Annotated in this window: 97 protein-coding genes and 2 tRNA genes; 29 read left to right on the top strand and 70 right to left on the bottom strand. The window is 58.8% G+C overall.

Features of this window, described 5'->3' with window-relative positions; all coding sequences use genetic code 11:
• Positions 1 to 155: 155 nt before the first annotated feature.
• The 9 genes from AAIH70_RS28800 to AAIH70_RS28760 all read right to left on the bottom strand — a co-directional run bounded on the left by AAIH70_RS28800 (position 156) and on the right by AAIH70_RS28760 (position 8,726).
• The gene (locus AAIH70_RS28800) at positions 156 to 986 is read right to left on the bottom strand and encodes an MBL fold metallo-hydrolase (protein WP_132281471.1); all 831 of its coding nucleotides are present in this window, start codon (positions 984 to 986) and stop codon (positions 156 to 158) included.
• Between the two features lie 2 nt (positions 987 to 988).
• Positions 989 to 1,771 carry a TatD family hydrolase gene (locus AAIH70_RS28795; protein ID WP_430037396.1) on the bottom strand — a complete coding sequence of 261 codons (783 nt, stop codon included), beginning with the start codon at positions 1,769 to 1,771 and terminating at the stop codon, positions 989 to 991.
• Between the two features lie 12 nt (positions 1,772 to 1,783).
• Entirely contained in the window at positions 1,784 to 3,343 is a 1,560-nt protein-coding gene (gene metG, locus AAIH70_RS28790; protein WP_132281475.1) for a methionine--tRNA ligase, read from the bottom strand.
• 105 nt (positions 3,344 to 3,448) lie between these two features.
• Positions 3,449 to 4,477 carry a DNA polymerase III subunit delta' gene (locus AAIH70_RS28785; RefSeq protein WP_132281477.1) on the bottom strand — a complete coding sequence of 343 codons (1,029 nt, stop codon included), beginning with the start codon at positions 4,475 to 4,477 and terminating at the stop codon, positions 3,449 to 3,451.
• The gene (tmk, locus tag AAIH70_RS28780; RefSeq protein ID WP_132281479.1) at positions 4,474 to 5,154 is read right to left on the bottom strand and encodes a dTMP kinase; all 681 of its coding nucleotides are present in this window, start codon (positions 5,152 to 5,154) and stop codon (positions 4,474 to 4,476) included. The genes AAIH70_RS28785 and tmk overlap by 4 nt, the downstream gene beginning before the upstream one ends.
• A 131-nt stretch (positions 5,155 to 5,285) precedes the next feature.
• Positions 5,286 to 6,455: a D-alanyl-D-alanine carboxypeptidase family protein gene (locus AAIH70_RS28775; RefSeq protein ID WP_132281481.1), complete on the bottom strand. Its 1,170-nt coding sequence runs from the start codon at positions 6,453 to 6,455 to the stop codon at positions 5,286 to 5,288.
• Positions 6,456 to 6,617: 162 nt separating this feature from the next.
• Positions 6,618 to 7,625 carry a septal ring lytic transglycosylase RlpA family protein gene (locus AAIH70_RS28770; RefSeq protein ID WP_245519423.1) on the bottom strand — a complete coding sequence of 336 codons (1,008 nt, stop codon included), beginning with the start codon at positions 7,623 to 7,625 and terminating at the stop codon, positions 6,618 to 6,620.
• Positions 7,626 to 8,037: 412 nt separating this feature from the next.
• On the bottom strand, positions 8,038 to 8,184 hold the full coding sequence (locus AAIH70_RS28765) for a hypothetical protein (RefSeq protein ID WP_165932181.1): 147 nt from the start codon (positions 8,182 to 8,184) through the stop codon (positions 8,038 to 8,040).
• Between the two features lie 164 nt (positions 8,185 to 8,348).
• A complete protein-coding gene (locus AAIH70_RS28760; RefSeq protein WP_132281487.1) occupies positions 8,349 to 8,726 on the bottom strand; it encodes a PH domain-containing protein in 378 nt (125 codons plus the stop codon).
• Between the two features lie 177 nt (positions 8,727 to 8,903).
• Between AAIH70_RS28760 and AAIH70_RS28755 the strand changes: the two genes are divergently transcribed.
• Both AAIH70_RS28755 and AAIH70_RS28750 read left to right on the top strand, forming a co-directional pair.
• A tRNA-Ser gene (locus tag AAIH70_RS28755) sits at positions 8,904 to 8,993 on the top strand.
• Positions 8,994 to 9,175: 182 nt separating this feature from the next.
• Positions 9,176 to 9,895, top strand: a complete 720-nt coding sequence (locus AAIH70_RS28750) for a hypothetical protein (protein WP_430037390.1) — start codon at positions 9,176 to 9,178, stop codon at positions 9,893 to 9,895.
• 54 nt (positions 9,896 to 9,949) lie between these two features.
• On the opposite strand, the gene AAIH70_RS28745 is transcribed toward AAIH70_RS28750, so the two are convergent.
• From AAIH70_RS28745 to AAIH70_RS28690, 12 genes are all read right to left on the bottom strand, one after another.
• On the bottom strand, positions 9,950 to 10,267 hold the full coding sequence (locus tag AAIH70_RS28745; protein ID WP_430037387.1) for a hypothetical protein: 318 nt from the start codon (positions 10,265 to 10,267) through the stop codon (positions 9,950 to 9,952).
• Positions 10,264 to 10,608, bottom strand: coding sequence for a phage head completion protein (locus tag AAIH70_RS28740; RefSeq protein WP_430037384.1), 345 nt, complete (start codon positions 10,606 to 10,608; stop codon positions 10,264 to 10,266). The genes AAIH70_RS28745 and AAIH70_RS28740 overlap by 4 nt, the downstream gene beginning before the upstream one ends.
• Positions 10,605 to 11,810 (bottom strand): phage portal protein, encoded by a 1,206-nt coding sequence (locus AAIH70_RS28735; RefSeq protein WP_430037381.1) that lies wholly within the window; start codon positions 11,808 to 11,810, stop codon positions 10,605 to 10,607. Before AAIH70_RS28735 ends, AAIH70_RS28740 begins: the two co-directional genes overlap by 4 nt.
• Positions 11,797 to 12,339: an HK97 family phage prohead protease gene (locus tag AAIH70_RS28730; protein WP_430037378.1), complete on the bottom strand. Its 543-nt coding sequence runs from the start codon at positions 12,337 to 12,339 to the stop codon at positions 11,797 to 11,799. Before AAIH70_RS28730 ends, AAIH70_RS28735 begins: the two co-directional genes overlap by 14 nt.
• A complete protein-coding gene (locus tag AAIH70_RS28725; protein WP_430037375.1) occupies positions 12,336 to 12,614 on the bottom strand; it encodes a head-tail connector protein in 279 nt (92 codons plus the stop codon). Before AAIH70_RS28725 ends, AAIH70_RS28730 begins: the two co-directional genes overlap by 4 nt.
• Positions 12,614 to 13,816: a phage major capsid protein gene (locus AAIH70_RS28720; RefSeq protein ID WP_430037372.1), complete on the bottom strand. Its 1,203-nt coding sequence runs from the start codon at positions 13,814 to 13,816 to the stop codon at positions 12,614 to 12,616. The genes AAIH70_RS28725 and AAIH70_RS28720 overlap by 1 nt, the downstream gene beginning before the upstream one ends.
• Before the next feature lie 321 nt (positions 13,817 to 14,137).
• On the bottom strand, positions 14,138 to 14,404 hold the full coding sequence (locus tag AAIH70_RS28715) for a hypothetical protein (protein WP_430037369.1): 267 nt from the start codon (positions 14,402 to 14,404) through the stop codon (positions 14,138 to 14,140).
• Positions 14,405 to 14,416: 12 nt separating this feature from the next.
• Positions 14,417 to 16,069, bottom strand: a complete 1,653-nt coding sequence (locus AAIH70_RS28710) for a terminase large subunit (protein WP_430037366.1) — start codon at positions 16,067 to 16,069, stop codon at positions 14,417 to 14,419.
• 156 nt (positions 16,070 to 16,225) lie between these two features.
• Entirely contained in the window at positions 16,226 to 16,555 is a 330-nt protein-coding gene (locus AAIH70_RS28705) for a hypothetical protein (RefSeq protein ID WP_430037363.1), read from the bottom strand.
• Positions 16,556 to 17,043: 488 nt separating this feature from the next.
• Positions 17,044 to 18,183, bottom strand: coding sequence for an AAA family ATPase (locus AAIH70_RS28700; protein WP_430037360.1), 1,140 nt, complete (start codon positions 18,181 to 18,183; stop codon positions 17,044 to 17,046).
• A gap of 2 nt (positions 18,184 to 18,185) precedes the next feature.
• Positions 18,186 to 18,392: a helix-turn-helix transcriptional regulator gene (locus AAIH70_RS28695; protein WP_430037357.1), complete on the bottom strand. Its 207-nt coding sequence runs from the start codon at positions 18,390 to 18,392 to the stop codon at positions 18,186 to 18,188.
• A gap of 225 nt (positions 18,393 to 18,617) precedes the next feature.
• Positions 18,618 to 19,778, bottom strand: coding sequence for a tyrosine-type recombinase/integrase (locus tag AAIH70_RS28690; protein WP_430037354.1), 1,161 nt, complete (start codon positions 19,776 to 19,778; stop codon positions 18,618 to 18,620).
• Positions 19,779 to 20,092: 314 nt separating this feature from the next.
• Between AAIH70_RS28690 and AAIH70_RS28685 the strand changes: the two genes are divergently transcribed.
• Together AAIH70_RS28685 and AAIH70_RS28680 are read left to right on the top strand one after the other, a co-directional pair.
• Positions 20,093 to 21,184, top strand: coding sequence for a glycerol dehydrogenase (locus AAIH70_RS28685; RefSeq protein ID WP_132272482.1), 1,092 nt, complete (start codon positions 20,093 to 20,095; stop codon positions 21,182 to 21,184).
• Between the two features lie 366 nt (positions 21,185 to 21,550).
• On the top strand, positions 21,551 to 23,194 hold the full coding sequence (locus AAIH70_RS28680; RefSeq protein WP_132272481.1) for a Na+/H+ antiporter: 1,644 nt from the start codon (positions 21,551 to 21,553) through the stop codon (positions 23,192 to 23,194).
• Between the two features lie 60 nt (positions 23,195 to 23,254).
• Here AAIH70_RS28680 and AAIH70_RS28675 read toward each other — a convergent pair whose 3' ends face one another.
• Positions 23,255 to 24,298 (bottom strand): class I SAM-dependent methyltransferase, encoded by a 1,044-nt coding sequence (locus AAIH70_RS28675; RefSeq protein ID WP_132272480.1) that lies wholly within the window; start codon positions 24,296 to 24,298, stop codon positions 23,255 to 23,257.
• 278 nt (positions 24,299 to 24,576) lie between these two features.
• Between AAIH70_RS28675 and AAIH70_RS28670 the strand changes: the two genes are divergently transcribed.
• Complete coding sequence (locus AAIH70_RS28670) at positions 24,577 to 26,550, top strand: putative bifunctional diguanylate cyclase/phosphodiesterase (protein ID WP_132272479.1); 1,974 nt, start codon at positions 24,577 to 24,579, stop codon at positions 26,548 to 26,550.
• On the opposite strand, the gene AAIH70_RS28665 is transcribed toward AAIH70_RS28670, so the two are convergent.
• On the bottom strand, positions 26,539 to 27,711 hold the full coding sequence (locus AAIH70_RS28665; protein WP_132272478.1) for an MFS transporter: 1,173 nt from the start codon (positions 27,709 to 27,711) through the stop codon (positions 26,539 to 26,541). The two genes, AAIH70_RS28670 and AAIH70_RS28665, sit on opposite strands and share 12 nt — an antisense overlap.
• A gap of 191 nt (positions 27,712 to 27,902) precedes the next feature.
• On the opposite strand from AAIH70_RS28665, the gene AAIH70_RS28660 reads away from it, so the two are divergent.
• Complete coding sequence (locus tag AAIH70_RS28660; RefSeq protein ID WP_132272477.1) at positions 27,903 to 28,328, top strand: DUF4864 domain-containing protein; 426 nt, start codon at positions 27,903 to 27,905, stop codon at positions 28,326 to 28,328.
• Between the two features lie 89 nt (positions 28,329 to 28,417).
• The gene (locus tag AAIH70_RS28655) at positions 28,418 to 28,711 is read left to right on the top strand and encodes a GIY-YIG nuclease family protein (protein ID WP_132272476.1); all 294 of its coding nucleotides are present in this window, start codon (positions 28,418 to 28,420) and stop codon (positions 28,709 to 28,711) included.
• A gap of 288 nt (positions 28,712 to 28,999) precedes the next feature.
• Here AAIH70_RS28655 and AAIH70_RS28650 read toward each other — a convergent pair whose 3' ends face one another.
• The 6 genes from AAIH70_RS28650 to coaD form a co-directional block, all read right to left on the bottom strand.
• The gene (locus AAIH70_RS28650) at positions 29,000 to 29,557 is read right to left on the bottom strand and encodes a regulatory protein RecX (RefSeq protein WP_245519056.1); all 558 of its coding nucleotides are present in this window, start codon (positions 29,555 to 29,557) and stop codon (positions 29,000 to 29,002) included.
• A 12-nt stretch (positions 29,558 to 29,569) separates the two neighbouring features.
• Positions 29,570 to 30,700 (bottom strand): tRNA guanosine(34) transglycosylase Tgt, encoded by a 1,131-nt coding sequence (gene tgt, locus AAIH70_RS28645; RefSeq protein WP_132272475.1) that lies wholly within the window; start codon positions 30,698 to 30,700, stop codon positions 29,570 to 29,572.
• The gene (gene queA / locus AAIH70_RS28640) at positions 30,697 to 31,785 is read right to left on the bottom strand and encodes a tRNA preQ1(34) S-adenosylmethionine ribosyltransferase-isomerase QueA (protein WP_132272474.1); all 1,089 of its coding nucleotides are present in this window, start codon (positions 31,783 to 31,785) and stop codon (positions 30,697 to 30,699) included. Before queA ends, tgt begins: the two co-directional genes overlap by 4 nt.
• Positions 31,786 to 31,862: 77 nt before the next feature.
• Positions 31,863 to 32,378: a peptidylprolyl isomerase gene (locus AAIH70_RS28635; RefSeq protein ID WP_132272473.1), complete on the bottom strand. Its 516-nt coding sequence runs from the start codon at positions 32,376 to 32,378 to the stop codon at positions 31,863 to 31,865.
• A 101-nt stretch (positions 32,379 to 32,479) separates the two neighbouring features.
• Complete coding sequence (locus AAIH70_RS28630; RefSeq protein ID WP_132272472.1) at positions 32,480 to 33,052, bottom strand: peptidylprolyl isomerase; 573 nt, start codon at positions 33,050 to 33,052, stop codon at positions 32,480 to 32,482.
• A gap of 23 nt (positions 33,053 to 33,075) precedes the next feature.
• Positions 33,076 to 33,570 (bottom strand): pantetheine-phosphate adenylyltransferase, encoded by a 495-nt coding sequence (gene coaD, locus AAIH70_RS28625; RefSeq protein WP_132272589.1) that lies wholly within the window; start codon positions 33,568 to 33,570, stop codon positions 33,076 to 33,078.
• Between the two features lie 405 nt (positions 33,571 to 33,975).
• On the opposite strand from coaD, the gene AAIH70_RS28620 reads away from it, so the two are divergent.
• Positions 33,976 to 34,155: a hypothetical protein gene (locus AAIH70_RS28620; protein WP_132272471.1), complete on the top strand. Its 180-nt coding sequence runs from the start codon at positions 33,976 to 33,978 to the stop codon at positions 34,153 to 34,155.
• A 32-nt stretch (positions 34,156 to 34,187) separates the two neighbouring features.
• The gene (locus AAIH70_RS28615; RefSeq protein ID WP_281033542.1) at positions 34,188 to 34,316 is read left to right on the top strand and encodes a hypothetical protein; all 129 of its coding nucleotides are present in this window, start codon (positions 34,188 to 34,190) and stop codon (positions 34,314 to 34,316) included.
• Positions 34,317 to 34,480: 164 nt separating this feature from the next.
• Here the strand turns inward: AAIH70_RS28615 and gyrA are convergent, their stop codons facing one another.
• Positions 34,481 to 37,321: a DNA gyrase subunit A gene (gyrA, locus tag AAIH70_RS28610; protein ID WP_132272470.1), complete on the bottom strand. Its 2,841-nt coding sequence runs from the start codon at positions 37,319 to 37,321 to the stop codon at positions 34,481 to 34,483.
• A gap of 219 nt (positions 37,322 to 37,540) precedes the next feature.
• Between gyrA and AAIH70_RS28605 the strand changes: the two genes are divergently transcribed.
• Positions 37,541 to 38,170 carry a MarC family protein gene (locus AAIH70_RS28605; RefSeq protein ID WP_132272469.1) on the top strand — a complete coding sequence of 210 codons (630 nt, stop codon included), beginning with the start codon at positions 37,541 to 37,543 and terminating at the stop codon, positions 38,168 to 38,170.
• Between the two features lie 66 nt (positions 38,171 to 38,236).
• Here the strand turns inward: AAIH70_RS28605 and AAIH70_RS28600 are convergent, their stop codons facing one another.
• Positions 38,237 to 38,815, bottom strand: coding sequence for a single-stranded DNA-binding protein (locus AAIH70_RS28600; protein WP_430037343.1), 579 nt, complete (start codon positions 38,813 to 38,815; stop codon positions 38,237 to 38,239).
• A 294-nt stretch (positions 38,816 to 39,109) separates the two neighbouring features.
• Between AAIH70_RS28600 and uvrA the strand changes: the two genes are divergently transcribed.
• Positions 39,110 to 42,031: an excinuclease ABC subunit UvrA gene (gene uvrA / locus AAIH70_RS28595; RefSeq protein WP_132272467.1), complete on the top strand. Its 2,922-nt coding sequence runs from the start codon at positions 39,110 to 39,112 to the stop codon at positions 42,029 to 42,031.
• 47 nt (positions 42,032 to 42,078) lie between these two features.
• Entirely contained in the window at positions 42,079 to 42,882 is an 804-nt protein-coding gene (locus AAIH70_RS28590) for a DUF72 domain-containing protein (protein WP_132272466.1), read from the top strand.
• A 3-nt stretch (positions 42,883 to 42,885) separates the two neighbouring features.
• Here the strand turns inward: AAIH70_RS28590 and AAIH70_RS28585 are convergent, their stop codons facing one another.
• A complete protein-coding gene (locus tag AAIH70_RS28585; RefSeq protein ID WP_132272465.1) occupies positions 42,886 to 44,361 on the bottom strand; it encodes an NAD(P)H-hydrate dehydratase in 1,476 nt (491 codons plus the stop codon).
• 329 nt (positions 44,362 to 44,690) lie between these two features.
• On the opposite strand from AAIH70_RS28585, the gene AAIH70_RS28580 reads away from it, so the two are divergent.
• From AAIH70_RS28580 to hspQ, 4 genes are all read left to right on the top strand, one after another.
• Positions 44,691 to 45,029 (top strand): P-II family nitrogen regulator, encoded by a 339-nt coding sequence (locus tag AAIH70_RS28580; protein WP_132272464.1) that lies wholly within the window; start codon positions 44,691 to 44,693, stop codon positions 45,027 to 45,029.
• Between the two features lie 60 nt (positions 45,030 to 45,089).
• Positions 45,090 to 46,499, top strand: a complete 1,410-nt coding sequence (glnA, locus tag AAIH70_RS28575; protein WP_132272463.1) for a type I glutamate--ammonia ligase — start codon at positions 45,090 to 45,092, stop codon at positions 46,497 to 46,499.
• A gap of 122 nt (positions 46,500 to 46,621) precedes the next feature.
• The gene (locus AAIH70_RS28570; RefSeq protein WP_132272462.1) at positions 46,622 to 47,545 is read left to right on the top strand and encodes a DMT family transporter; all 924 of its coding nucleotides are present in this window, start codon (positions 46,622 to 46,624) and stop codon (positions 47,543 to 47,545) included.
• A gap of 107 nt (positions 47,546 to 47,652) precedes the next feature.
• Entirely contained in the window at positions 47,653 to 47,982 is a 330-nt protein-coding gene (gene hspQ, locus AAIH70_RS28565; protein ID WP_132272461.1) for a heat shock protein HspQ, read from the top strand.
• Positions 47,983 to 48,061: 79 nt separating this feature from the next.
• Here hspQ and AAIH70_RS28560 read toward each other — a convergent pair whose 3' ends face one another.
• From AAIH70_RS28560 to AAIH70_RS28545, 4 genes are all read right to left on the bottom strand, one after another.
• The gene (locus tag AAIH70_RS28560) at positions 48,062 to 49,084 is read right to left on the bottom strand and encodes a TAXI family TRAP transporter solute-binding subunit (RefSeq protein ID WP_165931944.1); all 1,023 of its coding nucleotides are present in this window, start codon (positions 49,082 to 49,084) and stop codon (positions 48,062 to 48,064) included.
• Positions 49,085 to 49,360: 276 nt separating this feature from the next.
• Positions 49,361 to 50,392 carry a TAXI family TRAP transporter solute-binding subunit gene (locus AAIH70_RS28555; protein ID WP_132272459.1) on the bottom strand — a complete coding sequence of 344 codons (1,032 nt, stop codon included), beginning with the start codon at positions 50,390 to 50,392 and terminating at the stop codon, positions 49,361 to 49,363.
• Positions 50,393 to 50,414: 22 nt separating this feature from the next.
• Entirely contained in the window at positions 50,415 to 51,302 is an 888-nt protein-coding gene (locus AAIH70_RS28550; RefSeq protein WP_132272458.1) for a hypothetical protein, read from the bottom strand.
• Positions 51,303 to 52,031: 729 nt separating this feature from the next.
• Positions 52,032 to 52,667 carry an invasion associated locus B family protein gene (locus AAIH70_RS28545; protein WP_132272457.1) on the bottom strand — a complete coding sequence of 212 codons (636 nt, stop codon included), beginning with the start codon at positions 52,665 to 52,667 and terminating at the stop codon, positions 52,032 to 52,034.
• A 273-nt stretch (positions 52,668 to 52,940) separates the two neighbouring features.
• Here AAIH70_RS28545 and AAIH70_RS28540 point away from each other — a divergent pair, with 273 nt between their 5' ends.
• Genes AAIH70_RS28540 through AAIH70_RS28530 form a run of 3 tightly spaced genes read left to right on the top strand, consistent with a single transcriptional unit; the run spans position 52,941 to position 56,425 of the window.
• The gene (locus AAIH70_RS28540) at positions 52,941 to 54,746 is read left to right on the top strand and encodes an extracellular solute-binding protein (protein ID WP_132272456.1); all 1,806 of its coding nucleotides are present in this window, start codon (positions 52,941 to 52,943) and stop codon (positions 54,744 to 54,746) included.
• Between the two features lie 52 nt (positions 54,747 to 54,798).
• The gene (locus AAIH70_RS28535; RefSeq protein ID WP_132272455.1) at positions 54,799 to 55,470 is read left to right on the top strand and encodes a DsbA family oxidoreductase; all 672 of its coding nucleotides are present in this window, start codon (positions 54,799 to 54,801) and stop codon (positions 55,468 to 55,470) included.
• A gap of 4 nt (positions 55,471 to 55,474) precedes the next feature.
• Positions 55,475 to 56,425, top strand: a complete 951-nt coding sequence (locus tag AAIH70_RS28530) for a DMT family transporter (RefSeq protein ID WP_132272454.1) — start codon at positions 55,475 to 55,477, stop codon at positions 56,423 to 56,425.
• A 52-nt stretch (positions 56,426 to 56,477) separates the two neighbouring features.
• Here the strand turns inward: AAIH70_RS28530 and mfd are convergent, their stop codons facing one another.
• Both mfd and AAIH70_RS28520 read right to left on the bottom strand, forming a co-directional pair.
• Positions 56,478 to 60,017, bottom strand: coding sequence for a transcription-repair coupling factor (mfd, locus tag AAIH70_RS28525; protein WP_132272453.1), 3,540 nt, complete (start codon positions 60,015 to 60,017; stop codon positions 56,478 to 56,480).
• Positions 60,014 to 60,343: a succinate dehydrogenase assembly factor 2 gene (locus AAIH70_RS28520; RefSeq protein WP_132272452.1), complete on the bottom strand. Its 330-nt coding sequence runs from the start codon at positions 60,341 to 60,343 to the stop codon at positions 60,014 to 60,016. The genes mfd and AAIH70_RS28520 overlap by 4 nt, the downstream gene beginning before the upstream one ends.
• A gap of 220 nt (positions 60,344 to 60,563) precedes the next feature.
• Between AAIH70_RS28520 and AAIH70_RS28515 the strand changes: the two genes are divergently transcribed.
• The gene (locus AAIH70_RS28515) at positions 60,564 to 61,574 is read left to right on the top strand and encodes an alpha/beta hydrolase family protein (protein ID WP_132272451.1); all 1,011 of its coding nucleotides are present in this window, start codon (positions 60,564 to 60,566) and stop codon (positions 61,572 to 61,574) included.
• 115 nt (positions 61,575 to 61,689) lie between these two features.
• Entirely contained in the window at positions 61,690 to 63,795 is a 2,106-nt protein-coding gene (recG, locus tag AAIH70_RS28510; RefSeq protein WP_132272450.1) for an ATP-dependent DNA helicase RecG, read from the top strand.
• Here the strand turns inward: recG and AAIH70_RS28505 are convergent.
• From AAIH70_RS28505 to pcsA, 9 genes are all read right to left on the bottom strand, one after another.
• Positions 63,773 to 64,471, bottom strand: coding sequence for a DUF502 domain-containing protein (locus tag AAIH70_RS28505; protein ID WP_132272449.1), 699 nt, complete (start codon positions 64,469 to 64,471; stop codon positions 63,773 to 63,775). The genes recG and AAIH70_RS28505 overlap by 23 nt on opposite strands.
• Positions 64,472 to 64,483: 12 nt before the next feature.
• On the bottom strand, positions 64,484 to 64,987 hold the full coding sequence (locus tag AAIH70_RS28500) for a GNAT family N-acetyltransferase (protein ID WP_132272448.1): 504 nt from the start codon (positions 64,985 to 64,987) through the stop codon (positions 64,484 to 64,486).
• Positions 64,984 to 66,810 carry a glutamine--fructose-6-phosphate transaminase (isomerizing) gene (gene glmS, locus AAIH70_RS28495; RefSeq protein WP_132272447.1) on the bottom strand — a complete coding sequence of 609 codons (1,827 nt, stop codon included), beginning with the start codon at positions 66,808 to 66,810 and terminating at the stop codon, positions 64,984 to 64,986. Before glmS ends, AAIH70_RS28500 begins: the two co-directional genes overlap by 4 nt.
• Positions 66,811 to 67,020: 210 nt before the next feature.
• The gene (gene glmU / locus AAIH70_RS28490; RefSeq protein ID WP_132272446.1) at positions 67,021 to 68,379 is read right to left on the bottom strand and encodes a bifunctional UDP-N-acetylglucosamine diphosphorylase/glucosamine-1-phosphate N-acetyltransferase GlmU; all 1,359 of its coding nucleotides are present in this window, start codon (positions 68,377 to 68,379) and stop codon (positions 67,021 to 67,023) included.
• Positions 68,380 to 68,538: 159 nt separating this feature from the next.
• The gene (locus AAIH70_RS28485) at positions 68,539 to 69,612 is read right to left on the bottom strand and encodes a BMP family ABC transporter substrate-binding protein (protein ID WP_132272445.1); all 1,074 of its coding nucleotides are present in this window, start codon (positions 69,610 to 69,612) and stop codon (positions 68,539 to 68,541) included.
• Between the two features lie 50 nt (positions 69,613 to 69,662).
• Positions 69,663 to 70,577 carry an ABC transporter permease gene (locus tag AAIH70_RS28480; RefSeq protein ID WP_132272444.1) on the bottom strand — a complete coding sequence of 305 codons (915 nt, stop codon included), beginning with the start codon at positions 70,575 to 70,577 and terminating at the stop codon, positions 69,663 to 69,665.
• 2 nt (positions 70,578 to 70,579) lie between these two features.
• Positions 70,580 to 71,665 (bottom strand): ABC transporter permease, encoded by a 1,086-nt coding sequence (locus AAIH70_RS28475; RefSeq protein ID WP_132272443.1) that lies wholly within the window; start codon positions 71,663 to 71,665, stop codon positions 70,580 to 70,582.
• On the bottom strand, positions 71,655 to 73,241 hold the full coding sequence (locus AAIH70_RS28470) for an ABC transporter ATP-binding protein (protein WP_132272442.1): 1,587 nt from the start codon (positions 73,239 to 73,241) through the stop codon (positions 71,655 to 71,657). Before AAIH70_RS28470 ends, AAIH70_RS28475 begins: the two co-directional genes overlap by 11 nt.
• Positions 73,242 to 73,393: 152 nt before the next feature.
• Positions 73,394 to 74,128, bottom strand: a complete 735-nt coding sequence (gene pcsA / locus AAIH70_RS28465) for a phosphatidylcholine synthase (protein WP_348639710.1) — start codon at positions 74,126 to 74,128, stop codon at positions 73,394 to 73,396.
• A gap of 156 nt (positions 74,129 to 74,284) precedes the next feature.
• On the opposite strand from pcsA, the gene AAIH70_RS28460 reads away from it, so the two are divergent.
• Complete coding sequence (locus AAIH70_RS28460) at positions 74,285 to 75,496, top strand: UbiH/UbiF family hydroxylase (protein ID WP_132272441.1); 1,212 nt, start codon at positions 74,285 to 74,287, stop codon at positions 75,494 to 75,496.
• On the opposite strand, the gene AAIH70_RS28455 is transcribed toward AAIH70_RS28460, so the two are convergent.
• From AAIH70_RS28455 to AAIH70_RS28395, 13 genes are all read right to left on the bottom strand, one after another.
• The gene (locus tag AAIH70_RS28455) at positions 75,476 to 76,426 is read right to left on the bottom strand and encodes an AEC family transporter (RefSeq protein ID WP_430037325.1); all 951 of its coding nucleotides are present in this window, start codon (positions 76,424 to 76,426) and stop codon (positions 75,476 to 75,478) included. The two genes, AAIH70_RS28460 and AAIH70_RS28455, sit on opposite strands and share 21 nt — an antisense overlap.
• A 9-nt stretch (positions 76,427 to 76,435) precedes the next feature.
• Complete coding sequence (locus tag AAIH70_RS28450) at positions 76,436 to 77,194, bottom strand: cytochrome c biogenesis CcdA family protein (RefSeq protein ID WP_430037322.1); 759 nt, start codon at positions 77,192 to 77,194, stop codon at positions 76,436 to 76,438.
• Between the two features lie 128 nt (positions 77,195 to 77,322).
• Positions 77,323 to 77,398: transfer RNA gene (locus AAIH70_RS28445), tRNA-Ala, on the bottom strand.
• A gap of 150 nt (positions 77,399 to 77,548) precedes the next feature.
• Positions 77,549 to 78,013: a DUF3597 domain-containing protein gene (locus tag AAIH70_RS28440; RefSeq protein ID WP_132272438.1), complete on the bottom strand. Its 465-nt coding sequence runs from the start codon at positions 78,011 to 78,013 to the stop codon at positions 77,549 to 77,551.
• A 1,373-nt stretch (positions 78,014 to 79,386) separates the two neighbouring features.
• A complete protein-coding gene (locus AAIH70_RS28435; RefSeq protein ID WP_430037319.1) occupies positions 79,387 to 80,013 on the bottom strand; it encodes a deoxynucleotide monophosphate kinase in 627 nt (208 codons plus the stop codon).
• Positions 80,010 to 80,237 carry a hypothetical protein gene (locus tag AAIH70_RS28430; RefSeq protein ID WP_430037316.1) on the bottom strand — a complete coding sequence of 76 codons (228 nt, stop codon included), beginning with the start codon at positions 80,235 to 80,237 and terminating at the stop codon, positions 80,010 to 80,012. Before AAIH70_RS28430 ends, AAIH70_RS28435 begins: the two co-directional genes overlap by 4 nt.
• Positions 80,234 to 80,515 carry a hypothetical protein gene (locus AAIH70_RS28425; RefSeq protein WP_430037313.1) on the bottom strand — a complete coding sequence of 94 codons (282 nt, stop codon included), beginning with the start codon at positions 80,513 to 80,515 and terminating at the stop codon, positions 80,234 to 80,236. Before AAIH70_RS28425 ends, AAIH70_RS28430 begins: the two co-directional genes overlap by 4 nt.
• On the bottom strand, positions 80,512 to 80,715 hold the full coding sequence (locus AAIH70_RS28420) for a hypothetical protein (RefSeq protein ID WP_430037310.1): 204 nt from the start codon (positions 80,713 to 80,715) through the stop codon (positions 80,512 to 80,514). Before AAIH70_RS28420 ends, AAIH70_RS28425 begins: the two co-directional genes overlap by 4 nt.
• The gene (locus AAIH70_RS28415) at positions 80,708 to 80,899 is read right to left on the bottom strand and encodes a hypothetical protein (RefSeq protein WP_430037307.1); all 192 of its coding nucleotides are present in this window, start codon (positions 80,897 to 80,899) and stop codon (positions 80,708 to 80,710) included. Before AAIH70_RS28415 ends, AAIH70_RS28420 begins: the two co-directional genes overlap by 8 nt.
• On the bottom strand, positions 80,899 to 81,333 hold the full coding sequence (locus AAIH70_RS28410) for a hypothetical protein (protein WP_430037304.1): 435 nt from the start codon (positions 81,331 to 81,333) through the stop codon (positions 80,899 to 80,901). The genes AAIH70_RS28415 and AAIH70_RS28410 overlap by 1 nt, the downstream gene beginning before the upstream one ends.
• The gene (locus AAIH70_RS28405; protein ID WP_430037301.1) at positions 81,330 to 81,911 is read right to left on the bottom strand and encodes a DUF1937 family protein; all 582 of its coding nucleotides are present in this window, start codon (positions 81,909 to 81,911) and stop codon (positions 81,330 to 81,332) included. Before AAIH70_RS28405 ends, AAIH70_RS28410 begins: the two co-directional genes overlap by 4 nt.
• Positions 81,911 to 82,093, bottom strand: coding sequence for a hypothetical protein (locus AAIH70_RS28400; RefSeq protein ID WP_430037298.1), 183 nt, complete (start codon positions 82,091 to 82,093; stop codon positions 81,911 to 81,913). The genes AAIH70_RS28405 and AAIH70_RS28400 overlap by 1 nt, the downstream gene beginning before the upstream one ends.
• Positions 82,093 to 82,581, bottom strand: coding sequence for a hypothetical protein (locus AAIH70_RS28395; RefSeq protein ID WP_430037295.1), 489 nt, complete (start codon positions 82,579 to 82,581; stop codon positions 82,093 to 82,095). Before AAIH70_RS28395 ends, AAIH70_RS28400 begins: the two co-directional genes overlap by 1 nt.
• 116 nt (positions 82,582 to 82,697) lie before the next feature.
• Here AAIH70_RS28395 and AAIH70_RS28390 point away from each other — a divergent pair, with 116 nt between their 5' ends.
• Positions 82,698 to 82,946 (top strand): hypothetical protein, encoded by a 249-nt coding sequence (locus tag AAIH70_RS28390; protein ID WP_430037292.1) that lies wholly within the window; start codon positions 82,698 to 82,700, stop codon positions 82,944 to 82,946.
• Here AAIH70_RS28390 and AAIH70_RS28385 read toward each other — a convergent pair.
• From AAIH70_RS28385 to AAIH70_RS28370, 4 genes are all read right to left on the bottom strand, one after another.
• Positions 82,943 to 84,205: an oxidoreductase gene (locus tag AAIH70_RS28385; protein ID WP_132272429.1), complete on the bottom strand. Its 1,263-nt coding sequence runs from the start codon at positions 84,203 to 84,205 to the stop codon at positions 82,943 to 82,945. The genes AAIH70_RS28390 and AAIH70_RS28385 overlap by 4 nt on opposite strands.
• Positions 84,202 to 84,474, bottom strand: coding sequence for a hypothetical protein (locus tag AAIH70_RS28380; protein ID WP_430037289.1), 273 nt, complete (start codon positions 84,472 to 84,474; stop codon positions 84,202 to 84,204). Before AAIH70_RS28380 ends, AAIH70_RS28385 begins: the two co-directional genes overlap by 4 nt.
• Positions 84,471 to 84,779 carry a hypothetical protein gene (locus AAIH70_RS28375; RefSeq protein WP_430037286.1) on the bottom strand — a complete coding sequence of 103 codons (309 nt, stop codon included), beginning with the start codon at positions 84,777 to 84,779 and terminating at the stop codon, positions 84,471 to 84,473. The genes AAIH70_RS28380 and AAIH70_RS28375 overlap by 4 nt, the downstream gene beginning before the upstream one ends.
• A 263-nt stretch (positions 84,780 to 85,042) precedes the next feature.
• Entirely contained in the window at positions 85,043 to 85,699 is a 657-nt protein-coding gene (locus AAIH70_RS28370) for a trypsin-like peptidase domain-containing protein (protein ID WP_430037283.1), read from the bottom strand.
• 370 nt (positions 85,700 to 86,069) lie between these two features.
• Here AAIH70_RS28370 and AAIH70_RS28365 point away from each other — a divergent pair, with 370 nt between their 5' ends.
• From AAIH70_RS28365 to AAIH70_RS28355, 3 genes are read left to right on the top strand one after another with little or no spacing between them, the layout of a single operon-like run.
• Entirely contained in the window at positions 86,070 to 86,801 is a 732-nt protein-coding gene (locus tag AAIH70_RS28365; protein ID WP_430037280.1) for an ImuA family protein, read from the top strand.
• Complete coding sequence (locus AAIH70_RS28360) at positions 86,783 to 87,037, top strand: hypothetical protein (protein ID WP_430037277.1); 255 nt, start codon at positions 86,783 to 86,785, stop codon at positions 87,035 to 87,037. The genes AAIH70_RS28365 and AAIH70_RS28360 overlap by 19 nt, the downstream gene beginning before the upstream one ends.
• Entirely contained in the window at positions 87,034 to 87,237 is a 204-nt protein-coding gene (locus tag AAIH70_RS28355) for a hypothetical protein (RefSeq protein WP_430037274.1), read from the top strand. Before AAIH70_RS28360 ends, AAIH70_RS28355 begins: the two co-directional genes overlap by 4 nt.
• A gap of 50 nt (positions 87,238 to 87,287) precedes the next feature.
• Here AAIH70_RS28355 and AAIH70_RS28350 read toward each other — a convergent pair whose 3' ends face one another.
• The 6 genes from AAIH70_RS28350 to AAIH70_RS28325 all read right to left on the bottom strand — a co-directional run bounded on the left by AAIH70_RS28350 (position 87,288) and on the right by AAIH70_RS28325 (position 90,329).
• Positions 87,288 to 87,626 (bottom strand): hypothetical protein, encoded by a 339-nt coding sequence (locus tag AAIH70_RS28350; RefSeq protein WP_430037271.1) that lies wholly within the window; start codon positions 87,624 to 87,626, stop codon positions 87,288 to 87,290.
• Positions 87,627 to 87,750: 124 nt separating this feature from the next.
• On the bottom strand, positions 87,751 to 87,954 hold the full coding sequence (locus tag AAIH70_RS28345) for a hypothetical protein (protein WP_430037268.1): 204 nt from the start codon (positions 87,952 to 87,954) through the stop codon (positions 87,751 to 87,753).
• A gap of 635 nt (positions 87,955 to 88,589) precedes the next feature.
• Entirely contained in the window at positions 88,590 to 88,931 is a 342-nt protein-coding gene (locus AAIH70_RS28340) for a hypothetical protein (RefSeq protein WP_430037265.1), read from the bottom strand.
• A gap of 216 nt (positions 88,932 to 89,147) precedes the next feature.
• Positions 89,148 to 89,546, bottom strand: coding sequence for a hypothetical protein (locus AAIH70_RS28335; protein ID WP_430037262.1), 399 nt, complete (start codon positions 89,544 to 89,546; stop codon positions 89,148 to 89,150).
• Complete coding sequence (locus AAIH70_RS28330; RefSeq protein ID WP_430037259.1) at positions 89,543 to 90,130, bottom strand: lysozyme; 588 nt, start codon at positions 90,128 to 90,130, stop codon at positions 89,543 to 89,545. The genes AAIH70_RS28335 and AAIH70_RS28330 overlap by 4 nt, the downstream gene beginning before the upstream one ends.
• A complete protein-coding gene (locus tag AAIH70_RS28325; RefSeq protein ID WP_430037256.1) occupies positions 90,117 to 90,329 on the bottom strand; it encodes a hypothetical protein in 213 nt (70 codons plus the stop codon). The genes AAIH70_RS28330 and AAIH70_RS28325 overlap by 14 nt, the downstream gene beginning before the upstream one ends.
• An 86-nt stretch (positions 90,330 to 90,415) precedes the next feature.
• Here AAIH70_RS28325 and AAIH70_RS28320 point away from each other — a divergent pair, with 86 nt between their 5' ends.
• The 3 genes from AAIH70_RS28320 to AAIH70_RS28310 are packed head-to-tail and all read left to right on the top strand — an operon-like array spanning position 90,416 to position 92,264.
• Positions 90,416 to 90,556 carry a hypothetical protein gene (locus tag AAIH70_RS28320; RefSeq protein WP_430037253.1) on the top strand — a complete coding sequence of 47 codons (141 nt, stop codon included), beginning with the start codon at positions 90,416 to 90,418 and terminating at the stop codon, positions 90,554 to 90,556.
• Positions 90,557 to 90,613: 57 nt separating this feature from the next.
• Positions 90,614 to 90,946 (top strand): hypothetical protein, encoded by a 333-nt coding sequence (locus tag AAIH70_RS28315; protein WP_430037250.1) that lies wholly within the window; start codon positions 90,614 to 90,616, stop codon positions 90,944 to 90,946.
• Positions 90,915 to 92,264, top strand: a complete 1,350-nt coding sequence (locus tag AAIH70_RS28310; protein WP_430037248.1) for an acyltransferase family protein — start codon at positions 90,915 to 90,917, stop codon at positions 92,262 to 92,264. Before AAIH70_RS28315 ends, AAIH70_RS28310 begins: the two co-directional genes overlap by 32 nt.
• Positions 92,265 to 93,160 lie beyond the last annotated feature (896 nt).

The raw sequence follows: 93,160 nt of genomic DNA, 5'->3' as shown, positions 1-93,160 counted from the left end.
TCTCCGCGTTATCAAACGCGGGGAGTGTGACACTCTAACTTTGCTAAAATAGGACATTCTAACTTTGCGGCTACACACAAAAATTCGATAATCTATCTTATGGAACCTATGGATTGAAATGCGATATCAGCTGCTTGGGTTCAAGCGCTTACACATTACAGTTCGCTAGTTTCGAACGCTATCTCGAAGCTCAGTCCATCATAGGCCGGCTGAACATGTGGCGGCGTCTCGGCCATCACTGCATCGTAATCCAGCGGCGTATGCATATGCGTGAGAATGGCGCGTGATGGTGCAAGGCGTTCGATCCATTCCAGCGCCTGCTCAAGCGACAGATGGCTCGGATGCGGCCGGTATTGCAGCGCGTCGATGATCAGCGTGTCGAGGCCCGACAGACGTTCGACGCTCTCGGCAGGAAAATCGCTGACATCGCTGCAGTAAGCCACATCGCCGATCCGGAAACCCAGCGAATGGATGTCGCCATGCACCTGCCTGTGTGGCATGAAGGACATCGGCCCGCCGGCACCGTCGATGACGATATTGCTGTAAGGCTGCTCGATCATGCGGGCAATGGCGATCGGCGGATAGCTGCTGCCTTCCGGCGTTTCCAGACAATAGCCAAAACCCTGGCGAATGCGTGCCAATGTCTCGGCATCCACATGGATCGGCACGCGGTGATGCTGGACGATAAAATAGCCGCGCAGGTCATCCAGACCATGGAAATGATCGGCATGAGCATGCGTATAAAGCACGGCATCGAGACGATCGACCCTGGCGCTGATCATCTGCGCGCGAAAATCGGGGCCTGTATCGATGACCACGGTCGTTTTTCCGCCATCGGGGCCGATCTGTTCGACAAGCAGGCTGGCGCGTGTGCGGCGGTTTTTCGGGTTGTCCGGGTTACAGGCCCCCCAGTCACCATTCAGGCGCGGCACGCCCGGCGATGACGAACAGCCGAGAATGGTGAAACGCCGCCGGTAACCCGCCACGATCAGAGCCTCGGCATTTTCGCAAAGATGCGAAACGCGTTGTCCGTGGTGATCTTGGCCATTTCATCATAGGTCAGGCCATGCACATCGGCCAGAACCTCGGCGGTGTTGACCACGTAGGATGGTTCGTTGCGCTTGCCGCGCCAGCGTTTTGGCGCAAGGTATGGCGCATCGGTCTCCACCAGCAGACGGTCGAGTGGCACGGTTTTGGCGATCTCGCGGATCTCTTCCGACTTCGGGAAGGTCAGGATACCGGAGAAGGAGACGTAACCGCCGAGTTCGACACCGGTGCGGGCAAGCTCAGCCCCGGACGAAAAGCAATGCAGGATGAAAGGGAAGGCCCCCTTCCCGCTTTCAGCGGTCAGGATTTCCGCCATGTCTTCGTCGGCACTGCGGCTGTGGATGACCAGCGGCAGGCCGGTTTGACGCGCCGCTGCGATATGACGCAGAAGCCCGGTCTTCTGGTCGGCCGGCGTCTGGGTGTCGTAAAAATAATCGAGGCCGACTTCGCCGATCGCCACAATCTTTTCATGGGCATTGGCGAGACGAACGAGATCTTCCGTCTGGATATCCAGTTCCTCGCCGGCATTGTTGGGATGGGTGCCGACGGAGCAGAAAACGGACGGATATTTTTCGGTAATCGCCAGCAGGCCGTCCAGCTTTTGAACCCGCGTGGAAATGGTGACCATCTGGCTGACGCCGGCCGCGTGAGCGCGCGCGACAATATCGTCGCGCTCCGCTTCGAAATCGGCGAAATCCAGATGGCAATGGGTATCGATCAGCATGTCTGTTCAGCCTTACGCGGACACTTCCGGCGCGACGTAACGCGGGAAAACCGGTTTTGGGGCTTCCAAGACCGTTCCGGGAACGAGACGACCGCTTTCACCAAGGGCTGCAAAGTCGCGTTTGTCGGCCGGCGCGGCCACCAGATCAAGCAGCTTTGTCGCCGATTCCGGCATATAGGGCTGCAGCAGGATGGCGATCTGGCGCACGACTTCGGCCGTCACGTAAAGCACGGTGCCCATACGTTCCGGATCCGTGTTTTTCAGGGCCCACGGCTGCTGGCCGGCGAAATAACGATCGGTTTCGGAGACGACGCCGATGATGGCTGCCAGCGCCTTGTGGATCGCAAGGCGGCCGATCTCTTCACTGCAGATCGCCAGAAGGCCGTCGGCCGTTGCCAGCATCGCCTTGTCTTCCTCGGTCAATTCGCCGGGCTGCGGGATCTGGCCGTCGCAGTTTTTCACGATCATCGACAGCGAGCGGCTGGCAAGATTGCCGATACCGTTGGCGAGATCGGCATTGATACGGATGCCGATACCTTCCTCGCTACAATAACCGTCCTGACCGAAGGAGATTTCGCGCATCAGGTAATAGCGGATCTGGTCGAGGCCGAAATGTTCGATCAGTTCGAACGGATCGAGCACGTTGCCGAGCGACTTCGACATTTTCTCGCCGCCCTTGGCCAGCACGAAGCCATGCGCATAAACGCGCTTGGGCAGCGGCAGGCCGGCAGACATCAGGAATGCCGGCCAGTAGACTGTATGGAAGCGGATGATGTCCTTGCCGATGATATGCGCATCGGCCGGCCAGAATTTTGCGCGCGGGCCGTTCTTGTCGGTCAGGTAACCGGTCGCCGTCAGGTAGTTGGTCAGCGCATCGACCCAGACATACATGACATGCTCGGGATCGTTCGGCACCTTGACGCCCCAGTCGAACGTCGTGCGCGAGATCGACAGATCGCGCAGACCCGATTTGACGAAGGAAATGATCTCGTTGCGGCGCTCGGCGGGACCGATGAAGTCCGGCTGGTCCTCGTAGAGTTTCAGCAGGCGGTCCTGATACTCGGAGAGCTTGAAGAAATAGCTCGACTCTTCCACCCACTCGACTGGCGTGCCCTGTGGCCCGTAACGAACGCCGTCGGCGCGGACTTCGGTCTCGTCTTCGCCGTAATAGGCTTCGTCGCGCACCGAATACCAGCCGGCATAGCTGTCCTTGTAGATATCGCCCGCATCGGCCATGAGGTTCCAGATCGCCTGGCTCGCCTCGTGGTGGCGCGGCTCGGTCGTCTGGATGAAATCGTCATTGGAGGCGTTGAGCAGCTTGCCCATGGCGCGGAATTCAGCCGAATTGCGCTGCGCCAGTTCTTCCGGCGAAATGCCTTCCTTGCGCGCCGTCTGCTGCATCTTCTGGCCGTGTTCGTCCGTACCGGTCAGAAAGAACACGTCACTGCCGGCGAGGCGCTGGAAACGTGCGATCGCGTCGGTTGCGATCAATTCGTAGGCATGGCCGATATGCGGCTTGCCGTTCGGATAAGAGATGGCGGTGGTGATGTAAAACGGTGTTTTGTCGGACATGGCGGCAGCACTCTGCAAATTTTCAGATTTGTCACCGCTCTTAAAGCAAGTTTTCGCGATGCGAAACAGCTTCTTTCCCTCAGCTTCGCAACCAGGGCGGAGCAATCAGCCCCGAACCTCCTCCAGAATGGAAATGATGGTCTGCTTGCGGTCGAGATTATAGGCCTGACCGATACCGATGCGTTGACCGATTTCGCTCGAAAGCCGCGCTGCCCGATCCGCACCGGCAAGATCGCCGGCAAGAGCCGCATTGCGCGCCCGCTCCACCAGATTTTCGGTCAGATGATCGATGAAGAAGCCGAACAGGACATCATTATCCTTGCCGGACAGCACGTCGGCGAGGCGGTGCATGGCTTTTCTGGCCCCTGCCCCTTGTGCCTTCTGCACATCCTCATAGGCCTTGATAATATCGTGCCCGCCGTAATTCATCAGTTTCAGCGCCTGTGCGACGCTGCCCTTGGCCAGCGCCGGCACTTCCTGCGCCTGTTTTCCGCCATCCAGCGGCGAGCCGAGCGCTGCCAGTGCCCTGCCGAGATTGTCATCCGAGAGCGGCTGCAGACGCAGCGGCAGGCAGCGTGAACGAATGGTCGGCAGCAGTTTGCCGGGCGCATGCGACAGCACGAGGAAAAGCGCGCGTTTCGGCGGTTCCTCAAGGATTTTCAGGATGGCGTTGGCGGCGTTGCGGTTGAGGTCGTCGGCGGGATCGATGATGACGATGCGCCAGTTGCCGGAACCGGATGTCTGAGAAAAGAAATGGCCGGCACGGCGCACTTCATCGACGGTGATGGCCGATTTGACCTTGCCGGTCTTGTCGTCCACCGGCCGTGTCAGATGCAGCAGATTGTGCGAGGCACCGGCAATGATCTGGCGGCTGACCATCGAATCGGGATCGGGCGTAGCGAGTTCTTCCGGTGCTTCCGAGGGTTCAGGATTGCTCAGCACATGATTGGCGAAACGGAAGGCGAGCGTCGCCTTGCCGATACCCTCCGGCCCTTCGATCAGGATGGCGTGGTGCCCTTTGCCGGAGCGGTAGCTGCGCGCCAGAAACTCTTCCGCCTCGGCGTGGCCGAACAGATTGGTATTGCGCTGCGGTGCGATGGCGCCATCGAGTACGCCGTATCCCTCGCCGCTCATGATACGGTTTCCGCGACACGGGCGACCTGCGCCAGAACGTCATTGGTGATGGCGGCAATATCGGCAGCGATTGCCTGTTCCGGCCTGTCGGCGTCGACGATGCGGCATCGCTGCGGCTCGCTTTCGGCGATTTCCAGATAGGCCTCGCGACGTTTTTCGTGGGTTGCCAGCTGCTCGCGTTCAAAGCGATCCGGCTCGGCGGTCTTGTCGATCGCTCCGCGACGACGGCCGGCGCGCGCAAGCCCGATTTCCGCCGGCAGATCGAGCAGGATGGTCAGATCTGGCATCAGACCATCGATCGCCGCCTGCTCCAGCGCCGCCATGAAGGCCGGTTCCAGATTGCCGGTCACGCCTTGATAGACACGCGAGGAATCGATGAAGCGATCGCACAGAACGGCTGCACCGCGGGCGAGTGCGGGCCGGATGACCTCTTCGACATGATCGTTGCGGGCGGCGGCGAAAAGGATCGCTTCCATGCGCACGCCAAATGCTTCGGCAGCCCCTGACAGGATCACATGGCGCACGGCTTCGGCACCCGGCGAACCACCGGGTTCGCGCGTCACCACCACTTCGAGGCCACGGCCTTGCAAATAGTCGGCAAGCCGGCGAATCTGGGTGGACTTGCCACTGCCCTCACCGCCTTCGAAACTGACAAAAAGTCCGGCTGATCCTGCCACTCTGCCTTCGCTCTCCTGGAGGCTCACGCGAGCCTGACGCCTTGCACCGATATGTGTGCGTTGCGCCGTCTTACCCCAAGTCTTGGTCGCGTGGAACCGTGATGGCGGCAATCAACAGGCGGAAAACCTGCTCAAAGCCAGAAGAACATCATCTCCATCATGGCGTCGGTCGCCTGCGACACCAGTGAGCCGGTGCCGACGGCCGATGCCGTATGAAGCGGCACTTCGCGCAGCAGCCTTTCGCCGGAATAGATTTTCAGCGTTCCTACCTCCTGCCCCGCGACGACCGGCGCCCTCAGCGGCCAGCGATAGACGATGCGGGCCGAAAGCCGCTCCGGATTGTTGGCCGGCACGTAAAGCTCGACCGGGCCTTTGGCCACGAGATCGACACGCCCCTGATCGCCGCCATAAACGCTGGCCTGCCCGACCGGCTCGCCATCCTTGAAAACCACCTTGTTTTCGAAGGATGTCAGCCCCCATTCGAGCACGCGTTTGGCCTCTTCCGTGCGTTCCTTGTCGCTGGCCAATCCGCCCATGGCCAGAAACAGCCGGGTACCATTGCGCTCGATCGAGGCGACGATCGCGAAGCCGGCTCCTTCGGCAAAACCGGCGCCGAGACCGTCGACACCGATATTCAGGCCCAGAAGCGGGTTCTTGTTGCGCTGGAAAATCTTGTTCCAGGTGAAATCCGGTTGACGGTAGAGGTCGTAATAATCCGGATAGCTCGTCTGGAGATGGCGGGCGAGCTCCACCATGTCACGCGCCGTTGTGCGGCTTTCGGCATCCGGCATGCCGGTGGAATTGCCGAAAATGCTGCGGCTCAGCCCGAGATCCTTGGCGCGATCCGACAATCTGGACGCGAACAGCACATCGGATCCCGCCATGCCCTCGGCGAGGATCATGCATGCATCATTGGCGTTCTGGATGACCACGCCCTTGACCAGATCCTCGACGCGGATTTCCGAATTGAGGGCCGCAAACATCGTCGCCGTGCCGGAGGGCGCGCCGCCCTTGCGCCATGAGTTTTCGGAGACGCGGTAGGTGGTGTCTGGGGTGATCTCGCCCTTTTTCAGCGCATCGAACACCAGATCCATCGTCATCAGCTTGGCAAGCGATGCCGGCGGAAAGGCCTGGTTTTCATTGTCTGCGAGGAGGACGGTGCCGGATTTCGCCTCGATCATGTAGACCTGGCGGGCCTTGGTGGCAAACAGCGGCGCAGCTTCACCGGGACCTGCCGCATGCACACACGGTGCCGCTGCGGAAAAGGTCAGGAGCGCCAACAAGGTGATACGCGTCAGCATGCTCGATCCCCGGAAAATGCATTATGAGATGATGTTACCGATTGCTAACAAGGCGGCTGAGCCCGCGCAATCTGGAGTGGCCATCAACTGTTTGTTTTCGACATGGGTTTTGTGCGGCAGGGCGGCAAAATTGCACCACCCTGCCCTGGCATCACGCGTGGATCAGCGGCGCACCCTCGGCAAGGGCATCGCGTTGAACGACTGCGCCTGCGCCTGCAGCGTATGCTCGCCATACTGCTGTTGCGGCATGGCGGCGACAGATCGCAAAGCGACCGGAGCAGAATAGGCTGTCATCGCGCCCGGACGCGACATCGGCACCGGGCCGACGAATGGCAGTTCGGCAAAATCCTGCATCGCCTGGAAGGATGCACCCTGACTGGGCGCCATGCCTTGCGTCGACGGAGCTGCCTGTGCCTGAACAGCTGCGAGCGCGGACGAGGCTTTCGACGACGGGCCGCTTGGGGTACGACCGGCAAGCGCCATGGGTGCAGGTGTCGGGATGGAGGAACCGTAGCTCTGCAACTGATCGCCAAAACGCTCGTTGGACGCCACCATGACGCCGGTTGCGATCTGGCCTTCGGGGCGGATGCCGGGAATGCGATCGCCCTTGCGGACGTAGGACGCCATCAGGAACGGCATGTCGTGACCGTCCATGCGGGCGCGGCCGACATACTGCACGTTCACATTGCCGGTGCCGGTGCGCTTCATGTCCAGCATGTCGGCCGCCTGACTCGACACGTCGATGATACGGCCCGGATGATAAGGTCCGCGATCGTTGACGCGGACGATGACCGACGAACCGGTATCGACATTGGTGACGCGCGCATAGCTTGGCAGCGGGAATGTCGGATGCGCCGCAGACAGATGGCTGGAATCGTAGACTTCGCCATTGGCGGTCAGGCGACCGTGAAAGGCCGAACCATACCACGACGCGAGACCGTTCTTGTTGTAGTTCGGATCTTCCTTGGGGACGTAGGTCTTGCCCTTCACCTGATAGGGATTACCCACCATGAAACGGCCACCGCCCTTCGGCACGGCCTTGCCGTCGCCAACCACGCGCGGACTGGCCTTGACGCCATATTCCTTCTCGGAAAAATATTCCTTGCTGCGCTGCTTTTGCTTCGGCTCAGGCTTGGAGGTCGCGCAGGACGCAACGCTCGCACACACCATAACGATACCGAGCCATCTCGCGCCGAGAACAAGCTTGCTGTTTTCTGAATTCAATTTTCTAGTCCCGCCGCTTTCGGGCCGCCCCAATCCCGTTTGGAGACAGTCCCACATGCAGTTCCGCGCGCCGCGCGCGTTTCCGCCTGTTGATCGCGCTTTATTTCTGCCCGCATGATGGCAAAATTGCGAATGAATTCTGTGGACTAGATAAAATACCGAATAACATGGTTAAAGATTGGTTTATTCGCCGGCCTTGCGCTTTGGCAGTCCCCTCGCCTCACAATGGCACGAGACGGGGAACGAGAGTGCCGAAACGAGGCAGTTTTGCGCAAGCCAATGGCGCGGTTTTGTCGGCAAATCATGGACAATTGCCGTCTGCGAACTATCTCCTGCGGGTGACTACAACCAGACCAGTTTAGGAGGAACTGCCTGTGAACAGAAACGTCATTGTCGGAATAGCTGTCGTCGTGATCATCGCGCTTGCCGTGTGGATGTTCATACCCGCCTCGAACGCGCCGACCACCACGACATCAGCGCCCGCCACGCCGCCGGCATCGAGCACCGCGACGCCTCCTGCCTCGCCTGCCCCCGCCACTCCGGCACCGGCAACTCCGGCGCCAGCGACGCCCGCACCCGCGAATTAAGCCGCACGAAAACGCGGCAATGGCCAGAGGCCGCCGGCTCGGAGGAGCGTCGGCGGCCTTTTTCTTGGACGGCACTAAATGATCAGCGCAGCACGCCGGTCGCCAACGCGCGCTGGATGCCTCGGACGTCGGTGCCCTTCTTCAGCGTCTTGGAGATCGGCGTGCTGCTGCCGGAAACCCAGATCTTTAGTTCCGAATCGAGGTCGAACGTGCCCGCCGTTTCCACAGAAAAGCGGGTGATGGCGCGGTAGGGGATGGACATATAGTCCACCTTGCTTCCCGTCAGCCCCTGAATGTCGACGAGGATGACGCGCCACTGGGTGAAGACGAAGAAGTCGCGGATGACCTTGAAGGCGAGGTCCGGCGTCTCGCCATCGATCAGCACACCGTTCAGTCGCTTGTTCAAATCGGCAGGATCCACCGAGGAACCGTGGCCGAGCAGTCCGTCAAAAATGCCCATGGCACCCTCTTAAAAGCGTTTATACCCGACCAAGTAGGTTATTGCCGGCCCAGAACAAGTCGACGACAGCGAAGGTGCAGTTGACGATCAGCCCTTGGACGCTGTAAAGCCGAATTCAGGAGTGACCGGGATTTTCATCCTGCGCATCAGCGAGGCTGCAAGGCCTGTACATCCCTTGGAAGAGTGTCCGAGTGGTTTAAGGAACCGGTCTTGAAAACCGGCGTGCGGGAGACCGTACCGTGGGTTCGAATCCCACCTCTTCCGCCATCTGTCAATAAAAACAATACGTTACGCGATATTTTATCCTTTTGCCATAACTACCCTTGCAACTTGTTTTTGGGGTTATCGTGAGAATTGTGATAGATACACACCACCTCAATAGCTCTACGCTCTCGGGATACCTAAGTCATTCTCGCGAACACATAGCTGTCCTTAATGATTACGCAGCAATGGAATCATTCAAACTCTATCGTTTGGAAAATATCGCAAGATCTTGGGGAGTGTTGGGTCGGTTTCCGGGCCAAGTTTTAGTTCTCAAGGGTAATAGAGGTTCAAGCCTTGTCGATCCTGCCACGTTTCCTATTGCAAACGAGTTTATTGATAGGGAACAAACTAGCGAAGCAGAGAGCTTCCACGAGATACTAGCAGCGGCAGTTGATGGGAATGAAAAACTTCAGAAACAGTTAGCGATGCGAGGAGAATGGGCGGACGAGCACATTGCCCGCATCATGGATAATTCCGCGGAAATAGGTCTCGACATCTCCGAGTTCCTTGGCCTCTTCACTCCGATAGAGGTGAAACGAATCAGAACAAGACAGCGGTGGCAACAGGACACGGCTGAAAAGTTTTTGAGGATCGTGTGCGATGTGGCGACACGGACCTTTGAAGAACACCACATCCCACTGCCGAATGCACATCACTTGGCAGATGCCTTCATATTCCGCTTCACCTTGGCTCAGTGCGTTTACCTAATGGAACTTGTTCGGAGAGGTACGCTAGACCGGAAGGCTGAGCTTGTGCGAAATGATGTGATTGATATCTCCTACACCGCGTATTCAACCTATTTCGACGGATTCATGTCGTCAGATGGACTTGCAGCTACGGTTCATAACCGAACGAGATTTCTTCTCAGACAACAGGGCGCACAAGTCCCACCGCAACTGTTCTAGGGGTTCGGAGGCGAAAACCCGCCAACCTTTTTCACGAGGCGGCGGGTTATCGGGTTACGCGGCAGCTTCGTAAAGCTCCTTCAGTTCGGCAATGTCTTCAGTAAGCATACTGCTATAGGCCTTCTCTGCGGCCTCAGAGACGGCCCGTGCAAGCGGTGAGCCTTTGACCCACTGAATTACCGCAACGCCTTTCTTGGGCCTCTCAGGGGTCGCCACAAAGCCAAGGTCGTGGTCGTGCGTCAGGATGATGTCCCGGAGCGTGGTTTGCAGGTCGGGTAGGAACACCTGAACCTTCGCCAGTCGCCGCGCGCCAGTCTCCCGGTCATAGCCTCTGCCGAGCGGTTCAATGCTAATAGCTTTCACGTTGATCATGCTGTCCCTCCTTCTGCGGTGAATGTGATGAAGGCTCCTTTCTGGTCTGGCTTCATCATCTTGACGTTGTAGGACCGCCCGGAACGCTTATCCCGGATGACCCATGTTGTGTTTACGGTTTTGGTGGCGGGCCGCTGCCGAATGGTGACTTCCACAGTCGAGACGCCGCGCGGTAGGTTGTTGATCACCATTTCATCGCCTGTCCGAACCTCGAACCGGCCCGCTGCGGTGAAAACAGTGACGAGTGGTCCGGCTCCGGGGATCACGCCCCCGAAACCGTCGTTGCCATCCGTCTTGCGCTGAAACTCGAAAGTTCCACGAAGATCGCCTGCTGCTGTCATTGCGTGACCTGCGATGCCTGGGCGTTTTGTGACACGCCGAGCGGAGCCATGTTCAAAGGCTGCATGTACGTATCGCCGCCTTCGACCTTGCTCATGTTTTCGAAACCGCGAATTTCGTCCACCGACAGGAAGCCAGCTTCACGGCCAATGCGGTAGGCCTCGTAGCGGGTCGCCAGATCACCACGAAGCAGGCCGGATAGGTCATGCTCGATGTAATGTGTCTTACGCGCCTCCGGCGAAAGCAGTGTGGCGTTGTAGACGGACTCGAACCGCTTGGCCCAAGGCGCAAGGACTCGATTCACAAGAGCGCGGGATTCCTCGCCAATGTTGCTGTAGGTCGCATCGTCAGTAATGCCGACAGCGGAAGGCGGAACACCCCACACCCGGCAAACGTCGAGATTCGAAAGCCTGCGGCTGTCGAGAAATTCCGAATCCTTCGCGGAAAACTGGAATGTCTCGAACTTCGCGCCGCCATCCAGCACCATGACCTCATTAGCCTTAAGCTGTCCGACGAACCGTTCCTTGAACTTTTTGATGGCTTCACCCTTGCCGTCGCCGCTAAGCTTCTCAGGGAAGATCAGAGCGCCAGCCGGACGGAAAGCATTCTCAGCCGCCGCGCCAGCCGTGTCCTGTTGAGCCAAAGCGAGGCCGAAGGTCGCGTTGGCAATCTGGATTGGCGAAAGACCTAGAACGCCGTCAACGGTCCGATAGCGAACGTGCAAGATTTCGTCCTGCGTGAACACGTCGGTGCCGCCATTGTCCTTGGCGACCTTGTAGCGAAGGCGACCGGACGATAGCTTTTCCACCGTGACGCTTGGTGACTTAAGCGGATAAAGCGCGGCGATCTGGCTGCGGCCATTCCGTTCAATCCGGGCGTAGGCGTTGCCATACATCAGAGCCGAAACTAGCAGCCATTCCCGGCCCTCGAACGCGGTCAGGAACGGCGAGAAGCTATCCTGAAGCACTGAGTAAAGGGCATGGTCTGAAGCCGCCACACGGCCCCCGTCTGCGTCTCTGCGGTAGACCTTCAGCGGGACCGAAGCAAGTTGCTCCGCGACAAGCTGGATGCACCGATGGGCTACCGCGTGACCGCTCGCCTTTTCGATATCGGCTCGGGCCTGCCAACGAGCGCCAAGGAATTCACCTAGGAACGGGTCGCTAGACGACACAGCCCGCGTTTCTTGCGTTTTAAACGGCCACATGTGCGCCTCCTTCCAGTTCCAAAATTCGAATACGACGTTCCGTGTCTGTCATCGGCGTGCGAGAGCGAACCGCCAAAGACGTGCCGCTGTAAGCCGGGAATGCCTGCACAACGCTAATCTCGCGAAGGTCAACGGCCTTCAGGGTTCGCTTTTCGCCGTGCCATTCTTCGCCGCCTTCCGGGACATTGAAGCCGAACGACATGCCGCCGATATCAGAGCGGGCAGCGAGCGCAGCGATGTCCCGGCCCAATTGCGTGTCAGGCAAGTCCAGTTCGAAACGAAGGCCCCTCTGATCCTCTGCGAGGATCAGGCTACCCGACCCGCTACGGCCCAACACCTTGCCGGGGTCATGATCGACCAAAGCGAGAATGTCAGGGTTGGAACGAAGTGAAGCGCCGAAAGCGCCCGGTTGAATGACTTCGCTGAAATCGCCAATGCGAGTTTCAAGGCCGAACGTGGCAACATAGCCGGTCAGCTTCTTGCCTACGGCCTTAACGTCAGTCGCGGCGCGTTTTTCAAAGTTGCTCAAAATGATACCTCCCTGAATGGCTGCACAAGGGCGTTGACGCCGAATGCGATCGCTTGTGGGGGCTTCTCCGCTGTGGCCTCGCGGTAGTTGAACCAATGGCCGATAAGCAGGAGGGCGGCGTGTTTGACGGGCGGCAATTCCATCTTATCGGCAGGAACGCCGGTTTCAGAAATGTAGCCTTCCGCCGCTTCAATCAGTGAAGAGACGTAGGAGTCATCCTCCGGGTAATCGACCCGGAGGTGAATCTTGGCCTCAGCTAATGAGACGCTGGCCATTAGCCGTTGTTGTTGCCCGTGGTCTGGTCCGTCTCAATTTCCGTCGAGGTCCAAGCAAAGGCTTCGGGGTGACGGATCGCAATGTCCGCATCAAGGAAGGCATGCAGACGAAGACCGCCCTTCGATGCGTCGGTATACGGGTTGGCGAGGATATCCACTCCGCTCCAGTAACCAATCAGCAGGTTGGCCCATGCGCCAAAGATCAGCGGGTCTTTGCCGCCCTTCTTCGGGACCTGATTGGTGGAAACGACCCGCTCACCATGGAACAGTTCCGAAATCGGGATCGTGCGGCCCAACGTCTTGACCTTGCGAGCCTGACCCATGAGCGACGGATTGGTGAGGAAGCCCGTGGTGCCGGTCACGTCGTCAAGCTCAAGCGCCGAAATCAGGTCGGCAGCCGTGTCCGAAATGAACGCCGGGGACGTGGTGACCATCTCAGCAATCGCATTCAGGATGCCGACTGGCTGTTTGTTGGCCGCAAGGCCATTGATCGCAGCGGCGTCGAGAGCCTGCGCCAGAACGAAGGCAAGATCCTGTCGAAGGACGTTTTCAAGTGCTACGCCGTTCTGAAGCTGAAGGCGGCGGCTAAGATACATTTCTCCGGAGACCGTCTTTGGCTTCAGCGAGACCTTGTCGAAGGCGGCGTCGCTCGCGGTGGTCGGCTCGTCTTCATTGACCCAATATGCAGTCGGACCAGAGGTCAGGCGGGGCAAGTCGAGATTGCCGGTCAGGCCGGAAATGACGGTTGCGCCAAGCGACTGCACGGCCAGAACCGGACGGACGCGATCAATAAGACCGCCAAGGTTGGTTGCAACGGTATTGCCAGCGGTGCCCGTGGTCAGCATGGCGCGATTTTCACTGCCAAAGATCATGGAAGTCGGGATCATGATGCCGCGAACTTCGCGACCCTTGGACAGTTCGTCGTGCATTTCGCGTTCTACGCCGGTCAGGTTGTCCGCATTGCCTTCGCGGATGGCCTTCGCGACCGAATAGGAGCGCATTTCACGTTCCATGCCGGTGTCCGGGGCAGCTTCTGCGCGCTCGAATTCGGCAATGGTGGAGGCGTTCTTGATCTGGCCGTCGAGGGCGCGGATTTCGGTCTCCAGAGCGGTGAAAGCGGCAGTGTCCGGGTTGTCGCCAAGTGCCTTGATTGCTGCAAGCTTGGTCGAACGGGTCTCGCGAAGGTGGAAAATATTGGTCAAATGATCTCCTTTTCTGGAAAGTGCGCATAGAGCCGTGGTCGGGCTGAATTGCTCGATTGGGCCTGCGCAACGATTTTGGGTTTGTTTGTGCCGATCACATGGAACGGCTGGTTATTCCGTGCCGGTGGCACGGGCTGCCCGTCCCTAAAACGGGGCGAAGCTCTTCAAATTGTTGGGGTGTTTCGAGCGGCGCGGTGTTTGCTGCCGCTCGATGACTGTGGTTATCTCTCCGCATTACTTTCAGCGCAAGAGAAAAACGCATTTGGCAAGAAAGTATATTTTTTCAGCGTTTGCTTGACAAAACAGCGGCCTAGGATTTTTTTATTCGGTAGTTTTCCACCACCGGTCCATCGTTGCTGAGCGCGCCACAGCTGCACTCTCTAACTCGGCGTTTCCCTTCTTTCCCATCCCGTAGCGCTTGAACTTTCCGCTTTTCATGTGGCGCACCTCCCACGGGAACTCATAAAGATCACTCGCTTTCGGATCGTTCTTACGACGTTCGAACAAGACTAGAAAATCGTCATCATCCCCAAGATGGATCGGCCACGCTGTCTCGTATCCCGGCAATTTCGTGTACGGGTTCGCCATTCATCCCTCCCTTCAAGCATCTTCCATGAGACACGCAGGAAGTGAATCGTCTTCCTCATGTCGCGCGGCAGTCTGCAACGCCATTGCCAGCGCAACAAGCCCGTCGATCCTGCCTGACGCCTTCGACTTATCCAGCTTGCGAGCGCCGGACGGGTCTTTCGTCACAACGGCATTGGCCGCACACATTTTCATGAGCGGGTTTCCGGCGTGATTGACCCTCTGTTGCGCGACGGCGACCTCAAGAACGTCAACAGCAGGTGACATGTCCTTATACCCTTGGCCGAACGGCTGGAGCGGCAAGTCGATAGACGCCTTAGCCAGTTCGCGCCGCAAGTCCTCAATGCGCCAGCGGTCGAATGCGATTTCCTTAATATCGAACCGGCCAGACTCATCAGCGATGTATTCCGCGACGGCCTGCGGATCGATGACCTTTCCCGGCAGCAATGTAAGCCGTGAAGCTGGTTGTCTGGCCCAAACGTTGTACGGCACACGGTCATGCTCGCTCTTTCCCTCGATATCAAATTCCGGCAGGAAGAAGCGCGGCAGGACTGTGAACCGGCCATCGTCTTCAGGAAACACAAGAACAAAAGCTGTTAAGTCACGGGCAGCACTCAAATCGAGCGCGCCATAGCATTCCCGGCCTTCCAGAGCGGTTTCGTTTATTGGCCCAAGATCGCAATCGTTCCACTCACGGGCAGCGATGAAGCGCACCGTCCCATCAATCCGTTGATTGAGGATTTTGTTGCGGAAGTCCGCTTCCTTCGACGGAATCCGCTGCGCCTGTGCCGCCATGCGCTCGACCTGTTCAAGGGCAAGAAAATCGCCTAACGCCGGATTGGCCTTTACCCACGTATCATAGGACCATGCGTCCTCGTCGGGGTCAGTCGTGAACAGCGCCAAATGAAAGCTTTCGTCTTCGATCTCTCCCGTTTTCACCTTCAGGCCGTAGTCAATCATTTCCGAAAAGAAGTGCGTGTCGTCCTTGGCCTGCGTGGAGATGACAACGACAAGCGGTTCGTCACGGGCACCAAGGGCGGAATCCATGGCGTCGAAAAGATCGCGCTTCACCCAATAACCGGCTTCGTCGGCAAGGAAGAACGAAGGCGACAAACCTAGCTTGGAATCAGCATCGGCGCTCACGGCCTTCAGCACGGAGCCTTCTCCGGGATATCCCGGTTCGACCTCGATTTCCTTGCTGAATTTGATGATATTGACGCGCTCGGCAAGCTCGACATGAGCTTCCAGCATGGCCTTGCATTCGGCCCAAGCCTTACCGGCCTGAATCTTGTCCATCGCGCCGAAATACAATTCGCCACGCTGTTCCGCCTCCGGTCCGACCAGATGACAAAGGGCGAGGGCAGCACTCAAGCCGGTCTTACCGTTCTTACGGCCCATGGACAGGACGGCAGTTCGCACGGGGCGACGGCCAAACTCGTCGGTGGCATAGATCGGGGCAAGAAACTCGTCTATCTGCCAGTCGCGCAATTGCATGTTCTGGCCAGCAAGTTTTCCCTGCGTGATTTTCATGTCATTGACGAATGCGACGACGGCTTCAAGTCTTGTGAGGCCTTCGACCTCCCAGGGGAGCACCTTGCGGTGCTGCGGCCCGCCCATAATGTCGCCAGCGGCTTTCCTCGGCTTGGCTCCCTTGCCTCTCTTGCCCATTCATGTCTCCTTTCATTGTTCACTTTTTCATGACGATTTCCTTTTCGCCGTTCAAAATTTGGAATTAAGTCTTTGCGAATGCCCCACGCCGATCCCAAGGCCGTTGACTTCCGTCTTTGGAGGCCCCCTACCCTCAGGACCGGCCAGAGAGGCGCGTCAGGCGTCATTCCAGCCTTCAGGGTCAATCGGGTTGCCATTCACGTCGAAGCCAGCCCATGCCCTGCGAAAGCCGCTGCTCTTGCCTGTCTTGGCAGTGCGTCGGTCCTTGGCATTGGTCTTGCGGTTGTGGCAGCTTGCACACATACTGGTCAGACCTTCCAACGGTGGGAAGGCTAGACCGCCAGCGTTGATGGCTAGATCGTGGTCAACCACTTCGGCCGCTTCGATGACGCCACGCGCACGGCACGGTTCACAGACGGGGCATTCCATCAGCTTGGCTAACCGAAGAGCTTTCCATTGCTGAGTTCCGTAAGGCCATTTGCTCATGAGGGGCGGGTAGCTCTGAGGCCGCTAGGCCGAACAGGGATAGGCTGCTTCGGTTTACGAGTATCGCGATTATTGTGCTGGAAAACCTGCCTGTTCAGATTCCCGCGCTTCATACTGCTACCCACTGACCATGGCTTACGCTCTCTGCCAGATCACGACGCTTCAGGCGTAGCAGACATGAATTGACCTCATGTCTGGTATGGCCGGTCAACCGCGCCAGCATGACAGGCGTTGCAGGCTCACTGCGCTTGCGTAGGATAGACAGCACCTGTGTATCTAGCTCGCCTAAGCCGCCATCCCAAAGGACCGGTTCCCGCACCAAAGCCCGGATGATCATTTCGTTCTGTTCTCGCATTCCTTCCATAATTGTTTCTCCTTCTCAGTTTTGGTGTCAGACAGAGGGACACCGGGACACACCTAAAGGTGTGTGTCCCTGTCCGTCCCCCTGCGATGTCCGGGACAAACGGGACAATGTCCTCGAAATGTCCCTAGTGTCCCTCAGTAATCGAAACGAAGCCGTCAGAGGCTTCCACAAGTCCCCGATCCTTCAATGACTTGATCGCGCGGCTATATCCCCGCTTGAGCGTCTCCCGATCCTTGTCCGGGTATTTCGCGTAATAGGCCTCCCTGACCAACTGTCCGGGAACAGGCTCTTCCTTGTCGGCCATCAATTCTCGCGCAATTTCCAAAATGTCCCTATGGCTTTTAGACAGCGGCGGCAGCCCTTTCCCGTTTGCTTCCGGCAGGGAAACCGGCACAAGAACGGGGGCGGTGGTCCATTCCCCTTCGTCATCCTTTCCAAGCGTCACGCTTTCGAAATCATAGGCGAGAAGGTCACCTTCCTTGCCATCGTTCGCGCCTGTGTTTTCGAGAACGACAACGCCGCCCTTCGTCCCGACCATGAATGACACATCAACCGCGCCATCCAGATCAATCGCGCCTTTGGCTCGCGTACCTGCATGCGTGGTGTGGTGGATCACGCAAACATGCGCGTGAGGAACCGTCTCCTGTATCAAGCTCACGGCATCGATAAGCCGCGTCATGTCCTTGGATGTGTTCTGATCGCCTCCACCGAAAACGCGAGTAAGCGTGTCGATTACAATCAGACCGCATTTCAGCCCGCACTCGTCTTCGGCCTGCTCGATAACGCTAATAAGCTCTTTCGCGTCCTCAAGTCCGTCTGTCAGGTTCATGTAGCCGGACACAACCAGCACCGGCAGATCATCGTTGAAGCGATGCTTCTTGCGCCAAGCCTTAATGCGTCTTCTGGTCAGCTTTGCGCGTTCCGCCGCAATGTAAAGAACGAAACCCGGCTTTCTGACTTTGAAGCCATGCCAATCCCAACCGGCTGCAAGGTGACACGCCATATCGGTCGCGCACATGCTCTTCCCGGCTCCGGGTTGACCTACGATGTAAGAGAATTCACCAGCGCCGAAGATGTCCCGGATCACCCATTCCTTGTGGTTATCCTCGTCTCCGATGTCATGCGCCCATATCAGGCTGAAGCGGCTTTTGATTTCCGTTTGAGGCCTACTCGCCTGCGGCTCGATAGCTGCCCGCCGTCTTCCTAGCTTTTCATAATCTATCTTCCCGGCCCAACCGGGGGAGTCATCTGCATGCGGTTCCATGCTCAGTGGGCAGTGCGGGCGGCGATACGCGTCTCGATCCAGCCTTCAACTTCTGCTCTGACATATGCGATCCGCTTCACGCCGATCAAAAGCGGCGGCGGGAATGCACCTTCCTTGGCCATCTTGGCGAGAAGGGTTTTGCTCATCGTCGTGGCGAAGCTCGCTTCATTGGGCGACATCAAGCGCGACGGTGTAATCTCTGCGGTCATTGGTCCTCCTGTCTGGTTTCTGTGTAATTCCTCATACGAAGGGTGCGACAACGCGAACGGATATCCGAGCGCGAACACGCACGTTGGGTAGGCTCAAATTTTACAGTGTTTTGGGTTGCCCAAGCGGGCGGCTACTGAACAGGACTTACGGGGTGCAGTCATCGGCCTGTTGCTGTTATGCAACATATGCTCCTCCTGCCGTTCAGTGTCAACGCTGTTTTTGCACTACTTGGATTTTTTTCCGCTTGCACAGTAGTTCGCCCATTCGACCATCAAGACTCGTCGTTTATCAAGGGCATCAGAACGCCGGTAAGCCGCCTCAGTCTTATCCTTGAGTGTATGCGCCAAAGCAGCTTCTATAATGTCTCGCGGATGGTGCGTAGCGTCACCCGCCCAATCTCTAAAGCTGGATCGCAGGCCATGCAGCGTTTCCGTGCCTCCAGATGCCGCCCGCAGTGCCTTCACCATGGCCGTATCAGAAATTGCCTTGCCTTCGCTCTCACCTTCGAAAACCAGATCGCCAGTAGCCGCTTGCTCGCGAGCCTTTAGGATTTCAATGGCGCGATCAGCTAGAGGGACGCGGTGTTCGCGCCCAGCCTTCATGCGCTCTGCCGGTATAGTCCAGATAGCGGCTTCCATGTCGATTTCTGACCAGACGGCACCACGGACCTCGCCAGAGCGTACGGCGGTCAGGCAGGCAAACTCAGCCGCACGGGCGGATATTCCGGCAGCTTCGCGAAGGGATGCGATGACAGCGGGTAGCGCCTTGTATTCGACCGCCTCATGATGCCCCCGTGAGAGCTTATTGCGGGCAGGCAGCAATTCTTTCAGACCGCCACGCCAGTCGGCGGGGTTGTCACCGGTGAACAGGTTGCGGGCCTTGGCATGGTCGATGACTGCCGCAATGCGCATACGAGTTCGGTCGGCAGTCTCCGGCTTCTCCGTCCAAATTGGCTTGAGGGTTTTCACAACGTCATCGCGAGTGATACTGGCTATGGGCAAGTCGTGTAGCGGTTTGGCGTAGGTTTCAAGCGTCATACGCCACTGGGCTTTGTGCTTGTCGTTTTTGGACTCAGCCTCTTTCTTCTCGATAACGTCTTCCATCAGGTCCAAGAACGTGACGCGTTTCTGAAGGTCTTCGCCGCGTGCCAACCGGTCCCGAATTGCATCGGCCTTTTCACGGGCAAGCTCTAACGAGACTGGGGCCGTACCTTGACCATAGCCGCCCAAGCCAATTTCCGTCCGCTTTCCGCCGCGCTTATAGATGAAAAACCACTGCTTGGAGCCGCCCGCCCTTACGCGGATGAAAAGTCCGTCGCCGTCACTGTAGATGCCAGCCTTATCGAGCTTCTTTATCTTCGTTTCCGTGAGCTTGAAGCGCGCCATATCCATTTCCCGTTGCCATAACCGCAGCATGAAAAATACGGAAAATATGAGTTTTTACAAGCGCAAAACGCCCCAATTTCAATAGCTTACGGAAACAAGCGGACACCTCTTCCGCCAAATGTTTTCCCAGACGTTGAAATAAAGTGGGCAATTATGAAACCGGCGGCGGTTAAAGCCCGGTCCGCCGCGTAGCTCGTGCGGAGCGAGCGCGGCGACAGAATGCCATCAACTTTGCGCTATGTCATTGAGATGACATGGTGCCGGGCCGATATTCCGATTGTTGTTTTATCGATAAACAAGATTGGAAGAGACAGATGACGAAACGTATTTTTGCATCACCGGGTCGCTATGTTCAGGGCAGTGGCGTGATTGCGGAACTCGGGACCTATCTGGCGGAATTTGGCGACAATGCCTTCCTCGTGTCCGACGATATCGTCTGGGGTCTGATCGGCGCTCAGGTCGAGGCTTCCGTTACCGGCAAGACGCAGTTTACCCGCGAAGGTTTCGCCGGCGAAGCTTCTGTCAACGAGATCAAGCGACTGGCAGATGCGGCGCGCAAGGCCGGATCCAAGGTCGTGGTCGGTCTCGGTGGCGGCAAGACGCTCGATACCGTCAAGGCCGTCGCCGACGAGTTGAAGCAGCCCGTGGTCATCGTGCCGACCATCGCATCCACCGATGCGCCCTGCAGCGCGCTCTCCGTCATCTATTCCGACGAAGGCGTGTTCGAGGAATACCGCTTCTATTCGAAGAACCCGGATCTGGTTCTGGTCGATACCTGGATCTGCGCGCAGGCGCCCGCGCGTCTGTTCGCATCCGGCATCGCCGACGGCCTTGCTACCTATGTCGAGGCGCTTGCCGTGCAGCGTTCCAATGCCAAGACCATGGTCGGTGGCGCCTCCTCGATTGCCGGCATGGCGATTGCCGAAGCCTGCGAAAAGACGCTGCTCACCTATGGTTTCAGTGCCTACAAGGCCGTCCAGCAGAAGCTGGTGACACCGGCCGTCGAGGCCGTCGTTGAAGCGTCGACGCTTCTCTCCGGTCTCGGTTTCGAAAATGGCGGTCTTGCCGGTGCGCATGCCATTCACAACGGCTTTACCGCGCTGCACGGCGAAATCCACAACCTGACGCATGGCGAAAAGGTCGCCTACGGCACCCTCGCCCATATGGTTCTCGAACAGCGCCCGGACGAAGAAATCGCCGAGTATATCGAGTTCTATCGCCTGATCGGCATGCCGACGACGCTGCAGGAACTGCATCTGGAAGGTGTCAGCCGCGAAGACCTGCTGAAGGTCGGTGAACTCGCCAATAGCGAGGCCGATACGCTGAGAAATCTGCGTTCCGATTTCACCGCCCAGGAAGTCGCCGATGCCATTCTGGCTGTCGATGCGCTCAGCCAGGCTGTGTAATCGGCAGTAGACGGCCTGATGTTGTTTCGGCAGAAAAGAGATATGGGCGCCACTCGGCGCCCATACGTGTTTCTGGCGAACGTTATCAGGCCAGAGGAGGGCGCGACCACCCTACCCTCGTACATGTCCCGTCGTGCTGAAATATCTGTTTTTACGGCAGAAAAACATGTCTTGCCGCGGTCGTGATGCGCTGATTTTTGATGAGTTTTCAAGCCTTGCGGTTGATCAAGTGACCCTGAGAGGCCATAAGCGACACGCCGCCTTGCGGCTTTCGCAAAGGAAAACGGCCAATCTCCGCTGCGCATTGCGGGCGGTAAGGATGGCGGTGCCTCGCGGCATAATCAGGCATTTTGAAAGGTTCTATCGATGGATGGCGTGACGATCTCACTGTTCCTGCTGCTGGCTGTCGTGGTGAGCGGCATGTTGGCGCGCCTGTCGCCTGTCGCCATTCCTTTGCCGCTGGTGCAGATCGCGCTTGGCGCGCTGATCGCGGTCGCCACCGGCTCTGCCGTCACCCTCGACCCGACCCTGTTTTTCCTGCTTTTCCTGCCGCCGCTATTGTTTCTGGATGGCTGGCGCATTCCCAAGGAAGGCCTGTTTCACGACCGCGGCACCATTCTGGAACTGGCGCTCGGACTTGTCGTTTTTACCGTGCTCGGTATCGGCTTTTTTGTCCATTGGCTGGTGCCTGCCATTCCGCTGTCGGTCGCGTTCGCACTCGCCGCCATCCTGTCGCCCACCGATCCGATCGCAGTTTCCGCCATTTCCGCCCGCGTGCCGATCCCCAAGCGGCTGATGCACATTCTCGAAGGTGAATCGCTGCTCAACGATGCGTCCGGCCTCGTCTGCATGCGTTTTGCGGTGGCAGCGACCGTGAGTGGCACGTTTTCGGCCGGCGATGCGGTTCTGACCTTCCTTTATGTGGCACTGGGAGGCGTTGCCATCGGCCTTGCCGTGACGCTCGCCGTCACCCGCTTCAAGGATCTCGTCTCGCGAAAGCTCGGCGAGGAAACTGGAGCGCAGATCCTCATCAGTATCCTCATTCCATTCGGCGCCTATCTTGCCGCCGAACACCTGCATTGCTCCGGTATTCTCGCCGCCGTCGCTGCCGGCATCGCCATGAGTTATGAAGAGGTTCGCGGCAAGGTACTGGCCGTCACGCGTGTGCGCCGCGCCGCCGTCTGGGACACGGTGCAATTCACCATGAACGGCATCATCTTCGTACTGCTGGGCGAACAGTTGCCGGGCATCATTTCCGGTGCCGCCAAGGTTGTCAGCGAGACAGGCCATTTGCATCCGATCTGGCTGGTATTTTATGTGGTCGCCATCAATGTCGCGCTGGCTGTGTTGCGCCTCACCTGGGTCTGGGTGTCGCTGCGTTTTACGCTGTTCAAAGCCGCTCGCAAGGGCCAGGTGATCCGCAAGCCCAGCTGGCGGCTGGTTGTTGCGATGTCGCTTGCCGGTGTGCGCGGCGCCATCACGCTTGCCGGTATTCTGACCCTGCCGCTGGCGCTGGATGACGGCTCGCCCTTCCCTGCCCGCGATCTGGTCATCTTTCTGGCCGCTGGGGTGATCATCGTTTCGCTGGTTGCCGCAAGCGTCGGCCTGCCGTTCCTCTTGAAAAACCTCGAACTGCCGCCGGAGCCGTCACATCAGCGCGAGGAGGACGAAGCCCGTATCGCGGCGGCCGAAGCAGCCATCAAGGCGATCGAGGCAACCCAGCACCGCATGGGTGAAGGCCGAAATGATGCGGATCTCTATTCCGATGTCGGTGCCCGCCTGATGGAGCTTTACCGCCAGCGTATCGATGGCCGCTCGAAGACGGAAGACGAAGGAAATCAGGTGCGAAAACTCGAGGAGATCGAGCGGGTCTTGCGGCTGGCCGCCGCGCGCGCCGAACGCGAACAGATTTTCAGAATGGTGCGTGCGCGCAAGATTCGGGAGGAGACCGCGCGAAAAATCGTGCGTGATATCGATCTGACCGAGGCAAGGCTGACCGCCGCAACGTGAGCAGGACGTCGCGGCGGACAGATGCAGATGGCGGGCAAGCTTCCCTGCCCGCCCCGGAAATCAGTCTTTACGCTTCATGACGCCATAGACGATGTTGCGGTTCTTGCCGAAGAACACGCTGGTCTCGTAGTCGCCACCTTCCGAGCATGCGTGGATGATGTTCCACATGTCGGCTTCCGAGCGCAGCAGCAACTGCCAGTTCATGAAGGTCTCGATGTAACCGTCCACGACAATCGGGTAGGAATAGTTGGCAAACAGGAATGTGCCGCCCGGCTTCAGCATGTCCAGCGCACGCTGGGTAAGCTTGATGGCCACCTTGTCGACCAGATAATCGTAAAGACCGGACGCATAGACGAGATCGAACTGACCCGGATCGATACGCTTTGCCAGAACCTGGCGGACCGAGCCATCGATCGCTTCGACGCCCATTTTGGCGTAATCGCGGGTAATGGTGCCGATGCTGACCGGATCCTGATCAAGCGCCACATACCGCTTCAAGCCGCCATTCTTGGCCGCCTGCGAGCATTCGACCTCGCGAAGATGGCCGGCGGCAATGCTGAGCACTTCCGTTTCAGGCCCCTTCTCTGCCGCCACTTCATCAACGAAGCGTGCCAGAATATCGCGGCGGTCCCAGTTGGCCTGCGAGGATGGTGCGGTGCTGGTATATTCGAACAGTGCCCGGCCGCGCTCGGAGGCACCGGCAATCATGTCCGAAACGCAGTCGTGGCGATAGATGAGATCGAGCAGGCTGGCATCGCCGGAGTAACCGCGCGGCTTGTCCCACGACCAGCGTGTCAGCGGGTCTTCGAGGAAATAGGCGGCGACGGGATGGTTCTGGATGAACGGAACGAGGTCCTGCCAAACGCTCTGATGCAGCTTGCCACGCAGCTCGTGCAGGGAGAGCGTGACGCGATCAATGATGGCGGTCGGATTGTCGTTCTTTTCGAACTGCTGGCGAGCAAGCTCCAGCAGAATCGATAGTTCGCCCTTCCCCACGGCGAACTGGCGATCGAAATCCTCTGCCTTTTCCACCGACATCTCATCGGCAATCTGTTTTGGTGTGATGAGACTGTGGCCGTCGAATTGCAATTTGATTTGGTTCACGTGACATACCCCACTGCTAACGTGAATGAATTATTAACGACCTCAATCAAACACGATACATCTAAAAACGCACCATAGATCTGCATTAATGATTAACTATCGAAATCCATGACTGGCACATTGGTCGTCTTGACCATTGAAGATTCAAGAAAAGTTAAGTGCCTTACCCGTAAATTTACGGGATGTGAGCTGCATGGCGGAACGGATCTGCCGGCTCACCGAAGGTTCTGTTAGGAAATTCGCAATTTCCGAAATGGACCAAGTTTATAGGACAGTGCATGAAGCACACATTTGCCGACGCCATTGAAACTGATCTTCAGAAGTCGCTGGAGCGACCGACGTCGTTGGAGTTGCGTGCGCTTTACCGGGAAGCCGACGAAAAGGCGCGCGCCACCGCCACCCGCAAGGGGCTGTGGATCGCCGTCCTGTCTTATCTCGGATATTCGGCGACGGACTTCCTGATGATCCCTGACGTAGCGATGCAGACCGCTGTCGCGCGCCTGCTCGTTTCGGTGTTGTCGCTTGCCGTGCTCGAACTGCTGATCATGCTGAAGGTGCATGCGCGCTGGCTGGACCGCACGAGCGCGGTAGCGCTGGTGGTGGCCTATGCGGCATGGCTGGTACCGGCCCTGCACACCACCCATGCCGAGAGCCTGTCCTATTACATGATTTTTGGCGCCATCTTCATGATGGGTGCCAACCTCTTCTTCAATTTCCCCTTCCTGCTGTCGATCGTGTCGTCAGGGGCCATTCTCGCGTCCTTCCTGGCATCGCTGATATTCTTCTTCCCGCTCGACAGCGCCTATGCCTTCGCCTTCACCACATTCTATCTCTCCTGCTTCGTGTTCACCTCCTATGTGAACTGGAAGCTGAATGTGGAGCGCTACCACGTCTTCCTGAATGCGCATGAGGCAAAGCTGCGCCAGACCGAGGCCAACGAGCGCGGTGTTGCCCTGCTGCGCATGTCCAACACCGATTATCTGACCGGTCTCGATAACCGCCGTGCCGTCGATCAGCGGCTGCGCACCTATTGGAATGAATGGCAGGGCGCAGGCCGCGGTTTTGCCGCCATGCTGGTCGATGTCGACTTCTTCAAGAAATACAATGATGGCTATGGCCATATCCAGGGCGACCACTGCCTGATCACCGTTGCCAATACCATCCGCGAGGCAGTGGAGCCGCTTGGCGGTTCGATTGGCCGTTACGGCGGCGAAGAATTCATCGTCCTTGCCCGTGTCGACAGCCGCGCCGATGTGGCAGCGCTTGCGGAAAAAATCCGCGCGACGATCGAAAGCCTCGGTGTCCCGCATGTCGAGCGACGTGACGGCACTGCCATCGTCACCGTCAGCGTCGGTGCCGCCTTCACGCGTGACCATATCGGCGCCAAGCTGGAAAAGATGATCCACGAGGCCGACCGGGCGCTTTACAGCGCCAAGGCGCATGGCCGCAACTGCGCCCGCGTGTTCGATCCGAGCGATCCGCATACCAGCGACGAGAGCGAAAATATCGCCGCGCTGCTGAAACTGGCGATCAACCAGAACCTCGTGTCGATGGTCTACCAGCCGCTGGTGGATCTGAAGACCGGCAGGCAGGACGCCGCCGAAGCGCTGATGCGCCTAAAGACGCTGGACGGCGACAATATCTCGCCGACCCTGTTCATCCCCATTGCCGAACGCACCGGCATCATTCTCGAACTGGGCAAATGGTCGATCCGCACCGTCTGCCGCGAAATGCTGGTGTCCAACCAGGCGGATGTCGTCAGCGTCAACGTCTCGCCGATCCAGTTGCGCACGCCGGGCTTTGCGGCAAGCGTCGCGGCTATCCTTGGCGAAACGGGCGTTTCCGGCAATCGGCTGGCCTTCGAGATCACCGAAGGTCTCGATATGGAAATCCATTCCGACGTGCTGCGCTGCATCAGCGACCTGAAGACGCTCGGCATCCGCATCTGGCTCGACGATTTTGGCACCGGCTTTGCCGGTCTGTCATGGCTGCGTCTGATCGATTTCGATACCGTCAAGATCGACCGCTCCTTCCTGCACGACATCGACACCGAACGCGGCCGTATCATGCTCGGCGATATAGTCGATCTGGTGCGCCACCGCGGTCCCAACATCCTTGTCGAAGGCGTGGAAACGGAAGAGCAGTTGCAGTGCCTGCGCGACATGAATATCGATTTTGCGCAAGGCTATCATGTCGGCCGACCGGTCGCCGCGGCAAGAACCGCCGCCGTCCCGCGTGCCCTATCGCGCTGAGCGACGCCAGCCCGGACGAAAACCCGGTTTCGCCCCTTGCGAAACCGGCGCCATGAAAAAGCTCAGCGCCGCGAACGGTAAAAGCAGTGCAAAGCTCGCCAAAAGCCCAAAAGTTTCGGCAACGAAACCAAGCACCGGCGGCACGCCGATCGTCGAAAGCATCAAGGTCAGCGCCAGTGCTGCCAGATTGTCGGCAGGCGCGCCCTTGCCGCGTTCGATCGTGGTTGCCACCGCCAGCGGGTAACCGAGCGCAATGCCGCAGCCGATGACGAAGAACGCCACGCCTGTCAGCAACAGGCCGGGTGTGACCAGCATTCCGCACAGGCCGGCAATCACCATCAGCGCCGAACCACGCACCAGCGTCATCGTACCGTAACGCTGCCGTAACCAATCGCCGCAGAGCCGTGTCAGGCCCATGCCAAGCGTGAAGCTCGCATAGATGATGCCGGCCGTCGCCGCATCCGCGCCGGCGCGTTCCTGCAGGAAAAAGATACCCCAGTCGTAGATCGCGCCTTCGGTGATGCAGATGCCGAACACCATGACGCAGACCAGAAGAATGGTGCGGTCGGGCAGCACGAAAATCGTCGATCGTTTCGCATCCGGCCTTGTTTCGGGGGCGGAACTATCCTTTGGCGTGATGCGCAGAATGATCAAGCAGGCGACCAGAACCAGAGCCGAGGCCACCGACTGGTGAATGAACGGGGAGACCTCCCTCGCCGCCACGAAACCGGATGCCAGCGATCCCAGCAGCAGGCCGACGGACCAGAAGCCATGGCTGCGCGACAGCACTTTTACGCCGGTGCGCCTCTCCGTACCCGTGGCAATCATGTTGGTAGCGACATCCATGATGGTGCGCAGAAAACCGTAGACGATGAACAGCAGGAAGAACGGCATGATCGGGGCGATGGTGATCAGCGGCATGATGACCGCGCACAGTGCCAGAAACAGGGTCGCGGTAATCCGTGGCGTCAGCCGTTCGGTGATGCGCCCGGCCACAGACAGCGCCACCAGCGTGCCGATCGGCGCTCCCAATAGTGACAGGCCCAGAACCGCCTTGTCGACGCCAAGGCCGGCTTGAATGGCAGGCAGGCGGGTGAACAGCGAAACGAACAGGATCGAATTGCAGAAGAAGATCAGCGCGGGAGGCGCGAGCGTGGTCATGTCATCATTCCGGGAATCAGTATTTTTGACCGTATTCGCATCGCAAGATGAACACGGCAAGACAGCGGCTTGGCAGGGCTGCCATACGCAAACGGCAGGTGATAGCCGGATCAGCACAGGAATCTTTGCCTGCGCATCTTCACCTTTTCTGAAATAGCGCTAGCCTGACCTCCTGTCACTGGAGAAAGCCGATGCACGTTCGATCCATGCTTGTTGCAGTGTGTGCCCTCCTTTCATCCCTCGCCCCGGCCTTTGCCGAGGACCCCGTAGCTGACGCGCAGGCGATCATCAGCGAACAGATTGCCGCCATGAAGGCGCAGGATGCGGGCAAGGCCTATTCCTTCGCCGCCCCCGGCATTCGCGGGCTTTTCCCGGATGAAAAACGTTTCTTTGCCATGGTTCAAAAGAACTACGAGGCGATTTTTCACGCCGGAAACTATGCCTTCGGCCGCTCAAAGCTCGTCGGCGGCGGCGAACTGGTTTTGCAGGAGGTGATGATCACCGGCCCCGGCGGCAAGGACTGGACGGCGATCTACGAGATGCGGCTGATGGATGACGGCAGCTACAAGGTGAACGGCGTGCGCATGCTGAAGAACACGGCTAGTACCGGGATTTAGGTTTGCCAAGACGGGTACTTGTGAATTCGGGTGTAAAATTCTGAAATTCAATCATTGCCTGTATTTTCAGTTTTGTCATTATACCGTGCATGCGCAAAGGCTATGTCTACATTCTGGCATCAAGGCGTAACGGAACGCTCTATACCGGCATGACCAGCGACCTGCCGGGACGATTATATGATCATCAGAATGAGCTGACACCGGGCTTCACCAGTCGTTATGGTGTGAAGACACTTGTCTGGTTCGAGGAACATGATCTGATCGTAGATGCCATCCGTCGGGAAAAGACGATCAAGAAGTGGCCGCGAGCGTGGAAGCTCAATTTGATCGAGACGATGAATCCGGACTGGGAGGATATCGCCAACTATCTGCATGGCTTGTGATCAGATCAAAGCGGCTGATTTCGCGTCTTGGCGTTTCCTCTCCACCGTCATTCCTGTGCTTGTCACAGGAATCCAGTAGCGCCGCGTCTGCGGCGCGCTAGACTCGCGAACGGCAAAGCGAAGAAGAGTTCTTTCACCACGCAGACGCGTGGTGGCTGGATTCCTGTGACGAGCACAGGAATGACGCAGAGAAGAGAGCACACACCCGCAAAGCTCCGGGAGTTTTTGAATGTTACCAAGGACGGAGTCTGCAACATGATCGGAGCGACGCACCGGCGACGGAAATACTCAGAAGCTGCTGTCCGCCAACATCTCCTCGGCCTCGTCCCTGTCCAGCCCGATGACCCGACGGCAGAGTTCCAGGCTGAACCCTTGCCGTGCCATGGACGACAGTTCCTTGAGTGTCCGCTTTTCGTCCGCCTCGCCGCGCCGATAGGGGCCGAAACCACGCTTGCGAGCATAGGCAAGGGCCGCACGAACATCGTCGGCGTCTTCGAGCGCGATCGATGCCGTCTCCGAATCGATGCCTTTCTCCTGCAGCTTGCGCTGGATCATCCGCTTTGAACGACCGCTGCGCACGCCGGAGCGAACCTTCGTCTCTGCATAATTCTGGTCATTGAGCGCGCCCAGCGTCTGGCCGAATTCGAGCGCAGTTGTCGCCAGAACCTGCAGATGTTCTTCGGAAATATCCTCGAACTTCTGCCTGGCCTTGCGCTTGATGGCGTCGGACAGTTCGCGTTCCGACATCATCCGGCGCGACAGTCGGTAGAGGGTGGAGTTCTTGGCCCATGACAGCATGCGCGGCGTGACGCCGACCGGTTGATCCTGTTCGTCCTCGCCGCTCATCGCCGAAAAACCTCAGAGCTTGTCGATATCGCCCTTGGCCCAGGCTTCCTGCGTTTCCGCATAAAAATCCTCAAACCGGCCCTCGGCGATAGACTGACGGATGCCCTTCATCAGGTCCTGATAATAGTGAAGATTGTTCCACGAGAGCAGCATGCCGCCCAGCGCCTCGTCGGAGCGGACAAGGTGGTGCAGGTAGGCGCGCGAATAGTCACGCGCCGCCGGGCAGCTCGATTCCTCGTCGAGCGGGCGCATGTCTTCCGCATGGCGGGCATTGCGGATGTTGACGCGGCCACGGCGGGTAAAGGCCAGACCATGACGGCCGGAACGGGTCGGCATGACGCAGTCGAACATGTCGATGCCGCGCGCCACGGATTTCAGAATGTCGTCCGGTGTGCCGACGCCCATCAGGTAACGCGGCTTTTCGGTCGGCAGAACCGGCAGTGTGGTTTCCAGCATGGACAGCATCACGTCCTGCGGCTCGCCGACTGCAAGACCACCGACCGCATAGCCCTTGAGGTCCAACTGCTTCAGGCCTTCGGCGGAACGGACACGCAGAGCCGGAATATCACCACCCTGCACGATACCGAACATCGCCTTGCCCGGCTGTTCGCCGAAAGCAACGCGGCAGCGTTCCGCCCAGCGCAGCGACATTTCCATCGCCCGTTCGATTTCCTTCGGTTCGGCCGGCAGCGCCACGCATTCGTCGAGCTGCATCTGGATGTCGGAACCGAGCAGGCCCTGGATCTCGATCGAGCGTTCCGGCGACATGTGGTGCAGCGAACCGTCGACATGGCTCTTGAAGGTCACGCCCTGCTCATCCAGCTTGCGCAGACCCGAAAGCGACATGACCTGAAACCCGCCCGAATCGGTGAGGATCGGGCCGTCCCAGCGGATCAGCTTGTGCAGGCCGCCGAGGCGGGCGACGCGCTCCGCACCGGGCCGCAGCATCAGGTGATAGGTATTGCCGAGAATGATGTCGGCACCGGTATCCTTCACCTGATCGAGATACATCGCCTTGACGGTGCCGACAGTGCCGACCGGCATGAAGGCCGGGGTGCGGATCGTGCCTCTGGGCATCGACACTTCGCCGAGACGCGCGCCGGCATCGGTCTTTTTCAGGGTGAATTGAAAGTTTTCGGTCATCGGGGCATCCGGTGCAGCAGGCTGGAATCGCCATAGGAATAGAAACGGTAGCCGGTATCGATCGCGTGGGCATAAGCGCGCTGCATGGTCTCAAGGCCCGCAAAGGCGGAGACCAGCATCATCAGCGTCGATTTCGGCAGGTGGAAATTGGTCATCAGCAGATCGACCGCCTTGAAACGGTAACCCGGCGTGATGAAGATGCCCGTGGCATCGCTCCAGGGATGGATGAGGCCGTCGTCAGAAGCGGCACTCTCGATCAACCTGAGCGAAGTCGTGCCGACACAGACGATGCGCCCGCCCCTCGCCTTCACGGCATTCAAGGCTTCTGCGGTCTCAGCGCTGACATGGCCGATCTCAAGGTGCATCTTGTGGTCGTCGGTATCGTCGGCCTTGACCGGCAGAAACGTGCCGGCGCCGACATGCAGCGTCACGAAATGGCGTTCGATCCCTGCAGCGTCGAGACGCGCAAACAGATCGGGGGTGAAATGCAGGCCGGCGGTCGGGGCCGCAACAGCACCCTCCTCGCGCGCATAGATGGTCTGGTAGTCCTTTCGGTCCTGCTCGTCCTCGGGCCGTTTGGCGGCGATGTATGGCGGCAGGGGGATGTGGCCGGACCCCATGATCGCTTCGTCGAGCGCCGGGCCGGAGAGATCGAAGCGCAGGGTTACTTCGCCGCCCTCGCCCTTATCCTCGACCGTCGCCATCAGCGAACCGATCAGGCAGGTATTGGCGTCGGATTTGCCGAATTCGATGCGATCGCCAACCTTGATGCGTTTTCCCGGCTTGGCAAAGGCCTTCCAGACGTCCGGTTCGGTGCGCATGTGCAGCGTCGCCGACACCTGCTGGCCGCCCGCACCGTCACGGTGGCGAATGCCTTCCAGCTGCGCCGGGATGACTTTTGTGTCGTTGAAAACCAGCGCATCGCCGGGTTTCAGAAAATCCACGAGATCACGCACCACGTGATCGGCAAGTTCGGGTTCGTTACCCGGCTTGACGACGAGCAACCGTGCGCTGTCACGCGGATTGGCGGGCCGCAATGCGATATTGTCATCGGGGAGATCGAAGTCGAACAGGTCTACACGCACCGTCCGGGGCCTTTCAGAAAAAGCGAAACGCCCCGATCCGTTGCCGGGGCGTTTCTGGTCTGCTTATGAATGAAAAATCAGGCTGCAGCGTCGGCTGCAACGCGGATCGAAACGATCGAATCCGGGTCCTGAACAGGCTCGCCCTTCTTGATCTGGTCGATGAAGTCCATGCCTTCGATGACCTGACCCCAGACGGAATACTGCTTGTTCAGCCAGGGAGCGTCGGTGAAGCAGATGAAGAACTGCGAGTTGGCCGAGTTCGGGTTCTGCGAACGGGCCATCGAGCAGGTGCCGCGCACGTGCGGAACAGCCGAGAATTCAGCCTTCAGGTCCGGCTTTTCAGAGCCGCCCATGCCGGCGCGCGACGGGTTGAAGCTTTCGCCGCCCTTCTTGCCGAACTTGACGTCGCCCGTCTGGGCCATGAAGTCAGGAATGACGCGGTGGAAAACAACGCCGTCATAGGCCTTTTCGCGGGCCAGTTCCTTGATGCGTGCAACATGCTCAGGCGCGAGGTCCGGCAGAAGCTGGATGAGGACCTTGCCCTTGGTGGTTTCGACGATAAGGGTGTTTTCCGGATCTTTGATCTCAGCCATGGTATTCTCCTTGGTGTTTTAGCTTGGGGCTTTCGCCCGGATTGTCTGCTGCCGGAAACCCGGCGGCGGTATTGTCTGCAGTCAGATTGCTGGCCGCCAGATTACTGACCAACAGTGACCTTCAGCATGCGGTCGGGGTCGGAAACCTCGCCATTGCTGCCGGCACCCTTCTTGATCTTGTCGACATTTTCCATGCCGGACACGACCTTGCCGACGACCGTGTACTGGCCGTCCAGGCTTGGGTATTTGGTGAACATGATGAAGAATTGTGAGTTGGCCGAGTTCGGGCTCTGCGAGCGGGCCATGCCGACCACGCCACGTTCGAACGGCGTGCGCGAAAATTCGGCCGGGATATCCGGCAGGTCCGAACCGCCCATGCCGGCACGCGCCGGGGCAAAGCTTTTGCCTCCCTGCTTGCCGAACTGAACGTCACCGGTCTGGGCCATGAAGCCATCGATCACGCGGTGGAAAACGACATTGTCATATTCACCCTTGGCGGCCAGCGCCTTGATCTGGGCAACGTGTTTCGGGGCCAGTTCCGGCATCAGTTGCACGACAACCGGACCGTCCTTCAACTGGATGGTCATGGTGTTGGCATTGCTCGCGGCAAAGGCCGGGGCAGTAAAGGAAGCGGCCATCATGGCGCCGGCAAGGGCAAGGTGAAGCAGTTTCATCCTGGGCTCCGTTTGATAAACGATCAGCGTTTCAGCTTGGTAGTCAGCGCGTCGTGGACGGCAGCCGGCACGAATGTGCTGACGTCGCCGCCCATCGAGGCGATTTGTCGAACCAATGTGGCGGTTATGGGCCGCGAGGCAATGGCTGCCGGCAGGAAAACTGTCTGCACATCGGGTGCCATCTGTGCATTCATCCCGGCCATCTGCATTTCATAGTCGAAATCCGTGCCGTCACGCAGGCCACGGATCAACAGGCTTGCGCCATGCGCGCGTGCAGCGTTGATGACCAGACCGTCAAAACTCACGACGGAAACATTTTCGGCCTTTTGCGGCAGCGCATCGCTCAGAGATCGGCGGATCAGCTCCGCCCTCTCCTCGAAGCTGAACAGCGGCGTCTTGCCCGGATGCACGCCGATACCCACGATGACCGTGCCGGCGACATTGAGCGCCTGCACAAGCACATCGAGATGCCCGTTGGTCATCGGATCGAAAGATCCCGGGTAAAAAGCAGTGGTCATCGTGCCCGCGGTTTTGGGTTTTACAGCCATAAAAGTCACCGCCTTTTGTCACGGACGGCCGCCATTCGCAAGGCGGCCAGCGCCTGAACGGTAAATGAACACGCTGTTCAAGAGGGTTTCAGGCGCCCCATGTTTTTATCGATCCTGCAGAGACGGATGGAACGGTCCCGAAGTCCTGCCGCAGGAGTAAAAACATGCTGGTTGTTCTCGTCGTCACCGCCATCGGCCTCTCGCTTCTGGCTGAACTCGTCCTCACCGTGGACATGGATGACGCCAGAGGGATTTGAATCCTGAACGCCAGATGAACGGCCTCTTCAGGGAGGCTTCAGAGGGGGAGTATTAAAAATCCCTCAATGCGGAACCAGCATGCTCATTGCATGTTTACATAAAAGAAGGAATTCGGAGATGTTTGCGAAGAGAAATTCGGCAATGCCCGACAAGATCACCATGATCAGCGTTGTGTGGACCGCCATGATCGCAGTCATGATGACTGCAACTGTCACTCTTTACAACGACAAGTCCGACACGACTGCGACCAATTACACGGAGATGACCGGCACTTACCAGGGCGTCTCCTACTACTGAGGCCTTTAGGCCCGGAAAGGTATGAGATGTTCTTGACGATGACCATTCTTGCCGGGCTGATCAGCACCATGTTTGTTGCCACAGTCATGTCCTCGATTGCCGAGCTCCGCAGAGAGCGTGAGGATATCGAGGATTTTGCCCGCCGCCACAGGGCATTCTGAGGCCACCAATTCTGAACAAAAAGCCGGGTGAAATTTTCACCCGGCTTTTTTGCGTCTTCAGTCCTGAATGTTTGCGTCACTAATCCTGAATGGTGCGGAGTCTACACAATCACTCGATGAAACATAAAAGAAAAAGGCCGGGATCTCTCCCGGCCTTTTGCGTCTTATTCTTCGCTCGGTGCGTCGCCCTCTGGGGCGCCGCCTTCCGGCGTCTCAGCTATGGCGCCTGCTTCGGTGGTAACTTCACCCGGCAAGTCGCCTTCTTCCTCTTCACCTTCCGGCTCGCTGATGCGCTCGACCGATACGACCTTCTCGCCCTTGCCGGTGGAGAAGATGGTGACGCCCTTGGTGGCGCGGCTGGCGATACGAATGCCATCGACCGGTACGCGGATCAGCACGCCGCCGTCGGTGACGAGCATGATCTGGTCCTTGTCCTCAATCGGGAAGACGGCAACCTGCTCGCCGATTTCCGAAGTCTTCGAGGTGTCGGTGGCGCGTATGCCCTTGCCCCCACGACCCGATGTACGGAAGTCGTAGGACGAAGAACGCTTGCCAAAACCCTTTTCGGAAACGGTCAGAACGAACTGTTCGTGTGCCTTGAGGTATTCGTAGCGTTCGTCGGACAGCTGTCCTTCTTCCACCACTTCCTCGCCAACGAGAGCGATATCCTCTTCATCGACACCGGCGGCGCGACGTTCGGCGGCAGAACGCTTCAGATAGGCGGCGCGCTCCCAGGGCTCGGCATTGACGTGGCCGACGATCGTCATCGAAATGATGCGGTCGCCATCGGCCAGATTGATGCCGCGCACACCGATCGAGTTACGGCCGGCAAACACGCGCACTTCATCGACCGGGAAGCGGATCGCCTGACCGAGCGCGGTCGTCAGCAGAACATCATCGCCCGGAATGCCGAGATCTTCGTTCGGTGCCGTGCAGGTCTCGACGGAGAGGATTTCGTCGCCCTCTTCCTCGAGCTTCATGGCGATCTTGCCGTTGCGGTTGACCTGAACGAAGTCGGACAGCTTGTTACGGCGAACCGTACCGCGCGTCGTCGCGAACATCACGTCGAGGTTTTCCCAGGTCGCCTCGTCCTCGGGCAGCGGCATGATCGTGGTGATGCGTTCGCCGGATTCCAGCGGCAGCATGTTGATCAAAGCCTTGCCGCGAGACTGCGGCGTGCCGATCGGCAGGCGGTAGACCTTTTCCTTGTAGACGATGCCACGCGAGGAGAAGAACAGAACCGGTGTATGCGTGTTGACCACGAACAGACGCGAGACGAAATCCTCGTCGCGTGTCGCCATGCCGGAACGGCCCTTGCCGCCGCGACGCTGGGCGCGATAGGTCGCCAGCGGCACGCGCTTGATATAGCCGAGATGCGAAACAGTGACGACCATGTCTTCACGGGCGATGAGGTCTTCATCGTCCATGTCGAGGCCGGCATCCATGATCTGCGTGCGGCGCGGTGTGCCAAACTCGTCACGAACGGCAGCAAGCTCGCCCTTCACGATGGTCTGGATGCGAACGCGCGAAGACAGGATGTCGAGATAATCACTGATCTCGGCGCCGATCTTGTTCAACTCGTCGGCGATTTCATCGCGGCCGAGTGCGGTCAGGCGGGCCAGACGCAGTTCGAGAATGGCGCGGGCCTGCTCTTCGGAAAGATTGTAGGTCGCGTCCTCGTTGATCCTGTGGCGCGGATCATCGATCAGGCGGATCAGCGGCTCGACGTCATGGGCCGGCCAGCGGCGGGTCATCAGCTGTTCGCGGGCGGTCGCCGGATCGGGCGCGCGACGGATCAGTGCGATGACTTCGTCGATATTGGCAACCGCAATCGCGAGGCCGACCAAGATATGGGCGCGTTCACGTGCCTTGCGCAGAAGATATTTCGTGCGGCGGCTGACGACTTCCTCGCGGAAGGAAACGAAAGCGCGCAGCATGTCGAGCAGGATCATCTGCTCCGGCTTGCCGCCGTTGAGCGCCACCATGTTGCAGCCGAACGACGTCTGCAGTGGCGTGTAACGGTAGAGCTGGTTGAGGATGACATCCGCATTGGCATCGCGCTTCAGCTCGATGACGACGCGGTAACCCTGGCGGTCGGATTCGTCGCGCAGGTCGGAAATGCCCTCGACGCGCTTGTCCTTGACCAGTTCGGCCATCTTTTCGATCATCGTCGACTTGTTCACCTGATAGGGAACTTCGGTGATGATGATCTGTTCGCGATCACCGCGCATCGGTTCGATGGTGGCAAGGCCACGCATCATTACCGAGCCACGGCCGGTTTCGTAGGCCGAACGGATGCCGTTCTTGCCGAGGATCATGGCGCCGGTCGGGAAGTCGGGACCCGGAATGATTTCCATCATTTCCGGCAGTTCGATCGCCGGGTTATCAATCAGCGCGATACAGCCATTGATGACTTCAACGAGATTGTGCGGCGGAATGTTTGTCGCCATGCCGACGGCGATGCCGCCTGCGCCATTGACCAGCAGGTTCGGGAACTTCGCCGGGACCACGACCGGCTCCGACATGGTGCCGTCGTAGTTGTCACGGAAATCGACGGTTTCCTTGTCGAGGTCGTCGAGAAGCGCATGCGCGACCTTCTCCAGACGGCACTCTGTATAACGCTGGGCGGCCGGCGGATCACCGTCGATCGAACCAAAATTGCCCTGACCGTCGATCAGCGGCATGCGCAACGACCAGTCCTGCGCCATACGGGCCAATGCGTCATAGATCGCAGAGTCACCATGCGGATGGTATTTACCCATCACGTCACCGGTCACGCGGGCGCTCTTGACGTATTTCTTGTTCCAGTCGAGCCCCAGCTCGTTCATCCCGTAGAGGATACGGCGATGCACCGGCTTGAGGCCGTCGCGGACGTCGGGAAGCGCGCGGCTGACGATAACGCTCATCGCGTAATCGAGGTAGGACCGCTGCATTTCCTCCATGATCGAAATGGGTTCGATGCCTGGTGGCAGCTTTCCGCCGCCGGGTGTGCTTTGATCAGTCAAATCGGTTAGGATCCTGTTCGGAATCAGTTGACGTTTTTATAGCGGAAGGCGACCGCCAACGCCAATTTTGGAACCTGTTGTGAACAGGCTTTTACGACATATCGACAGCCGTAGCCATCGTCGTTTGTGGAGATCGTCCGCAAATGGGGTTTTCTCCGGGCTGCGGCTGTCCTAACAAGCTTTCAGGTTTACGGCAAGCATGCAGGAACAAGGCTTTAGATGGTAACGATCGACACGATCCTGAACGCACTGACGACGCTGCTTGTCACGCTCGATCCGCCGGGGCTCGCCCCGCTGTTCGTCGGGCTGACGGTCGGCATGGATGCAGCGCAGCGCCGCCACGTCGCCATGCTTGGCACAGTCACGGCTTTCGGCATCCTGGCAGGCTTTGCGCTTGTCGGCGCGCAACTGCTGGGTTTTCTCGGCATTTCCATGGGGGCTTTCCGCATCGCCGGTGGCCTGCTTCTGTTCTGGATCGCCTTCGAGATGATTTTCGAGCGCCGCAACGACCGCAAGGAAAAGACCTCGGAAACCGCGCTGACGGTCGATCACATCCGAAATCTCGCGATCTTTCCGCTGGCTTTGCCGCTGATTTCCGGACCTGGTGCCATTTCCGCGACCGTGCTTCTGGCCGGCAGTTTTCACGCGCCGCTGGAGCGCGCCATCCTTATCGGTGTCATCGGTGTCGCCATGCTGGCCGTGTTTGCCGCACTGATGATCGCCCCTGCCCTCGATCGTTTTCTCGGCGTCACCGGCCGTGCACTGCTGACCCGCCTGCTCGGCGTCATCCTGGCGGCACTATCGGTGCAGTTTGCCGTCGATGGCATCCGCTCGGCCTTCAATCTTTGAAGGTTTGGGCGTTTTCTTTTCAGCCCTTACCGACATGAAAAAAGGCGCCTCGCGGCGCCTTCTTGATCAGAACGGGATATCGTCGTCCAGGTCTCGCGAGAAACCGCCGCCGCCAGCATTGCCGCCGGAAGGATGGCCACCACCACGATTGCCGCCGCCGGAAGACGGACGGGCGTAATCGTCGCCACCGCCGTAACCACCACCAAAGTCGCCACCGCCGCCGCCATAATCATTGCCGCCAGCGGAACTGCCACGACCACCACCGCCACCGAAGCCGCCACCACCTTCGCCGCCACGGCCGTCGAGCATGGTCAGGGTCGAGTTGAAGCCCTGCAGCACGATTTCCGTCGAATAACGATCCGCACCCTGCTGGTCCTGCCATTTGCGGGTCTGCAGTGCGCCTTCGATATAGAGCTTGGCGCCCTTCTTCACATACTGTTCGACGACCTTGCAGAGACCTTCGTTAAAAACGACGACGCTGTGCCATTCGGTCTTTTCCTTGCGCTCGCCGGAATTGCGATCACGCCAGCTTTCAGACGTCGCGATGCGCAGATTGGCGATCGGACGACCGTCCTGGGTCCGGCGGATTTCGGGATCGGCGCCGACGTTTCCGATCAGGATCACCTTGTTGACGCTACCTGCCATGATATTCTCACTTTCTACGCCACGTGACGCGGCTTAAAAATCCAATGCCGGCACCATAGACTATAGCCGCGGCCCGGTGGGACCCTTCCGATCCTTTAATCCACAGCGATTTCCCGAAATGCCGCCAAATGGGCGGATTGTTTCAGGCTGAAGATTGTTCTTTATTTGTTCTATTTTATTCCTATAGTCATGTCAAACGAATCGGGAACGACGGTTTGACCTTTGTCGTTTCCATCTCGACACCGCCGAATCAATCACTACATAGGGAAACTTCCCTCCCATCAGGCTTTGGTAATGAGCGAACTCAAGACGATCTCCATTCGTGGCGCGCGTGAACACAATCTCAAGGGCATCGACCTCGATCTTCCGCGCAATTCGCTGATCGTGATGACCGGCCTGTCCGGGTCAGGAAAGTCGTCATTGGCTTTCGATACGATCTATGCGGAAGGCCAGCGCCGTTATGTCGAGAGCCTGTCGGCCTATGCCCGCCAGTTCCTCGAAATGATGCAGAAGCCGGATGTCGACCAGATCGACGGTCTGTCGCCGGCGATCTCGATCGAGCAGAAGACGACCTCGCGCAACCCGCGCTCGACGGTCGGTACCGTTACCGAGATCTACGACTACATGCGCCTTCTGTTCGCGCGTGTCGGCGTTCCCTATTCGCCGGCCACAGGCCTGCCGATCGAAAGCCAGACGGTCAGCCAGATGGTCGATCGCATTGTCGCTTACGAGGAAGGCACGCGTCTTTATATTCTTGCGCCGATGATCCGTGGCCGTAAGGGCGAGTATAAAAAGGAACTCGCCGAACTGATGAAAAAGGGCTTTCAGCGCGTGAAAGTCGATGGTCAGTTCTACGAGATCGCCGACGTTCCGCCGCTCGACAAGAAATACAAGCACGATATTGACGTCGTTGTGGACCGTCTCGTGGTGCGCTCCGACATCTCCGCTCGTCTGGCGGACAGCCTGGAAACCTCGCTGAAACTGGCCGATGGTCTTGCTGTCGCCGAGTTTGCAGACAAGCCCCTGCCCGCCAATGAAACCGCAGCCGGCGGCTCGGCCAACAAGTCGCTCAACGAAACACACGAGCGTGTGCTGTTTTCGGAAAAATTCGCCTGCCCCGTTTCCGGCTTCACCATTCCGGAAATCGAACCGCGCCTGTTCTCGTTCAACAACCCCTTTGGCGCCTGCCCGACCTGCGATGGTCTCGGCTCGCAGCAGAAGGTGGATGAAAACCTGATCGTGCCGGAACCCGGCCGCACCCTCAAGGATGGGGCGATTGCGCCTTGGGCCAAATCCTCGTCGCCCTATTACAACCAGACGCTCGAGGGCCTCGGCAAGGTGTTTGGCTTCAAGCTGTCCGACCGCTGGGAAAAGCTGTCGAAGGAAGCGCAGACAGCGATCCTCAAGGGCACCGAGGAAAAAATCGAGTTCAATTACGCCGACGGCGCGCGGTCCTATAAAACCACCAAGAATTTCGAAGGCATCGTGCCAAATCTCGAGCGCCGCTGGAAGGAAACCGACAGCGCCTGGGCACGCGAGGAAATCGAGCGGTATATGTCGGCAGCGCCCTGCCCGGCCTGCGCCGGTTATCGCCTCAAGCCTGAAGCGCTGGCGGTGAAAATCAACAAGATGCATATCGGCCAGACCACCGAAATGTCGATCAGGGTGGCGCGTGACTGGTTTTCGGCTCTGCCCGAGCATCTCAATGCCAAGCAGAACGAAATCGCCGTCCGTATCCTCAAGGAAATCCGTGAGCGCCTACAGTTCCTGAACGATGTCGGTCTCGATTATCTCAGCCTGTCGCGTAATTCCGGCACGCTGTCGGGTGGTGAAAGCCAGCGTATCCGGCTCGCTTCGCAGATCGGCTCCGGCCTGACCGGCGTGCTTTACGTTCTCGACGAGCCGTCGATCGGCCTGCACCAGCGCGATAATGCCCGACTGCTCGAAACGCTGAAACACCTGCGCGATATCGGCAACACGGTCATCGTCGTCGAGCATGACGAAGATGCCATCCTTACCGCCGATTACGTCGTCGATATCGGCCCCGCCGCCGGCATTCATGGCGGCACGGTGGTGGCCGAGGGCTCGCCGCAACAGGTCATGGCCAATCCGAAATCGCTGACCGGCAAATATCTGTCCGGTGAACTCGGCGTTGCCGTGCCGGCCGAACGGCGCAAGCCCAAGAAGGGTAAGGAAATCAAGGTTGTCGGCGCGCGCGGCAATAACCTGAAAAACGTCACGGCGGCCGTGCCGCTCGGCGTCTTCACGGCGGTGACGGGTGTATCGGGCGGCGGCAAGTCCACCTTCCTGATCGAAACACTCTACAAGTCGGCTGCCCGCCGCGTCATGGGCGCGCGCGAGATCCCGGCCGAACACGATCGCATCGATGGTTTCGAACATATCGACAAGGTCATCGATATCGACCAGTCGCCGATCGGCCGCACGCCGCGTTCAAACCCGGCCACCTATACCGGTGCCTTCACGCCGATCCGTGACTGGTTTGCGGGCCTTCCCGAGGCCAAGGCGCGCGGATATGCGCCCGGCCGCTTCTCGTTCAACGTCAAGGGCGGCCGCTGCGAAGCCTGCCAGGGCGATGGCGTCATCAAGATCGAGATGCATTTTCTGCCCGACGTTTACGTCACCTGCGACGTCTGCCACGGCAAGCGCTACAATCGAGAAACGCTCGACGTACATTTCAAGGGCAAGTCGATCGCCGACGTGCTGGACATGACCGTCGAGGAAGGCGTCGAATTCTTCTCGGCGGTTCCTGCGGTGCGCGACAAGCTGCAGGCGCTGTTCGAGGTTGGTCTGGGTTATATCAAGGTCGGCCAGCAGGCGAACACACTGTCCGGCGGTGAGGCGCAGCGCGTCAAACTCGCCAAGGAACTGTCGAAACGCTCCACCGGCCGCACGCTCTACATTCTCGACGAACCGACCACCGGCCTGCATTTCCACGATGTGGCCAAACTTCTGGAAATGCTGCACGAACTGGTCAATCAGGGCAATTCGGTGGTGGTCATCGAGCACAATCTCGAAGTCATTAAGACGGCTGACTGGGTGATCGATATCGGCCCCGAAGGCGGCACGGGCGGTGGCGAAGTGGTCGCTCAAGGCACGCCGGAGCAGATCGTCAAGGAAAAGCGCTCCTATACCGGTCATTTCCTCAAGGAACTGCTGGAGCGGCGCCCGGCCAAGAAGGTTGAGGCGGCGGAGTAATCCGCCGTAACCACGATATGGTAAGCTGATCTCAACGGGAGGCACTGATGAGCAATTCGGGCATGATCCGCACCGGCATCGGCGGTTGGACTTTTGATGCTTGGGAAGGCACGTTCTATCCCGAAAAGCTCGCCAAGAAACGGCAGCTCGAATATGCGTCGAGCAAGCTTTCCGTCATCGAGGTCAACGGCACCTATTACGGTTCGCAGAAACCGGAAACCTTTGCCAAATGGGCGTCTGAAGTGCCGGACGGATTTATCTTCTCGCTGAAGGCCAGCCGCTTCACCACAAACCGCAAGATTCTCGCAGAGGCATCTGAATCGATTGATAAATTCCTTAATCAGGGACTGGTCGAACTAGGGGATCGTCTGGGGCCGTTGCTCTGGCAGTTCGCGCCGACGAAAAAATTCGAACCGGACGATTTCGAAGCCTTTCTGAAACTCCTCCCGAACACGCTCGAAGGTCTGCCGCTGCGGCATTTGGTCGAGGTGCGCCACGACAGTTTCAAGGTGCCGGAATTCGTCGCTCTGCTGGAGAAATATAATATCGCGCCGGTCTGCGCCGAACATTTCGATTACCCGATGATTGCGGATGTCACCGCGGATTTTGTCTATGCGCGGCTGCAAAAGGGTTCGGATGAAATCCCCACCTGTTATGCCGAGGACGATATGAACGCCTGGGCAAAACGGCTGAAGACATGGGCGGCAGGCGGCGTGCCGGATGATCTGCCGCTGGTGGATGCCGGTCGCAAGGTCGAGAATAAGCCGCGCGATGTGTTTGCCTTTTTCATTCACGAAGGCAAGGTCAACGCGCCGCAGGGCGCAATGGCCATGGCCGAACGCTTGAAATAGCGCTTAGCGGAACGTCACATCGGCATGGTCGGCCAGATCTTCTGCCGTCATGCCCGGCCCTGCCCGCCTGGCCGCCTCGCCGTGAAGATAAACGCCCGCCGCCGCGGCCTCGAAGGCCGGAACACCTTGCGCCAGCAATGCGCCGATCATGCCGGCCAGCACATCACCGGAACCGGCAGTGGCAAGCCATGGCGGCGCATTGTCGTTGATGTAGGCGCGTCCATCCGGTGAAGCGATGACACTGTCTGCGCCTTTATAAATGATGACGGCATGGGCGCGGACTGCCGCAGCCCTCGCCTTTTCCACCTTGCCGAGCTTCTGGTCGGCGGCGATGTCGGGAAAAAGCCGCGCAAATTCTCCCTCATGCGGCGTCAGCACCAAATGTGTTTCACCGTTTCCGAACGCATTGAACAGCGTCTCCGGCTCATCCTTGAAGGACGTGATGCCATCGGCATCCAGAACCAGCGCCTTGTCCTTCAGTATCGCCACGAAATCCCGCGCGCGGTTTCCCACGCCAAAACCGGGCCCGAGCACACAGGCCGCAATCTTCGCGGTTTCAAGCCATTCGTCCAAATCGGATATCGTTTGAATTTGCCGAAGCATGACCGCCGTCAGCGCCGCGGCATTGACCGCCATGGCGTCCTCCGGCGCGGCAACCGTCACCAGTCCGGCGCCGCTTTTGAGGCCCGCCTTGGCTGAAAGACGCGCGGCCCCGGTATGCGAGGCCCCGCCGGAAAACACCACGAGATGGCCGCGCTTGTATTTGTGGGTTTCGGTGGCAAGCCGCGGCAGATGTGAAGCCCACAAGGCAGGATCGTTTTTCAGGATATCTCCGGCATGCGCAGCAACGATCCTGTGCGGAATGCCGATGTCGAAAACCTCCAGTTCTCCGCAGTATTCCCGACCCGGCATAAGCAGATGCCCCGGTTTCCTTGCCATGAAGGTAATTGTGCGCTCGGCCCGAAACGCCGCACCCAGAATTTGACCGCGCAGGCCGCAAATGCCGGAGGGCAGATCGACGGCGAGAACAGGCAGTCTTGCCTCACCGACCGCCGAGATCACATCGCCAACCTCCGTCGGCAAAGGACGTGAAAGGCCGGCTCCAAACAGCGCGTCTATGATCACGTCGCCCTTGAGCGGCCGGTATTCGCCCAGTTGCCGTTTATCGATCGGGCATGCCACCGCAGCGCGTCGTGCATCCCCCTTCAGTGCCGCCTCTAACGCCAACTCATACACGCGAACCACTGAGCCCGATTCGGCGAGCACGCGCGCCGCCACATATCCATCGCCGCCATTATTGCCCGGGCCGCACAGAACCACAAAGCACTCCGCCTGCGGGTAATGTTTCAAGGCAAGCGCCGCAACCGCCTGCCCCGCACGTTCCATCAGCGCGTAAGACGGAATGCCGCAGTCCGCTGATGCGGCATCAACGGCGGACATTTCTTCAGGTGTCAGAATAAGTGTGCTGATGTCGGTCATGACCCATGTTGACTCGTCTTACCCGATAAAAACAATGGGTTTCTTTTTCGGCAAATGCATCAAAAATAATCATATGCATAATTATCAAGCATCCGATCGTCTTCGGAGGCGCTAATTCAGTGCGAGAAGATATCCCTCGCATGGTAATGACCAACTTCTTGCACGGCACCACTTTCACCACACAGCCCGGAAACCCGCCCTTGGCTCGGGCCATCACTTAAGGCTAGGATATTTAAGGCATCATCGCACTTGGATTGGCATGATACCTGCATTATCAAGGGCTGGCGGGGAGTGCCCGCTCTCAGGGAGAAGCGGAGAGATATTTTCTCATGAAAAAGATCGAAGCGATCATCAAGCCCTTCAAGCTCGACGAAGTGAAGGAAGCCCTTCAGGAAGTCGGCTTGCAAGGCATCACGGTGACCGAAGCAAAGGGATTTGGCCGGCAGAAAGGCCATACCGAGCTTTATCGCGGTGCGGAATACGTGGTGGATTTTCTGCCAAAGGTGAAGGTCGAGGTCGTACTCGCAGACGAGAATGTCGAGTCGGTCATCGATGCCATCCGCAATGCGGCCCAGACTGGACGCATCGGCGATGGCAAGATATTCGTTTCGAACGTGGAAGAAGTGGTGCGTATCCGCACCGGCGAAACCGGTATTGACGCGATTTAATAACGTCCGGTCCAACCAAGGACCGGCACCTCATCATTCTCACACCCAAGGAAAGATCCCATGACGACCGCAAGCGACATCATGAAACAGATCAAGGAAAACGACGTCAAGTTCGTGGACCTGCGCTTTACCGATCCAAAGGGCAAGCTGCAGCACGTCACCATGGACGTTGTCGCCGTGGATGAGGACATGTTCGCCGATGGCGTCATGTTCGACGGTTCCTCGATCGGCGGCTGGAAGGCCATCAACGAGTCGGACATGGTGCTGATGCCAGATCCGGCCACGGTCCACATGGACCCGTTCTTCGCGCAGTCGACCATGGTCGTCATCTGCGACATTCTCGATCCGGTTTCGGGCGAAGCCTATAACCGCGATCCGCGCGGCACCGCCAAGAAGGCAGAAGCCTATCTGAAGGCGTCCGGCGTCGGCGATACCGTCTACGTTGGCCCCGAGCCTGAATTTTTCGTCTTCGACGACGTCAAGTACAAGGCCGATCCGTACAATACGGGCTTTAAGCTGGATTCGTCGGAACTGCCGTCCAACGACGACACCGATTACGAGACCGGCAACCTTGGCCACCGTCCGCGCGTCAAGGGCGGTTATTTCCCGGTTCCTCCGATCGACAGCCTGCAGGACATGCGTTCCGAAATGCTGACGGTCCTGACGGAAATGGGCGTCGTCGTCGAAAAGCACCACCACGAAGTGGCTGCCGCCCAGCACGAGCTTGGCGTCAAGTTCGACACGCTGGTGCGCAACGCCGACAAGATCCAGATCTACAAGTACGTAGTGCACCAGGTCGCCAATGCCTATGGCAAGACGGCAACCTTCATGCCGAAGCCGATTTTCGGCGATAACGGCTCGGGCATGCACGTGCACCAGTCGATCTGGAAAGACGGCAAGCCGACCTTCGCCGGCGACGAATATGCCGGCCTGTCGGAAAGCTGCCTGCATTACATCGGCGGCATCATCAAGCATGCCAAGGCCATCAACGCCTTCACCAACCCGACGACCAACTCCTACAAGCGTCTGGTTCCGGGTTATGAAGCACCGGTTCTCTTGGCTTACTCGGCCCGCAACCGCTCGGCGTCGTGCCGCATTCCGTTCGGCACAGGTCCCAAGTCCAAGCGCGTAGAAGTGCGCTTCCCTGATCCGCTGGCGAACCCCTACCTCGCCTTTGCCGCCATGCTGATGGCCGGCCTCGACGGCATCAAGAACAAGATCCATCCGGGCAAGGCCATGGACAAGGATCTTTACGACCTGCCGCCGAAGGAACTGAAGAAGATCCCGACCGTCTGCGCATCCCTGCGTGAAGCGCTCGAAAATCTCGATCGCGACCGCAAGTTCCTGACCGCCGGCGGCGTCTTCGACGACGACCAGATCGACGCTTATATCGAACTGAAGATGGTCGAAGTGATGCGTTACGAAATGACGCCGCACCCGGTCGAATTCGACATGTACTACTCGGCCTGATCCGCCGGATCCGATAACGCAGGCGGCTTCGGCCGCATGCCGCAAACGGCGGGACAAAATCCCGCCGTTTCTCGTTTCATCTCGTCTCAGCCATTTCGGCGCCATTCCTTTTCCGGTGCACCATGCCCGATCAATCCAAACCCGATCCTGCACGCCCGCTCGATTGGCTGATTTTCGCCCTCGTGCCGCTTTTCTTTTCCACCAACATCATTTTCGGCCGCGGCATCATTGGTGACGTGGCGCCCTATACCACCGCCTTTCTGCGCTGGACCGGCTCGACGCTGGTGACACTGCCCTTCATTTTCGCCGATCGCCGCGCAGTCTGGACCTTCGTTAGCCGTCATTTCTGGCTCTGGCTGGTGCTGGGCGGACTTGGCATGGGCATTTGCGGCGGTGTCGTCTATTGGTCGCTGAACTACACCACGGCCGCCAACGGCACGCTGATTTACACGACGTCGTCGCTGTTCATCATCCTGTTCCAGTGGATGTTCGCCGGCCGAACCATTGGCATCCGAGAACTGACGGGCATGGCGATCGCTTTCGCCGGCGTCATCGTCATCGTATTGCGCGGAGATCTCTCGGCACTGCTGCATCTCGATTTCAATATCGGAGATTTCGGCATCCTGATCGCGGCGATATCGTTTGCGACCTATTCGATCCTGCTGCGTCAGCCGGCGTTACAGGAGCTGCAGCCGCTGTCACTGTTCGGCATCATCGCGTTGTCGGGTGCGCTGGTTCTTCTGCCGCCGACCATCTACGAATTTTTCACCGATGGCCCTCTGCCGGATGAGCCGATGGATTGGGCAAAAATCGCAGGCATGGTGGCCTTTGCCTCACTTGCCGCGTTTTACTGTTTCCAGCAGACTGTGCGCGTGTTCGGTCCGGCTCAGGCGGGTGTCACGCTCTATCTCATGCCACCGGTTTCGATCGTCATGGCCATCGTCTTTCTGGGCGAAAGTTTTGCCACCTATCATGCCATCGGCATTCTGCTTGTGCTGGGTGGCGTCATTCTGGCGACCATGCCGAAGAAAGCCAGAGCGAGCTGAAATTCGCGGAATTTTCGCCTTTTAGGGAGCCTTTTCAGCGCTGAAGCATTGCCCTTGTAGCGTGGGAACAGAGTGACCACATAATGTTGCGAAAGGAAGTTCGCGCCATGAAACAACGCAACGCAAAATTCACCATCGGCGAAGTCGTTCGCCACAAGGTTTTCCCGTTCCGGGGCGTCGTGTTCGATGTGGATGCCGAATTCGCGAATACCGAGGAATGGTGGAACGCGATTCCGGAAAATATCCGCCCGAACAGGGACCAGCCCTTCTACCACCTCCTCGCCGAAAACGACGAGCAGGAATATGTGGCCTATGTCTCGGAGCAGAATCTGGAGCATGACGACAGCGAACAGCCGCTGCGCAGCGACAACGTCATGCGGATCTTCGATCGCAGCCCTTCCGGGGAGCTGAGGCCGAAGGCGATACTCGCCCATTAGGTGTCTGAAAAGCTGTTCAACCTCAAAAAAGGGCGCCATGACGGCGCCCTCAATATTTTTCAATCAAGCGGTTGAGCCCTCATTTCTTGAGGCGTTCTCCGAGAAGATTGAGATATTCGCTGTTATCGCTGCTGCTGGCAGCCTGACTGCATGAAACCTTGTAGTTCGGGTCGAGACCCTTGCGAACACACATGCCGATTTCCCAGCCCTTGGGGATTTCGGTCAGATCGACATCCTTCCATTTTGGGTGTCCGGTCCGGCGCAGCTCGTCGATATTATCGACAATCAGGCTGGTGACATCCGAAACCGCCTTGCAGGAACTGTTGTAATAGGCGTTCTTGCCGGTGCCATACTCGTAGGTCATCAGCAGTGTCTTGACCGCGACCGTCTGCACGGCGGTTCGCTGATACGGATACATACCTGCCGGGATCGTCACCGTCTTGTAGCTTGCCCGCAGCAATTCATCTGTGATCGGCACCAGATGAAAAGTACTGTCGATCCGCTTATCGGCCAATGCTGCCACCGGCGCTCCGGCGACGCGGATCATTGCATCAATCTCGCCCTGTCTTAAAAGCTCGATCATCTCGTCTGTGGTACCGGTAACACGCTCGGCGACGGGGATGCGCAGAATATCGAACATCAACTGCGATGTCAGATAGGCCGTGCTGTCTTTCTCACCGACGCCAATGCGTTTTCCGCGCAGATCCTGCAGGGTGCTGATGTTGTCAGGTGCCAGAACATGCACTTCGGCATCAAACAGCGGGAGCATGATACGCATACCCTGAACCGCTTCCTTGACGTCGGCATTCTGCCCCTTGTAGCTGCTCAAATAATTCAAGAGGTCGCCGTCAACGATGCCGAACTGGGTGTTATGGCGATTGCGAACCCCAAAAAAGCTTTCCAGCGCGCCTTTGGATGCCACAACACTCAAAGGCAAGCCGCATCTGTCGCCAAGCCCGGCGATATCCTCGGCGATCAACCCCTGTGTTGAACCTGCGCCTGCCGCCATGATGTGGCGCTCGGCTTCCTGCGCTGACGCGACCTGGGAACCAAGCGCGCCGATCAATGCCAGACCAATTAATTTAAGTGTTCCAAATCTCACGGGAGTCCTCGTAATTTTCCTATTGTTTCCGTTGCCGTCATTGCAGTCCTTGGCGCGGTCACGTCCGGCGCCCCGTCACGGTCATTCCTTTTTGACGTAGTGTCGCAGCGGAGTAGGCGCTCGTTGCGTCGTATTCCCGCGGGCAGGTATGACCTGCCAATCTCACTTGCGCCCGTTCCCGGTCGACTGCATGACAATGCCGATGCGTATCTGAGAAAGGCCGGCGCCTTCAGAAACGGGCACCGGCCTTTGCCGCTTCAAAACTATACGGAGCGTCTACTGACGCAGGCGATTGCGCAGCAGATCGAGATACTGCTGGTTATCGGCACTATCGACCTGTTCGGTGCAGCTGACCTCATAGGTCGGCTCCAGGCCCTTGCGCACGCAGGAGCCCACTTCCCAACCTTTCGGGATTTCCGTCAGATTGAGTGTCTTCCATTTCGGATGGTGACCGACACGGCGAAGCTCGTCCAGATTGCCAACGATCAGGTTGGTGAAATCAGCCACCGCCTTGCAGGAGTTTCTGTAGTAGGCGTTCTTCTCCGAACCATATTCATAGGTCATCAGCAGCGTCTTGCTAGCGATTGTCTTGATGGGTTCTCTCTGGAATGAATAGGTGCCCGCCGCCAGCGTTACCGGCTTGTAGCTGGCATGCAGAACGTCATCGGTGATCGGGACCATATGGAATGAATTGTCCAGCCGTCCGTCCGTGAACATCGGCATCGGGGCATTGCCCACCTTCAAGAGCGCATCGATCTCGCCCTGGCGCAGCAGTTCGATCATCTCATCGGCCGAGCCTGCAACGCGTTCAGCGACCTGAATGCGCAGGATGTCGAGAATAAGCTGCGAGGTCAGGTAGGCCGTGCCGTCCTTCTGGCCGACGCCAAGCCGCTTGCCGCGAAGATCCTGCAGGCTGTTGATGCCGGCGCGTGCAACGACGTGCACTTCGGCATCGTAGAGCGGCAACATGATGCGCATGCCCTGAATGGCCTGTTTCACATCATCGTTGCTTCCGCGGTATGCGGAGAGGTAATTGAGAATATCGCTATCGACGATGCCGAACTGCGTATTGTGTCGGTTCCTGACGCCGAAAAAGTTTTCCAGCGACCCGTGTGAATCAACGACATGCAGCGGGAGACCGCATTTGTTACCCAATTCGGCGATGTCGCGCGCAATCAAGGTCTGACTGCCGCCTTCCATGGACGCCATGATGTTGCGATCCGATTCTTGCGCCCGGGCCATGCCGGGCAAAAGACTGCCGATCACAGCCAGAGCGAACAAATTGAGTGATGCTAACTTCAAGAACATTCCCCCTTAGTGACGCGGTAGATCAGCAATCGCTATCGAGATCCCTAACCAGGTTTCTGAGTGGTACGACGGGCACCGGGTTTCCGAACACCTTTTCAAGGCTCACGGTCACGCAAGCACCTGCCGTCAATTCATCTTTCAGGCCGCTCCGCTGCGAAGCCGTCAGCGTATCCAGGCCTGTCGCCCTGGACAGCGCGGTTTCGACGTCCGAACCACTGCGAGGGGCGCGGGCGGAACGCGAATCCGACAAGCTTGCCGTCGTTTCGGATTCCATCTCGTCCCTGCGGTCCGACAGGGCCGCGCTACGGCTTGCCGTGTCCTCGATGATCCGCTGGAGAGCAATAGAGTCATCGCTGGCGGCGGATGACTGCGGGCGCGCGCTGGTTTGCGTCTGGGAAGAGAAACCCGGCGCAGACGTATTTGTCGGCGCGGCGTAGGAAAGCGCATCCTGGCTCGGCTGAGCCGGCTCGGATACGGTCACGGCCGTTGCCACGCGGTTCGCCGCAGGCTCGGGTTGCTGCCGAATTCTTTCGAGTGCGGTCGCGGTTTGCTCCGCCGCCTGCTCTGCCTGAGCGCGGCGGCGGGATTCATCACTCACCTGATCGCGAAGTGCCTCGACCTGCATCTGCAGTTCGGCGGCTTTAGAGGCGGCTTGACGTGCCTCCTCTTCCCACCTGTTTGTCTCGGTCACGGAGCGAGAAACGACACCGTTCTTCGCATTTTCATTGGCAACCGGAGCCGGGATCGCCAACGCTGCGGTTTCCGGCCGACGTTGATCGAAGAAGCTCATGACTGCGGCACCTGCGATAAACGCAACAGGCACGGCCATGCTCCAGGTGACCGCGCTGAATCCCAGAAATTGATGGGCGCCGCCCTCGACTTCTTCTACTTCATCCCAACGAGTACGCACTGCAAAACCTTTTTTCCGATTGGGGAGTGTTGTACCGATATGTTACTTATTCAGCAACTTCGAAAGGCCACATTCACTCGTAAAATACTTATTTAGCGTAAACGAGGTTAGTGCCACCCTGTTGTTTCAGGGAAACTTAATGTAGATTCAGTAAAGATTTGGAAATGCTTCGCGCAATGGTATGATAAACAATGGCATAGCAGCTTATGGTTGCGATAAAGACTATAGATAAGCTCTACTTCATGACGCTACTACGTTCTGCGCTTAGGTCAAACCTGATTTTCTAGTGCTCCACTATGTTCATCCTGCGCAGGCGGGACGAGATGGAGAACAAATCGTTAAATCTGAAAAATGCATCCGATTATAGAGTGCTGGGTAAATATACCCTGCGCGTTGCTTCAGCATCATCTATGGCGTGGCATCACACGATGTGAGGCCGTACGTTGCCAAGTGCTAGAGAACGTTTGAGCTAATTTGCACCATTCTGCCGGAGCAGGTTTTCGTCAGGGCAGAGGTGATCGGCGAAGTGCATGCCTTCCGGTAGGTTCGAGCCGATCGCCTCTGATCCTGGCGGAAAAATGCCCAGCCCCTCGGGGGGGGCTTACGCGGGCCGCCTAAGCCAACAGAATGATGCAAATTAGCTGCGACGTGCTTTGGAGACAAAAAAAGAGGCGCCCGCGAGGACGCCCCTTTATCATAAACGCTTCGACATCATGCGATGCCAGAAGATTACTGACCCTGCTTGGCCGCGTTCTGCGCGTCCTCAAGCTTCTTGCGGGTCTCTTCAGCCTTCTTCTGCATGCCTTCCTGCAGCGAACGCTGGCTTTCGGCAACCTGCGATTCAGAAATCGCCGGGCCATCGAAAACGCCGGTGAAACCGGAAAGCGTGATCTTGATCGGGTTCGGCGCGCGACGGAAGTTCACCGAGGTGAAGACAACTTCGGTACCCTTCTTGAGGGCGGCGAGGTTGGCATCCGTCAGCGGTGCTTCGGCAATGCACTTGTCCGGCAGGCAGACGGTGTAATCCATCTTCTGGCCCTTGCCGCCATCGATCTGCATGGTGATGCCCGGAGGCAGCAGGCGTGCGGTCGGAACCGAAACCTGCATGATCTTGCGAGTTTCCTTGCCCTGCAGCGTCATCAGGCCAACGGCGGTGATGAGCTGACCGTTCTGGGCGAGCTGGACGTTCTGGACGACGCAGAGGTCGTTTTCGCCCTGCTTGGCGCAGGTCTTGTACCACTGGCCCGGAGCCGGGCCGGCCGGTGCGGCCTGCTGAGCGGAAGCGGCGAAAGGAACTGCAGCCGTGCCGACCGTCAGAGCCAGAGCCGAAAGGGCCCGCGTGATGTTGTTTGCGTTAAGCGTCATAACGAAATCCGTCTCCTGAAATCCGTCCGAGAGCGACGATGCCGCTCGATATCGGGTTGCCTTCCTGCGTTCACCTGTCGGTCAAATGAGGCATTTGAATGACCCCCCGCGTTGAGCAACCTGTTACATCGCAGCTTCAGCGATATCCAGTGCCCGCGAGAATTTTCTTCGTATCAACCTTTATTTCCGCGGTGTTTGATTTGGTTTCCGCCACAAGCATGGTCTATTTTGCGCAGAATCATAAAGCATCATCTTCGAATGAAAGCCGCCCGCATGCGCAGACCGTCAGCCATACTTCTTGTCTTCTTGCTGGCCGGTACAGCAAGTGCGGAACCGCTGCACGGTATAGCCATGCATGGGCAGCCGGCGCTCGCCAGTGACTATACACATTTTCCCTACGTCAATCCAAATGTGAAAAAGGGCGGGCGCATCACTTATGGCGTTGTCGGCACCTATGACAGCCTCAATCCTTTCAACCTGAAAAGCATCCGCACCACCGCACGCGGGGTCTGGGATCCGTCTTTCGGCAATCTCATCTACGAATCACTGATGACGCGATCCAGCGACGAGCCTTTCACGCTGTATGGTTTTCTCGCCGAAAGCGTCGAATGGGACAACGACAGAACCTTTGTGCAGTTCAATCTCAATCCGAAGGCAAAGTGGTCAGACGGCCAGCCTGTCACACAGGACGACGTGATCTTTTCCTTCGAGGTGCTGCGCGACAAGGGCCGCATTCCGTTTTCCCTGCGCCTGAACTCGGTAGAGAAGATGGAAAAGGTCGGCGAGCACGGTGTTCGCTTCACCTTCAACGACAAGGCCACGCGCGAGACACCGCTCATTCTGGCCACTGCCACGCCAATCCTGCCGAAACACGCCATCGACGTGGACACGTTCGAACAATCCACGCTGAAACCACCGATCGGCTCCGGTCCCTACCGCGTGAAATCCATTTCGCCGGGCGAGCGCATCGTTTACGAGCGCAATCCCGACTATTGGGGCAAGGACATCCCCTCGAAGGTTGGCTTCGACAATTACGACCAGATCGCCATCGAATATTTTCTGCAGGACAACACCCTGTTCGAAGCCTTCAAGAAGGGTGCGATCGATGTCTATCCTGATGGCAGCCCCACGCACTGGACACGCGCCTACGATTTCCCGGCCGTCAACAATGGCAGCATCGTCAAGGACGCCTTCCAGCCGCAACTGCCGACCGGCATGCTCGGCTTTGCCTTCAATGTCCGCCGGCCATTGTTTGCCGACGTTCGTGTCCGTGCGGCCCTCTCGCTGGCCTTCGATTTCGAATGGGCCAACAAGAACCTCTTCGATGGCGCCTATACGCGTACGGAAAGTTTCTGGCAGAATTCGCCGCTCTCGGCGCTCGGTAATCCGGCCGACGAACGCGAGATCGCTCTTCTCGGCAAGGCGAAGGATCGGATCGAACCCGATATCCTCGATGGCAGCTATCGCCTGCCGAAGACCGACGGCACGGGCGGTGACCGCACCGTCCTGAAAAAGGCAGTCGATCTGCTGCAGGAAGCCGGATACACGATCCGCAACCGCCGCATGGTCGATAAAAAAGGCCGCCAGCTTGCTTTCGAGGTGATGACGCAAACGCAGGATCAGGAAAAGCTGGCGATTGCCTATCAGCGCAGCCTGCGGCTGATCGGTGTCGCCATGACGATCCGCACCGTCGATGATTCGCAATATCAGAGCCGCTCTGGCAGCTTTGACTATGATGTCATCGTAAAGTCCTACCCATCGTCGTTATCGCCGGGTATCGAGCAGGTCGGACGCTGGGGCTCGGTGGCCGCCAAGTCTCCGGGCAGCTTCAATTTTGCCGGAACGGATGATGCCGATCTGGACCGGATCATGGATGCCATGCGGCTTGCCCGCAACAAGGAAGACTTTCAGGCCTCCGTACGCGCCTTCGATCGCCTGCTTCTTTCCGGCCATTATCTGGTGCCGCTTTACCATATCCCGCAGCAATGGGTGGCGCGCTGGAAACGTATCGATCGTCCGCAGGCGTTGCCGCTTTACGGCTACCAGTTTTCCACCTGGTGGGACGCCCGCGTACAATAATTGAAATCCTGCCGCCTCCTCCCGGCGGCTGTTCTGACATAAGGAGTTCCGGATGGAACGGCTCACTATCGACCTCGTTTCGGACGTCGTCTGCCCATGGTGTTATCTCGGCAAGGCAAGGCTCGAGCTGGCCATTGCCGAAGTTCAGGATGAGGTCGGCATCGACGTCAACTGGCGTCCCTACCAGCTCAACCCGGACATTCCGGCGGAAGGCGTCGATCATCACAAATACGTGGCGGAAAAGCTGGGTGGCGAAGACGCCGTCAAACAGGCCCATGACCGTCTGCGCGAATTCGGCAAGGAAATCGGCATCAATTTCGATTTCGCCGCCATCAAGATCGGCCCGAACACGCTCGATGCCCACCGCCTCATGCACTGGGCGATGATGGAAGGCCGCGAGCTTCAGGACAAGGTAGCGACCGCGCTCTTCAAGGCCAACTTCGAGGAAGGCAAGAATGTCGGCGATCAGGCCGTTCTTCTCGACATAGCAGAACAATCGGGCCTCGACCGCAAGGTCATCGAAAACCTGCTTGGCACCGATGCCGACAAGGACACGGTGCAGGCGGAAATCACTGCTGCCAAGGACATGGGCGTGACCGGCGTGCCGTTCTTCATCATCGACCAGCAATATGCGGTAAGCGGTGCCCAGACCCCGGATGTGCTTGCCAACGCATTCCGCGAAATCGCGGCTGCCAAGGCCGAAGCCCGCAAGGCGATGAACTAAGACCATGACCACTGTTTCGAAAGACCATGCTCTCAAGGGCGTCCTGATCGCCTTCGCCTCCTTTGCCGCCTATGCATTCAGCGACGCCAGCGTCAAATTGCTGGAAGGTACGCTCAGCCCCTATCAGGCCTCGTTCCTCGGTGCCATTTTCGGTGCCATGGCCCTGCCCTTCATCATGAAGCCGGGCGACCGCTGGACCGATGTGTTTGCCACCACCAACCGACCGCTGTGGATCCTGCGTTTTGCAGCCCAGGCCGGCGGCACGATCGGCAGCGTCACCGCCTTCACCCATCTGTCGATGGCGGAGGCCTTTGCGCTGATCTTTCTGCTGCCGTCCTTCGTCACCATCATGTCGGTGGTTTTCCTCAAGGAACAGGTCGGATTTCGCCGCTGGGGCGCCGTCATCATTGGTTTCGTCGGAGTGATGATCGTGCTGCGACCGGGCTTTCGCGAGCTTTCGATCGGCCATCTCGGCGCCGTGTTCGGCGGTTTGAGCGGCGCCATCTCGATCGTCATCTTTCGCGCTATGGGACCGTCGGAGAAGAATATTTCGCTTTATGGCGCCGGCGTTCTCGGCACGCTGGTCGTCTGCGGCGCGCTGGCCATTCCCGGTTTCCAGGTGCCCACGGCCATGCAATGGGTCTGGCTTGCCGGATACGGCGGTTTTGCCGCCATCGCCGCCATCCTGTTGATGTATGCGGCCGCCTATGCCCCCGCCACACTGATCGGCCCGACGCAATACAGCCAGATGCTCTGGGCGGTACTGTTCGGTTATCTTGTCTTCGGCGATCATATCGACCTGCCGATGATGATAGGCATTCTGTTGATCGTCGGCTCCGGCCTGCTGACGCTGGTGCGCGAACGCGTGCGTGGCACGCCGCTGCCGCCATCGATCGGCACGGATGCGCAGGCCGCCGCGATGGTTTCGCCGGAAGAACCGACCGAGCAGAAATAAATCGAAACACAGCTGAAACGAAAAATCCCCGGGCGACAAACCCGGGGATTTTTTATGCCTTGGCCAGTTCGGCCATCTGGCCCATCACCTGGGCAGCGGTCACCAGCCGTTTTTCCGGCGTGGGCAGGTCGCGGGTCAGGAACACGCTGTGGTCCGGCCGGATCTTGGCCATCGTGCCCTGCTTGGCGATGAAACCGACGAGATTGGCCGGGTTCGGGAACTGCTTGTCGCGGAACTGCAGCACGATGCCCTTCGGCCCGGCATCCACCTTTTCGACATTGGCCTTGCGGCACAGCGACTTGATGTAAACGACCTTGAGGAGGTTCTGCACCTCCTTCGGCATAGGCCCGAAACGATCGACCATTTCGGCGCCGAAACCGTCGATTTCGGCAAGCTCCGTCAGTTCGCCGAGGCGGCGATAGAGGCCCATGCGCAGATGCAGGTCGGGCACATAATCTTCCGGGATCATCACGGTGATGCCGACGGAAATCTGCGGCGACCAGCCGGTATCGGTGATCTCGTCGTCACCCTTCACTTCGGCCACAGCCTCCTCCAGCATCTGCTGGTAAAGCTCGAAACCGACTTCCTTGATATGACCCGACTGTTCCTCGCCGAGCAGATTGCCGGCGCCGCGAATATCGAGATCGTGGCTCGCCAGCTGGAAACCGGCGCCAAGCGTGTCGAGCGACTGCAGAACCTTGAGACGACGTTCGGCCATCGTGGTGAGCTGCTTGTTGACCGGTAGCGTGAACAGCGCGAATGCGCGCACCTTGGAGCGACCGACACGGCCACGCAGCTGGTAAAGCTGGGCGAGACCGAACATGTCGGCCCGATGCACGATCAGCGTGTTGGCGGTCGGTACATCCAGGCCGGATTCGACGATCGTGGTCGACAGAAGCACATCATATTTGCCGTCGTAGAAGGCATTCATGATGTCTTCGAGATCACCGGCCGCCATCTGGCCATGGGCAACCGCCACCTTGAGTTCCGGCACGTCGGAGCGCAAAAACGCTTCGATTTCCGGCAGGTCGGCCAGACGCGGGCAGACATAGAAACTCTGCCCCCCACGATAATGCTCGCGCATCAAGGTTTCGCGGATGACCAGCGGGTCGAAGGGCGAGATGAAGGTTCTGACCGCCATGCGGTCCACCGGCGGCGTGGTGATCAGTGACAGTTCGCGCACACCGGTCATGGCAAGCTGAAGCGTGCGCGGGATCGGCGTTGCCGACAGCGTCAGCACATGCACGTCGCTCTTCAGCTCCTTCAGACGTTCCTTGTGTTTGACGCCAAAATGCTGCTCCTCATCGATAATGAGAAGCGCCAGATTGGCGAACTGGATGCCGGTGCCCAGCAGCGCATGCGTGCCGACGACGATATCGACCTTGCCGTCGGCAACATCCTTCTTGGTCTGTGCCAGCTCCTTGGCCGTCACGAGACGCGACGCCTGCGCCAGCTTGATCGGCAGACCACGGAAACGTTCGGTAAAGGTGCGGTAATGCTGGCGGGCGAGCAGCGTGGTCGGCACCACGACCGCCACCTGCGCACCATTCATTGCAGCGAAGAAGGCGGCGCGCAGCGCCACTTCGGTCTTGCCGAAACCGACGTCACCGCAGACGAGGCGATCCATCGGCCGACCGGCGGCGAGATCCTCGCGCACGGAATCGATGGCGCCGGCCTGATCCTCGGTCTCGTCATAAGGAAAACGCGCGGCAAATTCGTCATACAGTCCTTCCGGCGTCGCCAGAACCGGCGCACGCCGCGTGATGCGGGTGGCGGCGATGCGGATCAGCGCATCGGCCATGTCGAGCAGGCGCTTTTTCAGCTTGGCCTTGCGGGCCTGCCATGCGCCGCCGCCGAGCTTGTCGAGCTGCGCTTCCGCCGCATCCGAACCGTAGCGTGACAGGATGTCGATGTTTTCCACCGGCAGGAACAGTTTTGCCGCATCGGCATAATGCAGTTCAAGGCAAGCGCGCGGCGCACCTGCCGCCTCGATCGTCACAAGCCCGACGAACCGGCCGATACCATGCTCGGCATGCACGACCAGCGAACCTTCATCGAGGCCAGCCACTTCGGTGAGGAACTCCGCTCCACGCTTGCGGCGCTTGCCACGGCGCACCATGCGGTCGCCCAGAATATCCTGCTCGCCGATGACGACGAGATCGCCCGTCTCGAAACCCGCTTCGAGGCTCATCACGGCCGCAGCCGCCTCGCCTTTCTCCAGCTTCTTGAGATCGTCGAGCTTTTCGATCTGGCGAATACGCTTCAGGCCACGCTCGTCCAACACCTGCAACAGGCGGTCGAGCGAACCGGCAGACCAGCCGGTAATCAGCACCTTGTCGCCTTCGGCGCGCTTGTCGGCGATATGCTTGACGACCAGATCGAAAACGTTGACGCGCCCAGCCTCGCTATCGGCGTCGCGTTCCGGCGTTTCCGATTGCGTCTCGGCCTGGGTTTTTGCCCAGCGCGGACCGGCATGGGCGTCGAGCGAAAGAACCTTGCGGCCTTCGGAATCCATCTCGTTGAACGGCGTCAGGCGGATCGCACCGGCCTCGTCGAGACCTGCCGCAAAGCTTTTGCCGTCAAGATAAAGCTGCCCCGGCGAAACGGGTTTGTAGGGTGCGGCCTGCATGGCCGCCCCCTTGCCTTTGCCCTGAATGCCGCTGTCGCGCCGCGCCTCAAAATAATCGATCACCAGCTTGGAGCGTTCGGCCGCAGCTTCCCGTGCCGTATGGTCGGTGACGATACGAAAACCCCGCAGATAATCGAATGCGGTTTCCAGACGGTCGTAGAACAGCGGCAGCCAGTGTTCCATGCCCGCATATCGCCGGCCTTCGGAGACGGCCTGATAGAGCGCATCGTCCCGGTTGGCTGCGCCGAACAGCGACAGGTAGTTCTTGCGGAAGCGGCTGATCGTATCGGGCGTCAGCGTCACTTCGCTCATCGGGTTGAGATCGAGCGAACGCTCCTGTCCCGTCGTGCGCTGGCTGGCCGGATCAAAACTGCGGATCGTTTCCAGCGTGTCGCCAAAGAAGTCGAGGCGCACCGGCTCTTCCGTACCCGGAACAAAAACGTCGAGAATACCGCCGCGCACCGCAAACTCGCCGACTTCGCGCACGGTCGACACACGGTCGAAACCATTGCGCTCAAGGCGGGCGGCAATGTCGTCCATGCGGATCTGGTTGCCGGGTTTTGCCGAAAAGGCGAGGCTTTCGATCACATCCGCCGGCGCGATCTTCTGCATCATCGCATTGACGGTGACGAGGACGATAGCCGGATGCTGCTTTTTTGCATGCGCGATCAGGCCGGAAAGGGCCGCCAGACGACGCGCCGACGTATCGGCGCTCGGCGACACGCGGTCATAAGGCAGACAGTCCCAGGCAGGCAGCGTCAGGACCGGAATTTCCGGCGCGACGAAACCCAGCATTTGTTCCAGATCGGCCATGCGCTGGCCGTCGGAGATCACATAGGCGACCGGCTGACCGGCGCGCGCCATTTCGGCCAGCAGCAGCGGCTCGATACCGGTCGGCACATTGCCAATGATCAGCGGCGTCGAACCGGCGGCAATCTTCTTCGCATCGAAACCGGAAATCATCGGAAGGCATCACCCTTTGCATTCAGGCTTTCGCGGGTCACCAGATCGAAATCCGGACGATAGGAGGCAAGACGTTCGAAGAGCGGCGTGCGATATCGTTCCGGAACCGGAACGGCGCCTGTGATCCAGCTGTTCAGGTCCGCATCTTCCTCGGTCATGATGATCTCGAATGCGTCGAGTTCTTCGTCCGTCAGCGCGGAAATCTGCTCTTCAGCGAACTGCCCGAAGACGAGATCCATCTCGCGGATACCGCGATGCCAGCAGCGATAGAGGATGCGCCTGCGGCGCGGGTCGAGGTCTGCGCTGGTGCGCGTCAGTCCAGTCATGTCCGAAACCTTTGTTGCGTGCCCTCTATAGAGCAAGCCTTGGAGCGGTGGAAACCGGTTTTTCGGCAAAACCTGCCGAATGATGGCGCTTCTGACGCGGCCTCGCCAAATCCGCGCCCCTGGATGGAGTTTATCGCGCATTCAAAGTTGCAAAGCGGCATTCTATTTGTGACAAATAATCATATTAATGTGTTTCTCTGTCATCTTCTGGGAGGTATTCATGCGGCGTTTCGCCATTCTTGTTGCGCTGCCTTTGCTGTTCCTCGCGTCCGTGTGTGGCGCACAAAACCTGTCCGGGCAGCCATCCTATGCCGCCGGTTTTTCCCGACTGCCGGTGGAGACGGCAGAGGGCGCATTCGACATGTTTATCTGGTATCCGACATCCGTCGCGGAAGAACCATGGCAGGCCGGCCCGTTCACGATTTCGGCGACGCGTGGTGCTGCACCGGTAAAGGATCGTCGTTTTCCGGTGGTGCTGTTTTCGCATGGCAGCGGCGGCACGCCTCTTTCACATCGCAACCTTGCCGCCATGCTGGCCCGCGCGGGATATATTGTCGTCGCGCCTTTGCATGTGGGTGACGCCGCCGGCCATCCGCGTCTTGCCGATAAGCCAAAAGTTCTTTCGCTTCGGCCGCGCCAGGCGACGGCGGCATTGGAAGCGTTCCTGCAGAATGCCCGTTTTGCGCCGTTTATCGACGCGGAACGGATCGGCATGATCGGTTATTCCGCGGGTGGATATACAGCCCTCGTTCTGGCTGGCGCCCACCCGAATTTCCAGCAGGCCATCGCCTATTGCGCCACCGAGGGGCGCAGTGACATCGGATCGTGCGGACAGGCGCGGGACAGACCTCCCCAGCCGGCAGCAAGAAACGACGCTGCCCTGCCCCAAACGAATATTCGCCTCAAGGCAGTCGTTCTGATGGATCCCCTCGGCATGCTGTTCGATCAGGCGGGTCTTGCTGCGCTGACAATGCCCATCCTGATGATGCGGCCACAGGACGATTCCTACCTTCGTGCCGCGCCCAACGCGCTGGAATTGGTCCGAAATCTGCCAAAGAGACCGCAGGAAACGGTCGTTGAAGGCGCCCATTTCGTCTTCATCGATCCCTGCCCGGAAGTGGTGCGCGCAGAAGCCGCCCTTATCTGCGAAGATGCCCCAACGGTCGATCGGGTCAAAATCCATGTCGATATCGAACGCGATGTCCGCGATTTTCTCGGCGTGCATCTGTAAGGGGCGCGCGTTTCACATCTGAACAAACGCAGCCACGCCATCGCGGCGTTGAAATGCATCGATAAAGCATTTCGGCCCATTGCCAATTCGGCCTCTCCGTCGCATGTAACAAGGCATGCGACCCGCCGTGCTTGATCCGCTATTTTCGCCTGTTTCCGCGCTTGCCGGCGTCGGACCAAAACTTGCCGACATGATCGCCAAGGTCACCGGTCGGGAGGATGCCGACGACTGCCGTGTGGTCGATCTGCTCTTCCATGCGCCGTTTTCGCTGATCGATCGCCGCAACCGGCCGGGCATCGCGCTGGCGCCGCAGGGCACCATCGTCACCATCGAAGGCCGTGTCGATCGACACATGCCGCCACCGGCGCGCACCAACCAGCCCTATCGCGTGTTTCTCCATGACGAGACCGGCGAACTGGCGCTGACCTTTTTCCGCGCCAAGGGGAACTGGCTGGAAAAGACGCTGCCCATCGACGAACAGGTGATGGTCAGCGGCAAGGTCGACTGGTTCAACGGCCGCGCCTCGATGATCCACCCGGATTTCATGGTAAAGGTTTCGGAGGCGGAAAATCTGCCGCTGGTCGAGCCGGTCTATCCGCTCACCGCCGGTCTGTCGCCGAAAACGCTGCGCAAGGCGATCGAACACGCCGTCGCGCGCCTGCCAGAGCTTGCCGAATGGATCGACCTCAACCTCACGCAGCGTCAGTCCTTTCCATCCGTTTCGGATGCGTTTCGAGATCTGCACGACCCGCGTGATGCCGCCGATATTGACCCGCAGGCACCGGCGCGTCGTCGTCTAGCCTATGACGAATTTCTCGCCGGTCAGGTGTCGCTGGCGCTGGTCCGGCAGAAGATCCGAAAGGTGCCGGGCACGCCGATCCGGGTAAAAGGCGATATCGCCGCAAAGATCATCGCCGCGCTGCCCTTTTCGATGACCGCCAGCCAGAAACGCGCCGTCGAGGACATCTTGAAGGATATGGCCGGCGAAGACCGCATGCTGCGGCTGTTGCAGGGCGATGTCGGTGCCGGCAAAACGCTGGTGGCGCTCCTCTCCATGGCGGCAGCCGTCGAAAGTGGCGGTCAGGCGGTGCTGATGGCACCGACCGAAATTCTTGCCCGCCAGCATTTTGCGACGATTGCGAAACTGGCGGATGCCGCCGGTATCACCGTCGATATCCTGACAGGTCGCACCAAGGGCAAGGAACGCGAGGCGATCAGCGAACGCATTGCATCCGGCGAGGCGCAGATCATCATCGGCACGCATGCGCTGTTTCAGGATACGATCAGCTACCACAACCTGGCGCTGGCGGTGGTGGATGAGCAGCATCGTTTCGGTGTCCACCAGCGCCTGCGGCTGACGTCGAAAGGCATCTCGCCGCATATGTTGGTGATGACCGCAACGCCAATTCCGCGCACGCTGGTGCTCGCCGCCTTTGGCGACATGGACGTATCGAAACTCACGGAAAAACCGGCAGGCCGCAAACCGATCCAGACCGTGACCGTGCCGACCGAACGGCTGGGAGACATTGTCGGCCGTCTGCGAAGTGCCGTTGCAGAAGGCAAGAAGGCGTACTGGATCTGCCCGCTGGTGGAAGAATCCGATGTGGTGGAACTGATGTCTGCGGAAGAACGCTTTGCCATCCTCGCCCGCGAACTCGGCGAAAAAAATGTCGGCCTCGTGCACGGCCGCATGTCGGGTGCGGAAAAGGATGCCGTCATGGCGGCGTTCAAAAGTGGCGAAATCCGCCTTCTGGTCGCCACCACCGTGGTCGAGGTCGGCGTCGATGTGCCGGATGCAACGATCATGGTCATCGAACACGCCGAACGTTTCGGTCTTGCCCAGCTGCACCAGCTGCGCGGCCGCGTCGGCCGTGGTGCCGATGCCTCCACCTGCATTCTGCTTTACAAGGGCCCGCTCAGCGAGACCGGCCATGCTCGTCTATCCATCCTGCGCGACAGCGAGGACGGGTTTCTGATTGCCGAGGAAGACCTGAAACTGCGCGGCGAAGGCGAGCTGCTCGGCACCCGCCAGTCAGGCACGCCCGGTTTCAAGCTTGCCAGCCTCGAAGCGCATGCCGATCTTCTCGAAATCGCCCGCAAGGATGCGAGCTATCTGTTGGAAAAAGACCCGGACCTCACCAGCGAACGCGGCGAGGCGATGCGTGTGCTGTTGTACCTGCACCGCCGCGACGAGGCGATCAGGTTTTTGCGGGCGGGATAGGGGCTGCCAGAACCGGCACTTCCGCCGTTTTTGGCGCCCAGTCCGGTGCGATCAGGCCACCGGAGATCAGCAGGCGCGCGCCCTCTTCCGGCGTCATGTCGAGCATGACGATCTTGCTTTTTGGCACGAACATAAGAAAGCCGGCGGTCGGAACCGGTGTGGGTGGCAGGAACACGCCCACCATCTCCTCGCCATCCGCATTCAGCTTGGCAGCGATTTCGCCCTGCGCATCGCCGGCGATGAACACCAGCGCCCAGCTGCCGGGGCTCGGAAATTCAATCAGCCCGCATTTCTTGAAGGATGTCGACTGTTCCTTCAGCACGGTCTCGAAAATCTGCTTGAGGCTTTTGTAGAGGGTGCGCACCAGCGGCATGCGATGCAGCACCGACTCGCCAAAGTTGACGATCGTGCGGCCGATCAGGTTCTTGCCGAGAAATCCGATCATGGTGATCAGGATGACGGCGATCAGCAGACCTGTACCTGGAATGGTGACGTCGAAATAATATTGTGGGTCGTAACGCTGCGGGATGTATGGCGTTACCCAGCTGTCGGCCCAGTCGATGAAGGTGAAGGTCAGCCAGATGGTGATCGCCAGCGGAGCACAGATGATCAGGCCTGTGAGGAAATTATTTCTGAGCCGACCGGCCAGCGACAGTTTTTCGAGGGGATCGGTCATAAAAACCTGAATTTATGCTGAGTCGACGCCAAAGGCGGCATGGAAGGAAAGAATGCCGGATGGCACCTGCCCCCGCAAGGGCAAGGCCATCAAATATTCAGGAGGCAGACCGGGAGTGGTGAGGCCAGCGCCGCTCAGGAAGCCGAAACGCGTGTAGTAAGCCGGCTCACCAAGCAGCACGCATCCGGCCGCGCCACGTGCCTTCAGCGCCTGCAAGCCATCACGGATCAGATCACCGCCGACACCCCGGCCTTGATGTTTCGGCAGAACCGAAACGGGACCGAGCGCATACCAATCGGGTTCACCACTGGAAAAACGCACTCGTGAAAAGGCGATATGGCCAATGACAGCAGCGTCATCAACCGCCACCAGAGACACGGCCAGCGCAGCGGCAGCTCTCAGGCGGTCGATGATGGCAGGCTCGCTGCCATCGCTGTGAGGGGCACCGGCGAAAGCCTCCGCAGTGACGGCGGCGATTGCCGCCACATCGCCGGGTTGCTCAGGCCGCAAAATCACTCGACCGTCACCGATTTTGCCAGATTGCGCGGCTGGTCGACATCCGTGCCCATGAAGACGGCCGTGTGGTAGGCCAGCAACTGGATCGGCAGGGCGTAGATCATCGGCGAAATCACTTCGTCGACTTCCGGCAGCACGATGGTCGCCATGGTCGGCAGCTTGGTGGCCGCTGCACCCTTTTCGTCGGTGATGAAGATGATCTTGCCGCCGCGCGCCGCCACTTCCTGCATGTTCGACACGGTCTTGTCGAAAAAGCGGTCGTAAGGGGCAATGACAATGACGGGCATGTGCTCGTCGATCAGCGCGATCGGGCCATGCTTCAGCTCGCCGGCAGCATAACCTTCGGCGTGGATATAGGAAATTTCCTTGAGCTTCAGCGCGCCTTCGAGCGCCAGCGGATAGCTGGTGCCGCGGCCGAGATAAAGCACGTCCTTGAAACGCGACAGATCGCGCGCCAGGCTCTCGATCTGCGGCTGCACGGCATTGAGCACACGGCTCATGATGCGCGGCATCTCGATCAGATGGCCGATCATTTCCTTTTCAGCCGCAGCATCGATCGTGCCACGCGCGCGCGCAGCACCGATGGCAAGCGAGGCCAGAACCGCCAGCTGGCAGGTGAATGCCTTGGTGGAGGCAACACCGATTTCCGGGCCGGCCAGGATCGGGAAGACAGCATCGGATTCACGCGCGATGGTCGATTCCTGTACGTTGACGATGGCGCCGATCTTCAGTCCCTGCTCCTTGGCATACCGCAGCGAAGCGAGCGTATCGGCCGTCTCGCCGGACTGCGAAATGAACAGAGCGGCCTGCGTCGGCGACAGAGGCAGTTCGCGGTAACGGAATTCCGAAGCGACATCGATTTCGACCGGCAGGCGGGCATAACGCTCGAACCAGTATTTGCCGACGAGGCCGGCGAGATAGGCGGTGCCGCAGGCGGAAATGGCAAGGCCCGACAGCTTGGCGAAATCGATCGTGCCGGCCTGCGGCTTCAGTGCGTTGGCAGCGAAATCGACATAATGGCCAAGCGCATGCGAAATGATTTCCGGCTGCTCGTAGATTTCCTTTTCCATGAAGTGGCGGTGGTTGCCCTTGTCGACAACATAGGCCGCCGCCTGCGAAATCTGGCTCTGGCGCTTCACCGGCTTGCCGGAATAGTCGGTGACTTCGAGCTTGTCATGGGTGATGACGGCAAAGTCGCCATCGACCAGATAGGTGATCTCGTTGGTAAACGGCGACAGCGCGATCGCATCCGAGCCGAGGAACATTTCACCGCGACCGTGACCGATGGCCAGCGGCGGTCCAAAGCGGGCAGAGAGGATCGTGTCCGGTGCATCCTTGAACATCACGACAAGCGCGTAGGCGCCGTGCACGCGGTTCAGCATCTTCAGCATGGCGGCGCGATGATCGAGGCCTTCGCGCGTGTATTTGGCCAGAAGATGCGCAACGACTTCCGTATCGGTTTCGCTTTCGAACACGGCGCCTTCGGCGACCAGTTCGTCCTTCAGTTCCGAAAAATTCTCAATGATGCCGTTATGGACGACAGCGACGCCATCGACAAAATGCGGATGTGCATTCGGCACATTCGGCACGCCATGCGTGGCCCAACGGGTATGCGCGATGCCGATATTGCCCGGCAGCGGCTCGCCGTCCAGTGTCTTTTCGAGGTTGAAGAGTTTGCCTTCGGCGCGGCGGCGATCCATCACGCCGTCATGGATGGTGGCGACACCGGCCGAATCGTAGCCGCGGTATTCGAGCCTGCGCAGCGCATCGACCAGACGCTCTGCCACAGGTCCTTTTCCGACGATCCCGACAATTCCACACATGTACGCTTTTTCCTAAGTTGTTTGATCCGAGCGAATACCTAGCCGATCCAGTGACTTACGCAATCCGGCCGACAGTCACTTTCGGTGTCGCAGCGTAACGCTCCACCGTTAACATTTAGAAACACGTAAAGAGCGAGTTTAAACGCCCTAAAAAGAAAGGGAGCGCGGTATTCCGCACTCCCTTTTATCTGTTCAGCGTGACAGGTTTGTTTATTTGCCGCTGCGCGCCTTCTTGAGTGCCAGCGCCCGCTCGCGAATGACCTTTGCGCGATCCGGTTTCACGTCCTGACGTGCCCGGCCAAAAGCCAGCGCATCAGACGGCACGTCTTCGGTAATGACACTGCCTGATGCAACATAAGCACCGTCACCGATCGTGACAGGTGCCACCAGCGACGAGTTGGAGCCGATGAACGCATCCGCGCCGATACGGGTCTCGTGTTTGTTCACGCCGTCATAGTTACAGGTGATCGTGCCGGCACCGATATTGGTATGCGCACCGACAAAGGCATCGCCGATATAGGTCAGGTGATTGACCTTGGCGCCCTCGCCGATCTCAGCCTTCTTTACCTCGCAGAAATTGCCGACCTTTGAGCCTGCACCGAGATTGGCGCCCGGACGCAAGCGTGCATATGGCCCGACGGTCGCACCGGCGGCAACATAGGCGCCTTCCAGATGCGAAAACGCATGGATGATCGCGCCGCCCTCGACGGTGACACCCGGACCGAACACGACATTCGGTTCGATCAGCGCATCCTGACCGATCTCAGTATCGAAGGAGAGAAACACCGTTTCCGGGGCAATCATCGTCACGCCCGAGACCATGATTTCGTGGCGGCGACGCTCCTGCCAGAGTTTTTCGATATAGGCCAGTTCGGCGCGGTTGTTGCAGCCGGTCAGTTCGCTTTCCGGCGCATCGACGGCGACGACCTTGCCGCCGGCGGCGCGGGCGATCTCGACGAGATCGGTGAGGTAATATTCGCCCTTGGCATTCTTGTTGTCGATCCTGTCGAGCAGTTCGAGAGCCTTGGCGCCATTGATCGCCATCAGTCCGCTATTGCACCAGGTGACCTTGCGCTCCTCGTCAGTGGCATCCTTCTCCTCACGGATGGCGATGAGTTCGCCGTTCTCGACCAGAAGACGACCGTAGCCGGTCGGCTTGTCGGTATGAAAACCGATGACGACGATATCGGCGCCTTCGGTCAGTTTTTCGCGGGCGGCCGCGAACGGTGCTGGCGTGATCAGCGGTACGTCACCATAAGCCACGACCACATCGTCATAACCCTTGGCGATCGCGTCACGCGCCGCCAGCACCGCATGTCCGGTGCCGAGCCGCTGCGTCTGCAGAAAGCTGGAGGTGGTGATTCCGCCAATCTGCGCCGCCTTTTCGACCTTTTCGGCGTCACGTCCGAGAACCAGCGCCGCATCGCCCATGCCGGCGCCGACCACAGCCTGCATCACATGCGCAATCATCGGCCGACCCGCGACCGGATGCAGTACCTTCGACATCGACGATTTCATGCGGGTGCTGTCGCCTGCGGCGAGGATCACGGCCAGACATGTGCGGCTCATCGGTGGAAACTCCTTGGGTCAATCCTGGACGTTATTTAACGGCAGGATGATTGAAACGCTATGAACGGCTTTTATCGGGCAAAAACAAAAAGGGCACCCCTTGCGGCGTGCCCTTTTCACAGTTCGTCATATCACCGGCTCAAAGCCGACCAAATCGCCTCACTTCGGCAGCTTGTCGTCCACGCCTTCGACGTAGAAATTCATGCCGAGCAGAACGCCATCCTCGGCCTTTTCACCGGCCTTCAGCCATTCCGAGCCGTCCTGCTTCTTGATCGGGCCGGTGAACGGATGCAGTTCACCCGACTTGATCTTGGCTTCGGTCTCTTCGGCCATCGCCTTCACGTCGTCCGGCATGTTGGTGTAGGGCGCCATGGTGAGAATGCCGTCCTTCAGTCCGTCCCAGATCTGTTCCGACTTCCAGGTACCGTCGAGCGCTGCCTTGGTGCGCTTGATGTAATACGGACCCCAGGTGTCGACGATCGCCGTCAGCTGCGTCTTCGGGCCGGCCGCAATCATGTCGGACGCCTGACCGAAGGCCATGATGCCGCGCTCGGCAGCAACCTGGATCGGTGCGGTCGTGTCGGTGTGCTGGGTCAGGATGTCGACGCCCTGGTCGACCAGCGCCTTGGCGGCATCGGCTTCCTTGCCCGGGTCAGCCCAGGTGTTGGCCCATACGACCTTGATCTTGAAATCCGGGTTGACCGACTTCGCGCCGAGTTCAAAAGCGTTGATACCCATGACGACTTCCGGGATCGGGAAGGAGGCGATGTAGCCGGCAAGGCCCTTCTTCGACATCTTTGCAGCGATCTGGCCCTGGATGTAACGGCCTTCGTAGAAGCGCGAGTTGTAGGTCGCGACGTTTTCCGAAGCCTTGAAGCCGGTGGCGTGCTCGAACTTCACCTTCGGGAATTTTGCCGCAACCTTGACGGTGGCGTCCATGAAGCCGAACGAGGTCGTATAGATCATCGCGCAGTTCGAACGGGCCATACGCTCGATGGCGCGCTCGGCATCCGGGCCTTCCGGCACGTTTTCGAGGAAAGCGGTCTCGATCTTGTCGCCGAGCGCCTTTTCCAGCGCCTGACGGCCGATATCATGGGCCTGCGTCCAGCCGCCGTCGGTCTTCGGACCCACGTAGATGAAACATACCTTGGTCTTTTCCTGCGCCTGAGCGGCGCCCGACATGCCACCGAGAACGGCGGCCGACGCGGCGAGTGCGATGATCAGCTTCTTCATTTTCAACCCCTGTTGGCTTGAAGTGTTTGTTCGTTTGTTATTGCGCGCTGTCATCGGTCCGGAACGAAAGGTTTTCCGAGCGAGGCCGGCGTGTTGATGAGTGTCGTACGGCGATTATGCGAAATGATCACAAGAACGACAATAGTGGCGGCATAAGGAAGTGCCGAAAGGAATTGCGACGGAATGCCCACGCCAAAAGCCTGTGCATGAAGCTGGCCGATGGTAACCGCGCCAAACAGATAACCGCCGGCAAGAATGCGCCATGGCCGCCATGAAGCGAAAACCACCAGCGCCAGGGCGATCCAGCCGCGGCCGGCCGACATGTTCTCCACCCATTGCGGTGTATAGACCAGCGACAGCTGTGCCCCGGCCAGACCGGCACAGGCACCGCCGAACAGCACGGCGAGATAGCGCGTGCGCACGACATTGATTCCGAGCGCATGCGCCGACCCGTGATTGTCGCCGATGGCGCGCATTTTCAGGCCCGTCCGGCTTTTGAACAGGAACCAGTTGACGCCGATGATCAGCACGATCGACAGGTAGAAGATCAGGTCCTGCGCGAACAGGACACGGCCGATGAACGGGATATCCGACAGAACCGGAAAGACGATCGGCTGCAGCTTGGTGCCGGCCAGACCGACAAAACTTTCGCCCAGCTGGCCCGAGACGCCAAGCCCCAGAATGGTCAGCGCCAGGCCGGTCGCCACCTGATTGGCGACAAGCGTCAGCGTCAGGAAACCGAACAGCAGCGAAAACAGCGCACCGCCGCCGATGCCGGCGAGAATGCCGAGATAAGGCGAGCCGGTCATATGGGCGGTCGCGAAGGCGCAGACGGCGCCCATGATCATCATGCCCTCGACGCCGAGGTTGAGCACGCCGGAACGCTCGGTGACCAGTTCGCCCAGGGCGGCAATCACCAGCGGTGTTGCGGCGGTCATAACGGTGAGCAGGATCGCTTCGAACATTTTTAAGCTCCCACCTCCGTCTTGTTGCGCGAAAACACCAGCCGGATGCGGTAGAGGATCAGCGTGTCGCAGGAGAGCACGAAAAACAGCAACAGCCCCTGGAATACGCGAGACAACTTGTCTGAAATGCCGATCGACAGCTGCGCCGCTTCACCGCCGAGATAGGTCAGCGCCAGAACCAGACCCGATGCAATGATGCCGATCGGGTTGAGGCGGCCGAGGAAGGCGACGATGATCGCGGTAAATCCGTACCCCGGCGAGATCGACGGCTGCAGGTGGCCGATCGAGCCGGACACTTCGGAAATGCCGGCGAGACCTGCCAGCGCACCGGACAGCATGAAGGCGAACCAGACCATTTTCTTCGACGAAAAACCGGCAAACCGCCCTGCCCGTTCGGCCTGCCCAAGAACCGAAACCTCAAAGCCCTTGAGCATGAACCGCATCATGAACCACAGGGCGATGGCAGCGACGATAGCGAACACGGCCTCCCAGTGAGCACGGCCCGATTCCAGCAGTTCCGGCAGGATCGCCTCGGCGGAAAACGAAATCGTCTTCGGGAAATTATAACCCTGCGGATCACGCCAGGCGCCGCGCACCAGCCAGTCGAGAAACAGCTGGGCGATATAGACCAGCATCAGGCTGGTGAGAATTTCATTGGTGTTGAAGCGCGTCTTCAACAGCGCCGGAATGCCGGCATAAAGCGCGCCGCCGATCATGCCCATGATCAGCATGGTCGGCAGAAGCAGCGGCGATTGCCATTCCGGCACCAGCACCGGCAGGATCGACCCGGTGATCGCGCCGATGGTAAACTGGCCCTCGGCGCCGATATTCCAATTGTTGGAGCGATAACAGATTGACAGGCCGACGGCGATCAGGATCAACGGCGCAGCCTTGATCACCAGCTCATGCAGCGACCAGACATCGAAAAGCGGTTCGACGAAGAATGTGTAGAGCGTGGCGATCGGGTCCTTGCCCATCAGCCAGAACATCAGCCCGCCGAAAACCAGCGTCAGCACCAGTGCCAGCAATGGCGAAATGGCGGCAAAAGCGGTCGAGGCACGCGCGCGCCGTTCCAGTTCAATGCGCATGCGCCGCCTCCTCTGCCTGAGAGGCATTTCTGGTGGAATCGTGAATGCCGCCCATCAGAAGCCCGATGCGTTCCAGAGACAATTCCCCGGCGGGATAGGCTTTTGAAAGCCTGCCTTCGGAAATCACCGCAATCGACGTGGCGACCTCAAAAATCTCGTCGAGATCCTGGCTGATCACCACCACGGCGGAACCGGAATTTGCCAGATCGATCAGCGCCTGCCGGATGCGGCTTGCTGCCCCCGCATCGACGCCCCAGGTCGGCTGGTTGACTACCAGCACGGATGGCTGGCGATCAAGCTCACGCCCAACGATGAATTTTTGCAAGTTTCCGCCCGACAGCGAGCCGGCAGCGGGATCTTCGCCGCTCTTGCGCACATCCATGGCCTGACAGATGCGGGCAGCAGCAGCCTTCACCGCACCGTGGCGGATCACCTTGGCAAATCCGCTGGAAAGAAACGCCTTGCGGTCGGAATGCGCGCGCGCCAGCAGCAGATTGTCGGAGAGCGACATCTGCGCCACCGCAGCATGGCCATGCCGCTCTTCCGGCACGAACCCAGCCCCCAGCAGACGGCGACCGTTGATGCGCGTGCGCCCGACAGCCTTGCCACGAATTTTGACAGAATTATCGTCCGGGACCGGATATTCGCCCGACAGCGCGTCAAACAACTCGCCCTGCCCATTGCCGGCCACACCGGCGATCGCCAGCACTTCGCCGGCCCGCACGGTCATGGAAACGTCTTTCAGCGAAACGGCAAAAGGCGTGCGTGCGGCAACCGACATGCCGGACACTTCAAGCAGCGTCTCGCCGGTCGCGCCAAGCTCTTCGCGATGCACGGCGGCAACATCGCTGCCCACCATCATCCGCGCCAGCGATGCCGGCGTTTCCTGTCTCGGGTCACAGGTGCCCGTTACCTTGCCGTGACGCAGCACGGTGGCGCGGTCGCAGATCTGCCGCACCTCGTCCAGCCGGTGGCTGATATAAAGAACCGAACGGCCCTCTGCCTTCAGCTTGAACAGCGTTTCGAACAGCCGCTCCGCTTCCTGCGGCGTCAGCACCGATGTCGGCTCGTCGAGAATGATCAGTTTCGGGTTCTGCAGCAATGCGCGAACAATCTCGATGCGCTGACGCTCGCCGACCGAAAGATCGGCCACATGCGCCTTGGGATCAAGCGGAAGGCCATAGGCTCGCGACAGCGACGCCACTTCATCGGAAATTTTCGACAGCGAGATTTTCGGATCGAGCGACAGCGCGATGTTCTCGCCGACGGTCAGTGCCTCGAACAGCGAAAAATGCTGGAACACCATGCCGACGCCGAGTTCGCGCGCCTGAGCGGGCGACGCAATGGAAACCGGCTGGCCCTGCCAGAGGATCTGCCCGGCACTCGGCTGCAACACGCCGAAAAGCATTTTGACGAGTGTGGATTTGCCGGCGCCGTTTTCGCCGAGAAGCGCGTGGATTTCACCGGGGGCGATATCGAGATCGATCCCGTCGCATGCGGCAAAACTGCCGAAAAGCTTGGTCAGCCTTCGAACCGAAAGAAGCGAAGGCTCTCCCTGATCCTGCGATGAACTCACTCAATTCCCCTCATTCACCCTGGGCGGTTTTCTGAAGAAACCTGCTGCCCTGATGGTGACATCTGCAAAGACGTTTCCGTATCAACGCCTAAAAAACATTCAAGCTCTTTTTATTGCCATGCACAACTGCAAAGACGATCGGGGCACAGATCTTATTTGGACGAACCGAGCTTGGGGAAAAGCTGCAGCACGCCACCGATGACGTAGAGGTAAAGCCCGGTGATGACCACGCCCCAGACCAGCCATGCCGGGCTGTCGAAATGCAGCAGCAGCGCATAACCGCTGAGGCCGCACCAGAGGAAGAATATCCCCAGATTGAGCGGCCGCAGCCGCTTGACGCGGACCGGATGCAGGAAATTGATCGGCAGGAAGGTCAGGAAAACCGATACCACGACAATGATCATCGCCGTCGTCGCGCTCGGCTGGATCACGAACAGGGTGAAGATTACCATGTTCCAGACCACCGGGAAGCCTGAGAAGAAATATTCGTCGGTCTTCATGCCCATGTCGGCGTAATAAATGGCGCTGGAGACCACGATCAGGCCAGCCGCCACGAACGACCATGGCTCGCCGATCATGCCGCTCTTATAGAGGGCAAAGGCCGGAAGCAGAACATAGGTGACATAGTCGATAATGTTGTCGAGCATGTCGCCCGACCAGTTCGGCAGCACTTCGCGCACGCGCACTTTTCGGGCGATGGGTCCATCAATGCCGTCGATGAACAGCGCCAGGCCAAGCCACCACCACATGTCCACGAAACGCATTTCCGACGCGGCGACAACGCCGAGGAAAGCAAAAAAAGAACCGGACGCCGTCAGCATATGGACGGAGAAGGCGCGGATTTCCGCGTAGGGAACCTTCTTGTAGTTAAAGATGCGCCTGATCAAAAGGTGTCCCCGTCTCTTCCATAAGCAAAGCGGTATGCGACCAATCGCCAGCCAATGCAACCATCCGCGTGATGCGACGGTTAAAAGCGGCAAAATCGCTTATGGATAAGTAAGCCCGGAACGCATAAATGAGGGTAAGCAATAAGGAGTTCTGCCATGCATGATGTCGAGATAGCCGTCGTCGGACACGGACTGGCCGGAAGCGTGGCGGCACTGGCTCTGGCCCGCAGCGGCCGCAAGGTGGCGTTGATCGGCCCGGTGAAAGCCGGCAATGACGAGCGCACCACGGCACTGATGGACCAGTCGATCCGCTTCATGGACCGCCTCGGCCTGTGGAGCCAGATCGCGCCGTCTTCCGCCGGCCTGCAGGTCATGCAGATAATCGATGGCACCGACCGCCTGCTGCGTGCGCCGCCGGCACAGTTCCGCGCCGCCGAACTCGGCCTTGCCGCCTTCGGTTACAACATTCCGAACAAGGCGCTTTCCGACGTGCTGGAAAATGCCGTGGCCAATGAGGTGAATATCCGCCGCATCGACACCACCGTGGAGAAAGCGGAGCCGGCGACCGACAAGGTGACGCTGACCCTTGGTGACGGGGAAACGCTCGACGTCGCGCTGGCCGTCGGTGCTGATGGCCGCAATTCCATCCTGCGCAACGGCGCCGGCATCGACGTGAAGAAATGGGCCTATCCGCAATCGGCCGTCGTTCTGAACTTTTCCCATGAATTGCCGCACGGCAATGTTTCTACCGAATTCCACACCGAAACCGGCCCGTTCACGCAGGTACCGCTTCCCGGCCGCCGTTCCAGCCTCGTCTGGGTGGTGACGCCGGAGACGGCCGAACGCCTGTTGGCGCTGCCGCTTGAACAATTGTCTCTCGAAGTCGAGCGCCGCATGCAATCCATCCTCGGCAAGGTTACGGTGGAAGCCGGCGCGCAAAGCTGGCCGCTCTCCAGCCTGATGGCAAAACGCTTTGGCAAAGGCCGCATCGCTCTTGTCGGCGAAGCCGCGCACGCCTTCCCGCCGATCGGCGCGCAGGGCCTCAACCTCTCGCTGCGCGATGTCATGACTCTGGTCGATCTCGTCGGCAATGCCGATGGCCGCGATATTTCTGCCGATACCGGCGACCGTTTCGAACGCCGCCGCCGGCCGGATATCATGACCCGCACATTTGGGGTCGATCTGCTCAACCGTTCGCTTCTGTCGGATTTCCTGCCGATGCAACTGGCGCGCGCCGGTGGCCTGCACCTGCTCTCCGGCATCGGCCCGCTGCGCAATCTGCTGATGCGCGAAGGTGTCGAGCCGGGCCGCGGTTTTCGCGACCTGCTGCGCACCTTCAAGCCATCCTCACACCGGAAACAGGCCTAACTCGATCAGGTAGAGGAAAAGCGGCAGCGTCACCACCGAAAGCAGCGTGGTGATGAGAATGGTGGCGGACGCCCTCTCCTGCCACAGGCCGTAATGCTGGCTGATGACAAACACGTTGGTCGCCGTCGGCAGGGCGGCCAGCAGCATCGCCGCATGCACCCAGACAGGCTCGAAACCACCGACCGCCGTCAGCACGCCATAGACCAGCAGCGGGTGCACGATCAGTTTGGCCATCGCGAGATAACCGATCTCCACCGGCACGCGGCGGATCGGCCGCAGCGCCAGTGTCGCGCCCATGGCAAACAGTGCGCAAGGCGCCGCTGCCTGCGCCAGCATATCGACAAGACGTGAGGCCGCCGCAGGTATCGGCCATTCGAAACCGGCCACCAGAAAGCCGGCAATCGTCGACAGGATGAACGGGTGCAGCATGACGCTGCGCACCACGCCGATCGCCACCTCCCCACGTTTGCGCCGGTCACCACCCGCCAGCGCCATCATGGCCGGCGCGACGATAAAATGCATGGCGTTTTCCAGGCAGACGATCAGCGCCACCGGCACGGCAGCCGCCTCGCCGAAAGCGATCAACGCAAGCCCCGGCCCCATATCTCCGATATTGCCATAGGAACCGCCAAAGGCCTGAATGGTGCTGTCGCCGAACGTCGCGCGCCGCACCAGCAAGCCGATCGCAAAAAGCACGGCAAACAGCAGATAGGTGGCGCCGATATCGCTGGCGATGAAGTCTATCCGCGTCAGATCATGAAAGGGTGTTGCCGCCACCAGTTTGAAGAACAAAGCCGGCAGCGCCGCGTAAACGATGAAGACGTTCATGTAACCGAGCGCCTCGGCCGGCTGTTTCACCGCCCGCGCTGCAATATAGCCGATCACGATCAGCCCGAAGAACGGCAGAAGCAGCGTGATGATGGCCAGCATGGCGTGCCCTCAACCGATCTGGCTGAGGATCGGAAAGGTCTGCTGGAACCAGATCGCCATCGAACTGATGAAGCCAAACAGGAAGGCGATACCCGTCACCACCAGGAGCCCACCCATCAGCTTTTCCACCATGCCGAGATGGCGGCGGAAACGACCCAAGAACCGCATGAACGCGCCTGAAAAACCCGCCGCGATCCAGAAAGGTACGGCGAGACCGAGCGAATAGACGGAAAGCAGCATGGCGCCCTCGCCGACCGTATCGCGCGATGCGGCAACGCCGAGAATGGCGCCGAGCACCGGGCCAATACACGGTGTCCAGCCAAACGCAAAGGCAAGCCCCATCACATAGGCACCCGACAGCGTCGCCGGTTTGCCGCCGCTTTGGAACCGCGCCTCGCGGGCCAGCATGCCGATGCGGAAAAGGCCTAGAAAATTCAGGCCCATGATGATGATGATGATGCCGCCGATCTTCGACAGGATATCGAGATGCTGGCGCAGCAGAACGCCGATCGACGAGGCACCGGCGCCGAGCGCCACAAACACTGTGGCAAAACCGAGCGTGAAGCAGAAGGCCGAAAAAAGGATCGCCCGCTTGGTTTGCGCACTGACCACGACCGGCCCATCGGCCTTGCCGCCACGGAACTGATCGACCGACACACCGGCCATGTAACAGAGATAAGGCGGCACCAGCGGCAATACGCAGGGCGACAGGAAGGACAGGGCTCCCGCGAACAAGGCGCTCAGCAATGAGATTTCGGCAATCGACAACAAAACACTCCAGACCAGCGGATGCGCATCTCTCCTAGACCCGCAGACACATGCCTGCCAATCACCTTTTCCGGCGCATCGGTTCGCATGGCAAAATCAGAGCTGGAAAACCGGCGCACTGGAAAATCTGGTGGAGCCGAGCGGGATCGAACCGCCGACCTCCGCAGTGCGATTGCGGCGCTCTCCCGGCTGAGCTACGGCCCCTTGACGGCGCAAGGGATAGGCGACGGGAGATGCCGCGGGAATGCGGCAGGATGGCGCGTGTTGACGAATGCCAGTCGTGCTGTGACCTCCTACAAAGCGAAAAGCCCGCACGCGGCGGGCTCACGACAAGATTCATCGATTGCTCGGAATTCAGTCCAGCAGATCAGCCGGGACCTTGCCGCCGTTTTCCGCCAGCTTCTTGAGCAGCGCCTTGTGAAGCCAGGTGTTCATTTCTGCAGAACCGTTCTTTTCGCCGGTATAACCCAGTTCATCTGCCAGTTCCTTTCGCTCTGCGAGGCTCGCATCCATGCCCAGCGCCTTCATCAGATCGACGATCGAACGTTTCCAATCGAGCTTCTGCCCGCTGCTCTTGACGGCCGCTTCGAGGATCGGCGCAATATCGACCGGCTGACTCGAGGCGGCAGCCGTGCTCGCCGGCGAAGACGCGGCAGAAGTGCCCGAGGTCGCAGGCGCGACCGGCGCCGTGCCACCAACGGGCGCGGCACTGGTCACGGCTGGTTCCGGCGAAGCCGCTGCTGTCGCGGATGCCGATGGGGTCGCTGCGGCGGCCGGATGTCCCCAGATGGCGTTCTTGATCTTGCTGAAAATGCTCATGGATGGTCTCCTCGTTACAGGCCGGGAAATTCGGCGGCGACAATCAACGATTCTTGCGCGGCTTGTGTTCCGCATATCGGCAAGAGGCTTTGAGGACATTTGTGAAATGAGGGAAGGAAACCACCCAATATTTCCGACTTCCATGCGACTTGGAAATGTCGCATGATCGAAATCGGAAACCGGTAAGGTGGTGAGAGCGCAGGGGTTCGAACCCTGGACCTACTGATTAAAAGTCAGGATTTTAAGTAATGATTTTGATTAGGTAGTTGCAAACTACTTCCAAAACGCTCTACCAAGATTCAACGCCTTATCGTTCGTTTGCAAACTGACCTTCGGACGACTTGACTGTATTTTATGTATAGTAAGGCGCAACTCGTGGATGTGCAAGGGTGTGGTGGTAGAAGCTCTCCACCCTCACAACCCACCCCCTCAAATTCGTATATTGCAGCGTTAACTAATTCGCTTATAACGGCGATGGGCTTGAACACCCTGACTTCACATAGGCCAACCGATCAGCGGTTTGCCGAACCTATGCGCAGCTTAGCGGCTGGACGCATTCGCCATGGCTTTTTGCCGGGGGCGATGTGCCATGTCCAGGCTTCGGCTAAAAGTGCGTCGGCGCGTCTGTGAAGCGCGTGTTCAACCCCCGGCTTCGGTGCCGCCCACCGAGACGCTAAGGCAGGCTTGAACACATGTCAGTAGCAGTCGCATACGCAGAAACGCCGTCCAGACCACGGCGAGTTTATCAGGCTTCTTGGAAGTTTCGAATCGGCTCAGCAGTCAAATGCGGTGAGTTATCGGCGATCGTTCTTGACCGTCGCCGGAGCGCCAAAGGGCGCGAGACATACGATTTGTGGGTCATGGGGCGGGCGCGCGGCCGGCCTTACCGGGTGGTGTGTGGTGTGGCGTTGGTGGGTTAGTCGACGCGTCCGTGTCCGCGGCGAGCCCAGATACGATTGACTTTCAACTTTAACCGGGTACTCTCTGCTTGGCTTTATATAGCGGTTCTGCCGCTAGCCTCGTGTATTCACGTGGTCCCGCCCTCCCTTTTGGAGGTTAACCGGTAACGCCCCGCAAGGGGCTGGCACGCAATTCGCCCCCTGTTAACTCAAACCGAAAGGGATCAAAAATGAGACAGCTGACAAACCAAGACCATACGAAAATGGACCGGTTCATTGAGACCGTTCTCGATCGTTATAAGGCTGGCGATATAGACAGGACGTCCGCACGGGAAGACTTAACGCACGTGATCGCAGCACTCGACATTGGCAACGTCAACGAGTTCAGATCCTTCATGTCCGTGTACTCGGAGAGTGAAGTAGAGTAGCTCGCTCTAAAAATGGCTGGGGCGGCCCGGAGACCGCCCCTTTCTATCACCCATAACGCCGCAACGCGTCCTCGACCTTGCGGTATAGTGCATCCGGATCATTGTCGTTCGCGATAACTAGGTCCTCGTCGCCGCATCCACGTTCTGAGATGTGCTCGCCTACAATTCCCCCGCGCCCAGTCAGCCGGTAGATATCGCCGCCCAGTTGCCGGATGGCCTTTGCTTCATTGGGGAACCGCAGGTCGTCGACGACGACGCGCTTGCCTTCCGACGCCGCCTGCTCGACGCGGGCGCGCCAAAGCCGGATCCAGAAGTCACTACCGAGGATGTCGCGGCCCCACTCGGTCCCCAAGGTCTGCATGGCGTGCCTCGGCGTCTTGCCGCAGAGCAGATAGCTCGGCTTCTCCTTGAGGTCGCCCTCGATCTCGCGCTCGCTTAGGCCAACTGCCCGCATCATGTCCTTCAACGGTCCTGCAAACTTCACGAGGGTGTAGCCATGGACGTCGATCAGGTAGCCGGTCGCAGTTGACTTGCCGCTGCCAGCCGGGCCGGTGAAGGCTACGATGGGAGGCAGATTGTCATTGGCAGCCGTGGTGCCGATTGCTGCGCCAAGTGCGCGCAGTTCGGTTGGTACTGCTGTGATGCATCCGGCGTCTTTTGATTCGATGGTCATGCGGCTTCCTTTCTCATCATGGCGCGGATTGCATGAGCCGATCCACGGTGTGTGTTGACCATTGCTTCGTGAAACTGGCTTTCGTAGCCAACCTCGTGCCGCCTCGCTAAGTCATCATGGTAGGCTGCCGCCTCCTCCAGCGCATAAATGCGAGCGAGCCGCTTCGCCTCGTCTACCTCCCGGCGCAAGCGGGCGGTGGTGTATCTAGGCTGGTTGTCGGTCATGCATCCTCCTCCACTTTCTTCTTACTCTCCTGCCCGCTCCCAACCACAGGCCGGAACCTGCGAACGTTGAATGGCGGATCCTCATCACCGAATTGCGGGCAGACGCCGCGGTTGATACCCTCCAGCCGAACGCCGATATAGTCGCCGTTCATGTAGCTGGTGACCGGGCCGACCCACCGGGCTTTGTAGACGGTGCCTGCGGTGATGCCGAGGTATTGCTCCTGGTAGATGCCGTCGTCGATGCATTCGATCTCGTCGCCGGGCTTGATGGTGGTCATGCCTTCCACCCCATGAACTTCTTAAGGACGTCGGCCATGCGCGCCGCGACGCGGCAGTGTTCGACGGTTCGGCCATAGGTCGTCAGGTGCTCGCCGTGCGGCTCCGGCGAATCGTGGCAGCGACGCGCGAAGATGACGACTTGATCATAGCCGTAGTCATCGGCGATCCGCTTGGCTGCACTGATAGGAATGTCACGCATCTACCAGCTTCCTTTCGATTGCGTAGCAATCAGTGCCGTACATGCCTCCGTCATGCTTGATCGAATGCTGCGTGCCGTCCATCATCGTGATGACTAGGCGCTTGCTGTACGTGTCGTCCCAGTGGACGCTGGCGACGTGATCTTTGTTGACGCTGAGATTATGTGTCAGCCGTGTGAGTGCCATTATGCCGCCTCCTTCATCTCTGCCCGAACACGGATTGCGCCCATGATTTCCTTCACGGTCGTCCAAGGCACGACGACGTTACGCGAGCACTCCTCGCCGTCCTCATCCCTGTCTTCGATGTCGAAGCTGAATTCGCCGATGTATGCCGACTTGGTCTCCCCGCTCGGCGTCAACGCCTCCTGCAAACGGTCGATCTTCCCGCGAAGGTGCGCGAGAGATAGATCGTAGAAGCACTCGTTGGTGAACTCCGGCGCCTGATCCAAGGGCAGCGCGTAGCTGTCTCGCTCCTCGGGTGTGTACTTCGCCTTGATCGGAATGCCGTGGCCGGCGAAGTCCTCAATGGGCCATGTGCCAGCCTTATCTCGGATCCCGGTGTAGCCCATATGGCCGGGATTTTCGTAAAGGTCGCGCTTCAGCAGGACATACTGGGTCATGCTGCCCGCCTCTCCCACACGCCCAGCGCCGCCGACGGCAGATAAACGATCGGCTTGCCAGAATCCCTGAACCGTTTGATCTCGTATTCGAGGCCGACCGATTCCCACCAGCCTTCCATTTGCAGCACGACGAGCGCTGCAGCCGCATCGACGAATGGATCGCACTGGCGCTGCCAGAATGTCCAATCGAGCGCCGGAAGTCCGCCGTCATTGGCGACGACGTGGCCATGTGCGATCGGCGAGAAGACGACGAGGCCGCGACGCATAAGGATGGCGGCGCTTTCCGCAACGATCTTGGCCGCAACGTCTAAGCCTTGTGTGTACTTCGAATACGGCGAGCCGAGGTAGATGTAACCGGACAGGCCGGACAGGTCATCGACCGTAACAGTGACGCGCTCGGCTACTGGCAAGGAGCCTCGACTCAGCCCAATGTAGCGACCGCCCTGATGGTTGTCGTTCGCGGCTACGTATTTGTCGAGCGGTGCGAAGGTGGTGGTGGCGACGTCATCGTTATACTGTTTCTGTGATTCCGGTATAACGAGCTCGTCGCGGACCTGATCAATGAACGACATCGGCATCAAGCTCCCTCCTTCTCCGCAGCATCGACAGCGTCCGCCGCCTTGCGAAGGCAGGCGGCTAGCCCCTCACTTCGAACGTGGTTGAAACGCGCAATCACTGGATCATTGTTGATGCGGACCTCGTATTGATTGAGGCCGCGCAAATCGCCGTGGCGTGAGATGTTGTTGATGACAACCGACATCAGAAGCCCTTCCCGCCGGCCTTGAGCCGGTTCTCGATCTTGTGATCTTCCCGGTTGTCATTGTAGGCCATCTTCTCGACGATCGCGCCGCCGAGGTCGTAGCCCATGAACGTTGCCAGGTCGCCGATGCGGATCATGGCGTCGGCAAGCTCGACCTCCATCATCTTGCGATGCGGCAGCTTGTCGTCCTGCAGCTTTTTGCGGAAGCCCTCCATGGCCTCGCTGATCTCAGAGTGGATCAGACAAAGCATCTCGGGCACGTTGCGATCCAGCGCCTTGCCGGTGGTAAGGTCGGTGTACCAACCTGCCTTACGGCTGCGGGCGTGGCAGTCGGCTGCGAAGATGTTGATGGTTGCGGCGTGGGTGTAGGCAGGCGCCGCGTTGTCGTTCGCAGCGGCCATTGCCCTGTCGATGGCAATACTCAAGCCGTCCTTGGGGGCGTCGTGGTCAGCGCCCATCATGATGTCGTAGCTTGTTCCAGCGTCCATGTCAGTCTCCTCTGTGGTGGTGGTTGCCTCCGGTTGGTGGCCGGCGGCGTTGTCAAGGTATTGCCTGCAGCTGAAAAGCGATATAAAATCGCTTTTCGGTTTACTGAGTGGCGGCAATGAAAATTGTAAAGTCGAGTTTCAAAGGGCCGTACGCGGAGATCCTGGTTCAGACCGGGCTGCACGGCAGTTCAGAGCTAGTCTCATTCGGGCCTTTCGGGGCAATGCTGCACGAGGTCCTCAAAGACCCAATTGTTGCCAATGTCGATCTGGCCATCGAAGAGATTTCAAAGCAGTGCGGAGCCGCGGACGTTGAAGTAAGGGCGGCAATCCTCCACCACTTGACGGCCAACGACAATCCGCTTTAGGCCACCCTCTTCTGCTCCGCCGGCACGTTGTCGTTGGCAGCCGTCATCTTGGCAGCGCCCATCACGCGGGCCGCCGAGAGCGTGACGCGACCGTCCTCGCCAAAATCCTTGTGATACGTGATGACCTTCGCCGATCGGCCTGAGAGCCAGTTCGAGCCGTAGGCATCCGGCGCCGCGAGCGTTTCGTGTTGCTCCACCTTCATTAGATCAGTGGTGCGAAGCTCGTCGGAATGCTTGTGTCCGGTGTGCGCGTAGCTGAACTGGGTCCGGCCATAGATCTTCCGGAACTTGCCGACGAGAATGGAATCGACGTTCTTGGTGCCGCGACGGTGCCCGTGATGGTAGAACAGCGAAACGTCGCCATGCTCGATGACCGAGTACGTGCCGGGATTGGTATCGACCTTCACGCGTGGCTCTTGGTCATAGAACGCCGCTAGCATTTCGCGCAGCCAGACCTCGCCCGCCGGGTCGTGGTTGGCATCGCACATGACGACATCCAGATACTTGTGCTTCCGGAGCAGCATGGCGATTACCGCTCTCACAATACGGATCGCCGCACGCACCATCTTCGGATAGCGGCTGTCGCTGTCGAGCTGGTGCTGATGTTCAGGGGTGACGCTCTTGAACGAATCATAGTGCAGGAAATCACCAAGCTGAGCGAAGACTGCGCGCTCAGCCGGCGGAGACTGCGCTATTGCAGCGGCAAACCAATCTATGACGAGCTGCTCGCCAATACGGAGGTCATAGTCACCAGCGCCAGTCTCCTCATTCCAGGCAAGCGCACCGAGGTGATGGTCTGTGATAGTGTACTGATTGAGAAGGTCGGCAATGGTGTGCTCCGGCACTGCGGTAGGCGCCGCACGCGGAATCTCGTCTTTGAACGCCTCAACGGCCGCAGCTAAAGCCGACGCCTGATCCTGACCGTCATTGCGCGTCTTCACCCATTGCTGAATGGTCCGGCCTTCAGCATCGACGAGCGCCGAAACGCCTTTGACCGTGTGTCCTGCCGGAACTTCGAACTCTTCGCCCTTCTCTGGCTTCTGTTGTATGAAGTCACCATTCGGCGTGTTGGTGATCTGGCTGATCCGGAATCCCGGCAGCACCGGCTTCGTGCCGAGCATTCCAACCTCGGCGGCACGCTTGATGCTGTCATGTAGTGCCGACTTCTTGATGCCGAGCGCGGCGGCGGCCTTAACGAGCGTTCCGTGCTCGCGGTAGGCATCCGCTCTGCGCTGCAATTCTTCTGGGCTGGTCTTCAAGTGGTGGTCTCCTTGAGGGCGGCGTCGATGAGTTCGGACCAGACGCGATTGAGCTTGTCGGGATACCCATCGATACCGAGCGTGATGTTGCCGTCGCCACAGGAGAAATCGTCGAAGTAAACAGAGATTTCACTGGCGGCTTCGTGCAGGGCGGCGGACGGCTCGCGCATAGCCTCAATGGCGGCGCGAGCGTAGCTTTCGTAACTGTTGCGCCCCTCTTGGTCGGCTTTCGCTATTGCTTCGGTTACACGCTCAATCATGCTAGTCATGACCCAGCTATCCCTGCAAACTCCCGGAATTCGGCGACGGCCTTCTTCGTGGCCAGCTGGGCGGATGAGACGTATTCCCATGCGTCTTCGTTCTGGCCGTCCTCGAACAGGTCGGATGCCGCCTGCATATTGTCGAGCGATAAGGCCAGTGCCTCACCCAGCGTGTTGATCAGCGCCTCGCGCGCAGCTAGTTGCTCAACAATCACCGGACCGAGCACGAGCTCGTTCATTTTACGCGCGAGATCCGGATTGGCCTCAAGGGTCTGCATTGCGGCGCCGATATCGACGACGATCGGGACGGACATGGAAGTCTCCTCTATGTGATGGTGTGTTGGTTATCGCGGAAGTGGTCCGCGCTCAGATGGGTAGGTGGTGCTCCCGAATATCCAAAGGCCGGCAAACCACCTGAGTTTGAACGACACCCCGTACCAGCGAGCCAGCGCATGATCGGTGTAGTTGTTGAGTGCTTCGCCACCTGCGTTTTTGGATAGCAAACTGCCTGTGTAAGCTCGAAGTTTGGTGGGCAATTCCGGCTCGCCAGCATGAAGGCGAACCCCGAAAAGCGCCCTCAAGACACTCGCCCCAACAGCGCACAGACATCGGACGACGGCACGACGAAGCCAAATCGCACGCCGATCGGGATTAGGCCGGTAGCGTCAGACAGCAGACCGACGGTGATGCCGACGACATCGCCAGATGACGAGAATACCGGGCCACCGCTCATACCCTTCACGGTCGTGATGTCCGTGATGTAGACCAACTTCCAAGGACCTTGCGTCCGAGGGTCGCCGGCAATATTGCCGTAGGCCGATACGAAGTCGACGACCAGAGGATTGCCCATGGCCTCGATGACCGCCCCGACATCCATACGACCGCAGTCCAGGTGAGCGGCAGGCAACATCGCGGGCGACGTGCGCAGCAGCGCGATGTCGTATTCATTGTTGATCCACAGGACGTCGGCTTGGCGTGACTGACCATCCTTCGTCACCAATTGCACCGACTTCACGTCGCGGGCGACGTGCGCAGCAGTCAGAACAAATCCTGTGCCAATGTGCACGCCCGAACCGTGGCCGGTCTTTGTGACGACTTTGACGGTCGCCGCAGCTGTAACCGGCGCGGCGGTGAGCTTTTCTGTGTAGGCCGCAACCGTTGGGGCGGCAAAGTAGGCGACGCCGCTGAGTGCGACAGCGAAGGATGCGAACGCAATGCGTCTGAATCTGGTCATGACGGCCTCCTTTGTGTGGTGATGGTGGCCGGACGCTGGCGGTCGCAAATTCTTGTGTCAACTCGCGGCGTGCATGGGAACAATCATCAGCACTCAATGTTCTTTCTACGCGCCGGTTGATCTTGACGATGCGTCAGCTGGCAGCGCCATTGCCCCGCGTACCGACATGCGCGGGGCTTTGTGCGTTTAGAGCGCTCTCGACTGTTTCAGAACATATCGACAACGCAGGATGGGTTATCCACCGCGTTTCCACAGCCGGCCCTGCACATATAAATTAGCAGTTTCAATCAGCTATGATGTTGCCAACCACAGGCCGATTGACTCCCTCGCGAATGAGAACATAATAGGAACAAAAGCCTATTGTGAGATCATGAATACGAACCGCACCGTCATCGCAGACCTACAAGAGCGCATCGACCAGATCGCCGGCGGAGCTGTGCGTCAACGCAAAACGGTCCCTTTCGGAGTCCCCGAGATTGATAGCCGGTTGCCTGGCGGCGGATTGGCGATCGGAGCGACGCATGAGATTGCGGGCGGCGGAACCGACGTGGTGTCCGGCGCAGTGTCGGCGCTGTTCACGGCAGGAATAGCGGCGCGGATACCCGGCCCGGTCCTGTGGTGCCTCGCTCGTGCCGACCTTTTCGCGCCATCCTTGGTGCAGGTCGGCCTCAGCATGGACCGTGTGATTTTCGTCGAATCCAAAGACGAGGAAGGCGTGATCGAATGCGCCGAGGAAGGCCTCCGGTATCGCGGCGTGGCAGTTGTTGTCGCTGAACTGGTGCGCCTGCCAATGGTAGCCAGCCGACGCTTCCAACTCGCAGCAGAGCAGTCTGGAGCGACCGGGCTTATCATTCGTCGGTGGCGGCGCCAGCAAGAAGCCACAGACTTTGGAAGCCCGACCGCCTCTATGACGAGATGGCGGGTGTCACCCCTTCCTTCTGAACCCTTACCCGTTCCCGGCATTGGTCGGCCCCGCTGGTTTCTAGAGCTCATGCGTGTTCGCGCAGCTGAGAGTTTTGACGTTGAGGTAAACGCGTGCAACGCAACAGGCCACATGACATCTATCGAAGAACGAGAAGACCCATGGAGGGCAGCACTTTGAGCCTTCCCAAATTGCGCGACTTCCGCGGTGACAAGATCGAAATGGTTTGCCACCGGTGCGACCGCCATGGCGTCTACGATCGCAAACAGTTGGTCAAAAGGCTTGGGGCCGAAACGGAATTCGTCGAACTTCGCCGCATAATGGCCATCGGCTGCGACCGCCGCGGAACCGATCAATGCGAAGCTCGGTTCCCTTGTCTGTTGAAAGCCAACATACTCATCGAGGCAGGTAAATGAGCGACGAAAGCCGTACAGCCCAATTGGACGGCGCCGGGCCGTATCTTCATTATTGCAGCACCGAGGGCTGCGGCAAGTGGGGTGGCTGGGGATTCCGCCATGGGCACGATGAACCGAAATGGTGGTGTTATGAGCACTATCCATACAAACGCGGAACCGTGCGTAACGAGTCGGCAGAGCTTGCGGATAGCTTGAAATGAAAAAGCGCCCCCTGCCGGCGGGCAGGAGGCGCTTCGTTACTTATTGGGTGTCAGCACTTTGTGCCGGCGGCGCCTGCACCGGGATTTGTGGCGCCGGAAGAAGTCGTGCCGGACTGAGCTGCGCCCTGAGTACCGCCGGGCGCGCCGCAGTTCGACTGCGAGCTACCCGGCGAGTCGCTAGCCTTGCCACCGGACGCGCCGGTCGACGAACCGCCATTGTTACCGCCACCAGTGCCAGTCGAGCCGGAGTTGGAACCGCTTGCGCCGCTGGAACTACCAGAGCCTCCACCATTGTCGCCCCCTGTGCCGGAAGAGCCGCCAGATGACTGAGCCATTGCGGACGTTGCAAGGCCGAGAGAGAGCGCGGCGACTGTGAGAATCTTGATCATTGGGTGTTCCTCTTGTTTTTTGTTGATGCGAATGTCCAACAAGACGAAACTTGATTAGTTCCAATCGATATAGCGGGAGGATTGAAAGCGAGGTGTGCCTGATTGCGCCGCTTCGCGTAGCAGCTTAGCCATCTACCAGCGACAACAACCACTCGAATAGCTGGATGAAGTCTCGGCCTGTTCGCTGCAGGTCGTCAAACATCAATGTCAGTTCTCGGTGGACCAATATGCCGGCGATGACGAGGATCAGCACCGCAACCAAAGGCCAGATTGGTGGTTTACGTTTCGGCGTAGGCTTTGAAACGTCGACTGGACTGTTATCGTTCAAGTCTGTCCTCCTGTTTTTCCACAGATAAACCGGCCCTTGATATCTCGACAGACCTGAACGCGAAAAAATCCCGCAACATGGTGGTGGCAGCTGGCACATGCTGGATATGCTTTCGCGCTAACCTTACCGCTTAACGATATAGGTGTCTTAGAGTTGAATTCAGACTGCGAAAGCACAATGCTGCGTGTATTGCTGGAGGCTGACATGAAGCGAAAGCGCATGAATTCGGTAAGGTCGGAGCGCATTAGCTCCAGATCTCGAAAAAAAATGGAACCGCTTGCAAGCAAAGCTCAAAGCCTGCGCCTAGCGGAGTCCGCTCTCCGGTTACTCAAGCGGGCGAAGGCCGTGACTTGGGTGGATAGCGACAGCGAAAATTACTGCTGAGAATAACCGAATGGCGCGTCTGCCAAAAAAAACCGCCGCCTGGTCATGGCAGCGGGCACAGACTGGATATGCGTGAAGTCTAAAGTATGCACGTAGATCTAGGGTTGTCCACTCAATATACCGACCAGGTGGCGGCGCGCATCAACTGAAATAAAAAAAACGCCCTCCACCGCGAGGCAGAGGGCGTTTTGAAGATGGTCCGCCAATGCGGAACTTACTTTATCGGACTGGCGTTGTGAATCCCCGTCTGGTCAGCTCGTGCGCGACACTCGACGAGGCTGGCCTTCGACCACCCGGTCGATGCGAAGCGTCATGCCGTCGACGGCACTCTTGACGCCGCTGATGGCTTCCATGAGTTGCTCGGTGGTTTCGCGCATGCCGGCCTTGGTGATGTACGTCTCGGCGACATGAAGCCGGTGTGCCGCCAGCTCATCCCGGGAAAGGTTGGCAAGTGCCTGTGCAGCGGTCGCTGTGCCAACGGCGGCGTCCTTTGCCTCCTTCACCTTGCCCTCGATGCGCCACCAGATTCCCCAGAGCGCGCCGGACACCATTACGAAAAAGCCGACTACGGCCATGATTTCAGAGCCGCTCACTGTCTACCTCTCAATGCGTTATCGCGGTCTATGATGAAAGTGCGGAGCGCCAAGTGGCGCCGGTAACAGGTCAGTAGTACCGCCCGGTCCGAGATCCAGAGATCCTCGACTTGCGCCTGACTGAGCGCGCCCTTGCCAATATCGACAGGCAGGCCGCAGACCTTCAGTAAGCTGCTGTCCGGCCGCGCGATTGCCGGCGGCGCCGGTGGCACGATGCTAGCGGACTTGGTTGATGCGCTGCACGCTGCCAGCCCCAAGGCTAGGGCGGCCAGCATCAGGATCTTGCTGAGCTTCACTGGCCAGCCTCCTACGTAGTTCGAGGTTCTCGGCTTCCTGAGCCTCAAGGGTGGCGATGGCTTCGGCCTCGCGCCGTTTTGCGGCATTGTTGGCGATGGCCTGCCTACGTTGTTCGTTCAGGCTGGCCTCGGCTCGCTGGAGCGCGTCGGCAGCAATCTGTGCCTCGTACTTGGCCGAGGCAGTCTGATAACCGTCGTCGTAGATTCTGCCGTGGACCCACCACGCGCCCGCCATGAGCGATAGGCCGACGAGCAATGCCGCGCCGGCCTTTACAAGCCAGGCATCGACGCCCAGCAGCTTCGCAAACGCTCCGATCATTTCGGCAGCCCCGTCACGCAGACCTCAGCCTCACCGGGACGGGTCGCGTCCCCCATCTCGCGGCGGTTCACGAGGCCCTTGAGGACCCGGCCACCAGCCTTGTTGAAGGCTGTTGCCGCCTCGCAGCTTTCTCGCCATTTTGCCTGTCGACCGAGCCGTGCAGCGGTGGAACTACAGGTAGCACCAACGCCGACGTTCCACGATAGCGTGAGCATCGAACCGCGCCAGCTAAGTGGCGCCTTGTCCCAGTTGGCCACGCACTTCACAAGGTGCGGCCGGTAGTCTCGCTCAAGCTTGCCTGCCGTACGGGCGTCACAGCCTGCGTGCGTTTCGACCATGCCCTTGCGGACGTTGGTCGTGTCGCCATCACAGATCGTGTAGACCGGCCTCGTCGGTAAGGTGTCGAGATAGGCGACAAGATGTCTGCCTTCCCATGGTTGCATGATCTTGATGGCGAGCGCGGAATCGTCGTGAACGGCGGGCTGGCCGGGAAAGATGGCAACCATACCGGCCGTGGCGGCGGCGATTACGCCGGCAATCAGCTTACCGGCCCGCTTGGAAGGCAGGATTTTATTGATCGGCATTCGCCGGCTCCTTTTCGGGCTGGGAAAGAATGCGCGCGCCCCACGCTGCGGAAAGCAGTGCGATGGTGATCCACCAAGGCAGCCAATCAGACACGAAGGGCACGACGTTCAGGATGATGTCGGCGGCTGCGGCGATCTCGATAAGCCGCAGCGACCAGGCGCGACCGATCACGGTGCGCCAGTCTGGAAGGAGTTTCATGATACCCCTTTGATTTTAGGGAGAGCCGGCCTATCTTGGCGGTCGGCAGATTGTTTTGCGTCCTGCCACAGGTACAGGAGGATGCAATGAACGAAGATCTCGCGGCGCTATCAATTAGCGAAATCGCCCAGCAATTGGCCGCACTGGCGGCCACGCTACGCGAGTTGGCGGAAACGCCGGTCTTTGAAGAGCCTGCGAACGATGATGATGGTGAGTTGGTGAACTAGCGCATGGCAATGCGCCGGCTACACAGTGTATGCTGTCCACCTCAGACGGAGAGTGGATTGAAGAAAATCGCGATCATACCGTTGCTGGTCGTTTCAGGCTGCAGCACATCAAAGGTGACATATGTTGGCCCTGACGCCTCATATGGTTCCGGCATAATGGCGTCCGGTTTTGCTCGTGTAAGCAGCGGACGGTTCTCACTGACCGACGCGACCGGGGTTACCTGCTCCGGCAATTACTCCAGTTGGGATGACACACATCTGAAATTCCCTGTTTGGTGCACAGATGGCAAAAGCGGAACCGTCGAATTGAACCGGTCTGATGATGGTAAGGAAGGCATTGGTACGATCCAAGTTACGGATGGCGAGCCGAAACAAATCGCATTCAATTGAGGCGGATGCGCTGCGCTGGCTGCACAGTCATGGTGTTTCTCCAGGGTTGGTAAAATCAGCTCTGAACGTCGAAGCCCTCGCTGTTGCGACGGTCGGGAAGCTCTCAGGCGAAAAACGTGAATCAGTGTTATTGATTGCGCCCACCGTCGGTAGTATTCCTCTCTTTATGAAGCCCAAAGATGCGCCATACCTGACCCGTCTAGACCACCTGCGATTTGGGGCTGCAGCCTTGGTGCTGTTCTGGCACCTTTACAGATACAACGGGCAAATACCGACCTCGGATGTGCCTGCGTTTCCTCCGGTGAGCCTTTTGCAGGAGGGCCATACGGGCGTGGCGCTATTTTTGACCCTAAGCGGGTATCTGTTTTGGTGGAAGTGCCGGGATAAGCAGATCGAGTATTGGGCGTTCATTCGGAGCAGAGTCTGCCGCATCGCGCCGCTGTTCATATTCTGGATGGTGATTTATTTTTATCTGGGGGACGTTGATCCGGTAAAACTAACTTTAGCCATTGCCCTGATGCTGAACAATGGAACGGTTCCAGGTAACGGGTGGACGATCATTGTAGAATTCCAGTTCTATTTGCTATTCCCGTTTCTACTCATTTTTTCACGCAGCAAGAGTAATCGGAACGACAAGGATTTTCGCTACCTGTTTGGTATTCTAGCGCTTGCGATATGCGTTCGGTGGAGCGTTTGGCTCACCACTGGAACTGTTCAAGACTTGGCCTACGGAACGATTTTCGGACGCATCGACCAATTCATCTTTGGAATGATCTTTAGTGAAATCGCGATCCGCAGACCGCAAGTCTTTAAGCCTTGGCGGGTTCTGGCTGGCACCATGATCTTGGTCGTAACCACGGTTTATCTTTTTGACCGAGCTGGCGGGTATTTCGACCAGGGAGGCTACCCATCTAAATCGTTAGTCTGGGTTTTTTGGCCTATGGTGGAGGGTATCTGCTTTGGCCTCCTCATTGCCAGTTACGACCGTTCGAACATTCGCATTCCAAGGATTGTCGATAGGTTTCTTGCGCGGCTTGGGAGCTACAGCTACTCGATGTACCTGAACCATCACTTCGTCATTCTGGTCGCTTTCGCCCTTGCTACGTACTTTGATTTTACCCCCACTGGAATTTTCGCCGTTACCGTGTTCGGAATTGTTGCAGTTTTGCCTTTGCTTTGCGCAGTCTCTGCCGCGACTTATCATCTAATAGAGAAGCCGTTTGATACGTTGCGGAAGCCCTATTCGCAGAGACTTGAAGCAGTGGACATTACAGCTGCGGCGCCGATGCCCACATCTCATCAACCTGTTCATCCATAAGACCTAGCGCCGCCCCCACCTGGGCAATAAGAAAATGACCCCATCTGCGAGGGGTACTCCCATTATATTTTTACCACCGAGCGCGGTTTTGACGCGGTGCTGGGTGCCGGTCACGAGAACGAGCTGTTGTGGTTCCGGGAAGCATAATCTAAACTGAAAGGCGAAGGGTAGGAGTGTTTACGTGGTCACAAAAATAGCTATCCTGATTGCTGCGTGGATAACACGCCGAAGGATCGCTGCCAGAGAACGCGCAGCCGACATTGAAAAGCTCGTTGCCTCACCTAGCCGAATGACGGTACTCATTTACGCACATAGGTACCGTCTATCGAGCTGGGACTCAAACATCACCTCACAAATGTGGACATTGGCCGAATCGGCGGCAGCGGATGGGTTACTCACCGAGGACCTTAGAGACCATTTGCGAGATGGTTATTTGATAACCGCGCGAGGTCGGCAGTATATCCATGCGCCTGAACCTCCCACAACGATGGAAAAAATTCGGGCAGCTACGGACTACCTTTCCAATCGTCTCTCGTCGAGAAGCCGTTAAGCTATCATAAAGCCCCTGCACGGCCTGCAACGACTTCTCTATATCTATTTTTCCTTGTGCCGGGGCCAGGTTTTGTATCGTGTAGAACGTGCGACCACGATATCCGCAGCAACTGTTGCTTTAGACATTTTGTTGTATACCGCCCGGCGGGCACGATCAGTGAGAAGTTAAGCCAGTGGAGCGCGATTTAAGGATTGATGTTGCTAGAATAATCTGTGCGCTTTTGGTCGTTTATATCCACTACGGTGTCCGGTACGTGTACTCGTACCGTAAGCGCGATTTTCCATGCACCTTGCCGTAGGCGGCATCTCTGAACCAGCGCCTTTTCGAAGCGATATCCTGGTCT

It is taken from the genome of Neorhizobium sp. BT27B, assembly GCF_050455485.1.
Classification (GTDB): domain Bacteria; phylum Pseudomonadota; class Alphaproteobacteria; order Rhizobiales; family Rhizobiaceae; genus Neorhizobium.
Note: the sequence above shows the minus strand (reverse complement) of the source record. Positions and strands in the feature narration are given on the sequence as shown.

What these genes read in the sequence shown, in the direction of transcription:
- metG (WP_132281475.1), bottom strand. Translation starts at nt 3,343, where the DNA reads ATGTCCGACAAAACACCGTTTTACATCACCACCGCCATCTCTTATCCG.
- AAIH70_RS28505 (WP_132272449.1), bottom strand. Translation starts at nt 64,471, where the DNA reads ATGACCGATCCCCTCGAAAAACTGTCGCTGGCCGGTCGGCTCAGAAAT.
- AAIH70_RS28380 (WP_430037289.1), bottom strand. Translation starts at nt 84,474, where the DNA reads ATGACTAGCATGATTGAGCGTGTAACCGAAGCAATAGCGAAAGCCGAC.
- AAIH70_RS28485 (WP_132272445.1), bottom strand. Translation starts at nt 69,612, where the DNA reads ATGAAGAAGCTGATCATCGCACTCGCCGCGTCGGCCGCCGTTCTCGGT.
- AAIH70_RS28375 (WP_430037286.1), bottom strand. Translation starts at nt 84,779, where the DNA reads ATGTCCGTCCCGATCGTCGTCGATATCGGCGCCGCAATGCAGACCCTT.
- AAIH70_RS28620 (WP_132272471.1), top strand. Translation starts at nt 33,976, where the DNA reads ATGTTTGCGAAGAGAAATTCGGCAATGCCCGACAAGATCACCATGATC.
- glmU (WP_132272446.1), bottom strand. Translation starts at nt 68,379, where the DNA reads ATGAGCCGCACATGTCTGGCCGTGATCCTCGCCGCAGGCGACAGCACC.
- recG (WP_132272450.1), top strand. Translation starts at nt 61,690, where the DNA reads ATGCGACCCGCCGTGCTTGATCCGCTATTTTCGCCTGTTTCCGCGCTT.
- AAIH70_RS28435 (WP_430037319.1), bottom strand. Translation starts at nt 80,013, where the DNA reads ATGACCATCGAATCAAAAGACGCCGGATGCATCACAGCAGTACCAACC.
- AAIH70_RS28760 (WP_132281487.1), bottom strand. Translation starts at nt 8,726, where the DNA reads ATGGGCATTTTTGACGGACTGCTCGGCCACGGTTCCTCGGTGGATCCT.
- AAIH70_RS28750 (WP_430037390.1), top strand. Translation starts at nt 9,176, where the DNA reads ATGGAATCATTCAAACTCTATCGTTTGGAAAATATCGCAAGATCTTGG.
- AAIH70_RS28365 (WP_430037280.1), top strand. Translation starts at nt 86,070, where the DNA reads ATGAATACGAACCGCACCGTCATCGCAGACCTACAAGAGCGCATCGAC.
- AAIH70_RS28410 (WP_430037304.1), bottom strand. Translation starts at nt 81,333, where the DNA reads ATGACCCAGTATGTCCTGCTGAAGCGCGACCTTTACGAAAATCCCGGC.
- glnA (WP_132272463.1), top strand. Translation starts at nt 45,090, where the DNA reads ATGACGACCGCAAGCGACATCATGAAACAGATCAAGGAAAACGACGTC.
- AAIH70_RS28680 (WP_132272481.1), top strand. Translation starts at nt 21,551, where the DNA reads ATGGATGGCGTGACGATCTCACTGTTCCTGCTGCTGGCTGTCGTGGTG.
- uvrA (WP_132272467.1), top strand. Translation starts at nt 39,110, where the DNA reads ATGAGCGAACTCAAGACGATCTCCATTCGTGGCGCGCGTGAACACAAT.
- AAIH70_RS28580 (WP_132272464.1), top strand. Translation starts at nt 44,691, where the DNA reads ATGAAAAAGATCGAAGCGATCATCAAGCCCTTCAAGCTCGACGAAGTG.
- AAIH70_RS28795 (WP_430037396.1), bottom strand. Translation starts at nt 1,771, where the DNA reads ATGCTGATCGATACCCATTGCCATCTGGATTTCGCCGATTTCGAAGCG.
- AAIH70_RS28590 (WP_132272466.1), top strand. Translation starts at nt 42,079, where the DNA reads ATGAGCAATTCGGGCATGATCCGCACCGGCATCGGCGGTTGGACTTTT.
- AAIH70_RS28740 (WP_430037384.1), bottom strand. Translation starts at nt 10,608, where the DNA reads ATGACAGCAGCAGGCGATCTTCGTGGAACTTTCGAGTTTCAGCGCAAG.
- AAIH70_RS28395 (WP_430037295.1), bottom strand. Translation starts at nt 82,581, where the DNA reads ATGGACGCTGGAACAAGCTACGACATCATGATGGGCGCTGACCACGAC.
- AAIH70_RS28420 (WP_430037310.1), bottom strand. Translation starts at nt 80,715, where the DNA reads ATGCGTGACATTCCTATCAGTGCAGCCAAGCGGATCGCCGATGACTAC.
- mfd (WP_132272453.1), bottom strand. Translation starts at nt 60,017, where the DNA reads ATGATTTCCGGTTTCGATGCGAAGAAGATTGCCGCCGGTTCGACGCCG.
- AAIH70_RS28425 (WP_430037313.1), bottom strand. Translation starts at nt 80,515, where the DNA reads ATGACCACCATCAAGCCCGGCGACGAGATCGAATGCATCGACGACGGC.
- AAIH70_RS28335 (WP_430037262.1), bottom strand. Translation starts at nt 89,546, where the DNA reads ATGATCGGAGCGTTTGCGAAGCTGCTGGGCGTCGATGCCTGGCTTGTA.
- AAIH70_RS28460 (WP_132272441.1), top strand. Translation starts at nt 74,285, where the DNA reads ATGCATGATGTCGAGATAGCCGTCGTCGGACACGGACTGGCCGGAAGC.
- AAIH70_RS28480 (WP_132272444.1), bottom strand. Translation starts at nt 70,577, where the DNA reads ATGTTCGAAGCGATCCTGCTCACCGTTATGACCGCCGCAACACCGCTG.
- AAIH70_RS28555 (WP_132272459.1), bottom strand. Translation starts at nt 50,392, where the DNA reads ATGTTCTTGAAGTTAGCATCACTCAATTTGTTCGCTCTGGCTGTGATC.
- AAIH70_RS28530 (WP_132272454.1), top strand. Translation starts at nt 55,475, where the DNA reads ATGACCACTGTTTCGAAAGACCATGCTCTCAAGGGCGTCCTGATCGCC.
- AAIH70_RS28650 (WP_245519056.1), bottom strand. Translation starts at nt 29,557, where the DNA reads ATGAGCGGCGAGGACGAACAGGATCAACCGGTCGGCGTCACGCCGCGC.
- AAIH70_RS28520 (WP_132272452.1), bottom strand. Translation starts at nt 60,343, where the DNA reads ATGACTGGACTGACGCGCACCAGCGCAGACCTCGACCCGCGCCGCAGG.
- AAIH70_RS28685 (WP_132272482.1), top strand. Translation starts at nt 20,093, where the DNA reads ATGACGAAACGTATTTTTGCATCACCGGGTCGCTATGTTCAGGGCAGT.
- AAIH70_RS28700 (WP_430037360.1), bottom strand. Translation starts at nt 18,183, where the DNA reads ATGGAACCGCATGCAGATGACTCCCCCGGTTGGGCCGGGAAGATAGAT.
- AAIH70_RS28735 (WP_430037381.1), bottom strand. Translation starts at nt 11,810, where the DNA reads ATGTGGCCGTTTAAAACGCAAGAAACGCGGGCTGTGTCGTCTAGCGAC.
- AAIH70_RS28350 (WP_430037271.1), bottom strand. Translation starts at nt 87,626, where the DNA reads ATGATCAAGATTCTCACAGTCGCCGCGCTCTCTCTCGGCCTTGCAACG.
- AAIH70_RS28390 (WP_430037292.1), top strand. Translation starts at nt 82,698, where the DNA reads ATGAAAATTGTAAAGTCGAGTTTCAAAGGGCCGTACGCGGAGATCCTG.
- AAIH70_RS28635 (WP_132272473.1), bottom strand. Translation starts at nt 32,378, where the DNA reads ATGGCTGAGATCAAAGATCCGGAAAACACCCTTATCGTCGAAACCACC.
- glmS (WP_132272447.1), bottom strand. Translation starts at nt 66,810, where the DNA reads ATGTGTGGAATTGTCGGGATCGTCGGAAAAGGACCTGTGGCAGAGCGT.
- AAIH70_RS28540 (WP_132272456.1), top strand. Translation starts at nt 52,941, where the DNA reads ATGCGCAGACCGTCAGCCATACTTCTTGTCTTCTTGCTGGCCGGTACA.
- AAIH70_RS28660 (WP_132272477.1), top strand. Translation starts at nt 27,903, where the DNA reads ATGCACGTTCGATCCATGCTTGTTGCAGTGTGTGCCCTCCTTTCATCC.
- AAIH70_RS28360 (WP_430037277.1), top strand. Translation starts at nt 86,783, where the DNA reads ATGGAGGGCAGCACTTTGAGCCTTCCCAAATTGCGCGACTTCCGCGGT.
- hspQ (WP_132272461.1), top strand. Translation starts at nt 47,653, where the DNA reads ATGAAACAACGCAACGCAAAATTCACCATCGGCGAAGTCGTTCGCCAC.
- AAIH70_RS28370 (WP_430037283.1), bottom strand. Translation starts at nt 85,699, where the DNA reads ATGACCAGATTCAGACGCATTGCGTTCGCATCCTTCGCTGTCGCACTC.
- AAIH70_RS28430 (WP_430037316.1), bottom strand. Translation starts at nt 80,237, where the DNA reads ATGACCGACAACCAGCCTAGATACACCACCGCCCGCTTGCGCCGGGAG.
- AAIH70_RS28415 (WP_430037307.1), bottom strand. Translation starts at nt 80,899, where the DNA reads ATGGCACTCACACGGCTGACACATAATCTCAGCGTCAACAAAGATCAC.
- AAIH70_RS28785 (WP_132281477.1), bottom strand. Translation starts at nt 4,477, where the DNA reads ATGAGCGGCGAGGGATACGGCGTACTCGATGGCGCCATCGCACCGCAG.
- tgt (WP_132272475.1), bottom strand. Translation starts at nt 30,700, where the DNA reads ATGACCGAAAACTTTCAATTCACCCTGAAAAAGACCGATGCCGGCGCG.
- AAIH70_RS28655 (WP_132272476.1), top strand. Translation starts at nt 28,418, where the DNA reads ATGCGCAAAGGCTATGTCTACATTCTGGCATCAAGGCGTAACGGAACG.
- AAIH70_RS28325 (WP_430037256.1), bottom strand. Translation starts at nt 90,329, where the DNA reads ATGAAACTCCTTCCAGACTGGCGCACCGTGATCGGTCGCGCCTGGTCG.
- AAIH70_RS28695 (WP_430037357.1), bottom strand. Translation starts at nt 18,392, where the DNA reads ATGACCGCAGAGATTACACCGTCGCGCTTGATGTCGCCCAATGAAGCG.
- AAIH70_RS28330 (WP_430037259.1), bottom strand. Translation starts at nt 90,130, where the DNA reads ATGCCGATCAATAAAATCCTGCCTTCCAAGCGGGCCGGTAAGCTGATT.
- AAIH70_RS28605 (WP_132272469.1), top strand. Translation starts at nt 37,541, where the DNA reads ATGGTAACGATCGACACGATCCTGAACGCACTGACGACGCTGCTTGTC.
- AAIH70_RS28725 (WP_430037375.1), bottom strand. Translation starts at nt 12,614, where the DNA reads ATGGCCAGCGTCTCATTAGCTGAGGCCAAGATTCACCTCCGGGTCGAT.
- AAIH70_RS28455 (WP_430037325.1), bottom strand. Translation starts at nt 76,426, where the DNA reads ATGCTGGCCATCATCACGCTGCTTCTGCCGTTCTTCGGGCTGATCGTG.
- AAIH70_RS28440 (WP_132272438.1), bottom strand. Translation starts at nt 78,013, where the DNA reads ATGAGCATTTTCAGCAAGATCAAGAACGCCATCTGGGGACATCCGGCC.
- AAIH70_RS28600 (WP_430037343.1), bottom strand. Translation starts at nt 38,815, where the DNA reads ATGGCAGGTAGCGTCAACAAGGTGATCCTGATCGGAAACGTCGGCGCC.
- AAIH70_RS28355 (WP_430037274.1), top strand. Translation starts at nt 87,034, where the DNA reads ATGAGCGACGAAAGCCGTACAGCCCAATTGGACGGCGCCGGGCCGTAT.
- AAIH70_RS28475 (WP_132272443.1), bottom strand. Translation starts at nt 71,665, where the DNA reads ATGCGCATTGAACTGGAACGGCGCGCGCGTGCCTCGACCGCTTTTGCC.
- AAIH70_RS28630 (WP_132272472.1), bottom strand. Translation starts at nt 33,052, where the DNA reads ATGAAACTGCTTCACCTTGCCCTTGCCGGCGCCATGATGGCCGCTTCC.
- AAIH70_RS28400 (WP_430037298.1), bottom strand. Translation starts at nt 82,093, where the DNA reads ATGTCGGTTGTCATCAACAACATCTCACGCCACGGCGATTTGCGCGGC.
- AAIH70_RS28665 (WP_132272478.1), bottom strand. Translation starts at nt 27,711, where the DNA reads ATGACCACGCTCGCGCCTCCCGCGCTGATCTTCTTCTGCAATTCGATC.
- AAIH70_RS28745 (WP_430037387.1), bottom strand. Translation starts at nt 10,267, where the DNA reads ATGATCAACGTGAAAGCTATTAGCATTGAACCGCTCGGCAGAGGCTAT.
- AAIH70_RS28405 (WP_430037301.1), bottom strand. Translation starts at nt 81,911, where the DNA reads ATGCCGATGTCGTTCATTGATCAGGTCCGCGACGAGCTCGTTATACCG.
- AAIH70_RS28775 (WP_132281481.1), bottom strand. Translation starts at nt 6,455, where the DNA reads ATGCTGACGCGTATCACCTTGTTGGCGCTCCTGACCTTTTCCGCAGCG.
- AAIH70_RS28715 (WP_430037369.1), bottom strand. Translation starts at nt 14,404, where the DNA reads ATGGCGAACCCGTACACGAAATTGCCGGGATACGAGACAGCGTGGCCG.
- AAIH70_RS28515 (WP_132272451.1), top strand. Translation starts at nt 60,564, where the DNA reads ATGCGGCGTTTCGCCATTCTTGTTGCGCTGCCTTTGCTGTTCCTCGCG.
- AAIH70_RS28710 (WP_430037366.1), bottom strand. Translation starts at nt 16,069, where the DNA reads ATGGGCAAGAGAGGCAAGGGAGCCAAGCCGAGGAAAGCCGCTGGCGAC.
- AAIH70_RS28770 (WP_245519423.1), bottom strand. Translation starts at nt 7,625, where the DNA reads ATGGTGTGTGCGAGCGTTGCGTCCTGCGCGACCTCCAAGCCTGAGCCG.
- AAIH70_RS28570 (WP_132272462.1), top strand. Translation starts at nt 46,622, where the DNA reads ATGCCCGATCAATCCAAACCCGATCCTGCACGCCCGCTCGATTGGCTG.
- AAIH70_RS28545 (WP_132272457.1), bottom strand. Translation starts at nt 52,667, where the DNA reads ATGACGCTTAACGCAAACAACATCACGCGGGCCCTTTCGGCTCTGGCT.
- AAIH70_RS28320 (WP_430037253.1), top strand. Translation starts at nt 90,416, where the DNA reads ATGAACGAAGATCTCGCGGCGCTATCAATTAGCGAAATCGCCCAGCAA.
- AAIH70_RS28310 (WP_430037248.1), top strand. Translation starts at nt 90,915, where the DNA reads ATGGCGAGCCGAAACAAATCGCATTCAATTGAGGCGGATGCGCTGCGC.
- AAIH70_RS28690 (WP_430037354.1), bottom strand. Translation starts at nt 19,778, where the DNA reads ATGGCGCGCTTCAAGCTCACGGAAACGAAGATAAAGAAGCTCGATAAG.
- AAIH70_RS28585 (WP_132272465.1), bottom strand. Translation starts at nt 44,361, where the DNA reads ATGACCGACATCAGCACACTTATTCTGACACCTGAAGAAATGTCCGCC.
- coaD (WP_132272589.1), bottom strand. Translation starts at nt 33,570, where the DNA reads ATGACCACTGCTTTTTACCCGGGATCTTTCGATCCGATGACCAACGGG.
- AAIH70_RS28705 (WP_430037363.1), bottom strand. Translation starts at nt 16,555, where the DNA reads ATGAGCAAATGGCCTTACGGAACTCAGCAATGGAAAGCTCTTCGGTTA.
- AAIH70_RS28670 (WP_132272479.1), top strand. Translation starts at nt 24,577, where the DNA reads ATGAAGCACACATTTGCCGACGCCATTGAAACTGATCTTCAGAAGTCG.
- AAIH70_RS28535 (WP_132272455.1), top strand. Translation starts at nt 54,799, where the DNA reads ATGGAACGGCTCACTATCGACCTCGTTTCGGACGTCGTCTGCCCATGG.